The 104,853-nt window shown below is 72.8% G+C and carries 87 protein-coding genes and 5 tRNA genes; 70 read left to right on the top strand and 22 right to left on the bottom strand.

Going from position 1 to position 104,853, the window contains the following annotated elements; all coding sequences use genetic code 11:
* The first annotated feature begins 342 nt into the window (after nt 1-342).
* The 4 genes from ACGF12_RS09520 (at nt 343) to ACGF12_RS09535 (ending at nt 4,995) form a co-directional block, all read left to right on the top strand.
* On the top strand, nt 343-2,934 hold the full coding sequence (locus ACGF12_RS09520) for an ATP-binding protein (protein ID WP_393027618.1): 2,592 nt from the start codon (nt 343-345) through the stop codon (nt 2,932-2,934).
* 111 nt (nt 2,935-3,045) lie between these two features.
* Nucleotides 3,046-3,726 (top strand): response regulator, encoded by a 681-nt coding sequence (locus tag ACGF12_RS09525; protein ID WP_033351413.1) that lies wholly within the window; start codon nt 3,046-3,048, stop codon nt 3,724-3,726.
* 64 nt (nt 3,727-3,790) lie between these two features.
* Nucleotides 3,791-4,201 (top strand): OB-fold nucleic acid binding domain-containing protein, encoded by a 411-nt coding sequence (locus tag ACGF12_RS09530; protein WP_393027621.1) that lies wholly within the window; start codon nt 3,791-3,793, stop codon nt 4,199-4,201.
* The gene (locus ACGF12_RS09535) at nt 4,198-4,995 is read left to right on the top strand and encodes a DUF3159 domain-containing protein (protein WP_393027623.1); all 798 of its coding nucleotides are present in this window, start codon (nt 4,198-4,200) and stop codon (nt 4,993-4,995) included. Before ACGF12_RS09530 ends, ACGF12_RS09535 begins: the two co-directional genes overlap by 4 nt.
* Before the next feature lie 83 nt (nt 4,996-5,078).
* On the opposite strand, the gene ACGF12_RS09540 is transcribed toward ACGF12_RS09535, so the two are convergent.
* Nucleotides 5,079-5,750, bottom strand: coding sequence for a potassium channel family protein (locus ACGF12_RS09540; protein WP_393027625.1), 672 nt, complete (start codon nt 5,748-5,750; stop codon nt 5,079-5,081).
* Nucleotides 5,750-6,418: a potassium channel family protein gene (locus ACGF12_RS09545; protein WP_393027627.1), complete on the bottom strand. Its 669-nt coding sequence runs from the start codon at nt 6,416-6,418 to the stop codon at nt 5,750-5,752. The genes ACGF12_RS09540 and ACGF12_RS09545 overlap by 1 nt, the downstream gene beginning before the upstream one ends.
* A gap of 247 nt (nt 6,419-6,665) precedes the next feature.
* On the opposite strand from ACGF12_RS09545, the gene ACGF12_RS09550 reads away from it, so the two are divergent.
* Both ACGF12_RS09550 and ACGF12_RS09555 read left to right on the top strand, forming a co-directional pair.
* Nucleotides 6,666-8,741, top strand: a complete 2,076-nt coding sequence (locus ACGF12_RS09550; protein WP_393027629.1) for an APC family permease — start codon at nt 6,666-6,668, stop codon at nt 8,739-8,741.
* A 341-nt stretch (nt 8,742-9,082) separates the two neighbouring features.
* A complete protein-coding gene (locus ACGF12_RS09555; protein WP_393027803.1) occupies nt 9,083-10,432 on the top strand; it encodes a class I SAM-dependent RNA methyltransferase in 1,350 nt (449 codons plus the stop codon).
* 66 nt (nt 10,433-10,498) lie between these two features.
* On the opposite strand, the gene ACGF12_RS09560 is transcribed toward ACGF12_RS09555, so the two are convergent.
* A complete protein-coding gene (locus tag ACGF12_RS09560; protein ID WP_387619871.1) occupies nt 10,499-10,693 on the bottom strand; it encodes a hypothetical protein in 195 nt (64 codons plus the stop codon).
* 272 nt (nt 10,694-10,965) lie between these two features.
* Between ACGF12_RS09560 and ACGF12_RS09565 the strand changes: the two genes are divergently transcribed.
* Entirely contained in the window at nt 10,966-11,202 is a 237-nt protein-coding gene (locus ACGF12_RS09565; RefSeq protein WP_380613687.1) for a toxin-antitoxin system HicB family antitoxin, read from the top strand.
* The gene (locus ACGF12_RS09570; RefSeq protein WP_355669577.1) at nt 11,199-11,627 is read left to right on the top strand and encodes a fic family toxin-antitoxin system, toxin component; all 429 of its coding nucleotides are present in this window, start codon (nt 11,199-11,201) and stop codon (nt 11,625-11,627) included. The genes ACGF12_RS09565 and ACGF12_RS09570 overlap by 4 nt, the downstream gene beginning before the upstream one ends.
* Nucleotides 11,628-11,752: 125 nt before the next feature.
* Here ACGF12_RS09570 and ACGF12_RS09575 read toward each other — a convergent pair whose 3' ends face one another.
* A complete protein-coding gene (locus ACGF12_RS09575; RefSeq protein WP_393027632.1) occupies nt 11,753-12,607 on the bottom strand; it encodes a GNAT family N-acetyltransferase in 855 nt (284 codons plus the stop codon).
* A 192-nt stretch (nt 12,608-12,799) separates the two neighbouring features.
* Between ACGF12_RS09575 and ACGF12_RS09580 the strand changes: the two genes are divergently transcribed.
* The 6 genes from ACGF12_RS09580 (at nt 12,800) to ACGF12_RS09605 (ending at nt 18,186) form a co-directional block, all read left to right on the top strand.
* On the top strand, nt 12,800-13,693 hold the full coding sequence (locus tag ACGF12_RS09580; RefSeq protein ID WP_393027634.1) for a RimK family alpha-L-glutamate ligase: 894 nt from the start codon (nt 12,800-12,802) through the stop codon (nt 13,691-13,693).
* A complete protein-coding gene (locus ACGF12_RS09585; RefSeq protein ID WP_393027636.1) occupies nt 13,690-14,607 on the top strand; it encodes a RimK family alpha-L-glutamate ligase in 918 nt (305 codons plus the stop codon). The genes ACGF12_RS09580 and ACGF12_RS09585 overlap by 4 nt, the downstream gene beginning before the upstream one ends.
* Before the next feature lie 52 nt (nt 14,608-14,659).
* Nucleotides 14,660-15,511: a putative RNA methyltransferase gene (locus ACGF12_RS09590; RefSeq protein WP_393027638.1), complete on the top strand. Its 852-nt coding sequence runs from the start codon at nt 14,660-14,662 to the stop codon at nt 15,509-15,511.
* A 175-nt stretch (nt 15,512-15,686) separates the two neighbouring features.
* Nucleotides 15,687-16,994 (top strand): AAA family ATPase, encoded by a 1,308-nt coding sequence (locus ACGF12_RS09595; protein WP_393027640.1) that lies wholly within the window; start codon nt 15,687-15,689, stop codon nt 16,992-16,994.
* On the top strand, nt 16,991-17,386 hold the full coding sequence (locus ACGF12_RS09600; protein ID WP_393027642.1) for a nucleotide pyrophosphohydrolase: 396 nt from the start codon (nt 16,991-16,993) through the stop codon (nt 17,384-17,386). The genes ACGF12_RS09595 and ACGF12_RS09600 overlap by 4 nt, the downstream gene beginning before the upstream one ends.
* A gap of 170 nt (nt 17,387-17,556) precedes the next feature.
* Nucleotides 17,557-18,186: a DUF6099 family protein gene (locus tag ACGF12_RS09605; protein WP_393027644.1), complete on the top strand. Its 630-nt coding sequence runs from the start codon at nt 17,557-17,559 to the stop codon at nt 18,184-18,186.
* On the opposite strand, the gene ACGF12_RS09610 is transcribed toward ACGF12_RS09605, so the two are convergent.
* Nucleotides 18,132-18,368 carry a hypothetical protein gene (locus ACGF12_RS09610; RefSeq protein WP_393027646.1) on the bottom strand — a complete coding sequence of 79 codons (237 nt, stop codon included), beginning with the start codon at nt 18,366-18,368 and terminating at the stop codon, nt 18,132-18,134. The two genes, ACGF12_RS09605 and ACGF12_RS09610, sit on opposite strands and share 55 nt — an antisense overlap.
* A gap of 359 nt (nt 18,369-18,727) precedes the next feature.
* Between ACGF12_RS09610 and helR the strand changes: the two genes are divergently transcribed.
* Together helR and ACGF12_RS09620 are read left to right on the top strand one after the other, a co-directional pair.
* Nucleotides 18,728-20,887 (top strand): RNA polymerase recycling motor ATPase HelR, encoded by a 2,160-nt coding sequence (gene helR / locus ACGF12_RS09615; protein WP_393027648.1) that lies wholly within the window; start codon nt 18,728-18,730, stop codon nt 20,885-20,887.
* Nucleotides 20,888-21,010: 123 nt separating this feature from the next.
* On the top strand, nt 21,011-21,310 hold the full coding sequence (locus ACGF12_RS09620) for a DUF6087 family protein (protein ID WP_393027650.1): 300 nt from the start codon (nt 21,011-21,013) through the stop codon (nt 21,308-21,310).
* A 92-nt stretch (nt 21,311-21,402) separates the two neighbouring features.
* Here ACGF12_RS09620 and dapD read toward each other — a convergent pair whose 3' ends face one another.
* Entirely contained in the window at nt 21,403-22,392 is a 990-nt protein-coding gene (dapD, locus tag ACGF12_RS09625; protein ID WP_380613695.1) for a 2,3,4,5-tetrahydropyridine-2,6-dicarboxylate N-succinyltransferase, read from the bottom strand.
* 141 nt (nt 22,393-22,533) lie between these two features.
* Between dapD and ACGF12_RS09630 the strand changes: the two genes are divergently transcribed.
* The 3 genes from ACGF12_RS09630 to argF all read left to right on the top strand — a co-directional run bounded on the left by ACGF12_RS09630 (nt 22,534) and on the right by argF (nt 28,031).
* Nucleotides 22,534-24,192: a 3' terminal RNA ribose 2'-O-methyltransferase Hen1 gene (locus ACGF12_RS09630; RefSeq protein ID WP_393027653.1), complete on the top strand. Its 1,659-nt coding sequence runs from the start codon at nt 22,534-22,536 to the stop codon at nt 24,190-24,192.
* Nucleotides 24,189-26,870, top strand: coding sequence for a polynucleotide kinase-phosphatase (locus ACGF12_RS09635; RefSeq protein ID WP_393027655.1), 2,682 nt, complete (start codon nt 24,189-24,191; stop codon nt 26,868-26,870). Before ACGF12_RS09630 ends, ACGF12_RS09635 begins: the two co-directional genes overlap by 4 nt.
* Nucleotides 26,871-27,029: 159 nt before the next feature.
* Nucleotides 27,030-28,031: an ornithine carbamoyltransferase gene (gene argF, locus ACGF12_RS09640; RefSeq protein ID WP_393027657.1), complete on the top strand. Its 1,002-nt coding sequence runs from the start codon at nt 27,030-27,032 to the stop codon at nt 28,029-28,031.
* Nucleotides 28,032-28,068: 37 nt separating this feature from the next.
* On the opposite strand, the gene ACGF12_RS09645 is transcribed toward argF, so the two are convergent.
* From ACGF12_RS09645 to ACGF12_RS09665, 5 genes are all read right to left on the bottom strand, one after another.
* A complete protein-coding gene (locus ACGF12_RS09645; protein ID WP_393027659.1) occupies nt 28,069-28,602 on the bottom strand; it encodes a superoxide dismutase family protein in 534 nt (177 codons plus the stop codon).
* Nucleotides 28,603-28,738: 136 nt separating this feature from the next.
* Nucleotides 28,739-29,146, bottom strand: coding sequence for a type II toxin-antitoxin system VapC family toxin (locus ACGF12_RS09650; RefSeq protein ID WP_393027661.1), 408 nt, complete (start codon nt 29,144-29,146; stop codon nt 28,739-28,741).
* A gap of 59 nt (nt 29,147-29,205) precedes the next feature.
* Nucleotides 29,206-30,261 (bottom strand): hypothetical protein, encoded by a 1,056-nt coding sequence (locus ACGF12_RS09655; protein WP_393027663.1) that lies wholly within the window; start codon nt 30,259-30,261, stop codon nt 29,206-29,208.
* 38 nt (nt 30,262-30,299) lie between these two features.
* Nucleotides 30,300-30,824, bottom strand: a complete 525-nt coding sequence (locus tag ACGF12_RS09660; protein WP_393027665.1) for a SigE family RNA polymerase sigma factor — start codon at nt 30,822-30,824, stop codon at nt 30,300-30,302.
* A 114-nt stretch (nt 30,825-30,938) separates the two neighbouring features.
* Entirely contained in the window at nt 30,939-31,286 is a 348-nt protein-coding gene (locus tag ACGF12_RS09665; RefSeq protein ID WP_393027667.1) for a hypothetical protein, read from the bottom strand.
* A 30-nt stretch (nt 31,287-31,316) separates the two neighbouring features.
* On the opposite strand from ACGF12_RS09665, the gene ACGF12_RS09670 reads away from it, so the two are divergent.
* From ACGF12_RS09670 to acnA, 3 genes are all read left to right on the top strand, one after another.
* Nucleotides 31,317-32,336 (top strand): hypothetical protein, encoded by a 1,020-nt coding sequence (locus ACGF12_RS09670; protein ID WP_393027669.1) that lies wholly within the window; start codon nt 31,317-31,319, stop codon nt 32,334-32,336.
* Nucleotides 32,333-32,491, top strand: coding sequence for a hypothetical protein (locus ACGF12_RS09675; RefSeq protein WP_387619816.1), 159 nt, complete (start codon nt 32,333-32,335; stop codon nt 32,489-32,491). Before ACGF12_RS09670 ends, ACGF12_RS09675 begins: the two co-directional genes overlap by 4 nt.
* 224 nt (nt 32,492-32,715) lie before the next feature.
* Nucleotides 32,716-35,361, top strand: coding sequence for an aconitate hydratase AcnA (gene acnA, locus ACGF12_RS09680; RefSeq protein ID WP_393027671.1), 2,646 nt, complete (start codon nt 32,716-32,718; stop codon nt 35,359-35,361).
* 194 nt (nt 35,362-35,555) lie between these two features.
* On the opposite strand, the gene pepN is transcribed toward acnA, so the two are convergent.
* On the bottom strand, nt 35,556-38,120 hold the full coding sequence (gene pepN, locus ACGF12_RS09685) for an aminopeptidase N (protein ID WP_393027673.1): 2,565 nt from the start codon (nt 38,118-38,120) through the stop codon (nt 35,556-35,558).
* 235 nt (nt 38,121-38,355) lie between these two features.
* On the opposite strand from pepN, the gene ACGF12_RS09690 reads away from it, so the two are divergent.
* A complete protein-coding gene (locus ACGF12_RS09690) occupies nt 38,356-38,988 on the top strand; it encodes a DsbA family protein (RefSeq protein ID WP_393027675.1) in 633 nt (210 codons plus the stop codon).
* A 67-nt stretch (nt 38,989-39,055) separates the two neighbouring features.
* On the opposite strand, the gene ACGF12_RS09695 is transcribed toward ACGF12_RS09690, so the two are convergent.
* Nucleotides 39,056-40,477: an amino acid permease gene (locus tag ACGF12_RS09695; protein ID WP_393027677.1), complete on the bottom strand. Its 1,422-nt coding sequence runs from the start codon at nt 40,475-40,477 to the stop codon at nt 39,056-39,058.
* Nucleotides 40,478-40,744: 267 nt separating this feature from the next.
* On the opposite strand from ACGF12_RS09695, the gene ACGF12_RS09700 reads away from it, so the two are divergent.
* The 4 genes from ACGF12_RS09700 to ACGF12_RS09715 all read left to right on the top strand — a co-directional run bounded on the left by ACGF12_RS09700 (nt 40,745) and on the right by ACGF12_RS09715 (nt 44,141).
* Entirely contained in the window at nt 40,745-41,344 is a 600-nt protein-coding gene (locus ACGF12_RS09700) for a biotin transporter BioY (RefSeq protein ID WP_393027679.1), read from the top strand.
* A 47-nt stretch (nt 41,345-41,391) separates the two neighbouring features.
* A complete protein-coding gene (locus ACGF12_RS09705) occupies nt 41,392-41,877 on the top strand; it encodes a ribose-5-phosphate isomerase (RefSeq protein ID WP_393027681.1) in 486 nt (161 codons plus the stop codon).
* A gap of 333 nt (nt 41,878-42,210) precedes the next feature.
* The gene (locus ACGF12_RS09710) at nt 42,211-43,437 is read left to right on the top strand and encodes a PP2C family protein-serine/threonine phosphatase (protein WP_393027683.1); all 1,227 of its coding nucleotides are present in this window, start codon (nt 42,211-42,213) and stop codon (nt 43,435-43,437) included.
* Nucleotides 43,438-43,943: 506 nt separating this feature from the next.
* Nucleotides 43,944-44,141, top strand: coding sequence for a hypothetical protein (locus ACGF12_RS09715; protein WP_380613713.1), 198 nt, complete (start codon nt 43,944-43,946; stop codon nt 44,139-44,141).
* A 72-nt stretch (nt 44,142-44,213) separates the two neighbouring features.
* On the opposite strand, the gene ACGF12_RS09720 is transcribed toward ACGF12_RS09715, so the two are convergent.
* Nucleotides 44,214-45,005: a DUF6348 family protein gene (locus ACGF12_RS09720; protein WP_393027685.1), complete on the bottom strand. Its 792-nt coding sequence runs from the start codon at nt 45,003-45,005 to the stop codon at nt 44,214-44,216.
* Between the two features lie 190 nt (nt 45,006-45,195).
* Between ACGF12_RS09720 and ACGF12_RS09725 the strand changes: the two genes are divergently transcribed.
* Nucleotides 45,196-45,756 carry a hypothetical protein gene (locus tag ACGF12_RS09725; protein WP_393027687.1) on the top strand — a complete coding sequence of 187 codons (561 nt, stop codon included), beginning with the start codon at nt 45,196-45,198 and terminating at the stop codon, nt 45,754-45,756.
* Nucleotides 45,757-45,832: 76 nt separating this feature from the next.
* Here the strand turns inward: ACGF12_RS09725 and ACGF12_RS09730 are convergent.
* Nucleotides 45,833-45,903, bottom strand: a tRNA-Gly gene (locus ACGF12_RS09730).
* Nucleotides 45,904-46,062: 159 nt separating this feature from the next.
* Between ACGF12_RS09730 and ACGF12_RS09735 the strand changes: the two genes are divergently transcribed.
* The 5 genes from ACGF12_RS09735 (at nt 46,063) to clpX (ending at nt 51,084) form a co-directional block, all read left to right on the top strand.
* Nucleotides 46,063-46,136 (top strand) — tRNA-Pro (locus ACGF12_RS09735).
* A 300-nt stretch (nt 46,137-46,436) separates the two neighbouring features.
* Entirely contained in the window at nt 46,437-47,831 is a 1,395-nt protein-coding gene (tig, locus tag ACGF12_RS09740; RefSeq protein ID WP_393027689.1) for a trigger factor, read from the top strand.
* Between the two features lie 266 nt (nt 47,832-48,097).
* On the top strand, nt 48,098-48,715 hold the full coding sequence (locus ACGF12_RS09745) for an ATP-dependent Clp protease proteolytic subunit (RefSeq protein ID WP_380613737.1): 618 nt from the start codon (nt 48,098-48,100) through the stop codon (nt 48,713-48,715).
* 56 nt (nt 48,716-48,771) lie between these two features.
* On the top strand, nt 48,772-49,434 hold the full coding sequence (locus ACGF12_RS09750) for an ATP-dependent Clp protease proteolytic subunit (protein WP_393027691.1): 663 nt from the start codon (nt 48,772-48,774) through the stop codon (nt 49,432-49,434).
* Between the two features lie 360 nt (nt 49,435-49,794).
* Nucleotides 49,795-51,084 (top strand): ATP-dependent Clp protease ATP-binding subunit ClpX, encoded by a 1,290-nt coding sequence (clpX, locus tag ACGF12_RS09755; protein WP_063347569.1) that lies wholly within the window; start codon nt 49,795-49,797, stop codon nt 51,082-51,084.
* Between the two features lie 71 nt (nt 51,085-51,155).
* Here the strand turns inward: clpX and ACGF12_RS09760 are convergent, their stop codons facing one another.
* The gene (locus tag ACGF12_RS09760) at nt 51,156-51,980 is read right to left on the bottom strand and encodes a hypothetical protein (RefSeq protein WP_393027693.1); all 825 of its coding nucleotides are present in this window, start codon (nt 51,978-51,980) and stop codon (nt 51,156-51,158) included.
* Between the two features lie 191 nt (nt 51,981-52,171).
* Here ACGF12_RS09760 and ACGF12_RS09765 point away from each other — a divergent pair, with 191 nt between their 5' ends.
* Nucleotides 52,172-54,808 carry a valine--tRNA ligase gene (locus ACGF12_RS09765; RefSeq protein ID WP_393027695.1) on the top strand — a complete coding sequence of 879 codons (2,637 nt, stop codon included), beginning with the start codon at nt 52,172-52,174 and terminating at the stop codon, nt 54,806-54,808.
* 299 nt (nt 54,809-55,107) lie between these two features.
* The gene (locus ACGF12_RS09770; RefSeq protein ID WP_393027697.1) at nt 55,108-55,632 is read left to right on the top strand and encodes a hypothetical protein; all 525 of its coding nucleotides are present in this window, start codon (nt 55,108-55,110) and stop codon (nt 55,630-55,632) included.
* 168 nt (nt 55,633-55,800) lie between these two features.
* Here the strand turns inward: ACGF12_RS09770 and wecB are convergent, their stop codons facing one another.
* Nucleotides 55,801-56,952, bottom strand: coding sequence for a non-hydrolyzing UDP-N-acetylglucosamine 2-epimerase (gene wecB / locus ACGF12_RS09775; RefSeq protein WP_393027806.1), 1,152 nt, complete (start codon nt 56,950-56,952; stop codon nt 55,801-55,803).
* Nucleotides 56,953-57,023: 71 nt separating this feature from the next.
* Nucleotides 57,024-58,457: a glycosyltransferase gene (locus tag ACGF12_RS09780; protein WP_393027699.1), complete on the bottom strand. Its 1,434-nt coding sequence runs from the start codon at nt 58,455-58,457 to the stop codon at nt 57,024-57,026.
* Between the two features lie 220 nt (nt 58,458-58,677).
* Here ACGF12_RS09780 and ACGF12_RS09785 point away from each other — a divergent pair, with 220 nt between their 5' ends.
* From ACGF12_RS09785 to rodA, 8 genes are all read left to right on the top strand, one after another.
* Nucleotides 58,678-60,069: a bifunctional folylpolyglutamate synthase/dihydrofolate synthase gene (locus ACGF12_RS09785; RefSeq protein ID WP_393027700.1), complete on the top strand. Its 1,392-nt coding sequence runs from the start codon at nt 58,678-58,680 to the stop codon at nt 60,067-60,069.
* Nucleotide 60,070: 1 nt separating this feature from the next.
* Nucleotides 60,071-60,424, top strand: a complete 354-nt coding sequence (locus tag ACGF12_RS09790) for a DUF4233 domain-containing protein (protein ID WP_387630269.1) — start codon at nt 60,071-60,073, stop codon at nt 60,422-60,424.
* Nucleotides 60,425-60,555: 131 nt separating this feature from the next.
* Nucleotides 60,556-60,969 (top strand): nucleoside-diphosphate kinase, encoded by a 414-nt coding sequence (gene ndk, locus ACGF12_RS09795; protein WP_380613723.1) that lies wholly within the window; start codon nt 60,556-60,558, stop codon nt 60,967-60,969.
* 366 nt (nt 60,970-61,335) lie between these two features.
* Nucleotides 61,336-62,361: a rod shape-determining protein gene (locus ACGF12_RS09800; protein WP_355669593.1), complete on the top strand. Its 1,026-nt coding sequence runs from the start codon at nt 61,336-61,338 to the stop codon at nt 62,359-62,361.
* Between the two features lie 97 nt (nt 62,362-62,458).
* The gene (gene mreC / locus ACGF12_RS09805) at nt 62,459-63,412 is read left to right on the top strand and encodes a rod shape-determining protein MreC (RefSeq protein ID WP_393027703.1); all 954 of its coding nucleotides are present in this window, start codon (nt 62,459-62,461) and stop codon (nt 63,410-63,412) included.
* A gap of 3 nt (nt 63,413-63,415) precedes the next feature.
* A complete protein-coding gene (gene mreD / locus ACGF12_RS09810) occupies nt 63,416-64,051 on the top strand; it encodes a rod shape-determining protein MreD (RefSeq protein WP_393027705.1) in 636 nt (211 codons plus the stop codon).
* Nucleotides 64,052-64,108: 57 nt separating this feature from the next.
* Entirely contained in the window at nt 64,109-66,454 is a 2,346-nt protein-coding gene (gene mrdA, locus ACGF12_RS09815) for a penicillin-binding protein 2 (protein WP_393027707.1), read from the top strand.
* The gene (rodA, locus tag ACGF12_RS09820) at nt 66,451-67,650 is read left to right on the top strand and encodes a rod shape-determining protein RodA (protein WP_393027709.1); all 1,200 of its coding nucleotides are present in this window, start codon (nt 66,451-66,453) and stop codon (nt 67,648-67,650) included. The genes mrdA and rodA overlap by 4 nt, the downstream gene beginning before the upstream one ends.
* Before the next feature lie 79 nt (nt 67,651-67,729).
* On the opposite strand, the gene ACGF12_RS09825 is transcribed toward rodA, so the two are convergent.
* The gene (locus ACGF12_RS09825; protein WP_393027711.1) at nt 67,730-69,031 is read right to left on the bottom strand and encodes a M14 family zinc carboxypeptidase; all 1,302 of its coding nucleotides are present in this window, start codon (nt 69,029-69,031) and stop codon (nt 67,730-67,732) included.
* 530 nt (nt 69,032-69,561) lie between these two features.
* Here ACGF12_RS09825 and ACGF12_RS09830 point away from each other — a divergent pair.
* The 6 genes from ACGF12_RS09830 to obgE all read left to right on the top strand — a co-directional run bounded on the left by ACGF12_RS09830 (nt 69,562) and on the right by obgE (nt 78,873).
* Nucleotides 69,562-71,490, top strand: coding sequence for a TIGR03960 family B12-binding radical SAM protein (locus ACGF12_RS09830; RefSeq protein WP_393027713.1), 1,929 nt, complete (start codon nt 69,562-69,564; stop codon nt 71,488-71,490).
* A gap of 221 nt (nt 71,491-71,711) precedes the next feature.
* Nucleotides 71,712-72,473 carry a TIGR03936 family radical SAM-associated protein gene (locus ACGF12_RS09835; protein ID WP_393027715.1) on the top strand — a complete coding sequence of 254 codons (762 nt, stop codon included), beginning with the start codon at nt 71,712-71,714 and terminating at the stop codon, nt 72,471-72,473.
* A gap of 435 nt (nt 72,474-72,908) precedes the next feature.
* On the top strand, nt 72,909-76,457 hold the full coding sequence (locus tag ACGF12_RS09840; protein ID WP_393027717.1) for a ribonuclease E/G: 3,549 nt from the start codon (nt 72,909-72,911) through the stop codon (nt 76,455-76,457).
* 230 nt (nt 76,458-76,687) lie between these two features.
* Nucleotides 76,688-77,005: a 50S ribosomal protein L21 gene (gene rplU / locus ACGF12_RS09845; protein WP_030233759.1), complete on the top strand. Its 318-nt coding sequence runs from the start codon at nt 76,688-76,690 to the stop codon at nt 77,003-77,005.
* A gap of 14 nt (nt 77,006-77,019) precedes the next feature.
* Nucleotides 77,020-77,277, top strand: coding sequence for a 50S ribosomal protein L27 (gene rpmA / locus ACGF12_RS09850; RefSeq protein WP_030058248.1), 258 nt, complete (start codon nt 77,020-77,022; stop codon nt 77,275-77,277).
* 117 nt (nt 77,278-77,394) lie between these two features.
* On the top strand, nt 77,395-78,873 hold the full coding sequence (obgE, locus tag ACGF12_RS09855; RefSeq protein WP_393027719.1) for a GTPase ObgE: 1,479 nt from the start codon (nt 77,395-77,397) through the stop codon (nt 78,871-78,873).
* A gap of 86 nt (nt 78,874-78,959) precedes the next feature.
* Here obgE and ACGF12_RS09860 read toward each other — a convergent pair whose 3' ends face one another.
* Entirely contained in the window at nt 78,960-79,775 is an 816-nt protein-coding gene (locus ACGF12_RS09860; protein WP_393027721.1) for a hypothetical protein, read from the bottom strand.
* A gap of 308 nt (nt 79,776-80,083) precedes the next feature.
* Between ACGF12_RS09860 and proB the strand changes: the two genes are divergently transcribed.
* The 5 genes from proB (at nt 80,084) to ACGF12_RS09885 (ending at nt 85,139) form a co-directional block, all read left to right on the top strand.
* Complete coding sequence (proB, locus tag ACGF12_RS09865; protein ID WP_393027723.1) at nt 80,084-81,220, top strand: glutamate 5-kinase; 1,137 nt, start codon at nt 80,084-80,086, stop codon at nt 81,218-81,220.
* A 164-nt stretch (nt 81,221-81,384) separates the two neighbouring features.
* Nucleotides 81,385-81,909, top strand: coding sequence for a hypothetical protein (locus tag ACGF12_RS09870; protein ID WP_393027725.1), 525 nt, complete (start codon nt 81,385-81,387; stop codon nt 81,907-81,909).
* A gap of 64 nt (nt 81,910-81,973) precedes the next feature.
* On the top strand, nt 81,974-83,296 hold the full coding sequence (locus ACGF12_RS09875) for a glutamate-5-semialdehyde dehydrogenase (RefSeq protein WP_393027727.1): 1,323 nt from the start codon (nt 81,974-81,976) through the stop codon (nt 83,294-83,296).
* Between the two features lie 90 nt (nt 83,297-83,386).
* Nucleotides 83,387-83,974 carry a hypothetical protein gene (locus ACGF12_RS09880; RefSeq protein WP_393027729.1) on the top strand — a complete coding sequence of 196 codons (588 nt, stop codon included), beginning with the start codon at nt 83,387-83,389 and terminating at the stop codon, nt 83,972-83,974.
* Nucleotides 83,975-84,077: 103 nt separating this feature from the next.
* On the top strand, nt 84,078-85,139 hold the full coding sequence (locus ACGF12_RS09885) for a hypothetical protein (protein WP_393027731.1): 1,062 nt from the start codon (nt 84,078-84,080) through the stop codon (nt 85,137-85,139).
* A 123-nt stretch (nt 85,140-85,262) separates the two neighbouring features.
* Here ACGF12_RS09885 and ACGF12_RS09890 read toward each other — a convergent pair whose 3' ends face one another.
* On the bottom strand, nt 85,263-86,315 hold the full coding sequence (locus ACGF12_RS09890) for a M48 family metallopeptidase (RefSeq protein WP_393027733.1): 1,053 nt from the start codon (nt 86,313-86,315) through the stop codon (nt 85,263-85,265).
* Between the two features lie 327 nt (nt 86,316-86,642).
* Between ACGF12_RS09890 and ACGF12_RS09895 the strand changes: the two genes are divergently transcribed.
* From ACGF12_RS09895 to ACGF12_RS09930, 8 genes are all read left to right on the top strand, one after another.
* Nucleotides 86,643-86,789, top strand: coding sequence for a hypothetical protein (locus tag ACGF12_RS09895; RefSeq protein ID WP_380613790.1), 147 nt, complete (start codon nt 86,643-86,645; stop codon nt 86,787-86,789).
* 152 nt (nt 86,790-86,941) lie between these two features.
* Complete coding sequence (locus ACGF12_RS09900) at nt 86,942-87,097, top strand: hypothetical protein (RefSeq protein WP_355669510.1); 156 nt, start codon at nt 86,942-86,944, stop codon at nt 87,095-87,097.
* A 124-nt stretch (nt 87,098-87,221) separates the two neighbouring features.
* Nucleotides 87,222-87,854, top strand: coding sequence for a nicotinate-nucleotide adenylyltransferase (gene nadD / locus ACGF12_RS09905; protein WP_393027736.1), 633 nt, complete (start codon nt 87,222-87,224; stop codon nt 87,852-87,854).
* A gap of 13 nt (nt 87,855-87,867) precedes the next feature.
* Nucleotides 87,868-89,673 carry an LCP family protein gene (locus ACGF12_RS09910; protein WP_393027738.1) on the top strand — a complete coding sequence of 602 codons (1,806 nt, stop codon included), beginning with the start codon at nt 87,868-87,870 and terminating at the stop codon, nt 89,671-89,673.
* A gap of 186 nt (nt 89,674-89,859) precedes the next feature.
* Entirely contained in the window at nt 89,860-90,318 is a 459-nt protein-coding gene (gene rsfS, locus ACGF12_RS09915; protein ID WP_387630898.1) for a ribosome silencing factor, read from the top strand.
* Nucleotides 90,315-90,962: a histidine phosphatase family protein gene (locus tag ACGF12_RS09920; RefSeq protein ID WP_393027808.1), complete on the top strand. Its 648-nt coding sequence runs from the start codon at nt 90,315-90,317 to the stop codon at nt 90,960-90,962. Before rsfS ends, ACGF12_RS09920 begins: the two co-directional genes overlap by 4 nt.
* Before the next feature lie 180 nt (nt 90,963-91,142).
* Nucleotides 91,143-91,215: transfer RNA gene (locus ACGF12_RS09925), tRNA-Ala, on the top strand.
* A 57-nt stretch (nt 91,216-91,272) separates the two neighbouring features.
* Nucleotides 91,273-91,345: transfer RNA gene (locus ACGF12_RS09930), tRNA-Ala, on the top strand.
* A 132-nt stretch (nt 91,346-91,477) separates the two neighbouring features.
* Here the strand turns inward: ACGF12_RS09930 and ACGF12_RS09935 are convergent.
* Nucleotides 91,478-92,377, bottom strand: coding sequence for a helix-turn-helix transcriptional regulator (locus ACGF12_RS09935; protein WP_393027740.1), 900 nt, complete (start codon nt 92,375-92,377; stop codon nt 91,478-91,480).
* Nucleotides 92,378-92,480: 103 nt separating this feature from the next.
* Here ACGF12_RS09935 and ACGF12_RS09940 point away from each other — a divergent pair, with 103 nt between their 5' ends.
* The 8 genes from ACGF12_RS09940 (at nt 92,481) to ACGF12_RS09975 (ending at nt 104,656) form a co-directional block, all read left to right on the top strand.
* Nucleotides 92,481-93,920, top strand: coding sequence for an MFS transporter (locus ACGF12_RS09940; protein ID WP_393027742.1), 1,440 nt, complete (start codon nt 92,481-92,483; stop codon nt 93,918-93,920).
* A 271-nt stretch (nt 93,921-94,191) separates the two neighbouring features.
* Nucleotides 94,192-94,264: transfer RNA gene (locus tag ACGF12_RS09945), tRNA-Ala, on the top strand.
* A 97-nt stretch (nt 94,265-94,361) separates the two neighbouring features.
* Nucleotides 94,362-95,657, top strand: coding sequence for a hypothetical protein (locus tag ACGF12_RS09950; protein ID WP_393027744.1), 1,296 nt, complete (start codon nt 94,362-94,364; stop codon nt 95,655-95,657).
* A 346-nt stretch (nt 95,658-96,003) separates the two neighbouring features.
* Entirely contained in the window at nt 96,004-98,889 is a 2,886-nt protein-coding gene (gene leuS / locus ACGF12_RS09955; RefSeq protein WP_393027746.1) for a leucine--tRNA ligase, read from the top strand.
* Nucleotides 98,890-99,238: 349 nt separating this feature from the next.
* Nucleotides 99,239-100,009, top strand: a complete 771-nt coding sequence (locus tag ACGF12_RS09960) for a hypothetical protein (protein ID WP_393027748.1) — start codon at nt 99,239-99,241, stop codon at nt 100,007-100,009.
* Between the two features lie 71 nt (nt 100,010-100,080).
* Nucleotides 100,081-100,926, top strand: coding sequence for a DegV family protein (locus ACGF12_RS09965; RefSeq protein ID WP_393027750.1), 846 nt, complete (start codon nt 100,081-100,083; stop codon nt 100,924-100,926).
* Between the two features lie 133 nt (nt 100,927-101,059).
* Nucleotides 101,060-101,965: a helix-hairpin-helix domain-containing protein gene (locus ACGF12_RS09970; protein WP_393027752.1), complete on the top strand. Its 906-nt coding sequence runs from the start codon at nt 101,060-101,062 to the stop codon at nt 101,963-101,965.
* Between the two features lie 63 nt (nt 101,966-102,028).
* Complete coding sequence (locus ACGF12_RS09975) at nt 102,029-104,656, top strand: ComEC/Rec2 family competence protein (protein ID WP_393027754.1); 2,628 nt, start codon at nt 102,029-102,031, stop codon at nt 104,654-104,656.
* Nucleotides 104,657-104,853 lie beyond the last annotated feature (197 nt).

Consider the following 104,853-nt stretch of genomic DNA (forward strand, 5'->3'; position numbering starts at 1 on the left):
ATGGTACTGCAGGGGGGACCCTGTGGGAGAGTAGGACGCCGCCGAACAATCATTCAGAAAAGGCCCCACCCGGTTTCCGGGTGGGGCCTTTTCGCGTTTCCCGGAAGCCGGACAAAAGCCGGACGAAAGCTGGACGAAGGCCCGGCGACGGAGACTCGGGCCCGCGGACACCTCCCGAGTGACCCCCGCCGAGTGGCTGGGACTCCGTCAATATGTCGCTAAAACCGCATGATCAGTGCACTGATCAGCGGAATTTCGCCTCTCACGCCGTAGTCTCAAAGGGAGGGGGGAACAGGTGTCCGGGGGTGGCTCCCGGGCCGGGCCGGATCAAGAATGGTGCTCATGGGACGAGGCAGGCTGCGCATCTACCTCGGGGCGGCCCCCGGGGTCGGCAAGACGTACGCCATGCTCGCCGAGGCGCACCGGCGGCAGGAACGTGGCACGGACGTCGTGGTGGCCTTCGTGGAGGACCACGGCCGGCGGCGTACCGCGGACCAGGTCGCCGGGCTTGAGGTCGTGCTGCGGAAGCAGGTGATGCACCGGGGTGCCAGGTTCTCCGAGATGGACCTGGACGCCGTCCTCGCCCGCCACCCGCAGGTGGCGCTGGTGGACGAACTGGCCCACACCAACGTCCCCGGCTGCCGCAACGAGAAGCGGTGGCAGGACGTCGAGGAGTTGCTGGCGGCCGGGATCGACGTGATCTCCACCGTCAACGTCCAGCACCTGGAGTCGCTCGGCGACGCCGTCATGGGCATCACCGGGGTGCGCCAGCGCGAGACCGTGCCGGACGAGGTGGTCCGTCGGGCGGACCAGATCGAGCTGGTGGACATGTCCCCGCAGGCGCTGCGGCGGCGGCTGGCGCACGGCAACGTGTACGCGCCGGAGAAGATAGACGCCGCGCTCGCCAACTACTTCCGTCCGGGCAACCTGACCGCGCTGCGCGAGCTGGCGCTGCTGTGGACCGCCGACCGGGTGGACGAGTACCTGCAGAAGTACCGCGCCGAGCAGGGGATCGAGGGCACCTGGCAGGCCCGGGAGCGGATCGTGGTCGGCCTGACCGGTGGCCCCGAGGGGGCGACGCTGATCCGGCGGGCGGCGCGGATCGCGGCCCGTGTCTCCGGTGGTGAGCTGCTCGCCGTCCACATCTCCCGCTCGGACGGGCTCGCGGGCTCGGGCTCGCCGCAGACGCTGATCGAGCAGCGCGCGCTGGTGGAGAGCCTGGGCGGCTCCTTCCACAACGTCCTGGGCGACGACCCCGCTGCCGGGCTGCTGGACTTCGCCCGCGGCGTGAACGCGACCCAGATCGTGCTGGGCACCAGCCGTCGGCCCGGGTGGCAGTACCTGTACGGGCCGGGCGTCGGCACCACGGTGACGCAGAAGGCCGGGGACATCGACGTCCACATGGTCACCCACGAGCACGCCGGACACGGGCGGCGCAACAAGATACCCGTGCGCCGGATCACCGACCTGGGCCGGACCCGGACGATCGCGGGCTGGCTGATCGGACTGGCCGGCCCACCGGTGCTGGCGCTCGTGCTGACCGCGATCGGCGGGCTGGGCCTGTCCACCGACATGCTGCTGTTCCTGTCGCTGACGGTGTGCGCGGCGCTGGTCGGCGGGCTGCTGCCGTCGATCGGCTCGGCGCTGGTCGGCTCCTCGGTGCTGAACTACTACTTCACCCCGCCGCTGCACACCTTCACCATCAGCGAGCCGCAGAACATCATGGCGGTGGCGATATTCACCATCGTCGGCTGCTCGGTCGCGTCCGTGGTGGACCTGGCGGCCCGGCGCACCCACCAGGCGGCCCGCGCCCAGGCCGAGGCGCAGACCCTCAGCGCGCTTGCCGGCACGGTGCTGCGCGGCGCGCCGAACGGGGACGGGGTGCTGACCGCGCTGATGGAACAGGTCCGGGAGACCTTCGGGCAGGAGAGCGCCGCGCTGCTGGAGCGCCCGGAGCCGATGGGCGGCTGGGTGCCGGTGGCCACCGCCGGGCCGCGCCCGCCGGAGCGGCCCGAGGAGGCCGACGTGGACGTGCCGGTGGGGGAGAGCCTGGCGCTGGTGCTGCGCGGCCGGGTGCTGCCCGGGGCGGACCGGCGGCTGCTCGGGGCCTTCGCCGCGCAGGCGGCCGTGGTGCTGGAGCGCCGCCGACTGGCCCGGGAGGCCGCGGCGGCCCGCCGGGAGGCCGAGGGGAACCGGATCCGCACCGCTCTCCTGGCCGCCGTCTCGCACGACCTGCGCACCCCGCTGGCGGGCATCAAGGCCTCGGTGAGCTCGCTGCGCTCGGCCGACGTGGACTGGGACCCGGAGGACGAGGCCGAGCTGCTGGCCGGGATCGAGGCCGGGGCCGACCGGCTGGACCACCTGATCAACAACCTGCTCGACATGAGCCGGCTGCAGACCGGGACCGTCACCCCGTTGATCCAGGAGACCGACCTGGACGAGGTGGTGCCGTACGCGCTGGGCGGGGTGCCGCCGGAGTCGGTGCGGCTGGAGGTCCCGGAGACGCTGCCGATGATCCGGGCCGACGGCGGGCTGCTGGAGCGCTCGCTGGCCAACCTGGTCGAGAACGCCGTCAAGTACAGCCCGGACGGCGTCAGGGTGCTGGTCAAGGCGGACGCGCTGGAGCAGCCGGGCGGGCCGGGCCGGGTCGAGCTGCGGATAGTGGACCGCGGCCCGGGGGTGCCCGAGGACGCCAAGGAGAAGATCTTCGCGCCGTTCCAGCGCTACGGGGACGCCCCGCGCGGCGCCGGGGTGGGCCTCGGGCTCGCGGTGGCGCGCGGCTTCGTCGAGGCGATGGACGGGACCGTCACCGCCGAGGACACCCCGGGCGGCGGCCTCACCATGGTGGTCAGCCTGCTCGCCGTCGAACGGCCGCCCGAACCGGAGGAGCCGACCGGGGACGGCCACGATCCGCTCTCGCAGCTGATCACGTGAGGCCCGGCGGCGCACCGGCCGCACCCGTGGCTGCCCGGTGGCGCACGTCGTACCGTCATCTGAGTCATACAGTCCGTAAGATCCGACAGCCCTGAAAGGCGGAGCCCGTAAATGACCCGGGTCCTCGTCGTGGACGACGAACCGCAGATCGTCCGCGCGCTGGTGATCAACCTCAAGGCCCGTAAGTACGAGGTCGACGCGGCCCATGACGGCGCGAGCGCGCTGGAGCTGGCCGCCGCCCGCCATCCGGACGTGGTCGTGCTCGACCTGGGCCTGCCCGACATGGACGGCGTCGAGGTGATCCGCGGCCTGCGCGGCTGGACCCGGGTGCCGATCATCGTGCTGTCCGCCCGGCACGCCTCGGACGAGAAGGTCGAGGCCCTGGACGCCGGCGCCGACGACTACGTCACGAAGCCCTTCGGGATGGACGAGCTGCTCGCCCGGATGCGCGCCGCCGTGCGCCGGGCCGAGCCGGTGGCGGGGGAGGACGACTCGCTGGTCGTCACCGAGAGCTTCACCGTCGACCTCGCCGCCAAGAAGGTCAACCGGGACGGCACCGACGTACGCCTCACGCCCACCGAATGGCACCTGCTGGAGGTGCTGGTCCGCAACGCCGGCCGGCTGGTCAGTCAGACCCAGCTGCTCCAGGAGGTGTGGGGCCCGGCCTACCGCACCGAGACCAACTACCTGCGGGTCTACCTCGCTCAGCTGCGTCGCAAGCTGGAGCGCGATCCTTCGCACCCGCGCCACTTCATCACCGAACCGGGCATGGGCTACCGCTTCGAGAGCTGACCGGGGGCCCGCCGGTGGCTGCGCGGCCTGCCGCCGGGGGCCCGGAAACCGGTACCCTGCCGACATGAGTGGTGACAACAGCAGTGGCCAGCCGCCGGGGCGATTCCGCCGCATGCTCAGCCGGCTGACCTCCTCGGCCGAGGAGCTGGCGGCCGAGGACCTGCGCCAGGAGAGCGCCGCCGAGTCCGGCTGCCGGCCGATCGCCGGCTGCGCGGACCGCGAGCTCGTCACGGTCGCGGGCACGCTGCGCACGGTGACGCTCCGCCCCCGGGCCGGGGTGCCGGCCCTGGAGGCCGAACTCTTCGACGGCACCGAGGCACTGGAGGTCGTCTGGCTCGGTCGTCGCTCGATCGCGGGCATAGAGCCGGGCCGCCGGCTCGTCGCCAGCGGCCGGATCAGCCACGCACGCGGGCGCCGCGTGCTGTTCAACCCCCGCTATGAGCTGCGTCCGGTCGGACACGGGAGCGAAGCGTGAGCAACCACCCCGGCGGCGAAGCCGCCGCCCGGCTCGACCTGGACGCCGCCGATGTGGCGGTGGACGGTGTGACGCGGTCGATGGAGGTCACGGCACCGGCCGTCGAGCAGCCGCTCGGCCCGGCGGCCGTCGAGGCCGCCCGCAAGGCCGCCTCCAAGGAGGCCGCCGACACCGTGCTGCAGGCCTTCGGCGGCGTACGCGGCATGATCGACATGACGCTGCCCGGCCTGCTCTTCATCATCACGTACAACATCACCCACCAGGTGAGCGCCGCCGCCTGGGCCGCGCTCGGCCTGAGCGGCCTGTTCGTGGTGGTCCGGCTGGCGAAGCGGGAGACCATCCAGCACGCCTTCAGCGGTGTGTTCGGCGTCGCCCTCGGTGCCTGGATCGCGATGAAGAGCGGCAAGGCTGAGGACTTCTACCTGCCCGGTCTGCTCTGGAGCGTCGGTTACTGCGTCGCCCTGGCGGCCTCCGCGCTGGCGCGCTGGCCGATGATCGGGGTGATGCTCGGCCCGATCACCGGCGAGATGTTCACCTGGCGCAAGGAGAACCCGGGCCGCCTGGCCGCCTACACCAAGGCGACCTGGGCCTGGGTGGTGATCATGGGTCTCAAGCCGGTGATCCTCTTCCCGCTGTACTTCACCCACAACGTCAACCTGCTCGGCTGGCTGAAGGTCGCCCTCGGCATCCCGCCGCTGTTGCTGGCGATGTACGTGACCTGGCAGATCCTGCTGAAGGCGCCGCCGCCGATCAAGGCGCAGCTGGACGACGACGAGGAGGAGCCGGCGAAGTAGCCGCTCCCGCGGGACGAGTACGGCGGAGGGCCCGCACCCGGGTGGGTGCGGGCCCTCCGCCGTGTCCCGTGTTCCCGCTGTTCCTACTGGGCGCCGGTGGTGGCCGAGAGCAGTTGCTCCAGCTCCTCCTCGCGCTCCTGCGCGGCGACGAAGAGCAGCTCGTCGCCGCCCTCCAGGGTGTCGTCCTTGCTCGGCACCAGCACCCGGCCCTCGCGGATGATGCTCACCAGCGCGGTGTCCTGCGGCCAGGTCACGTCGCCGACCCGGGTGCCGACCAGCTCGGCCTCGCCGGCCAGGGTCAGCTCGACCAGGTTGGCGTTGCCCTGGCTGAAGCGCATCAGGCGGACCAGGTCGCCGACGCTGACCGCCTCCTCGACCAGGGCGGACATCAGGCGCGGGGTGGACACGGCCACGTCCACGCCCCAGGACTCGTTGAAGAGCCACTCGTTCTTCGGGTTGTTCACCCGGGCGACCACCCGCGGCACCGCGTACTCGGTCTTGGCGAGCAGCGAGACGACCAGGTTGACCTTGTCGTCACCGGTCGCGGCGATCACCACGTGGCAGCGCTGCAGCGCCGCCTCGTCCAGCGAGGTGATCTCGCAGGCGTCGGCCAGCAGCCACTCCGCCATCGGGACCCGTTCCACCGAGATGGCGTTCGGGTTCTTGTCTATCAGCAGGACCTCGTGGCCGTTCTCCAGCAGCTCGCCCGCGATCGAGCGGCCCACGGCACCGGCCCCGGCAATGGCGACCCGCATCAGTGACCCTCCTCCTTCGGCCCCTGCGCGAACGCGGCCTCGACCGCCGTCAGGTCGGTCCGGCGCACCGTCACGTGAACCAGGTCGCCCTCCTGCACCACCATCTGCGGTGAGGGCAGCACGCCCTCACCGAGCCGGGTGACGAACGCCACCCGGGTGCCGGAGGCCTCCTCCAGCAGGCTGATCCGGTGGCCGACCCAGTTCGGGTGGTAGGCGACCTCGGCCAGCTGCACGCTGCCGCTCGGGTCCTGCCACAGCGGCTCGGCGCCGCTCGGCAGCAGCCGGCGCAGCATCTGGTCGGCGGTCCAGCGGACCGTCGCCACGGTCGGGATGCCCAGGCGCTGGTACACCTCGGCGCGGCGGGGGTCGTAGATCCGGGCCGCGACGTTCTCGACGCCGAAGGTCTCCCGGGCCACGCGCGCGGCGATGATGTTGGAGTTGTCGCCGCTGGAGACGGCGGCGAAGGCGCCGGCCTCCTCGATGCCCGCCTCGCGCAGGGTGTCCTGGTCGAAGCCGACCCCGGTCACCCGGCGCCCGTTGAACCCGGCGCCCAGCCGACGGAACGCGGTCGGGTCCTGGTCGACCACGGCCACCGAGTGGCCCTGTTTCTCGAGTGTTCTGGCGAGGGCGGAGCCCACGCGGCCGCAGCCCATGATGACGATGTGCACCGGCGCTACCTCACCCGTTCCGAAGGGTTCTTGACCTGCGCAAACACCGTTCATCTCCCTTTCCCGCCCGGTGGTTCCGGGGCGAGCGTTCTCGTGGGGCGTCGGCCGGACTCCGCTCGACAACCTGAGTGTTGCCCACCGACTCGTATCCGACACGCTAGCCGGTCCACCGAACGCAGTCGCGACGAAGGGGGGGATAAACGGCGCAAGCCCTGCCGGGAAACCCCTACGATTCCTTAACGTGCCTATGCCGACTGACCTTCCGAAACGCATCCTGATCGGGCGCGCCCTGCGCAGCGACAAGCTCGGGGAAACCCTTCTTCCCAAGCGGATCGCGCTGCCCGTCTTCGCCTCGGACGCGCTCTCCTCGGTCGCGTACGCCCCCGAGGAGATCCTGCTCACCCTCTCCGTCGCGGGCGCCTCGGCGATCCACTTCTCCTGGCAGATCGGCCTCGTCGTGGCGATCGTGATGCTCGCCGTGGTCGCCTCGTACCGGCAGAACGTGCACGCCTACCCGAGCGGGGGCGGCGACTACGAGGTGGCGACCGTCAACCACGGGCCGGCCGCCGGTCTGGTGGTCGCGGCGGCCCTGATGGTCGACTACGTGCTGACCGTGGCCGTGTCCACCACCTCGGGCGTCGCCAATGTGGTCTCCGCCGTTCCGGCGCTGCGCGGGCACGAGATGATCGTGTCGGTGGTCGTGGTCGTACTGCTGATGGGCATGAACCTGCGCGGCGTCCGTGAGTCCGGCTCCGCCTTCGCGGTGCCCACCTACGCCTTCATGGCGGGCGTGATCGGGATGGTCGGCTACGGGGTGTTCCGGCATTTCGTGCTCGGCCAGGACATGCCCGCCGAGAGCTCCGGCTTCCACCTCGCCGCCACCCCGGGCAACGACTCGCTCGCCGGGTTCGCGATGGTGTTCCTGCTGCTGAAGTCCTTCTCCTCCGGCTGCGCCGCGCTCACCGGTGTGGAGGCGATCTCCAACGGCGTGCCGGCCTTCCGCAAGCCGAAGAGCAAGAACGCGGCCACCACGCTGCTGATGATGGCCTCCATCGCCGTGGTGATGTTCATGGGCATCATCTGGCTGGCCCGGCTGACCGGGGTGCAGATGGCCGAGAACCCGGCCGAGCAGCTGGTCGGCTCCGGGCCCGGCTACCACCAGAAGACCGCGCTGGCCCAGATCAGCGAGGCCGTCTTCAACAACTTCACGCCCGGCTTCTACTTCGTCGCCGCCGTCACCGGCCTGATCCTGGTGCTGGCTGCCAACACGGCCTTCAACGGCTTCCCGGTGCTCGGCTCGATCCTGGCCCAGGACCGCTACCTGCCGCGCCAGCTGCACACCCGCGGCGACCGGCTGGCCTTCTCCAACGGCATCATCCTGCTGGCGATCGCCGCGATCCTGCTGATCACCGCCTTCGACGCGGACCCGACCAGGCTGATCCAGCTCTACATCGTCGGCGTCTTCGTCTCCTTCAACATGAGCCAGTCCGGCATGATCCGGCACTGGACCCGGCTGCTGCGCACCGAGACCGACCCGGCCGAGCGCCGGCACATGCAGCGCAGCCGGGCGATCAACGGCTTCGGCCTGGTGATGACCATGGCGGTGCTGATCGTCGTGCTGGTCACCAAGATCGGCCACGCCTGGATCGCGATCGCCGCGATGGCCGTGCTGTTCGTGATGATGAAGGGCATCCGCCGCCACTACGACCGGGTCTCCGAGGAGCTCACCGCCGCCGAGGAGCCGGACGACGTGGTGCCGCCCACCCGGGTGCACGCGATCGTGCTGGTCTCCAAGCTGCACAAGCCGGCGCTGCGCGCCCTCGCGTACGCCAGCCTGGCCCACGCCCACACGCTGGAGGCGCTCACCGTCAACGTCGACCCGGCGGACACCACGGCGCTGCGGCGGGAGTGGGACGAGCGCGGCATCGAGGTGCCGCTCAAGGTGCTGGACTCGCCGTACCGCGAGATCACCGGGCCGGTCCTCGACTACGTGAAGAACCTGCGGCGCAGCAGCCCGCGCGACGTGGTCTCGGTCTACATCCCGGAGTACGTGGTCGGCCACTGGTACGAGCACCTGCTGCACAACCAGAGCGCGCTGCGTCTCAAGGGGCGGCTGCTGTTCAAGCCCGGGGTGATGGTCACCTCGGTGCCCTGGCAGCTGGAGTCCTCGGAGCGGCGCAAGCCGCAGAAGGCCTGGTCGCCGCCGGGTGCCGTCCGCCGTGGCGAGCCTCGGGCGCCGAAGGCCGTAAAGTCGAAGGATTCCGTCTCCGCCGGTGCGACCGCCGGTGACACCTCCGACCGCAGCAAGGACTCCTCCCAGTGACGCGCAACACTCCGCCCCGTTCCTCGGGCTCCTCCGGTGCCTCCGGCAAGGGCAAGGGCGCCCGTCGGGGCGGCTCCCAGCCCGGGCAGGTCGCCCGGCCGCGCTGGGGCAAGCCGAACCGCCCGGAGGCCACCGACCGTGAGGGCCTGACGGCGCGCACGGCGCCGATCGTGCCGGGGGAGGCCCGTTCGGAGGCCCCGGTCGAGAAGCCCGTCAGGGCCGAGAAGTCCGCGCGCGGTGAGAAGGGTGCCCGGGCGGAGAAGGGCGCGGGGGCCGAGAAGGGCGCCGCCGGGGCGGCCCGGAAGGCGCCGCGCAAGCAGGCGGTGCGCCCGCCGAAGGCGCTGCGCACGGCCGCCGCGCGGGCGCCGCGGACGGAGAAGCCGTCCGGCGAGCCGCTGGTCGGGCAGCGCTACGAGGTCGAGGTCGGCCCGGTCGCGCACGGCGGCGGGCACTGCGTGGCCCGGCACGAGGGCCGGGTGCTGTTCGTCCGGCACGCGCTGCCGGGCGAGAAGGTGGTCGCGCTGGTGACCGAGGGCACCAGCACCTCGCGCTTCCTGCGGGCCGACGCGGTGGAGGTGCTGGAGCCGGCCAAGGACCGGATCGAGGCGCCGTGCCCGTTCGCCGGGCCGGGCAAGTGCGGCGGCTGCGACTGGCAGCACGTGACCCCGGGTGGTCAGCGCAAGCTCAAGGCGGCGGTGCTGACCGAGCAGCTGGCGAAGCTGGCCGGGCTCACGCCGGCCGAGGCGGGCTGGGACGGCAGTGTCGAGCCGGTCGGCGGCAAGCTGCCGGCCGGGCAGGTGCCAGCCTGGCGCACCCGGGTGCAGTACGCGGTGGACGCGGAGACCGGCAAGGTCGGCCTGCGCAAGCACCGCTCGCACGACGTGCAGCCGGTGGACCGCTGCCTGATCGCCGCCGAGGGCGTCACCGAGCTGGGCATCGAGTCCCGCGACTGGCCGGGCGTGGCGAGCGTCGAGGCGATCGCCGCGACCGGCTCCTCGGACCGTCAGGTGGTGCTGACCCCGCGCGACGGCGCCCAGCTGCCGCTGGTCGAGCTGGACAAGCCGGTGTCGATCGCCCGGGTGGACGAGCAGGGTGACCTGCACCGGGTGCACGGGCGCAGCTTCGTCCGCGAGCGGGCGGCCGGGCGGACCTGGCGGGTCAGCAACGGCGGCTTCTGGCAGATCCACCCGGAGGCGCCGGACACCCTGGTCGACGCGGTGCTGGACGGGCTGGACCCGCAGTGGGGCGAGAACGCGCTCGACCTGTACTGCGGCGTCGGCCTGTTCGCGGGCGCGCTGGCCGACCGGGTCGGCGAGGACGGCGCGGTGCTCGGCATCGAGTCGGCCAAGCAGGCCGTGGTCGACGCCCGGCACAACCTGGCCGCGCTGGACAACGTGCGGATCGAGTGCGACCGGGTCGAGACGCTGCTGCCGCGCACCGGCATCACCGCCACCGACGTGATCGTCCTGGACCCGCCGCGCTCGGGTGCCGGCCGCGAGACGGTCGCCCACCTGGTGGGCCTGGAGGCGCGCCGGATCGCGTACGTGGCCTGCGACCCGGCGGCGCTCGCCCGGGACCTGAAGTTCTTCCGCGAGGGCGGCTACCGCCCGGTGTCGCTGCGGGCCTTCGACCTGTTCCCGATGACGCACCACTTCGAGTGCGTGGCGATCCTGGAGCCGGCCGGGGAGTGACCCCGTTGTCGAGGAGGCGGCACCCGTCCGGCACGGGTGCCGCCTCCTCGGCGTTTCGGAGCGCGGCTACTCGTTGTGCTCCTCTTCGTCGGCGCTGTGCGGAAGGTCGATGCCGTGCTGGGCGGCGAGCCGGAGGAGCCCGGCGATCCTGCCCTCGTATGCCTGGACGCCGTCGGCGTCCCCTTGGGCCTGGGCCTCCGCGAGGTCCCGGCGGGCCTGGGCGAGCTGCTCGCGCAGCTCCTGGTCGAATATGGCTGTCATTGCCGGCCTCCAGACCGGTCGGTGCCGCTCGGGGGGAACGCTCAGGAGAGTTCAGGGTCCCGGATGGTGAAGGACTCTTCAAGTCTCACTCGTCCCGGTGGGGATGGGGTGGCGGCGGGGCGGGTATGGGAGCTGGGCCGCCCCCGGCGGGTCCGGTGGCGGTTTCGGTGACGGCTTCGGTGACAGAAGGTTGCGCGGGGGCGTGCGGCAGGTGTGCGGGCGGTGTGCGTGCGCCCTTGTTGTGCTAGCACTTCGGCGCTAGCTTGAACGGCATGGGCAAGAAGCAGCTGAACGTCCGAGTGGACGCCACGACCGCGGAGATGGCCCGGGAACGGGCGGAGCAGCAGGGGATCAGCATGAACCAGTACATCGAGCGCCTGGTCCAGCAGGACATGGGTGAGTCAGGGCGGGCCTTCGTCGACGCGGCCGCGCAGTTCATGAAGGAGTACGAGACGGCGTTCCTCGCCGAGTTCGGGGAGCCGGGCGAGATCCAGGACGTGCGCCGTTGAAACTGGAGGTCGACCTCTCGTGGCTGCTCATGACCGCCGAGCAGTACACGCCCGGTGACCCGCAGGTCACCGACTACGGCTCGCTGCTCGCGGCTGTCACCCGGCACCAGGCCGAGATCTTCGACATCGCCGTCTACCCCGAACCGCAGGACCGCGCCGCCGCGCTGATGCACCAGCTGATCCGGGTGCCGGCCCTGGAGAAGACCAACGAGCTCTACGCGACCGCCGTCGCCTACGCCTACCTCGTCGCCAGCGGCTGCACCGTCGCCACCACCGCCCGCGAGGTGCGCAGCCTGTCCCGGGCCATCCGGGAGGGGAGGCTCGGGGTGTCCGGGGTCGCGGAGCGGCTGGCGGCCTGGGTGGTGGACGAGGCCGAGGGGGAGGGTGTCAGCGGGGCGGACGACGAGGACGAGGACGACGACTGATTGCCGGGCCTTGGGCCGTGGGGCTGTTCGGTCGTGGGGCTGCTTGACCGCTTGGCCGCCCGACTGGTCGGCCGCCAGGTCGGTTGACCGGTTGACCGGTTGATCGCCGTCCTCGCCGCTGCGACTCAGGGCTCCGCGATGAGGGCCGTCGCGAACGGGCGGAAGCCGGCCCGGCGGTAGATCCGGGCGACGTCCTCGTCGGAGGCGGACAGGAACACCGTCCGCACGCCGGTGGCGCGCGCGTGCGCCACCAGGGCCGCGGTGACGGCCAGGCCCAGGCCACGCCGACGCGCGGACGGGAGCGTCCCGACCCCGACCACCTCGGTGACCGGGCCCACCGGGTTGTGCTGGCCCGCGCACAGCACCTCGGCGCCGTCCAGGGCGGCGGCCAGCACGGTCACGCCGTCGGCGAGTCGCCGGGCGATCCGCGCCACTCCGCCGTCGGCCGTCAACTTCGCCGCGTTCTCGGACAGTTCGGCCGCTCCCGCGGAGCCGGTGGCGGTGCCCGGGTTGCCGAAGGCCACGTGCGGGACGGCGACCGCGTCGGCCAGCTCGGGGGCGTCCGCACCCACTAGCCGCACCTCCACCCGCCCGGGGAGGCCGGGCGCCGGGGCCGGCTCGTCCTGCGGGCCCAGCACCAGCAGCGGGTGCTCGTGCACCGTCAGCCCGGCCGCCTCCACGGCCGCGCGCAGCTCGGGGTTCTGCTCGGCGACCCACTCGAAGGCCTCCGGCGCGCCCAAATCCCTTTGCCGCTCCAGCACCTTGCGCACGTCCTCGGCGGTGGCGGCCGGGCCGTCGTGGCCGAGGGTCGGGCGGGCGTAGTACGGCCAGCCGGTGTCGCCCCTGCGGACGAACAGGGTCAGCGGGCCGAAGTCCTCGGCGTCGGCGGCACTGCGGGGCGCGGTGTCGTAGTAGCGCTCGATCTCGTCGAGCAGGGCGCGGTCGTCGGGAACATGGTCAACGGAAGTCACGGCGTGCATCCAAGCAGGCGTGTTGACGGTCCGCCAGCGCTTTGTGCGGATGCCCGGGCGGCGGGTCGTGGATTGTTGCCGAACGCTTACCGGCTCGCGGTGATCTTGTGCGTACACGTCGGGCATGCTGAACCCTTCACAGCTCTGCCGAGGGGGACGGCGGACGTCCGCACTCGGCGAGGCAAGGGGGAAGACAGGCCCATGAGGCTCTGCTTTCTGGTGGAGGAGCACTACCGGCGGGACGGGATGCCGCTCGACGTGGCGCGGCAACTCACCGCGTGGGGGCACCGGGTGGACGTGCTGCGCCCCGGGGACTCGCTGATGGTGGTCTCCGAGGCGGTGCGGGCCGGCAGCCACGACGCCTGGGTGCTCAAGACCGTCTCCGGCGGGCCCGGGCTCACCCTGCTGGAGGCGGCCGCCGCCGTGGGCCTGACCACCGTCAACGACGTGCGCTCGATCCGCGGCGTCCGGGACAAGGCGCTCGCCTCGGTCATCGCCCGTACCCGCGGCCTGCCCGTCCCGGTCACCTACGCGGCCGCCCGCTGGGAGCGGCTCACCGAGATCCCGGCCGCCGAGTACCCGCTGGTCGTCAAGCCGGCCGACGGCAGCTCGGGGCGGGGCGTCCGGCTGGTGGCCGGGCCCGACGACCTACCCTGCCTCGGGTCCGAACTCGCGGGCGAGGGGCTGCTGATCGCGCAGCCGTACGTGCCCAACTCCGGGACGGACCTGAAGGTGTACTGCGTCGACGGCGAGTTCTTCGCGACGGAACGTTCCTCCCCGCTGCACCCCGGTCAGGGCGTTCGCGAACGGCAGGTGCCGCTGCCGGCGAGCGTGGCGCGGATCGCGGCACAGGTGGGCGAGGTGTTCGGGCTGGACCTGTACGGGCTCGACGTGCTGCTCGGGCCGGACGGGCCGGTGGTGGTGGACGTCAACGACTTCCCGAGCTTCCGGCAGGTGCCGGACGCGGTGGCCCGGGTCGCCCGAGCGGTGCTGCGGCTCGCGCGCAGCGGGACGGCCGTGTCGGCGCCCGCGCTGGTGCCGGCGGGTGGCGCTCCGTACGGCCGGCTGGGGCTCGTGGACGGTGACTTGCTGTGAGGGTCGGGCTGATCGCGCGAGATCCGGGGCACCCGGTACTCGCGGCCGCCGCCGAGGTGCTGGTGCGGCGCGGGTGCGAGGTGGAGGTCGTTCCGCCCGGCGGCGGGGTGGGGGTCGTTCCGTCCGGCGGTGGGGTGGGGGCGCTTGCCGATGTCTATCTGCTCAAGGCTCGTACGCCACAAGCGCTGTCGCTGGCAGGGGAGTTGGAACGGCGGGGTGCGGTCGTGGTCAACTCGGCGGCGGCGACGGAGCTCTGCCAGGACCGGGTGCGGATGGCGGAACTCGCCCGGGGCGCCGGGCTGCCGTTCGCGGCGACCGTGGCAGCCGGGCGACTGTGCGAACTCGCGCCTCCGGCTTACCCGTTCGTGGTCAAGAGCCGGCACAGCCGACGGCACGACCTGGTCGCGCGGGTCGACGGTGCGGCCCGGCTGCGGGAACTCGTCGAGCGCTGGCCGCAGGAGGAGGTGGTCACCCAGCCGTACCTGCCGGGGAGCGGCTGGGACCAGAAGCTGTGGGTGGTCGACGGGCGGGTGTTCGCGGCTCGGCGACGCTCCGAACTCTCCCCGGACGAGGGCGGGTCCGGGGCGGCGGGGGAGTGGGAGCCGTCCGCCGGGCTGGCCGCGCTGGCGCTGCGGGTGGGGGAGGTGTTCGGGCTCGACGTGTACGGGGTCGACCTGCTGGACGGGGCGGCGGAGCCGGTCATCGTGGACGTCAACGCGTTCCCGGGGGTGCGCGGGCGGCCGGGCGCGCCGGAGGCGCTCGCCGGGCTGGCCTTGCGGCTGGCTGCGGAGCGGGTGGCGTCGGGGCGGGTGGCGTCGGAGCGGCTGGCGTCGGGGCGGGGGGTTGCGGAGCAGGTGGCTGCGGGGCGGGCGGCACCGGAGCGGGGTCGGGTTTCGGCGGGCCGGGGTCGTTAGGCTGGCTGGCGCCCCCGAACAGCCGGGGCGAACGGCGAGAGAAGACGGAACGTTGCTGCAGGACATCGAGCCCTACCTGGCCTGCCCCCATTGCGCGCAGGCCCTCACCCGGCACGAGCGCAGCCTGCGCTGCCCCGCCGGGCACAGCTTCGACCTCGCCAAGCAGGGCTACGTCAGCCTCCTCGCCGGCGACGCCCACACCGGCACCGGCGACACCGCCGAGATGGTCGCCGCCCGCGCCGACTTCCTCGCCGCCGGCCACTACCGGCCGATCGCCGACGCCCTCGCCGAGGCCGCTTCCGCCGCCCCGGCCGCCCCGGCCGTTGCCCCGGGGGGCCTGGTGGCCGACCTCGGCGCCGGCACCGGCCACTACCTGGCCCACGTTCTCGACGCCCTGCCCGGCCGGGTCGGAGCCGCGCTCGACATCTCCAAGTACGCGCTGCGCCGCGCCGCCAAGGCCCACCCCAGGATCGGCGCCGTGGTCTGCGACGCCTGGCGCCCGCTGCCGCTGCGGGACGCCTCCGCCGACCTGATGCTCAACGTGTTCGCCCCGCGCAACGGACCCGAGATCCGCCGGGTGCTGCGCCCCGGCGGCACCCTGCTCCTGGTCTCGCCCACCGCCCGCCACCTGCGCGAACTGGTGGCCGCGCTCGGGCTGCTGTCGGTGGACGAGGACAAGCAGCGCCGGATCGACGAGAAGCTCGGACCCCATCTGACGCCGGTGGAGCAGCGGGAGGTCGAGTTCACCCTGCGCCTCGCCCCGCAGGACGTCCGTACCGTCGTCGGCATGGGCCCGAGCGCCTGGCACACCGACCCGGACCGGCTCGCCGCCGCCCTGGCGGGCCTGCCGGACCCGGTCGAGGTGACCGCCTCGGTGACGGTGGCCGGGTACCGGCGGCCCTGAGCCCTGGCCGGGTCACCGCGTCGGGGCGCGGCCGCACGTTGGGATGAATCTGCTGAGCAGGCACGTTTCTCCCGATCGGGCTGCGGCTAACGTCCGACGGGTGAACCGCGACGCCGCCGCGCCCGCCGGGCCGGCCCATCTGCGACCGGGTGCTCCGGGGCCCGACCGGTCGCCCGTGCCACGTCCCACCCTTGAGGAGCTCCGGCTCACCGCCTTCAAGTCGTACCGGCGCGCCGTCCTGCCGCTCGCGCCGCTCACCGTGCTGCACGGGCCGGCCGGGGTGGGCAAGTCCAACGCCCTCGACGCGCTGGCCGTGCTGTCCCGGCTCGCCCTCGGCGAGGAGATCGCCGACTCCCTGGACGGGCTGCCGGACCGCACCGGCCCGCTCGCCGCACCCGTGCGCGGGGGCCTGGACGGGTGCGTGCCGCACGGGCGGGACGCCGTCATCCTGGGGTGCACCGTCCGCTCGCCGCGCGGCCGGATCCGGCTCGACCTGGTGATCCGCACCGACGGTCCGGTCCGGATCGCCCGGGAGTCGCTCAGCCTCGACGGCCGGACGCTGGTGGACACCGGCGAGCAGGACGTGCGCAGTCGGCGCGTCAACGTCTGCTGGCACAACGACACCCGGCAGGGTGACATCCGGGCGCCGCTCCCCAGCGGCACCATGATCACCGCGCAGCTGCCGCTGAGGGTGGCCGGCTCCTCCGCCGGCGAGCGGCTGGTCCTGGCCGCCGTCGAGGACCTGCTCACCGCGCTGCGCGAGGTCTTCCCGCTGCACCCCGTCCCGGCGCTGATGCGTGGCTGGGCCAAGGCCGATCCGCAGGCCCGGCTGCGCAGCAACGCCGCCAACATCTCGGCCCTGATCAACCGGCTCGGCAACGAGTGCCCGCGCCGGTACGGGCAGCTGCTGCGGGCCGTCCAGGCCGCCGCGCCGCACCCGCTGCTCGGGCTCACCCTCGCGGAGCGCGAGAGCGGGGGCGTGCGGCGGGTGCTCGCCGTCTTCGACGAGGGCGTGCTCGGACGCACCGGGGCCGACCAGGCCTCCGACGGCATGCTGCGCCACCTCGCCTTCGCGGCGGTGCTGCTGACCGGGGCCGGGGTGCTCGACCTCGACGTGGCCGCCGAGGTGCCCTGGGCGCACCGGCAGCTCACCGTGCTCGCCGAGGACCTCGGGGCCGGGCTCGCCACCGAGCAGACCGCCTCGCTGCTGCGGCTGGCGCGGGACATGGCGGGGCGCAACCAGTTGAGGGTGGTGGCCGCGCTGCAGGAGCCGACGGCGGCGCGGGAGGCGTTCGGGGCGGGCGAGGAGCGGCCGGGGGCGGTGGCGCTGGTGGAGTGCCGGCGCGATCCGGGGTCGGGGTTCACGGTGCTGCGGCCGGAGGCGGCCCGGGTGCCGGTGCAGTGGGCGTGGGGGGACGGGGGCCGGGACGGGGGTGCCCCGGACGTGGTGGGGGGCGCGGATGCGGTAGACCTGGGGGCGTGAACGAGCGAGAGACGGGGCCGGGGGAGCGGGGCGTGCCGACGGAGCTGACCTTGGAGGGCCTTCGGCAGCGGCTGGTGGACTTCGCGGCGGCGCGGCGCTGGGAGCCGTACCACACGCCGAAGAACCTGGCGGCGGCGCTGAGCGTGGAGGCGGGGGAGCTGCTGGAGATCTTCCAGTGGCTCACGCCCGAGCAGGCGGCCGCGGTGATGTCCGACCCGGAGCGGGCCCACCGGGTGCGCGACGAGGTCGCGGACGTGCTCGCGTACCTGGTGCAGTTCTGCACCGCGGTCGGGGTGGACCCGCTGGAGGCGCTCGCGGCCAAGATCGAACGCAACGAGCACCGCTTCCCGGTGCCGGGAGGGGCGGCTGACGTCAACCCTGACGCGGGCTGATCACCCTTGTGAGGGACGAAAGTTATCCACAACCCCGAAGTTTTCCACAGCTTCGGAATGGGTGGATGCGGGTCGACCCGCTTCCCCGCACGCTTTCGCCGTGACCACTCGGCCGCCCTGGTGCGGCGGCCGGGGGGCGACGGCGACAGCGAGCGGAAGGAGCGGGGCCCATGGAGGCGCTGCGACTGATCAGAACGGCCCGGCACGCCCTGGCCGAGGCCAGACACGTGCCGGATGTGCTGGCCGAGGCGCGGCAGGCCGCGCTGCTCACCGAGGCGGTGGGTGCCAGGCTGGCGGAGTCGGAGGACGAGGAGCTGGCCGGGCTCGGCCAGCAGCTCTCCGAGGCGGGGGCGCACGCGGCGGTCTGCCTGGACAGGTCCGTCGCCGGCGGCATCCCGGTGAGCGGCGGGCGGGCCGGTCGGCTCACCGAACTCGGCGAACTGGTACCGACGTTGGGAGCGCTGGACGAACTGCTGGGGGAGGTCGGGGAGACGCTCGTGGTGCTGGCCTGCGGAGCCGACACCGAGAGTCTCTACTGGACGTGCATCGACGGTGTCGACGCGATGTCGGAGTGCAAGGACGTGACCGCCCGGTTGCGGGAGGCGGTCGACCGTGGCGGAGGAGTGGAGCATACGGCGCTCGGTGGCGCGGAGCCGGAACGGGCCGGTCGCGGTTCGCCGTTGCTCGTGGTCCGGCTCGGCCCGCCGGGCGAGGGCGGGCCGACGGAGGAGGAGTGGGCGCCGGACTACCGGGTGCCCGGCGCGGCCGGGGCGTCGGAGGTGTCCGTGCCGGCCTGGTAGGCGGCGGCCGGGGCGGTGCCCCGGGTGCCGGACTGCAGTTCGGCGAGGTTCGCGGTCACCGAGGCGAGCAGTTCCTGCATCTGCTCCAGCAGGCTCTTGGGGGCCGCGGGCCCGGCCGAGTCGCCGGCGGCCGAGCCTGTCGGGCTGCTCGGGAACTGCGGCGTGGCAGAGGGTTCGGACATGACGGGGACCTCTTCGGATCGGTGGTGCGGTGTGCCGCAGCGACCAACGAACCGTTCCGGCGGGCGGTCACCGCGTACCACCCGATGCGGTCCAACTCCAGTACGCCGTAAGCCTCTCGGGTGAGCCGGGGTTGCCGCCGCGCCGCAGCCTCGGCTAGGGGCCGGGCCGAGGGGGAGCGCAGGGCGCGACGGGGGGCGACGGCGAAAGGAGCCGAGAGCGACTGCCGAAGGAGCGGGAGGAAGAGGGGAAAGGGGGAGAACCCACCCCTTGCCACTCTCAACATATAGCGCACCGGGGGTCTTGCGGCAAGGCCCCGGTGATGGCGCAGAATCGGCGACCTCAGATCGGAGCTGATGCCATGAATCCCCTGACCACCAGTGCTTTCGACCTTCCCGAGCGCCTTTCCGCCAAGGCCGACCCGGCGCTGATCGGGGGCGACGAGCGGCACTTCGCGGACATCGCGGAGAGCCTGGAGCGGGCGATCGCCGAACTGTCCGACCAGCTCGACGCGGTGCGCCGGGCCCCGGGCGGTGCCGGGCAGGCGGCGATGGACCGGGACATCGAGGTCCACCGGCTGAGCGGCCGACTGCGCGCCCTGCGCCGTTACGGCCTGGACCTGTGCCTCGGGCGCATCGTCGCCGCGGACGACGAGGAGCCGGTGTACATCGGCCGGCTCGGGCTCACCGACAGCGAGGGACGCCGACTGCTGGTCGACTGGCGCTCGCCCGCGGCCGAGCCGTTCTTCGCGGCCACCCACGCCGACCCGATGGGTCTGGCGAGCCGCCGCCGGTACCGCTGGACCCGCGGGCGGATCGCCGACTACTGGGACGAGGTGTTCACCGCCGAGGGACTGGAGGGGCACGCCGCGCTGGACGACCAGTCCGCCTTCATCGCCAGCCTGGGCACCAACCGCTCGGCCCGGATGCGGGACGTGCTCGGCACCATCCAGGCCGACCAGGACGCCATCGTCCGGGCCGGCTCGCGCGGCGCCCTGGTGGTCGACGGTGGCCCCGGTACCGGCAAGACCGTCGTCGCGCTGCACCGCTCCGCCTACCTCCTGTACTCCGACCCCCGCCTCGGCCACCGGCGCGGCGGCGTGCTGTTCGTCGGCCCGCACCAGCCGTACCTGGCCTATGTCGCCGACGTCCTGCCCAGCCTCGGCGAGGAGGGAGTGCGGACCTGTACCGTGCGGGACTTGCTCCCCGAGGGTGCGGGCGCGGCGCCGGAGGCCGACCCGGAGGTGGCCCGGCTGAAGTCCTCCGTCGACATGGTGAAGGCGATCGAGAAGGCCGTCCGGTTCTACGAGGAGCCGCCCACCGAGGGGATGGCGGTCACCACTTACTGGTCCGACCTCTGGCTGAGCGCCGAGGACTGGGTCGAGGCCTTCGGCGCCCCGGACCCGGGCACCCCGCACAACGAGGCGCGCGAGCAGATCTGGGACGAGCTGGCCTCGATCCTGATGGACAAGCTGGAGCAGGACGAGGAGGAGGTCTCGCCCGAGCTGTTCCGGCGCTCGCTGCGGCAGGACCGGGAGCTGGTCGAGACGCTGAACCGTGCCTGGCCGCTGCTCGACGCGACCGACCTGGTCGGCGACCTCTGGTCGGTGCCCGCCTACCTGCGGATGTGCGCCCCCCACCTCGTCCCCGAGGAGGTCCGCACGCTCCAGCGCAAGCACGCCCCGCACGCCTGGACGGTCTCCGACCTGCCGCTCCTGGACGCGGCCCGCCAGCGGCTCGGGGACCGCGAGGCCATCCTGCGCCGGAACCGCCACCAGGCCTCGGTGGCCGCCGAGCGGGCGCGGATGGCCGACGTGATCGGCGACCTCCTCCAGGCCGACGACGACGGCGAGGGCGCGGTGACCATGCTGCGCGGCCGGGACCTCCAGGACACCCTGATCGACGAGGCCGCGCTGCCCGGCGCCGACGCGGAGCCGCTGGCCGGCCCGTACGCGCACATCGTCGTGGACGAGGCCCAGGAACTCACCGACGCGGAGTGGCAGATGCTGCTGCTGCGCTGCCCGTCCCGGAGCTTCACCATCGTCGGGGACCGCGCCCAGGCCAGGCAGGGCTTCACCGAGTCCTGGCAGGAGCGGCTCGGGCGGGTCGGGCTCGACCGCACCACCCTGGCCTCGCTGAGCATCAACTACCGGACGCCGGAGGAGGTCATGGCGGAGGCCGAGCCGGCCATCCGGGCGGCCCTGCCGGACGCCAACGTGCCGACCTCGGTGCGCAGCAGCGGCATCCCGGTCCGGCACGGGGCGGTGGCGGAGCTGGACGAGGTGCTCGACACCTGGCTCGCCGAGCACGCCGAAGGGGTCGCCTGCGTCATCGGCGCCCCGGGCTTCCGGGAGCGGCCGAGGGTCCGTTCGCTCACCCCGCAGCTGGCCAAGGGGCTCGAATTCGACCTGGTCGTCCTGGTCGACCCGGAGGCGTTCAGTGAGGGCGTCGAGGGAGCGGTCGACCGCTACGTCGCGATGACCAGGGCGACCCAGCAGCTCGCCGTGCTGAGGAGCCGTTGATGGTGCGGTAGATCGCGGTGGACACCGGGAGGGAGCGGAGAGCTTCGGGCACCGGGGCCGGTGCGTCCCCCGGTCGAGTGACGAGGGTGCCGATCAACCGGGTGAGGAGGCCAGACTGGGACGATGGACGAGGACGAACCGCTGGCGTCGTGGGCCGCGAGGCGGGAGCAACGGCTGCGGCCGGTCGGGCAGTTGAGGGCCGTACGGCTCGCGGACGAGCAACAGCGGGGCGCCCACGTGGCGCCGGGCGAGCCGCGGCTGATCGTGCGGTGGGACGGCTACCAGTGGCTGGCGGAGACGGTGGCCGAGGACTACGCCGCCGCCCAGCGGATCCTGCACGGGATCGAGGGCGACGGGGTGCGGCGGCCGCCCTACTCGGCGCCGCGGCAGCGGAAGGCGCCGGGGCGCCACCGTCGGCCGTAGGGCGCGGCGGTCCGCACCGGCCGCAACCCCCGTAGAACGCCGAAGGGGCCCGGCGCATCCAGCGCCGGACCCCGAGGGCCACTGCCCGAAGGTCAGTTGTGGGCGTGCAGGTCCGCGTTCAGACCGCCCCAGGAGCCGGAGCGGGCGATGACCTCGACCGCGCCGGTCTGCGAGTTGCGGCGGAACAGCAGGTTGTCCTGGCCGGACAGCTCGACGGCCTTGGCCACCGTGCCGTCCGGGGTGGTGACCCGGGTGCCGGCGGTGACGTACAGGCCGGCCTCGACCACGCAGTCGCTGCCCAGCGAGATGCCGATGCCCGCGTTGGCGCCGAGCAGGCAGCGCTCGCCGACCGAGACGACCTGCTTGCCGCCGCCGGACAGGGTGCCCATGATCGAGGCGCCGCCGCCGATGTCGCTGTGGTCGCCGACCACGACGCCCGCGCTGATCCGGCCCTCGACCATCGAGGTGCCGAGGGTGCCGGCGTTGAAGTTGACGAAGCCCTCGTGCATCACGGTGGTGCCGGACGCCAGGTGCGCGCCGAGCCGGACGCGGTCGGCGTGGGCGATGCGCACACCGGTCGGGGCGACGTAGTCGGTCATCCGCGGGAACTTGTCGATCCCGTAGACGGCGAGCTGGCCGCCCTGGGCGCGGACGGCGAGGCGGGCCTGCTCGACCTTGTCCACCGGGACGGGGCCGATGCTGGTCCACGCGACGTTGGCGAGCAGACCGAAGATGCCGTCCAGGTTCTGGCCGTGCGGCTTGACCAGGCGGTGGCTGAGCAGGTGCAGGCGCAGGTACACGTCGTGGGTGTCCAGCGGCTTCTCGTCCAGCGAGGCGATGGTGGTGCGTACGGCGACCACCTCGACGCCGCGGCGGGCGTCGGCGCGCAGGGCGTCGGCGGCGCCGGCGCCGAGCTCGGCCTCGGCCTGCTCGGCGGTCAGGCGGACGGTGCCGGCCGGGCCGGGCTCGGCGGCCAGGACGGGGGCGGGGAACCAGGTGTCGAGGACGGTGCCGTCGGCGGCGATGGTGGCCAGACCGGTGGCCACGGCGCCGTTCGGGAGGGAGGTGGATTCAGCAGTCACACCGTGCACGTTAACCAATGCGGGGCCGCACTGCCGAACACGCCCACCGTGCGGACGTGCCGGGCGGCGTCGCAGGTCGGCGGGCCGTGCGGAGGGAAAACCCGGTGCTCGGAGGCCGTGTGCTGGGCAATACTTCGGCGGGTGTTCATGTCGATCTCCACCACCGGCAGCGCCGAGAACCCGGCCACGGATCTCGGGTTCCTGCTGCACAAGCATCCCGGCAAGGTCCAGCGGTTCACGACGTCGCACGGCGAGGCCCACGTCTTCTACCCCGAGGCGGGGGACGAGGTCTGCACGGCGGCGCTGCTGCTGGACATCGACCCGATCGCGCTCGTCCGCAAGGGGCGGGGCGACGGCAGGGGCCGCGGCGGCTCGCCCGACTTCGCCCTCGCGCAGTACGTCAACGACCGCCCGTACGCCGCGTCCTCGCTGCTCGCGGTGGCGCTGCGGACGGTGTTCCGGTCCGCGATGAAGGGCGCCTGCCCGGCCCGCCCCGAACTGCCGGGGCAGGCCCGCCCGCTGCGGATCGAGTTGCCCGCCGTGCCCGCGAACGGCGCGGGCGAGGGCGGCGGCCCGGCCATGGTGGCCCGGCTGTTCGAACCGCTGGGCTGGCGGGTCGAGGCGACGGCGATCCCGCTGGACGAGGCCTTCCCGGAGTGGGGTGAGTCCCGCTACGTGCGGATCGCGCTCTCCTCGGAGTCCGTACGGCTCGCCGACGCGCTCCAGCAGCTGTACGTGCTGCTGCCGGTGCTGGACGGTGCCAAGCACTACTGGGTCGCCCCGGACGAGGTGGACAAGCTGCTCGCCGCCGGCGAGGGCTGGCTGGCCGTCCACCCGGAGCGCGGCCTGATCGCCCGCCGCTACCTGTCCCGGCGCTGGTCGCTGACCCGGGCGGCGATGGAGCGCTTGGAGCTGGCCCGGCTGGCCGAGGCGGACGACCGCGAGGTCGAGGAGATCGACAACGCGGTCGACGACCGGCCGGAGGAGGAGCGCGCCGGGACCACCCAGACCACCGAGACTGCTGAGACCACTGAGACCACTGAGACCGCCGAGAACAGCGGGTACGGCGAGCGGCGGGAGCCCCGGCCGCCCTCCCTCGCCGAGCAGCGCCGCGCCGCGATCCTCGCCGCCCTCGGCGAGACCGGCGCGGCCCGGGTCGCCGACCTCGGATGCGGCCAGGGCGAGCTGATCGGCGAGCTGCTGAAGGACGCCCGGTTCACCGACATCCTCGGCGTGGACGTCTCCGCGCGGGCGCTGCAGGCGGCGAGCCGCAAGCTGCGCCTGGAACGCCTGCCCGAGCGGCAGTCAGCCCGGGTGACGCTGGCGCAGGGCGCGCTGACCTACACCGACGCCCGGCTGAAGGGCTACGACGCGGCGGTGCTGTGTGAGGTGATCGAACACCTGGACCTGCCGCGGCTGCCCGCTCTGGAGTACGCGGTGTTCGGCGCCGCCCGCCCGAAGGCCGTCGTGGTCACCACGCCCAATGTGGAGTACAACATCCGCTGGGAGAGCCTCCCGGCGGGCAGCGTCCGGCACGCGGACCACCGCTTCGAGTGGTCCCGCGCCGAGTTCCGCGCCTGGGCCGAGAAGGTCGCGGCCGCGTACGGCTACACGGTCGAGCTGCGCCCGGTCGGTCCCGAGGACGAGGAGGTCGGCGCCCCGACCCAACTCGCCCTGTTCCGCTCCGGCTCCGGCACCGACCGGACCACCACGGCCGCGAACACCACTACGACCACCACCACGCCGACCGTCACCACGACGACCACCACCATGACGCCCGAAGGAGGCGGACTCCGATGACCAACGACGAAACCGGGAGCACCACCACCCCCCGCCGCCTCCCCGTCACCGACGTCTCCCTGGTCGTCCTGATCGGCACCAGCGGCGCGGGCAAGTCCAGCTTCGCCCGCCGCCACTTCCTGCCCACCCAGGTGGTGTCCTCCGACTTCTGCCGTGGCCTGGTCGCCGACGACGAGAACGATCAGTCGGCCTCCGCCGAGGCCTTCGACCTCCTGCACTACATCGTCGGCAAGCGCCTCGCGGCAGGCCGGCTCACCGTCGTGGACGCCACCAACGTCCAGCCGGAGGCCCGTAAGCAGCTGGTCAGGATCGCCCGCGAGCACGACGTGCTGCCGATCGCGATCGTGCTGGACGTCCCGCCCGGCGTGTGCGCCGAGCGCAACCGCTCCCGCCCGGACCGTCAGCTGGCCGCCCACGTCGTCCCGCGGCAGAACCGCGAGCTGCGCCGTTCGCTGCGCGACCTGGAGCGCGAGGGCTTCCGCAAGGTGCACATCCTGCGTGGTGAGGCCGAGGTGGCGGCCGCCGAGATCGAGCTGGAGAAGCGCTACAACGACCTGCGCCACCTCACCGGCCCGTTCGACATCGTCGGCGACATCCACGGCTGCCGCTCCGAGCTGGAGACCCTGCTCACCCGCCTCGGCTACATCCTCACCCGGGACGCCGAGGGCCGCCCGGTGGACGCCGCCCACCCCGCGGGCCGCACCGCCGTCTTCGTCGGCGACCTGGTCGACCGCGGCCCCGACACCCCGGGCGTGCTGCGCCTGGTGATGGGCATGGTGGCGGCCGGTCACGCGATCTGCGTGCCCGGCAACCACGAGAACAAGCTCGGCCGGGCGATGGACGGCAAGAAGGTCACCGTCTCGCACGGCCTCCAGGAGTCGCTGGACCAGCTGGCCGGGGAGAGCGAGGAGTTCCGGGCCGAGGTACGCGCCTTCATGCGTGGCCTGGTCAGCCACTACCTGCTGGACGGTGGCGCCCTGGTGGTCTGCCACGCCGGTCTGCCGGAGAAGTACCACGGCCGCAACTCCGGCCGGGTCCGCTCGCACGCCCTGTACGGGGAGACCACCGGCGAGACCGACGAGTACGGCCTGCCGGTGCGCTACCCCTGGGCCGAGGAGTACCGGGGCCGGGCGCTGGTGGTCTACGGCCACACCCCGGTGCCGAGCGCGAGCTTCGTCAACAACACCATCTGTCTGGACACCGGCTGCGTCTTCGGCGGCAGCCTGACCGCGCTGCGCTACCCCGAGCGCGAGCTGGTGAGCGTCGAGGCCGAGCAGGAGTGGTACACGCCGGTGCGTCCGCTGCTCACCGACGCGCCGGGCGCCCGCGAGGGCCGTCCGCTGGACCTCGCCGACGTGGCCGGGCGCCGGGCCGTGGAGACCGGCCTGCACGGGCGGGTCGCCGTCCGGGAGGAGAACGCGGCGGCCGCGCTGGAGGTGATGAGCCGCTTCGCGCTGGACCCCAGGCTGCTCACCTACCTGCCGCCGACCATGGCGCCGAGCCCGACCTCCCGCCGGGACGGCTACCTGGAGCACCCGGAAGAGGCCTTCCTCGCCTACCGCGCGGACGGCGTCCGGCACCTGGTCTGCGAGGAGAAGCACATGGGCTCGCGCGCGGTGCTGCTGGTCGCCCGGGACGACGCCGCGCTGGAGCGGCGCTTCGGGGTGGCGGGGCCGGGTGCGATCTGGACCCGGACCGGCCGGGCCTTCCTCAACGACGGGGAGCTGACCGGAGCCGTGCTCGGACGGGTCCGCGAGGCCGCCGAACGCGCCGGGCTGTTCGAGGAGCTGGGCACCGACTGGCTGCTGCTGGACGCCGAGCTGATGCCCTGGTCCCTGAAGGCGGTGGAGCTGCTGCGCCGTCAGTACGCGGCGGTCGGCGCGGCGGCCGGAGCCGCCCTGCCCGAGGTGCTGTCCGCGCTGGAGCGGGCCGCCGGGCGCGGGCTGGACCTCGCGGAGCTGACCGATCGCCAGCGTCGGCGCGCCGCCGACGCGACGGCGTTCACCGAGGCCTACCGGCGCTACTGCTGGCCGACCGAGGGGCTGTCGGGTATCCGCCTCGCTCCGTTCCAGCTGCTGGCCGCCGAGGGGGCGAACCTCGCGGTGCGCCCGCACGACGAGCACCTGGCCTGGATCGACCGCCTGGTGGACGCCGACGAGCGGAACGCCGACGAGCGGAACGCCGACGAGCGGAACGCCGGCGCCGGGAACGCCGACGAGCGGAACGCCGGCGTCGGGAACGCGGCCGGGAAGGAGCCGATGCTGCACCGCACCGGCCGAGTCCTGGTGGACACCGAGGACGAGGCCTCGATGGCCGCCGCCACCGCCTGGTGGGAGGAGCTGACCGGCGCGGGCGGTGAGGGCATGGTGGTCAAGCCGCTGGCCTCGGTGGCGCGGACGGTGCGCGGCGAGGGCCGTCCGGGCGGGCTGGTGCAGCCGGGCGTGAAGGTGCGCGGGCGGGAGTACCTGCGGATCATCTACGGCCCGGACTACATCGTGCACCTGGACCGGCTGCGCCGGCGTTCGCTGGGCCACAAGCGTTCGCTGGCGCTGCGCGAGTACGCGCTGGGCCTGGAGGCGCTGGACCGGCTGGCGGCCGGTGAGCCGCTGTGGCGGGTGCACGAGCCGGTGTTCGCGGTGCTGGCGCTGGAGTCCGAGCCGGTCGATCCGCGCCTGTAGCGGGGGTCGGCAGGTCGGCGGCGAGGACCTCCGGCGCGGCCGGTGAAGGGGGAGTCCGACCCGGGCTCCCCCTTCGTTCACCGTCATTCTGTATAGAAATTCCAACTGTCGTATACACTTGCCGCCTTCCCCGTAGTCCCGTCACCCCAGGAGCCCGGTATGGCCTTCAACCTCCGGAACAGGCACTTCCTCAAGGAGCTCGACTTCACGCCCCAGGAGTTCCGCTTCCTGGTGGACCTCGCCGCCGGGCTCAAGGCGGCCAAGTATGCGGGCACCGAGCAGCCCCGGCTGCGCGGCAAGAACATCGCGCTGATCTTCGAGAAGACCTCCACCCGCACCCGCTGCGCCTTCGAGGTCGCCGCCCACGACCAGGGCGCCACCACCACCTACCTGGACCCGGCCGGCTCGCAGATCGGCCACAAGGAGTCGGTGAAGGACACCGCCCGGGTGCTGGGCCGGATGTTCGACGGGATCGAGTACCGCGGCCACGGCCAGGAGGTCGTCGAGGAGCTGGCCGAGTACGCCGGCGTCCCGGTCTGGAACGGCCTGACCGACGAGTGGCACCCCACCCAGATGCTGGCCGACGTGCTCACCGTCACCGAGCACACCGCCAAGCCGCTCACCGAGGTCGTCCTCGCCTACCTGGGCGACGCCCGCTCCAACATGGGCAACTCGCTGTTGGTGACCGGCGCTCTGCTCGGCATGGACATCCGGATCGTCGCCCCGCGCGCCCTCTGGCCGGCCGAGGACGTACGGAAGGCCGCCCAGCAGCTGGCCGAGGAGACCGGCGCGCGGATCACCCTGACCGAGGACGTGGCCGAGGGCGTGGCCGGCGCCGACTTCCTCTACACCGACGTCTGGGTGTCGATGGGCGAGCCCAAGGAGGTCTGGGCGGAGCGGATCGAGCTGCTCAAGCCGTACCAGGTGTCGATGGACACCGTCCGGGCGACCGGCAACCCGGACGTGAAGTTCCTGCACTGCCTGCCCGCGTTCCACGACCTCGGCACCGTGGTCGGACGGCAGATGTACGAGGCGACCGGCATGACCGAGCTGGAGTGCACCGACGAGCTGTTCGAGTCGGCGCACTCCATCGTGTTCGACCAGGCCGAGAACCGCCTGCACACCATCAAGGCGGTCCTGGTCGCCACCCTGGGCTCCTGAACGAACGGACCGGCCGCCCCCCGGGGGGACCGACCGGCTACTTCTCCAGCCGGACGCAGGCCACCCGGTCGCCCGCCGCGTGCGGCCCGGCCGGGGTGCCCGCGTGCAGCACCAGCGAGCGCGCCTCGCCCGGCCGCGGCTGCCAGTCCACCGCGGCCGAGGCGGTGCCCTCGCCCCGCCCGTCGGTGCGCAGCGCCAGCCGCAGCTCGTTGCGGTCGTTGGCGTACGCCGGGTCGGTGGACGGCTGCACCGGGTCGACCGCGTTCTGGTAGTGCGGCCCGGAGGCGGCCGGGTCCGCCTCGCAGCTGCCGGTGTGCAGGTGCACCGGGAACTCGTGGTCGGGGGCGAGTCCGGCCACCGTCAGGGTGACCACCGTCCGCCCGGGCACCGAGCGGTCGGTGACCACCCGGGCGTGCGAGCCGTACGGCACCAGGTCGTCCGCGTAGCTGATCGCGGCCGGCGGGACGAAGGCGGTCGCCGGGTCGAAGTGCGCTTCCAGGACGGAGACCGGCGAGGCGGCGGGGGCGAGCAGGGCCAGCGGCAGCAGGGCGGCGGCGAACGGAGCGGGCATCGGGACGGGCCTTCCACGGGCGGGGCGACGGTCGCCCTGCTAACGCGGCCGGAGCGCCGAGGACACCCTCGGCCCGCCTAGCGCCTCGCCCCGAGGACACCCGGAGCCCGCCTCGCGCCTCGCCCCGAGGACACCCTCAGTCCGCGTCCCGCCGGATCCCCCGGATCTCGCAGCGCGGCCCGCTGGCCCGCATCAGCCGCAGGTCGGCGGTGACCAGCGGCACGCCGTACTGCTCGGCGACCGCGACGTACGCGGCGTCGTCCGGCGTGAGGTTGTCCTTGAGCTCCCAGATCCGGCCGAGCAGCGGCGCCACCTCGACCTTGCGGATCGTCACCGCCGCGAGCTCCCCGGTGAGTTCGGCGACCCGTTCGGCGGTCAGCTCCTTGGCCAGGTAGAGCCCGCGCAGTGACTGCATCACCTCGATGACGATGTGCTCGGGTGCCAACCACTCGCCGTCGGCGGCGAGTTCGGCCCGGGCGCGGTCTCCGCGCGGGCCCTGGTCGGCGAGCGCCAGCACCAGCGCGGATGCGTCCACCACGATCATCAGTCGGCCCCTGCCTGTTCCTGCACGTCAACTCACCGGCCACCGTACCGGGACGGGCCTCAGCCCTGGTCGGCGGGCTTCGTGACGGGCGTCGCGGTGGGGAGGGGGGACGGCATGTTCCGTTCCGGCGTGTCGTCGTGGAACGGCCGGATCGTCTGCTCGGCCTGCTTCGCCTCCTCCGGCGTGATCCATTCCTGGTAGCCGGTGGCCATGACGGCGGCCTTCAACTGGTCGAGGGTGAGCGGCAACCCGTCCCGGAGCACGACGGGCCCGCCCTGGTAGGTGATCAGTCGTGTGTTGGAGGCGGTGACCGTCACCTTGGTGTTGTCCGGCCGCAGCAGGCTGGCGTTGCGGGAGACGGTGGCGCCGACGGCCCGTTCGGTGAGGACTAGGTGACTGCCGTCCGGGAGGACGCTGCCGGAGCAGGAGCGGAGCTGCCCGGTCGCGTTCAGCTTGTCGCAGCTGAAGTAGTCGTCGTAGCCGATGATGTGCGGATCGGAGCCGGGGCCCACGGGGTGGGAGCCCGGCCGGAACTGCGCGCCGATGCCTCCCTCGACGACGATGCCGACCTCGGCCGGTCCGGTGCCGTCGTCGTAGGTCAGACGGGCCCGGACCATTACGTCCTTCCGCTCGGGGCCGGTCCAGCCCACCGTCTGGGAGTGGCCGGCGTAGCCCGACGTCCGACCGTTCGCCGGCAGCGCCCGGGACAGGGTGAGCAGTGTGGCGTGGCCGGTCAGGCCGACCTTGCCCGCGTTGGGGCCGTTGCCCGGAATCGGTTGTTCGGCGCCGTCGTCCGACTCCTGGACCGGCTGGGGGTCCTTCTTGTCGGGAGTCGCCGCGGCCGACGACGGCGATGGCGAAGCCGATGGCGATGCCGAGGCAGCGGCCACGGTGGCAGAAGCGCCTCCGCCCGCCCGCAGGGCGACCGAGCCGCCGACGGCCAGCGCGGCCACCGCCGTCACGGCGGTGGCGACCGTCAGCCGGCGGCGGCGCCGGATCGAGCGGCCCTGTGCGGCCGCGCCGGCGACCAGCGGGCCCAGGTCCAGGCCGACGCCGTCCATCGCCTGTTCGAAGGTGGTGGACAGCTTCCGGCCGTCCGCGTCCGGTTCGTTCATGGTCGGGTTCCTTTCAGACACCTGGTGGGGGAGACGCCTCAGGAGCGGGTGAGCTGCTCGGCCGCGTCCGGGCCGAGGACCGTGCGCAGCCGGCCGAGGGCGCGCAGGGCCTGGCTGCGCACCGCCCCGGGGCTCAGGCCGAGTTCGGTGGCGGTCTCCTCGACGCTGCGGTCCTCCCAGTAGCGCAGGACGAGTACGGCCCGGTCCCGGGGCGGGAGTTCGGCGAGGGCGGTGAGCAGGGTGACGCGCAGCGCCGGGTCGCCCTCGGGACAGACGCCCTCCGGCAGTTCGCCGAGGGCGGGTCGTTCGCCGGTGCGGCGCAGCCGGCGGTGGGAGAGGTAGGAGCGGACGAGTGTGCTGCGGGCGTACGCGTCCTGGTTCTCGGCCCGGCGGACCTTGGACCAGGAGGCGTAGAGCTTGGCCAGGGTGACCTGGGTGAGGTCCTCGGCGAGGTGCCAGTCGCCGCAGAGCAGTACGGCGGTGCGGAAGAGTCGCTGCCCCCGGCTGTGCGCGAAGCTCTCGAACTCCGCGCTCTCCTCGGCCCGTCGCGTCTTCCTGATCACTGCTGTCCCCTCGAACCCCGTGACGTGGTGGGCTCCGCACCATCTGCGCACGGCGCGCCCTCTGCGCACGGTTAGACGCCCGAGCCCGGAGACCGCGTTACGGGCCGTCGGCGGTCAGGTCCCGAGCAGCAGCCCCGCCAGCAGCGAAGCCGCGTTGGCGGTGAGGGAGGCGATCCAGGGCAGCGGGTCGCGCGGGCGCAGTCCGGTGATCGGGCACAGCAGCAGCGCCTCGACCACGACGACCGACGTCTCGCTGAGCGTGAAGCCCGTCCAGTACGCTGCGGCGGGTCCGTCGGTCCAGTGCCGGAGGGTCCACCAGAGCAGCGGATGCGTCACCAGGTTGACCAGCACGCCGGCCGCGGCGGCCCGCGCCGGGCGCACCCGCCCGATCCGGGTGAGGGCAGCGGTGTAGACGGGTGTCTCGGTCAGCAGGGTGAGGGCGAGGGCCACCGGGTAGCGCACGGCGGGGATCGTGCCACGGGGAGGGGGAGCATGGCGACCACGGGGATCCGAGCGGGCGCCGGAGTCGGCGCCTGGCCCGCGCCCGGCCCGACGGCCAGGCTGTCCGCCGCGCCGTTCGCGGGCTTCGCACTGTCGGCCGTCCTGGCGCTGGCGCTGGCCCTGCGCGCGCCGACCGGTCTGGCGGTGCTGGGGCTGGCCGCCTTCGGTCTGCTGCACAACGTGCTGGAGCTGCGCTACGTGGCCGGCCGCTTCGCCGCGGTGCTGGCCGGTCCGCTGCTGAGGCTGCTGCTGGCGCTGGTGACCGGGATCGTGGTGTGCCGTCTGCTGCCGCCCTCCCGGCTGTCCCAGTCGGCGGAGATCCTGCTCGCCTACGGCCTGTTGGCGGCGGCCTGCCGGTACGGGCTGCGCGGCCGGCCGCGGCTGCTGGTGGTGAGCGCCGTCGGCCTGGCGGGTGCGGGCGCCGCCTCGCTGGCCTTCCCGGCGTACCACTTCGTGGTGCTGGCACATCTGCACAACGTGGTGCCGCTGCTGTTCCTGGCCGAGTGGTCGCGCCGGCTGGCGCGGGGGCGCGCGGCGTTCCTGGCGCTGCAGTTCGGTTGGGTGCTGCTGGTTCCGGCGCTGCTGCTGAGCGGGCTGTTGGACGGAGTGCTGTCCCAGCGCCCCGGCGGCTGGACGGACAGGTTGGCCGCCGCCTACACCCCGCCGGCCTGGCTGAGCCCGGAGGGCGGCCTGCGGTTCCTGGCGGTGTTCGCCTTCCTGCAGACGATGCACTACGTGGTCTGGGTGTGGTTCCTGCCGCGGTACGCGCCTGAGGCGGCGGAGCGCTTCGAAGCCCGGGTGCCGTCCTTGCGCGGGGTGCGGGCCTGGGCGCTGGGGGCGGGCGCGGGCGCGCTGCTGGCCCTGTTGTTCGCCGTGGATTACGCCCAGGGTCGCTCGGTGTACGCGGCGCTGGCCAGTTACCACGCCTATCTGGAGTTCCCGGTGCTGCTGATGCTGGTCCTGGGCCTGGGCACGGACCGGGTGGATGAGAAGGAGAAGGAGAAGGAATGAGCACGACGACCCTGCTGGCGGACATCGCCCCCTCGCCGACCGGCGGCTCGGGTGGTGAGCTGGTGGTGGTGCTGTTGGTGGCCGCCGCCGTCGTGGCGGGAGCGGTCTGGCTGATCCGGCTGGAGCGCAAGCGTCGCGGCCCGGACGGCCGCTGACCTGCGCCGTCGCGCCCCGGGGCATGCCTGCGGTGGTGATGGCGGCGGCATGCACTATGGTTTATCTCGACATCGAGATAACTGCCCCTTACGATATATCTCGACATCAAGATACTTGCCGAGAGGCGCTCACCGGCGATGCGGGCAAGGTCAACCTAAGTAAGGCTGACCTTACCACCGCGTGACGGCCGGATTAAGCACGAAGCACCCAGAAGGAGTCAGTCGTGTCCGCGAACAGCTTCGACGCCCGCAGCTCGCTGCAGGTGGGCGACGAGTCGTACGAGATCTTCAAGCTCTCCGCCGTCGAGGGTTCCGAGCGGCTGCCCTACAGCCTCAAGGTGCTGCTGGAGAACCTGCTCCGCACGGAGGACGGCGCGAACATCACCGCCGACCACATCCGCGCCCTCGGCAACTGGGACGCCGACGCCCAGCCGAGCCAGGAGATCCAGTTCACCCCGGCCCGCGTGATCATGCAGGACTTCACCGGTGTGCCGTGCGTGGTCGACCTCGCCACCATGCGTGAGGCCGTCAAGGAGCTGGGCGGCGACCCGGACAAGATCAACCCGCTGGCCCCGGCCGAGCTGGTCATCGACCACTCCGTCATCGCCGACAAGTTCGGCACCAAGGACGCGTTCACCCAGAACGTCGAGATCGAGTACGGCCGCAACAAGGAGCGCTACCAGTTCCTGCGCTGGGGCCAGACCGCCTTCGACGAGTTCAAGGTCGTCCCGCCGGGCACCGGCATCGTCCACCAGGTGAACATCGAGCACCTGGCCCGCACCGTCATGGTCCGCGGCGGCCAGGCCTACCCGGACACCTGCGTCGGCACCGACTCGCACACCACCATGGTCAACGGCCTGGGCGTGCTGGGCTGGGGCGTCGGCGGCATCGAGGCCGAGGCCGCGATGCTGGGCCAGCCGGTCTCCATGCTGATCCCGCGCGTGGTCGGCTTCAAGCTGACCGGCCAGCTGCCGGCCGGCACCACCGCCACCGACCTGGTGCTCACCATCACCGAGATGCTGCGCAAGCACGGTGTGGTCGGCAAGTTCGTCGAGTTCTACGGCGACGGCATCGGCGCCATCCCGCTGGCCAACCGCGCCACCATCGGCAACATGTCGCCGGAGTTCGGCTCGACCTGCGCGATCTTCCCGATCGACACCGAGACCGTCAACTACCTGAAGCTCACCGGCCGCGACGAGCAGCAGCTCGCCCTGGTCGAGGCGTACGCCAAGGAGCAGGGCCTCTGGCACGACCCGTCGGTCGAGCCGGTCTACTCCGAGTACCTGGAGCTGGACGTCTCCACCGTCGTCCCGTCGATCTCCGGCCCGAAGCGCCCGCAGGACCGCGTGATCCTGGCCGAGGCCGCCCAGAAGTTCGCCGAGACGCTGCCGACCTACTCCGCCGAGGCCTCCAAGCCGACCGCCGTCACCGCCCCCGACGGCTCGACCTACGAGATCGACAACGGCGCGGTCGTGATCGCCTCGATCACCTCCTGCACCAACACCTCCAACCCCTCCGTCATGCTGGGCGCCGCCCTGCTGGCGAAGAAGGCCGTGGAGCGGGGCCTGCAGGTCAAGCCCTGGGTCAAGACCACCCTGGCGCCGGGCTCCAAGGTCGTCATGGACTACTACGAGAAGGCCGGCCTGCTCCCGTACATGGAGAAGCTGGGCTTCAACCTGGTCGGCTACGGCTGCGTCACCTGCATCGGCAACTCGGGCCCGCTGCCCGAGGAGGTCTCTGCCGCCGTCAACGAGTCCGACCTCGCGGTCGTCTCGGTGCTCTCCGGCAACCGCAACTTCGAGGGCCGGATCAACCCCGACGTCAAGATGAACTACCTGGCCTCCCCGCCGCTGGTGGTCGCCTACGCCCTCGCCGGCAACATGAACGTCGACATCACCAAGGACGCCCTGGGCAAGGACGCCGACGGCAACGACGTCTTCCTCTCCGACATCTGGCCGTCGGAGCAGGAGGTCGCCGCCGTCGTCGCCGGCTCCATCGACCAGGACATGTTCGACAAGGGCTACCAGGACGTCTTCGCCGGTGACTACCGCTGGCAGTCGCTCCCGGTCCCGACCGGCAACACCTTCGAGTGGGACGCCGAGTCCACCTACGTCCGCAAGCCCCCGTACTTCGAGGGCATGGCCAAGACCCCGAGCCCGGTGACCGACATCGCCGGTGCCCGCGTCCTGGCCAAGCTGGGCGACTCGGTCACCACCGACCACATCTCCCCGGCCGGCAACATCAAGCCGGGCACCCCGGCGGCGCAGTACCTGACCGCCAACGGTGTCGAGAAGCGTGACTTCAACTCCTACGGCTCGCGCCGTGGCAACCACGAGGTCATGATCCGCGGCACCTTCGCCAACATCCGTCTGCGCAACCAGATCGCGCCGGGCACCGAGGGCGGCTACACCCGCGACTTCACCCAGGCCGACGGCCCGGTGTCGTTCATCTACGACGCCTCGCAGAACTACCAGGCCGCCGGCACCCCGCTGGTCGTCCTGGCCGGCAAGGAGTACGGCTCCGGCTCGTCCCGCGACTGGGCCGCCAAGGGCACCGCGCTGCTCGGTGTCAAGGCCGTCATCGCCGAGTCCTACGAGCGCATCCACCGCTCGAACCTGATCGGCATGGGCGTCCTGCCGCTGCAGTTCCCGGAGGGCGAGAACGCCGACTCCCTCGGCCTGACCGGCGAGGAGACCTTCTCCATCACCGGCGTGACCGAGCTCAACGAGGGCCGCACCCCCAAGACCGTCAAGGTCAAGGCCGGTGACAAGGAGTTCGACGCGGTCGTCCGCATCGACACCCCCGGTGAGGCGGACTACTACCGCAACGGCGGCATCCTGCAGTACGTGCTGCGCTCGCTCATCGGCTGATCGGGCACAGCGACTGAGCCCGAGCGCCTCAGGGAGGCCGGACCGCACCCCGCGGTCCGGCCTCTTCGCGCTCTCCCCGCCTGCGAAGAGGCCGGCGACGCGGACCGAGCGGAGCCGACCGAGCGGAGCCGACGCCGCCGTGGTCCACGCCGAAGGGCCCGCCCGAGCACGGCGGGCCCTTCGGCACTCGTGGATCAGGCGCGGTCGCAGGCCTGCGCCCGCAGCGCGCGGGCCAGGTCGTCCCGGCGCTCCAGCACCAGGCGGCGCAGCGCCGGCGCCGCCTTCGGGTGGCCGGACAGCCAGGCGTCGGCCTCGGCCAGGGTCTGCTCGTCGGTCTGGGCGATCGGGAAGAAGCCGCCGACGATCCGCATCGCGATCTCGATGGTCCGCTCGGCCCAGGCCTTCTCCAGCAGCTTGAAGTACGGCGCCGCGTAGAGGACGGTCAGGTCGCGCTGGGCCGGGATCGAGAAGCCCGCCGTGTTGGCCTCGACCAGGGCGCTCGGCAGCTCGTCCGAGTCGAGCACGGCCGACCAGGCGGCGGCCTTGGCCTCCGGGGTGGGCCGGGCGGCCAGGCACTGGGTGTACTGGCGCTTGCCGCCCGCGGTGTTGTCGGCGGCCAGCTCCTCGGCGAGCTCCTCGTCGGCGGCCTGCCCGGCGGCGGCCAGCGCCAGCCACAGCGACCAGCGCAGCTCCTGGTCGACCTCCAGCCCGTCGATCCGGGCGCTGCCGGTCAGCAGGCCGCGGACCAGGCCGAGGTGCTCGGCGCCGCCCGCGGTCTGGGCCAGGAAGCGGGCCCAGGCCAGCTGGTGGTCGCTGCCGGGGACGGCCTCGCGCAGCTCGCGCAGGGCGCCGTCGGCGAGCTGCCGGGCACCCTCGGCGCGCCACTCGGGGGCGGCGTACAGGTCGACGGCGGTCTTGGCCTGGGCGTGCAGCGACTGCAGCACGCCGATGTTGCCCTCCTGGCCGGCGAAGCGCAGCACCAGGGCGACGTAGTCGCGGGCCGGCATCAGGCCGTCGCGGGTGAGGTTCCAGACGGCGGACCAGGCGAGCGCGCGGGCCAGCTCGTCGCGGATGTCGCCGAGGCCGGTGCGCAGGGCCTCCAGCGACTCGGAGTCGAAGCGGATCTTGCAGTAGGTCAGGTCCTCGTCGTTGAGCAGGACCAGGGCCGGGCGCGGGCGGCCGGCCGCCTCGGCGACGACCGTACGGGCGCCGGTGACGTCCAGCTCGATCCGCTCGGTGCGCACCAGGGCGCCGTCGGCGTCCCGGTCGTACAGGCCGACCGCGATCCGGTGCGGGCGCAGCACCTCGCCGTCCTGGAGCACGGCCAGCTCGGTGATCCGGCCCTCGGCGTCGGTGGTGACCTGCGGGGTGAGCGCGTTGACCCCGGCGGTCTGCAGCCAGGCGGCGGCCCAGCTCTTCAGGTCGCGCCCGCTGGTCTCCTCCAGCACGCCCAGCAGGTCGGCCAGTTCGGTGTTGCCGAAGGCGTGCCGCTTGAAGTAGCGGCGGGCGCCCTCGAAGAAGGCCTTCGAACCGACGTACGCGACCAGCTGCTTGAGGACGGAGGCGCCCTTGGCGTAGGTGATGCCGTCGAAGTTGAGCTTGGCGTCCTCCAGATCGCGGATGTCGGCGGTGATCGGGTGGGTGGTGGGGAACTGGTCCTGCCGGTAGGCCCAGGCCTTGCGCTGGTTGGCGAAGGTGACCCAGGCGGAGGAGTACCGGGTGCGGGCGCCGATCAGGCCGTAGGAGCCCATGAAGTCGGCGAAGGACTCCTTCAGCCACAGGTCGTCCCACCAGCGCGGGGTGACCAGGTCGCCGAACCACATGTGCGCCATCTCGTGCAGGACGACGTTGGCGCGGGCCTCGTAGGCGGCGTCGGTGACCTTCGAGCGGAAGACGAACTCCTCCTTGAAGGTCACGCAGCCCGGGTTCTCCATCGCGCCGATGTTGTACTCGGGGACAAAGGCCTGGTCGTACTTGCCGAAGGGGTACGGGAAGTCGAACTCCTCGTGGAAGAAGTCGAGTCCGAGCTTGGTGACGCCGAGGATCTCCTCCGCGTCGAAGTACGGCGCGAGCGACTTGCGGCACATCGCGGAGAGCGGGATCTCCAGGGTGGTGCCGTCGGCGAGTTCGCGGCTGTAGTGGTCGCGGGCGACGTGGTACGGGCCGGCCACCACGGCGGTGAGGTAGGTGGAGATCGGCTTGGTCGGCGCGAACTCCCAGGTGCGGGCGGCGCCTTCCTCGGTCACGCTCTCGTGCACGGCGTTGGACCACACGTCCCAGGCGGCCGGGGCGGTCACCGTGAAGCTGAACGGGGCCTTCAGGTCGGGCTGTTCGAAGTTCGCGAACACCCGGCGGGCGTCGGCCGGCTCGTAGTGGGTGTAGAGGTAGGTCTCGCCGTCCGCCGGGTCGACGAAGCGGTGCAGGCCCTCGCCGGTGCGGCTGTAGGCGCAGTCGGCCTCGACGGTGAGGACGTTCTCCGCGGCCAGGCCGTCGACGTGCACCCGGGCGCCGTCGTAGGCGGTCGCCGGGTCCAGGGCGCGGCCGTTGAGGGTGATCGAGCGGACGGCCGGGGCGAGCAGGTCGAGGAAGGTGGCGGCGCCGGGCTGGGAGCAGCGGAAGGCGACGGTGGTGGTGGAGCGGAAGGTGGCGGCGGCCGGGTCGGGGGCCGAGGTCACGTCCAGCCGGACCCGGTAGCCGTCCACGGCCAGGATGCCGGCTCGCTGCTGTGCTTCGTCGCGGCTCAGGTTCTTGCCCGGCACGGCGGTACTCCTTTGTCCGGCTCGCACGGTGGTGCGTCTGTGGATGTCCCGTGCGCGGTGTGCGCCGCGCGCGCAGGGGCATCCTTTCACGCTCGCACTGGCCGGTACCATTGCACAGGCCGTCGGGTCGGGGCCGGAATCACCGGCGCCGGAGGGGTGTTGGGGCTGGGTGGGGCCCCGTTGTCATGGATGGGGGCCCCGCCGCCTCGGATCACCGCACGAAGGACGAGACCCAGTGACGACTGCCGCTGAGCGCAAGACCGCCGATTTCTGGTTCGACCCGGCCTGCCCGTGGGCGTGGATGACGTCCCGCTGGCTGATCGAGGTCCAGCAGCTGCGCCCGGTCGACGTGAACTGGCACGTGATGAGCCTGTCGGTGCTCAACGAGCACCGCGACCTGCCGCAGGAGTACCGCCAGCTGCTGGACAACGCCTGGGGCGCGGTGCGGGTCTGCATCGCGGCCGCCCAGCAGCACGGCGAGGAGGTACTGGGCCGGCTCTACACCGAGCTGGGCCTGCGCTTCCACAACCAGGGCCTGCCGCAGAACCGGGAGACCGTCCAGGCCGCGCTGGTGGCCGCCGGCCTGCCCGCCGAGCTGGCGGACGCGGCCGACACCGACGCGTACGACGAGGCCCTGCGCGCCTCGCACAAGGAGGGCATCACCCTGGTCGGCGAGGACGTCGGCACCCCGGTGATCGCGGTCGAGGGCGCGGACGGCGAGCGGGTGGCCTTCTTCGGCCCGGTCGTCACCCCGGCCCCGAAGGGCGAGGCCGCGGCCCGGCTCTGGGACGGCACCCTGCTGGTGGCCTCCACCCCGGGCTTCTACGAGATCAAGCGCACCCGTACGGCGGGCCCGTCCTTCGAGTAGGTCCGTCCGGCACGCGGAAGGGCCAGGTACCAAGGCTTGGTACCTGGCCCTTCCGGGTGTCCGGGGATCAGCGCGCGGCCGCGTCCCGGCGCTGCTTGAGCAGGCCGGCTGCGCTCAGCAGTGCGACCAGCACCCCGGCCGCGTACAGCTGCTGGCGGTCGCCCTCGGTGGTGGTCATCAGCGCGAGGATGCCGACCACGGCGGCCATCGCGATCCACGTCAGGTACGGGTAGCCCCACATCTTCACGGTGAGCAGCTCGGGCGCCTCGCGCTCCAGCCGGCGGCGCATCCGCAGCTGGACGATGCAGATGAACAGCCAGACCACCAGGATCGCCACGCCGGTGGTGTTCATCAGCCAGGTGAACACGGTGGCAGGCCAGAACTTGGCGGCCAGCACGGCGCCGAAGCCGAACAGGCAGGAGGCCAGCACAGCCCGGCGGGGCACCCCGCCGCTGACCTTGGCCAGTGCCTTGGGGCCCTGGCCGCGGCCGACCAGCGAGTACGCCATCCGGGAGGCGCCGTAGATGTTGGCGTTCATGGCGGACAGCAGCGCGATCAGCACCACCGCCTCCATGATCGTCCCGGCCGCGGGCACCCCGAGGTGGCGCAGCACCGTGACGTAGGGGCCGTCGGCGACGACCGCCGGGTCCTTCCAGGAGACCAGGGCGACCACCAGGGCCATCGAGCCGATGTAGAAGATCGCGATCCGCCACACCGCCGTGCGCACCGCGTTGGCGACGTTCTTCTTGGGGTCGTCGGACTCGGCCGCGGCGATGGTCACCGTCTCCAGGCCGCCGTAGGCGAACACCGAGGCGAGCAGGCCGACGATCAGCCCGCTGACGCCGTTGGGCAGGAAGCCGCCGTGTCCGGTGAGGTTGCTCGTGCCGGGGGCGCCGGGGCCGATCACCCCGGCGACGCCGAGCGCGCCGAGGACCAGGAAGGCGGCGATCGCGGCGACCTTGATGGTGGCGAACCAGAACTCGAACTCGCCGAAGTTCTTCACCGCGGTCAGGTTGCTGACGCAGAAGAAGACCATGAACAGGCCGACCCAGACCCAGGCGGAGACACCGGGAATCCAGCCGTTGACGATCTTCCCGGCCGCGGTGGCCTCGGCGGCGACGCCGCAGCAGAGCATCACCCAGTACATCCAGCCGGCCGTGATCCCGGCCCAGGAGCCGATCTCCTTCTCGGCGTGCACCGAGAACGAGCCGGAGGCCGGACGGGCGGCGGACATCTCCCCGAGCATCCGCATGATCAGCATGACCAGCAGGCCGGAGAGGGTGAAGGCGAGGATGATCGCCGGACCGGCGGCCGCGATACCGGCGCCCGAGCCGACGAACAGGCCGGCGCCGATGACGCCACCGAGGGCGATCATCGACAGGTGGCGCTGCTTGAGCCCGTGGCTGAGCTGCTGGCCGGACGCCGGGCCGGAGTCCGGCTGGGCGGCGTCGGTGGTCCCGGACGCCGTGGGCGTGGAGGTGGGGGCCATAGGGGTGGATCCAGACTGTGCGGAATGCGGCATGAGCTGTCCAATATCCGGGGACCCCTCCGGTCATGCCAAGAATGTCCGCTTCCGGCCCACCATGCGGACCGGGCCGCACCCCGGCGTGATCAACCGATCACGGACCGTCGTTTCGGGTCGGTTCCGACAACGCCCGAGGGCGGGGCTTTGTCCGAAACCGTGGCGGCGGCGCAGTGGATCACCGCGTAGGTTCACAGGTGTTCACTCACCTGGACCCGTACGGAGGATCCCCCGATGGCCACTGCCACCACCCCGATAGCGCGCCGCGCCGTCCTCGCCGACCTGCTGCCCGCCGCCTCCACCCGCCTCGGCGCGCAGGCCCGTGACCTCGCCCTGGTGGTCGGCGGCGCCGCGCTGACCGGTGTGGCCGCCCAGCTGTCGGTCAACGTCCCCGGCTCGCCGGTGCCGGTCACCGGCCAGACCTTCGCCGCCCTGCTGGTCGGCACCGCGCTCGGCGCCCGCCGCGGCGTCGCCTCGCTCGCCCTCTACCTGCTGGCCGGCATGGCGGGCATGCCCTGGTTCGCCGAGGGCGCCTCCGGCTGGGCCATGCCCTCCTTCGGCTACGTGCTCGGCTTCGTCCTGGCCGCCGCCCTGACCGGCGCGCTGGCCCGCCGCGGCGCCGACCGCACCCCGGTGAACACCGCCGTCACCATGGTTCTCGGCAGCCTCGCCATCTACGCGGTCGGCGTCCCGTACCTGGCCTTCACCCTGCACGTGTCGCTCGCCCGCGCCGCCGAGCTCGGCCTCTACCCGTACCTGGTCGGCGACGCGCTCAAGGCGGCCTTCGCCGCCGGCGCCCTGCCGCTGGCCTGGAAGCTGCTCGGCAAGCGCTGACGCCCCCGTTGTCGGGCCCGGGCGCTCGCGCATGCCACACTCATGGCATGCGCGTGTACCTGGGCTCCGACCATGCCGGATACGAACTGAAGAACCACCTGGTGGAGTGGCTGAAGGAGGCCGGCCACGAGCCGGTCGACTGCGGGCCGCACATCTACGACGCCGAGGACGACTACCCGCCGTTCTGCCTGCGCGCCGCCGAGCGCACCGCCGCCGACGCGGAGGCCCTGGGCATCGTGATCGGCGGCTCGGGCAACGGCGAGGCGATCGCCGCCAACAAGGTCAAGGGCGTCCGTGCGGCGCTGGCCTGGAGCGTGCAGACCGCCGAGCTCGGCCGTCAGCACAACAACGCCAACGTGATCTCCATCGGCGGCCGCATGCACACGCAGGATGAGGCCACCAAGTTCGTCGAGGTCTTCCTCAACACCCCCTACAGCGGCGAGCCGCGGCACACCCGCCGGATCGAGATGCTGAGCGAGTACGAGACCACCGGCGAACTCCCGCCGATCCCGGCCCACCACCCGCAGGGCTGATCCCGCCACCCACCCGCCCACGACGGCCGGCCGCACCCCCGGGTGCGACCGGCCGCCGCCGTTTCCGCCCGGGGGCGCGGCGAAGATCGGCGGGACCCGCCCCGCCCCCCGGACCTGTGGGATCGGCCACAGGCCCCGGCGCACGCACCCCCCCGCACGCGGGGCGCGCACGCCACCCGCAGGCTCCGTACGCCCAATCGGCGCACGCCTCCTGACGGCGCGCCCGGCACCGCTCCGATCGGCCGAAACCCGCTGAGCCCCCCGCGTGTCGACAACGCCGCCCGCCCCCGGGCCGTCGACGCCGGGCCGTACCCGTGGATAGGGTCGGGCCCCATGGCTGGCAGACCGCCGGGCGCACCGCCCCAGACGACTGCGACGAAGCCCGGCGCCGCCCCGGCGTCCGAGCCCGTGACGGCCCGGCTGCGCAAGAGGCTCCGCCGGGTCCGCCGAAGGCTGCGCACGGCCGGTGTCGACTACTTCCGCGGCGGCGCCGCCGACTGGCCGGTGCTCTGCGCGCTGGCCCTGCTCGTCCCGCTGATGATCCTGCTCAACATCTGGATCCCGGACTGGGCCCCGCCCACCGCCCTGGTCCTGCCGATCCTGGCGGGCGCGCTGCTGCTGCGCCCCGGCAGCCTGGTGGTGCTCTACGCGCTGGCGGCCCTCGGGCTGTCCGCCGAGTCCGTGATCCACACCGGCCAGCGGGTCGCCAGCGAGAACCCGGAGGCCTACGTCTACGGAGTGACCCCGGGCGCCGCCCTGGTGGTCGGTGCCGCCGGAGTGGGCGGCCTGCTGCTGGCCCAGTTCCGGGCCCGGGTCGGCGTTCCCTGGTGGGGCGGCTCCACCATGCTGTTCGACCTGCGCGAGCGGCTGCGGGTGCAGAGCCGGGTGCCCCGGCTGCCGGACGGCTGGCACGCCGACATGGCGCTGCGCCCGGCCGGCGGGCAGTCCTTCTCCGGGGACTTCGTGGTGGCCGCCCGCACCGGCCCCGGACAGCGGCTGCTGGAGGTGGTCCTCGCGGACGTCTCCGGCAAGGGCATGGACGCCGGCTCCCGGGCGCTGCTGCTCTCCGGCGCCTTCGGCGGCCTGGTCGGCTCGCTGCCCGCGCACGACTTCCTGCCCGCAGCCAACGGCTACCTGCTGCGCCAGTCCTGGGAGGAGGGCTTCGCCACCGCCGTCCACCTGGTGCTGGACCTGGACACCGGCGAGTACGAACTGCTCTCGGCCGGGCACCTGCCGGGCATGCAGCGACTGGCCGGCGCCGGGCGCTGGGAGGTCAAGCAGGCCGAGGGCCCGCTGCTCGGGATCTACGACGGCGCCAAGTTCGAGGGCGTGCGCGGCCGGCTGAACCGCGGCGACGTGCTGATGCTGTGCACCGACGGCATGGTGGAGGCGCCGGGCCGGGACCTCGCCGAGGGCATGGACCGGCTGATGGGGGAGGCGGACCGGCTGGTCCCCGGCGGCGGCCCGGGCAGCGGCGCGGGGGCCGCGGCCGCGCTGATCGAGACGGTGGCGCGGGACATCAACGACGACCGCGCGGTCCTGCTGCTCTGGCGCGACTGAGCTGTTATTCGCCCGCTCGCCTCCGGGGCGGAGGCCGTGCCCGGTGACACATGCCACCGGCAGCGTCGCTGTCAAGCCTGGCAGCTGATCTTCGGCCATATCGGGCGCCCCGTCGGCTGACCGGATCAGCGGCTTCCGCTCCCCGTCTCCGCGCGTTCCCGGCCGCTCAGCACGCCCCGCCGACGATTCGTCAGGACGGCTCCGATATCGTCCCGGTCGGCGGAAACTCGTCTCGCATCGCAGGATGTCGGCGTTGGGCTGACTGTCAGACCTTTACGCAATCGGCACGGTCGACCACACTGAGTCCGGGCGGGACTGTTCAGGATTCGGGGGATGGGGGGCGACACGTGCGGCACGACAGGCAGCGCTCCAGCGTGGGCTCCCTCACCGGCACTGCGCCGGACGGTCCGCGATTCCGCCTCGGGACCGTCGGACAGGCCGGGGTCCGGCTTCACAGGTGCCGCCGGGCGGCGGCACCACGCTATGAAACGAGGAAGTGAGTCCGGGTGGCACTCTCCGTCTCCGCGCTGGTCCTGTTCGCGATCCTGTGCATCATCTTCATCCGGAACAAGCAGATGAAGATCGCCCATGGCATCGTCGCCGCCCTGTTCGGCTTCATGCTGCACGAGACGACCATGGCGGGCTCGATCAACTCCCTGCTGTCCAACCTGGCGCACAGCATCTCCAGCATCACCGGCGGCTGACCCGGCCCGGGCCGCCGGACCTCTCGCACCGTGCCGGCCCCGAGCCGAAGGGGGCGAGCGGGCGCGTCACGGTCACCGGCCGGCCCGTCGGGCCTCCCGCCAGCGGGCGAACAGACCCCGGGGGCGCATCGCCGCCGGGGCCGGGACGCGTACGGGTACGGGTGCCGCGGCACCCGCCGGCGCGGCCGTGACCGGTGCTGCCCGCTCCGCTGTCAACAGCACGAACAGCCGCGCCCAGCAGAGCCGTTCGCCCCGCGGCCAGTCCAGCGCGCGCAGCGCCGCGGAGGCCGCCTCCGACGCCTCGCCGCCCACCCGGACCTCGGCGACGTCGTCGCCCGCCTTCCCGCCCAGGAAGAGCTTCACCCCCACCGGGCCCGGCCCGGCCAGCTCCGTCCGCAGCGCCGGCGCCAGCGCCGGCAGGACCCGGTGCTCGGCGAGCCACGCCGCCAGGTGCTCGTTGCCGAAGCCGAACACCGCCGCCGGCCCCTGCACCGCGTGCCAGCCCGGGAGTTCGGGCAGATCGGCGTGGTCGGCGTGCACCCCGCGGCCCTCGGCCAGCTCGACCAGTACCGAGGCGGTGGTGGTCGCCCACATCTTCACCGCGTTCGCGAGCTTCTCCTCCTCGGTCTTGCCGAGGCCCGCCGCGCAGTCCCACACCACCGGCGCGTCCGCCCGGCCCAGCTGCAGCACGAAGCCGAGGTCCACGTGCCCGGCGCCGTCGTCCCCGGGGTGCTCGCGCACCGCCACCGCGGTGGTGCCCGGGCCGCGCACCACCTCGCCGTCCGGATGGAACTCCTGACCCAGTCGCGCCATCTCCCGGACCACGCAGCGCTGTATGACGGCCAGTCGCTCCTGCGGACGCACCGGGACTCCTCCACCTAGGGAGCGCGCCGGCTGCGGCCGCGCTCGAACTGAGCTCGAACGCCGCCGAGGCTATCGGCCCGACCGCCAACCGGGAAACCGTTCGCGCAGGCCCGGCCTCCGGTCGCGGAAATGTTCTGAATGCCCCACTTTGGGGAGCGGAACCTGAAGGCCGCCCGCCTGGAGAGCCCGCATGCCCCGCACCGACCTGACGTCCCTTCCGCCGCTCCCGGTGCCCCTGCCGGGGCTGCCGACGGGCCCGGACGGCCCCGGCCTGGTCGCCGAGATCGAGGCCTACCTCGCCTCGCTCCCCGCCCCCGCGCGTACCCCGGCGCCGTACGTCTGCCGGTACGGCAGCACCCTGCGCCCCTGGAGCGCCGGCCACCCGGCGCCCCGGGCCACCCTGCTCGACCGGGCGCTGCGCCGCCCCGCCCGGCCCGTTCCGGTCAGCGCCGCCGACCACCTGCGGCTCGCCTCCCGCTTCATCGGCGCCCACGGTTGGCTGCAGGGCGCGATGTGGGACCACTCCGGCCGGGTCTGCCTGCTCGGCGCCCAGGCCGCCGTCCTGGCTTACGGCTACGGCACCCCGGCGACCGTGCGCACCGCCCGGGCCCAGCTGATGGAGGTGCTGCACACCACCGGGCACCCGGCGCGCTCCCCGGACGAGTACAACGACCGCCCCACCACCCGGGAGGGTGACGTTCACCTGCTGCTCGACCGGGCCGCCGCCCGGGCCGCCCGGCTCGGGCTCTGATCCCGCCGGGAACCCCGGACACGCCGAAAACGTCGACGGCCCCGGTGCGCTGGGCGCACCGGGGCCGGACCGGAAGAGCGGGCGACGAGAATCGAACTCGCGTGACTAGTTTGGAAGACTAGGGCTCTACCATTGAGCTACGCCCGCGCGACCCCCCGAGCCGTCTCCGGTCGGAAGTTCGGGAGACAGCGTACCTGGTCCGGCCGCTCCCGTGCACACCGTATTCGTCACGAACCCGCTTGCGCCCCGCCCCGAAATAGTCGGCGAGCCGTGCAGGCCCGGCGTGTACGCTTCCTCTCGGCACCACGGGGTGTGGCGCAGTTTGGTAGCGCGTCCGCTTTGGGAGCGGAAGGCCGTCGGTTCGAATCCGGTCACCCCGACAGTGAGTGCGGCAGGGTCTCGCCCATCGGGGCGGGGCCCTGTTCTGTCGGGGCGGTACGGTGGCGTCTGGCGTCCGCCTTTGGTGGTACCGGTAGGATGGTGCGCTGGCGGTAGTCCCTGTGGCGTCCACCCAGGTCAACCGCACGAGGGCGAGGAGTCAAGCTCACCGTCCACCCACACGGGAGATGCAGCTCCAACCGCCCATCGCCCGTCTCGTCCGACCCACCCGTACCGGCTCCGGCCGGGCGTGCGGGGGCGGGCGGAGACAACCTGACCGCAAGCCCATAGGAGACCTAACCGTGAAGAGCGCCGTCGAGACTCTGAACCCGACCCGGGTTCGACTCACCGTCGAGGTGCCCTTCGAGGAGCTCAAGCCCAGCCTCGACGCGGCGTACAAGAAGATCAACCAGCAGGTCACGGTTCCGGGCTTCCGTAAGGGCAAGATCCCGGCTCGCGTCATCGACCAGCGTTTCGGCCGTGGCGCCGTGCTGGAGGAGGCCGTCAACGACGCCCTGCCGCGCTTCTACACGCAGGCCGTCGACGAGGGCAAGATCGAGGTCCTCGGCCAGCCCGACATCACCAACATCGAGGGTGTCGAGAAGATCGCCGACGGTGGCGACCTGAAGTTCACCGCCGAGGTGGACATCCGCCCGGAGATCACCCTGCCGGAGTTCTCCTCCATCGAGGTGACCGTCGACCCGATCGCCGTCTCCGACGAGGACATCGAGAAGTCGCTCGAGCAGCTGCGCGAGCGCTTCTCCTCGGTCAAGGACGTCGAGCGCGCCGCCGCTGCCGGCGACATCGTGGTCGTGGACCTGATCGCCAAGGTCGACGGCGAGGTGCCGGAGGACGGCACCGCCACCGGTGTCAGCTACGAGATCGGCTCGGGCCGCCTCATCGACGGCATCGACGAGGCCGTCGTCGGCCTGTCCGCCGGCGAGGAGAAGACCTTCGAGACCGAGCTCAAGGGCGGCACCCAGGCCGGCAAGACCTCCGAGGTCACCGTCACCGTCACGGCCGTCCAGGAGAAGGAGCTGCCGGAGCTGGACGACGAGTTCGCCCAGCTGGCCAGCGAGTTCGACACCCTGGAGGACCTGCGCGCCGACTCCCGCAAGCGCCTGGAGCGCATGAAGGAGTACGACCAGGCCACCCAGGCCCAGGAGAAGGTGCTGGACGCGCTGCTCGCGCTGGTTGAGATCGAGTACCCCGAGAAGCTCCTCAAGGACGAGGTCGAGACCCGCAAGCACAACGTCGAGCACCACCAGCTGGAGCCGATGGGTCTGAACATCGACACCTACCTGGAGACCCAGGGCAAGACCCGCGAGGAGTGGGACGCGGAGATCGAGGAGCAGGCGAAGAAGGGCATCAAGACCCAGTTCGTCCTGGACCAGATCGTCGCCAACGAGGAGCTGGGTGTTAACCAGGAGGAGCTGACCGAGCACCTCATCCGCCGCGCCGCCGGCTCGGGCCTCACCCCGGACCAGTTCGCGCAGCAGGTCGTCCAGGGCGGCCAGGTTCCGCTGCTGGTCGGCGAGGTCGCCCGCGGCAAGGCGCTGGCCACCGTGGTCGAGGCCGCCAAGGTCGTCGACACCGAGGGCAACGAGATCAACTTCGACGACGAGGACGAGACGGGCGAGACCGTCGAGGCCGTCGAGGCCGTCGAGGCCGCCGCCGAGGAGAACACCGAGGCCTGAGCCCCGGTAGCCCCCTGAGGCAGCCCAGCGGGCCCGGACGCCGTACGGTGTCCGGGCCCGCTGTCGTCCCGTCCGCGCCGCCGCGACCCTGCGCTCACAGCGAACAGTTCTGCGTGAGGGATTCTGCGGCCCGGCCTGCGCGTTAGGGTCCTTGGACAGCAACAATCACGACGTGATACCCGGAAGCTGTGCGACATCGTGACGGCCGTCGAGCGACCGTCCAAATCGACTGAGCAGGTGGCTAAGTGACGTTCCCGCAGATGCAGATGCCTGGCCCGATGGCGCCGCACGCCGCCGCTGGTGACGTGCTCGGCGGCCTCGGCGACCAGGTCTACAACCGGCTGCTGGGCGAGCGGATCATCTTCCTCGGCCAGCAGGTCGACGACGACATCGCCAACAAGATCACCGCCCAGCTGCTGCTGCTGGCCGCGGACCCGGACAAGGACATCTTCCTCTACATCAACTCCCCGGGTGGCTCGATCTCGGCCGGCATGGCGATCTACGACACCATGCAGTACATCAAGAACGACGTCGTCACCATCGCGATGGGCATGGCCGCCTCGATGGGCCAGTTCCTGCTGACCGCCGGCGCCAAGGGCAAGCGCTTCTCGCTGCCGAACGCCAACATCCTGATGCACCAGCCCTCCGCGGGCCTCGGCGGCTCCGCCACCGACATCCGCATCCAGGCCGAGCAGCTGCTCCGCACCAAGAAGCGGATGTCCGAGCTGATCGCCTTCCACAGCGGCCAGTCCTTCGAGCAGATCACCAGGGACTCCGACCGCGACCGCTGGTTCACGCCGGAGGAGGCCCTGGAGTACGGCCTGATCGACGCGATCATGCACAGCGCCGCGGACGTCCCCGGCGGCGGCGGCACGGGCGCCTGAGCCTCGGCCCGGCCCACGAGACCACAGCCCCAACGCCTCGGAGGACAAGAACCCCCATGAACATCCCCAGCCTGTCGGCCGCCAAGGCCCGCGTCGAGGACATGCGCGCCGAGGGCCGCTACATCGTCCCGCGCTTCGTCGAGCGGACCACGCAGGGCATCCGCGAGTACGACCCGTACGCCAAGCTGTTCGAGGAGCGCATCATCTTCCTCGGCTCGCAGGTGGACGACGTCTCGGCGAACGACATCATGGCGCAGCTGCTGTGCCTGGAGTCGATGGACCCGGACCGCGAGATCCAGATGTACATCAACTCGCCCGGTGGCTCGTTCACGGCCCTGACGGCCATCTACGACACGATGCAGTACGTGAAGCCGGACATCACCACGGTCTGCATGGGCCAGGCGGCCTCCGCCGCGGCCGTGCTGCTCGCCGCCGGCACCCCCGGCAAGCGGATGGCGCTGCCGAACGCCCGCATCCTGATCCACCAGCCGTACACCGAGACCGGCCGCGGCCAGGTGTCCGACCTGGAGATCCAGGCCAAGGAGATCTTCCGGATGCGCGAGCAGCTGGAGCAGATGCTCTCCAAGCACTCCAACAAGTCGGTCGAGCAGGTGCGCGAGGACATCGAGCGCGACAAGATCCTCACCGCCGAGGAGGCCGCCGAGTACGGCCTGGTGGACCAGATCATCTCCACCCGCAAGACCTCGCTGACCTCCTGAGGCCGGCACCGTCGGGGCGGGACGCGCACCCGGTCGCGCGTCCCGGGCCGCCCCTGTTCGGGGGCGGTCACCCAAACATCCACCACCCCGGGCCCCCCCCCCCCCGCGGGGGGGGGGCCCCGGGGGGGGGGGCCCCCCCCCCCCGGGCCCCCCCCCCCCCCCGACCCGTCGGCGGGCTCTGGCACGGCATCTGTTCGGTATCAATTCGCCCAGGGCGTAGGGCAGACCCGGCGAAGAGGACGGAATCACCGGCCCGGCAGAGTACCGTCGGACAGCGAGACCGAGCGCCGTCGGCGCGGACGGTCCACAGCACCAGGCCCCGGAACCCCTGCGGGGCCCCTGGCGAAGGGGAAGCACCTCGTGGCACGCATCGGAGACGGTGGCGACCTGCTCAAGTGCTCGTTCTGCGGCAAGTCGCAGAAGCAGGTGAAGAAGCTGATCGCCGGCCCAGGCGTGTACATCTGCGACGAGTGCATCGACCTGTGCAACGAGATCATCGAGGAGGAACTCGCCGAGACCTCCGAGGTCCGCTTCGAGGAACTGCCGAAGCCGCGCGAGATCTACGAGTTCCTGGACCAGTACGTGGTCGGGCAGGACCTCGCCAAGAAGGCGCTGTCGGTGGCCGTCTACAACCACTACAAGCGGGTCCAGGCCGGTGAGGCCGGGCGCAGCGGCGGCAACGGCCGCGAGGACGCCATCGAGCTGGCCAAGTCGAACATCCTGCTGCTGGGCCCCACCGGCTCCGGCAAGACCCTGCTGGCGCAGACCCTGGCCCGCATGCTGAACGTGCCCTTCGCGATCGCGGACGCCACCGCGCTGACCGAGGCCGGCTACGTCGGCGAGGACGTCGAGAACATCCTGCTCAAGCTGATCCAGGCGGCCGACTACGACGTCAAGAAGGCCGAGACCGGGATCATCTACATCGACGAGATCGACAAGGTCGCCCGCAAGAGCGAGAACCCGTCGATCACCCGCGACGTCTCCGGCGAGGGCGTGCAGCAGGCGCTGCTGAAGATCCTGGAGGGCACCACCGCCTCGGTGCCGCCGCAGGGCGGGCGCAAGCACCCGCACCAGGAGTTCATCCAGATCGACACCACCAACGTGCTGTTCATCGTCGGCGGCGCGTTCGCCGGCCTGGAGCGGATCATCGAGGGCCGCGCGGGTGCCAAGGGCATCGGCTTCGGTGCCAACATCCGCTCCAAGCGCGAGTCGGACGCCAGCGACCACTTCCGCCAGGTGATGCCCGAGGACCTGGTGAAGTTCGGCATGATCCCCGAGTTCATCGGCCGTCTGCCGGTGATCACCAGCGTGCACAACCTCGACCGCGAGGCGCTGCTGCAGATCCTCACCGAGCCGAAGAACGCGCTGGTCAAGCAGTACCGCAAGCTCTTCGAACTGGACGGCGTGGAGCTGGAGTTCTCCCGGGACGCGCTGGAGGCGATCGCCGACCAGGCGATCCTGCGCGGCACCGGCGCGCGCGGTCTGCGGGCCATCATGGAGGAGGTGCTGATGTCCGTGATGTACGAGGTCCCCTCGCGCCAGGACGTCGCCCGCGTGGTGGTCACCGGGGACGTGGTCTCCAAGCACGCCATCCCCACCCTCGTCCCGCGCGACATGATCAAGCGCGAGCGCCGCGAGAAGAGCGCCTGACCCGACGGCAGTCATGCGAAGGGGCCCCGCACCGGATCCGGTGCGGGGCCCCTTCGCATGACGTGCGCGCGTTACTTGGCGACCTTCATGGCGTCGCGGATCGCCCGGGTCTTCTCCGCGGCCTGGTCCGGGGTGATGCCCTGGTTGGTGTCACCGCCGGTGCTGCCCAGGCTGAGGTGGGTGAAGGTGACCCGGCCGAAGGTGGACTTGTCCGCCCACACGCAGATCGTCGGCCCGGGCTTGCCGGCGATGACGCTGGCCACGCCGCAGCTGAGCTTGCCCGCGGAGGCGTGGCTGTCCTGCGCGGGGTAGTCGGTCATCGGCGTGGTCCAGGTCAGCCCGCCGCTGTCCTTCTTCGAGTCGGCGATGATCTGGTCCGGGTCGTTGAGGTCCCCGTAGATGCCGATGATCGACAGCGAGTCCATGTTCTTGATGTCGGCGCCCTTGCTGTAGCTGGCGCCCAGCTCGTGCAGGTCCTTGCCGACCTTCGCCGCCTGGGGGTTGTTCGTGTCGGCGGGCTGGTCCTTCGCCGCCTTCTGGACGTAGCCGTCCAGCAGCGTCACCGGGGCGGTGAGCTTGTACTGGCCGCCCGCGTCGCTGCCGCCGAGGAACTTCCAGGCCGCGAAACCGCCGCCGCCCAGCACCAGGGCGCCGATCACCAGGCCGATCACCAGACCGCCCCTGCCCTTCTGTGGCTGCGTCGGGTAGCCCGGGTGCCCGTAGGGCGCCTGCGGCGGCACGCCGTACGGCTGCTGCGGGGCGCCGTAGGGCTGCTGCTGCGGCGGGTACCCGTACTGGGGCTGCGGGGCGCCGTAGGGCTGCTGGGGCGGCGGGCCGCCATAAGGCTGACCGCCGTAAGGCTGACCCTGCGGATACTGCTGTCCCTGGCCGTACATCTGTCCTCGTGCTCCCCCGCCGCACCCGCGGCCGATCGTGGTGTTGGGTAGTTCCGTGCACGCCCGGACACCCGGACAAGTGCCCGGGCACGCTACCGCACAGTTCCCGTTACGGGAGTGTTCGGGCGGGGCGAGTCCACGGACCGAAAGCGGTTCGTGACCAGCGCCCGGGGTTACGTAAACTGTGCGTCGTGACCGACACGACGAACCAGCGCCCCGTGAGCACCACCGGGGACGATGCGGCAACCCTCCCGACGACCTACACCCCCGCGGACGTAGAGGGCGAGCTGTACGAGCGCTGGGTAGAGCGTGGTTACTTCACCGCGGACGCGAAGAGCGACAAGCCCGCGTACACGATCGTCATCCCCCCGCCGAACGTCACCGGTGTCCTGCACCTGGGTCACGCCTTCCAGCACACGCTGATGGACGCGCTGACCCGCCGCAAGCGCATGCAGGGCTTCGAGACGCTCTGGCTGCCCGGCATGGACCACGCCGGCATCGCCACCCAGAACAAGGTCGAGCAGCAGCTCGCCGAGTCCGGGCTCTCCCGCCACGACCTGGGCCGTGAGGCCTTCGTCGAGAAGGTCTGGGACTGGAAGAAGAGCTACGGCGGCCGCATCCTCGGCCAGATGCGCCGCCTCGGCGACGGCGTCGACTGGTCGCGCGAGCGCTTCACCATGGACGAGGGCCTGTCCCAGGCCGTCCAGACCATCTTCAAGCGCCTGTTCGACGACGGCCTGATCTACCGTGCCGAGCGCATCATCAACTGGTGCCCGCGCTGCCTCACCGCTCTGTCCGACATCGAGGTGGAGCACGAGGAGGTGCCCGGCGAGCTGGTCTCGATCCGCTACGGCGAGGGCGAGGACTCCATCATCGTCGCCACCACCCGGGCCGAGACGATGCTGGGCGACACGGCGGTGGCCGTCCACCCCGAGGACGAGCGGTACAAGCACCTGGTCGGCCGGACCATCAAGCTGCCGCTGACCGACCGTGAGATCCCGGTCGTCGCGGACGAGCACGTGGACCCGGAGTTCGGCACCGGCGCCGTCAAGGTGACGCCCGCGCACGACCCGAACGACTTCGCCATCGGCCAGCGCCACAACCTGCCGAACCTGACCGTGATGGACGACCACGGTGTGATCACCGTGCACGGCCCCTTCCTCGGCATGGACCGGCTGGAGGCCCGCTCGGCCGTCGTCGGCGCGCTGCGCGAGCAGGGCCGGATCGTCGCCGAGAAGCGCCCCTACATGCACGCCGTCGGCCACTGCTCGCGCTGCCACACCGTGGTCGAGCCGCGGCTGTCGCTGCAGTGGTGGGTCAAGGTCGGGCCGCTGGCCAAGGCCGCCGGCGACGCCGTCCGCGACGGCAAGGTGGAGATCCACCCGAAGGAGCTGGAGCGCCGCTACTTCGACTGGGTCGACAACATGTACGACTGGTGCATCTCGCGCCAGCTCTGGTGGGGCCACCGGATCCCGGTCTGGTACGGCCCCGAGGGCGAGGTCGTCTGCGTCGGACCGGACGAGCAGCCGCCGACCGGCGAGGGCTGGCACCAGGACCCGGACGTCCTGGACACCTGGTTCTCCTCCGGCCTGTGGCCGTTCTCCACGCTCGGCTGGCCGGAGCGCACCCCGGACCTCGAGAAGTTCTACCCGACCGACGTCCTGGTGACCGGCCACGACATCATCTTCTTCTGGGTCGCCCGGATGATGATGTTCGGCCTGTACGCGATGGACGGCGAGGCGCCGTTCAAGACCGTCGCCCTGACCGGTCTGGTGCGCGACGAGTTCGGCAAGAAGATGTCGAAGTCCTCCGGCACCGCGGTGGACCCGCTGGACTGGATGGACGCCTACGGCGCCGACGCCGTCCGCTTCACCTTGGCCCGCGGCGCCAACCCGGGCGCCGACGTGCCGATCGGCGAGGACTGGGTCAAGGGCTCGCGCAACTTCTGCAACAAGATCTGGAACGCGACCCGCTTCGCGCTGATGAACGGCGCCACCGTCGAGGGCCCGCTGCCCGCGCCGGAGGAGCTGACCGCGGTCGACCGCTGGATCCTGTCCCGGCTGAACGCCACCGTCGCCCAGGTGGACGCGCTGTACGACGACTACGAGTTCGCCAAGGTCTCGGACGCGCTGTACCACTTCGCCTGGGACGAGGTCTTCGACTGGTACGTCGAGCTCTCCAAGACCACCCTGGCCAACGGCGGCGCCCAGGCCGACGCCTCGCGCCGGGTCCTGGGCGAGGTCCTGGACGTCACCCTGCGGCTGCTGCACCCGGTCGTCCCGTTCGTCACCGAGACCCTGTGGACCACGCTCACCGGCGCCGAGTCGCTGGTCGTCTCCGAGTGGCCGGCGGACAGCGGCTTCCGCGACACCGCGGCCGAGGCCGAGATCGCCACGCTGCAGCAGGTGGTCACCGAGGTCCGCCGGTTCCGCACGGACCAGGGCCTCCAGGACCGCCAGCGCGTCCCCGCCGCGCTGGAGCTGGCCGGCACCGCGCTGGCCGCCCACGAGGACGCGATCCGCTCGCTGCTGCGGCTGACCGTGCCCGAGGAGGGCTTCGCGGCCACCGCCTCGCTGCCGGTGGCCGGTGCCACCGTCTCGCTGGACCTCTCCGGCACCATCGACGTCGCGGCGGAGCGCAAGCGCCTCGCCAAGGACCTCGCGGCCGCCGAGAAGGAGAAGGCCCAGACCGCCGCCAAGCTCGGCAACGAGGCCTTCCTGGCCAAGGCGCCGGACGAGGTGGTCGCCAAGATCCGGGGCCGCCAGGAGGCCGCCGAGGCCGACATCGCCCGGATCACCGCCCAGCTCGCGGCGCTGCCGCAGGGCTGAGCCTGATCGCCCTTCGAGGGGCCGCACTCCGCGACACGCGGGGTGCGGCCCCTCGGGCGTTTTCCGGGCGCGCTTCTCGGGACACGGTTTTCGCTACGCCTAATAGAGCAGAGACATTGCTCCCTTCCGGCGAATATTCATCCTGGACCGGGTGAGGTCCTATTCCGAGCGAATTGATTCCGGTCTTGCCCGCGCGCGTTCGCGGAAGTTTGCAGGTCGGATGTGTACGGTGTGCACGGAGTTTCCGAAGGGCGTTTCTGCTGAGCGTTCCTGGTGAACGACGGACGGGAGGGCATGGCGTGGTGGTGACCGAGGAGTCGGCCGAGGAGCTGCCTGCCGCGGCGGTCGAGGAGGCCAAGGCCAGGGCGGCGACGCTGCTGCTCGCCTTCCGGCACGGGAACCAGCTCGCGTTCGACCACGAACTGGACCTGCTGTTCGAGGAGAACGTCGAGCGGGAGGTGACCACGCTGCTCACCTGGATCGCCGCCGAGGCCGTCCGCAAGGCGTACGCCCCCGAGGTCGGCGACCGGGTGCTGAGGTCGATGGCCCGGCGGGCCCCCGAGGACACCGCTGCCGTCCAGGTGGACGAGGAGACCGCGACCGCCGCCCAGCTGATCGAGGCGGTCGCGGCCGGCGAGGTGGCCGAGGTCCGCGGACTGGTCGCCGCGACGGCGGACACCACTTTCCTGCTCGGCGGCCTGCTGCAGGGCGTCGCGATGATGCTGCCGCTGCTGCCCGAGGGCGAACTGGCCGAGATCACCGCCGAGTTGCGCCGTCGCCACGGCGGAGCCCCGCACGTCCCGGAGGCTCGGGCCGGGGTCTGATCCCCCGACGGGCCCGGGCCCTGCGCCCCGAGCCGAAGGGCGTGCTGACGGGGCCGGCAGCCGGATTCCCCACCCTGGCGGCCCAGTTGGTCGACCGGCTCAAGTCCGGTACGGCAAAGGCGACTTGACTCGCAGGGTGGAGCAGGCCGGTCCGGTCGCCAAGAGGCCCTACGCGGCCAGTGGCAGTGCCAGGGCCTCGCCGCGCCCGGCCGACCCGGTGGCCAGCTCGGCGGTCAGCGCGGCGATCCGGGCCGAGGCGAGGCCGTCGCCGTACGGGCTCGGGGTGGCGGCCAGCCGGGCCAGCCGCTCGGGCGTGTCGGACAGCCAGGCACGGGCCAGCTCGCCCAGCTCCTTGCCGGGCTGCACCAGCGCGGCGAAGCCGGCCGCCATCGCCTCCGGGCGTTCGGTGGAGCGGCGCACCACCAGCAGCGGACGGCCGAGCACGGTGCACTCCTCCTGCACGCCGCCGGAGTCGGAGACCAGCAGCGCGGCGCGGCTCGCCAGGCCCAGGAAGTCGCCGTAGCCGACCGGTCCGGTGACGGCGAGGTGCTCCAGCAGGCCGTCCAGTTCGAAGCGTTCGACGGCGGCCCGGGTCCGCGGGTGCATCGGGAACAGCACCGGGATGCCGGCCCGGGCGATCCGGTCCAGCTCGGCGAGCACGGCGCCGAGCGCCTCGGCGGTGTCGGTGTTCTCCGGGCGGTGCACGGTGGCCAGCACGTACGCGTCCGGGCGCAGCCCGTGGGCGGCGAGCAGCGCGGCGCGGGCGGCCTCGTCCGGCAGCTGCCGTCGGACCACCTCGACCACGGTGTTGCCGGTGAGCTCGATCCGGTCCCGGTCGAGCGACTCGGCGCGCAGGTTGGCGACGTTGTCCTCGGTGGCGGCGCAGAGCAGGTCGGAGACGTGGTCGACCATCACCCGGTTGTGCTCCTCGGGCATCGCCCGGTCGTAGCTGCGCAGCCCGGCCTCCACGTGCACCAGCGGGATCTCGCGCGCGTTGGCAGCCAGCGCCCCGGCGAGGGTGGCGTTGGTGTCGCCCTGGACGACCACGGCGGCGGGGCGGTCCTCGGCGAAGGCGGCGTCCAGCTGGCCGAGGGACTGGGCGATCTGGCCGGCCCGGGGGCGGCCGCCGACGCCGGTGAGCAGCTCGGGCCGGGGCAGGTCGAGGTCGCGCAGGAAGCGGCCGGACATCGCCTCGTCCCAGTGCTGGCCGGTGTGCACCAGCCGGGTGGCGTCGCCGAGTTCGTGGATCAGCGGGGCGAGCTTGACCAGCTCGGGGCGGGTGCCGAGGACGACGGCGACGCTGGACGGGGGCAGGCACATGCGCATGGGGAGGACTCCGGTGACCGGCGGGGGCGGAAGGCGTGGGGGGAGGAGGCGCGGGGGCGGGGGCGTCAGGATTCGAGCGCCGTGGGGGCGCCGACGGCGACCTTCTCGGCGTTGCGCCGGGTCTTGGCCCAGCCGTTGCGGCCGAGCAGCAGCCGTACGGCGGCACGCAGGGCGACGACGAAGAGGTGGTAGGCGTAGAGCCAGACCAGGACGCCCCAGAGCAGCCCGGTGAGCCGGCTGCGGTCGGTGTGGACGTGCTTGCGGTAGGCGAGGCCCCAGAACACCATCGGCAGGGTGGCGAGCGCGAAGGCGAGCAGCATCCACGGGCCGAACCGGAGCTGGAACTCGGCGGTCTCGGCGGGGAAGAGCACCAGCCCGGCGGCGGTGATCCCGAGCGAGAGCGGGAAGAGCAGCACCAGCAGCACGCAGACCACGGGCTGCAGGAAGGTGTACATCACCTCGGCCTTGCCGTACCGGGTGTAGTGCGGGGAGCGCAGCACCCGGCCGGTGTAGCGCAGGCACTGCATGTTGCCCTGGGCCCAGCGGGTGCGCTGGGTGAGGAAGCGGCGCAGCGAGACCAGGGCCTCCTGGGAGACCTGGGCCTCGGTGACGTGGGTGAGCCGCCAGCCGGCCAGGCGCAGGTCGAGGCCGGACTCGTAGTCCTCCAGCAGGGCGCGCTCGGGCCAGGGGCGGCCGGCCCGGCCCTCCTCGGCGGTGAGCGAGTCGAGGGCGGTCAGCCGGACGAACTGGCCGTTGCCGCCGAGGCCGACGCTGCCGGTGCGGCGGCGCAGCAGCTGCATGCCGGCGTTGTTGGCCTGGAACTCGACGTCCTGCATCCGGACCAGGGCGCGGGCGAAGGCGTTGGCGGTGCGGCCGCGGCCGGGCAGCGGGCGCTCGTCGTCGGCGTTGCGCATCCGCACGCCGATCTGGACGGCGCCGGTGTCGGGGCGGCCGAGCGCCTTGGGGTTGCAGACCTGGCCGAGGGTGCCCGGGTCGAGCCGGCCGTCGGCGTCGACCACGCCGATCACCACCCGGGAGCGGTCGGTGGACTCGGGCAGCCAGGCGGAGATCTCGCGGTAGGCGGCGTTGAGGGCGGCGCCCTTGCCGATCCGGGCGTGCGGGCGGCGGCGCTGGACGAGGTGGATGCGCGGGTCGCGGGCCGCGGAGGCGAGCACGAGCTCGCGGGTGGCGTCCTCGCTGTCGTCGTCGATCACCCACAGGTGGGCGTCGGGCGCGCCGGCCCGCAGGCCCTCCAGGGTCTGGGTGACCACGGCCTCCTCGTCGCGGCACGGGATGACCAGGTGCCACTGGAAGGCGGACGGGTCGCCGGGCTCGGCGGGCTTGTTGTGCTTGAAGGCGTGGCGGGAGCCGGCCCAGTACACGAGGAAGCGTCCGAAGACGAAGGCCATGTAGCAGACGAGTGCCAGGGAGATCAGTCCGGCGACCCGGACGATCTCCTCCTGACGGAGCACGATCCAGTCGTGCAGGGCGTCGGGCATGGCGCGGTACTCCTCATGATTAAAGGCTGTCAGCTCCTGTGAGTTGCGAATCGATGCTTCATTGCCGTTCAAACTCGCTAAAGCAATAGTAAAGGGGGTGAACTGGGGGCGCAGGGCAAAGCCGGGCAAAGTGGCCGTTCTCACCCTGGCCGCCGCCCCCGCCGCCTCCCCCGCTCTCACCCTGTGGGGATGGAGCGCCGCCGCTCCGTAGACTGTGGTCGTGAGCGACAAGGCCGACCCGAACCCGTACACCCTCCGCCCCGCCGACGGCGGCACCGGCGACGCCCTGCGCGACGTCGAGCTGGAGCTGTCCAAGCGCTGGCCGGAGAACAAGCTGGAGCCCTCGCTCGACCGGATCGAGGCGCTGATGGACATCCTGGGCCAGCCCCAGCAGTCCTTCCCCTCCATCCACATCACCGGGACCAACGGCAAGACCTCCACTGCCCGGATGATCGAGCAGCTGCTCAACACCTTCGAGCTGCGCACCGGCCGCTACACCAGCCCGCACGTGGAGACCGTCACCGAGCGGATCAGCCTGGACGGCGCCCCGATCAGCCCCGAGCGGTTCGTCGAGGTCTACCGCGACATCGAGCCCTACGTGCAGATGGTCGACGCGGCGCAGCCGGTGCCGATGTCCTTCTTCGAGGTGCTGACCGGCATGGCCTACGCCGCCTTCGCCGACGCCCCGGTGGACGTCGCGGTGGTCGAGGTCGGCATGGGCGGCTCCTGGGACGCCACCAACGTCATCGACGCCGCCGTCGCCGTGATCACCCCGATCGGGCTGGACCACACCGACAAGCTCGGCGAGACCACCGGTGAGATCGCGGTCGAGAAGTCCGGGATCATCAAGTCCGGCGCCGTCGCGGTGGTCGCCCAGCAGCAGCTGGACGCCGCCCAGATCATCCTGCGCCGGGCCGTCGAGGTGGACGCCACGGTCGCCCGCGAGGGCATGGAGTTCGGTGTGATCCGCCGTGAACTCGCCGTCGGCGGCCAGCTGGTGACGCTGCGCGGGCTCGGCGGCGAGGAGTACGAGGACGTCTTCATCCCGCTGCACGGCGAGTACCAGGCGCACAACGCGGCGCTGGCGCTGGCCGCGGTCGAGGCCTTCTTCGGCGTCGGCGGCGCCCGCGGCGGGCAGCTGGACGTGGACAAGATCCGCCAGGCCTTCTCCGGCGTCTCCTCGCCGGGCCGCCTGGAGATCGTCCGCCGCAGCCCCACGATCATCCTCGACGCCGCGCACAACCCGCACGGCGCCCAGGCCACCGTCGCCGCGATCTCCGAGTCCTTCGGCTTCACCCGCCTGGTCGGCGTGATCGGCACCTCCGGGGACAAGGACGTGGCCGGCGTGCTGGAGGCCTTCGAGCCGATCCTGGCCGAGGTCGTCATCACCCAGAACTCCACCCACCGCGCGATGGACGTGGACGCGCTCGCGGCCCTGGCCGTCGAGGTCTTCGGCGAGGACCGCGTCCAGGTCGAGCCCCGGCTCGACGACGCCATCGCCGCCGCCGTCACCCTGGCCGAGGAGGAGGGCGACCTCGGCGGCGCCGGGGTGCTGGTCACCGGTTCGGTCATCACGGTGGGCGAGGCCCGCCTGCTGCTCGGGAGGAAGTGACATGAGGACGCTCTGCTCCTCGACCCTGATCGGCGAGGCGCTGCTGATCATGTTCGCGGCGCTGGTCGCGATGCAGCTCTCCAGCGTCTCGACGGCCACGGTGTGGATCGTCAGCGGGATCGCGATGGCGCTGTGCGTCGCGCTCTGCGGCATGATCAACCGCCCCGGCGCGGTGCAGATCGGCTGGGTGCTGCAGGCCGGCCTGATCGCCAGCGGCTTCGTCCTGCCGACCATGTTCGGCCTCGGCGTGGTCTTCGCCGGCCTGTGGTGGTGCTCGGTGCACTACGGCCGCAAGGTGGACGAGTTCAAGGCCGCCCGCGCGGCCGCCGAGGCCGGGGCGGCCGTACAGGCCTGAGCCGGCGGCCGTACAGGGCCGGGGCCGGGACCGGCGAACCGACACGCCGTGTACGCAAGGTAACCTCTGCCCTGTCGGCTCCCGCCTCGCGACCCGACTGTCTGCCGAACCGAATCCCCAGGAGACGCACCGTGTCCCAGCGCACTCTCGTCCTGCTCAAGCCCGACGCCGTCCGCCGCGGCCTGGCCGGCGAGATCATCAGCCGCATCGAGCGCAAGGCCGGCTGGCAGCTCGCTGCCATGGAGCTGCGCACCTTCGACCGGGCGACGCTGGAGCAGCACTACGAGGAGCACGTCGGCCGCCCGTTCTACGAGCCGCTGCTGGAGTTCATGACCTCCGGCCCGTCGATCGCGATGATCGTCGAGGGCGAGGAGGTCGTGAAGGGCATCCGCATGCTGGCCGGCGCCACCAACCCGCTGGAGGCCGGGGCCGGCACCATCCGCGGCGACTACGCGACCATCACCCGCGAGAACCTGATCCACGCCTCCGACTCCCCGGAGTCCGCCGAGCGCGAGATCAAGATCTTCTTCCCGGCGCACGCCTGATCCGAGCCGGGCGAAACGCCCGGGAAGGCCGGACGATCCGCCCCGGCGGGCACCGTGTCGGGGCCCGCAGGACCTTGGGACTGCCCCGGTCGGGACCATTGGCCCGGCCGGGGCATTCTTATCGTGAAATAGGGAACTGGGGACGCCGACACGGCGTCCCAATGCTCGGAGAAGCGATCACGCTCCGGACAATGGACGGTGTGCCCCCACGTCGATGTCCGTTCCGCGCGGCGTGACTACGATGGACGCGACTCAAGGGCCCGGTAAGGCAGCTCAGCTGGTCTCCGCCCAAGCGTGGGCGCTGCATCCGTCCACACCCCATGAACTCCGAGCCCGGGAAGGCACCCACACCCCATGGCGAGCAACCTGTCGTTCATCGGCCGCGACTTGGCGATCGACCTCGGAACTGCCAACACGCTGGTGTACGTCAGGGGCAAGGGGATCGTCCTCAACGAGCCGTCCGTCGTCGCGGTCAACACCAACACCGGCGGCATCCTCGCGGTCGGCGTCGAGGCCAAGAAGATGATCGGCCGCACGCCCGGCAACATCGTCGCCATCCGCCCGCTCAAGGACGGCGTGATCGCCGACTTCGAGATCACCGAGCGGATGCTGCGCTACTTCATCCTCAAGATCCACCGCCGTCGCTACCTCGCCCGCCCGCGCGTCGTGGTCTGCGTGCCCTCCGGCATCACCGGCGTCGAGCGCCGCGCCGTCATCGAGGCCTCCTCGCAGGCCGGCGCGCGCCAGGTGCACATCATCGAGGAGCCGATGGCCGCCGCGATCGGTGCCGGCCTGCCCGTCCACGAGGCCACCGGCAACATGGTCGTCGACATCGGCGGCGGCACCACCGAGGTCGCCGTGATCTCCCTCGGCGGCATCGTGACCGCCCAGTCCATCCGGGTGGCCGGTGACGAGCTGGACAACGCGATCGTCCAGCACATCAAGAAGGAGTACTCGCTCCTCCTCGGCGAGCGCAGCGCCGAGCAGATCAAGATGAGCATCGGCAGTGCCTTCGGCCTGGAGGGCGAGAAGGACGAGCACGCCGAGATCCGCGGCCGCGACCTGGTCAGCGGCCTGCCCAAGACCGTGGTCATCTCCGCCGCCGAGGTCCGCGAGGCCATCGACGAGCCGGTCAACTCGATCATCGACGCGGTCAAGACCACCCTCGACCAGTGCCCGCCCGAGCTGGCCGGCGACGTCATGGACCGCGGCATCGTGCTCACCGGCGGCGGCGCCCTGCTGCGCGGCCTGGACGAGCGGCTGCGCCGCGAGACCGGCATGCCGATCCACATCGCCGAGAACCCGCTCGACTCCGTCGCGCTCGGCTCCGGCAAGTGCGTCGAGGAGTTCGAGGCGCTCCAGCAGGTACTGGACGCCCAGCCGCGCCGTTAGCACCACGACGAGACATCCGACACTCAACTGAACGGGCCGCCGCCCGGGCCCCACAGCCCCGGGCGGCCGCCAGGTACGAAGGGGCAGTACCAGCACCGTGAGGGACACACGAGAGAGCCGGCTGCTGCTCATCCTGCTGGTGGCCGTCGCCTTCGCGCTCATCACCGTGGACATCAAGGGCGGTGCGGACTCCCCGCTCAGCCCGGCCCGGCACGCGGCCGCCAGCGTCCTCGGCCCGGTCGAGCGCGGCGCCGCCACCGTCGTCGACCCGGTGGCCAACACCGTCAGCGCCTTCCGCGACGCCGCCACCCACAACGGCCGCACCGACCAGCTCGCCCGCGAGAACACCGAACTGCGGCAGAAGCTCGCCTCCTCCGACATGGCGAGCGGTCGCACCAAGCAGCTGGACGACCTGCTGCGCACCGCCGGCGCCGGCGGATACACCGTCAAGGCCGCCCAGGTCATCGCGATCGGCCCGGCCCAGGGCTTCTCCTGGACCATCACCATCGACGCCGGCAGCGACGACGGCCTCACCCGTGACATGACGGTGATCAACGGTCAGGGCCTGGTCGGCCGGATCACCACCGTCGCCCGGACCACCGCCACCGTGCTGCTCGCCTCCGACCCCGGCTTCTCGGCCGGCACCCGGCTGGAGGGCAGCGGCGAGATCGGCTTCGCCTCCGGCGGCGGCGACAGCCCGATGAAGGTCTCCCTGCTCAACGGCAAGGCGCAGGTCAAGGCCGGCGACCGGCTGGTCACCTTCGGCTCGCAGAGCGGCCGTCCGTTCGTGCCCGGCGTCCCGGTCGGCAAGGTCACCGAGGTCCAGGCCAACGCCGGCCAGCTGACCAAGACCATCCTGGTCGAGCCCTTCGTCCAGTTCACCCGGCTGGACCTGGTCGGCGTGGTGGTCGTGCCGCCGCGCACCGACCCGCGCGACGCCGTCCTGCCGCCGGCCCCCACCCCCGGGCAGAGCCAGGCCCCGGCCGCGCCCGCCCAGCCGCAGCCCACCGCGCCCGCCACCCCGCCGGCCAAGCCCAATGGGGGGAACTGAGCCATGCGCCTCGCCCGCATCCCCGTCTCCGCCGTACTGATCCTCCTCGGCCTGATCCTCCAGGTCAGCGTGTTCGGCCGGCTCCAGCTCCCGGGTGCCACCCCGGACATACTGCTGCTCGTCGTGGTCGGCCTGGCCATGGTCTACGGGCCGAGGGGCGGCTGCCTGGTCGGCTTCGCGGCCGGCCTGCTCGCCGACCTCGCGCCGCCCTCCGACCACGCCGTCGGCCGCTACGCCCTGGTGCTCTGTCTGATGGGCTACGCCGCCGGGCTGCTGCGTCCCGACCACGGCCGCCAGCGTTCGGTCTCCAGCGCGCTGCTGGTGGTCGGCGCCGCCTCGATCACCTCCACCTTGCTGTACGCGACCGTCGGCGCCCTGGTCGGCGACACCGCGGCCCGGCACGTCGGCCTCGGCAACCTGGTGATCAGCGCCCTGCTGTACGACCTGCTGCTGGCCCCGTTCGTGGTGCCGCTGGTGATGCTGATCGGCCGCCGCTTCGGCCGCGACCCGGTGGCCGCCGCCAGCGACGACGACGGCCCGGGCCTCGGCGCGCTGGCCCGCTACCGCACCACCCGTGCGGTCTCGACCGGCCCGAAGTACAAGAAGCGGCGCGGGCCCGGCTTCGCCCGGCGCCCGTAACCGGCCCGCCCAGGCCCCCGAACTCCCGACTTTCCCGCATCCTGGAGCGCACGAGACGTGAGCAACATCCCCGAGACCGGCCGAACCCGGCGGGTGACGATCCGTCTGGTGGTGCTGCAGATCCTGGTGCTGTCGCTGCTCGCCACCCTCGGCGGGCGGCTGTGGTACCTGCAGATCCGCAACGCCAAGGAGTACACCGCCAAGGCGACCGGCAACCACATCCGCGAGGTGGTCGAGCCGGCCGTCCGCGGCGAGATCCTGGACGCCTCCGGGCGGATCCTGGCCGGCAACGAGGCCCGGCTGGTGGTGTCCGTCAGCCGTACTTCGCTGCTGCAGCAGAAGGACGGCGGCAAGGCGGTGCTGGGCCGCCTCGCCGAGGTGCTCGGCATGCCGGCCAAGGACGTGCAGGAGAAGGTCCGGCTCTGCGACGCCAAGACCCCGCAGCCCTGCTGGAACGGATCGCCGTACCAGCCGATCCCGGTCACCAAGGAGGCGACCACCCAGCAGGCGATGCAGATAATGGAGCGCCGCGAGGACTTCCCCGGGATCACCGCGCAGCCCACCTCCGTGCGCCGCTACACCGGCGCCGAGGGCGCCAACCTGGCCCAGGTGCTCGGCTACCTCTCGCCGGTCACCGACGACGAGGTCAGCAAGACCGCCGACAAGAGCGGCCTGGACCGTTACCTGCCGGCCGACCAGATCGGCCGGGCCGGCCTGGAGTCGGTGTACGACCGCGACCTGCGCGGCACCGCCGGCATCACCAAGCTGGCGGTGGACAACCTCGGCCGGGTGATCGGCACCGCCGGCACCGTCGCCCCGCAGACCGGCAACAACCTGGTCACCAGCATCGACGCCCGGGTGCAGAAGGTGGTCGAGGACAACCTGGCGCAGGCCATGGCCGACGCCCGGAACACCTTCGACAAGGTCACCAACCGCAACTACGAGGCCGACTCCGGCGCCGCCGTCGTGATGGACGTGCACACCGGGCGGATCATCGCGATGGCGAGCGCCCCGACCTACGACCCGAACCTCTGGGTGGGCGGCATCAGCGGCAAGGACTACCAGTCGCTGACCAGCAAGGACTCCAACTTCCCGCTGCTGAACCGGGCCATACAGGGTCAGTCCGCCCCCGGCTCGACCTTCAAGGTCATCTCCACCACCGCCGCCGTGGAGGCCGGCTACTCGCTGGACGGGACCTACTCGTGCCCGAAGGCCATGACCATCGGCGGCCGCGAGTTCAAGAACTTCGAGAGCGAGAACTTCGGCTCCATCTCCCTGGAGAAGGCGCTGGAGGTCTCCTGCGACACCGTCTTCTACGGCCTGGCGTACGACCAGTGGATGAAGGACGGCGGCATCAAGCCGAAGAAGGACCCGGGCGACTGGTTCTTCAAGGCCGCCCACCAGTTCGGCCTCGGCGCCAAGACCGGCGTCGACCTGCCGGCCGAGGTCCCCGGCCGGGTGCCGGACCGGCAGTGGAAGCAGTCCTTCTACGACAACAACAAGGACGCCTGGTGCGCGCAGGCGCAGAAGGGCGGCAACAGCTTCTCCGACCAGATCGCCCGGGAGAACTGCGTCGACGGCTACCAGATGCGCGCCGGTGACGCCGTCAACTACGCGATCGGCCAGGGCGACACGCTCGTCACCCCGGTTCAGATGGCCCGTATCTACTCGGCGCTGGCCAACGGCGGGACCTTCTACCGGCCGACCATCGCCAAGGCGGTGATAAGCCCGAGCGGGGACCTCGTCCGCGAGATCGCCCCGCACGAGGACGCCAAGTTCCCCGGCGACCAGAAGCTGCTCAGCTACATCGACCAGGCCACCGCGGGCGTCATCACCAGCGGTACCGCCGCCTGGAAGTTCAACGGCTGGCCGCAGGACAAGATCGCGCTGCACGCCAAGACCGGCACCGCCGAGGTCGAGGGCAAGCAGACCACGTCGTGGCTGGACACGTACAGCAAGGACTACGCGATCGTCATGACGATCAGCCAGGGCGGCACCGGCTCCGGCGGTTCCGGTGACGCCATCCGCCGGATCTACCAGGCGCTGTACGGCGTGGACGACAAGGGCAACATCGACAACAGCAAGGCGCTGCTGCCGACGCCGCAGAGCGAGCTGCCGAAGTTCAACCCGGACGGCACCGCGATCATCAAGCCGGCCTCGTACACGGTCGACCCGGCGCCGGGCGCGGTCGCCCCGGCCCCGGTGCTGCCGGCCGCCGGCCCGGCGCAGGCCGTGCAGCCCGTCCAGGCCGCGCAGCCCGTTCAGTTCACCCGGTTCGCCCTGGCGGACGCGGCTCCCGCGACGGCCTGGCTCGATCCGGCGCCGCCGTCCGACAGCCCCGCGTCGTACACCGTGGCCGATGCCGCGCTCGAACCGAACCGCGCGGGAAGGGGACGGGCATGAACTCCTACGGCTCGTACCGGCAGCTGCGGTTGAGCCCGCAGCGCACCGGGGTCTCCAAGGCCCTGGCCAAGGACTCGCCGCTGTGGCGGCTGGACTGGATACTGCTGCTGGCCGCGCTGGCCCTCTCGCTCGGCAGCTCGTTGCTGGTCTGGTCGGCCACCCGTGGGCGCGACAACCTCACCCACGGGGACCCGCAGTACTTCCTCTACCGGCACCTGACCAACTTCGTGATCGGCCTGGTGCTGTGCGCCGTGGTGATAGCGATAGGAGCCCGGCGCGTCCGCACCCTGGTGCCGTTCGTCTACGTCGCCGTGATCCTGCTGCTGATGGCGACGCTCAGCCCGATCGGCTCGACCGTCAACGGCGCGCACTCGTGGATCCAGCTCGGCGGCGGCTTCTCGATCCAGCCCGCCGAGTTCGCGAAACTCGGGATCGTGCTGTCGATGGCGGTCGTGCTGTCGGACCAGGTGGACGCGGGGGAGCGGGAGTTCCCCTCGCACCGCTCGGTGTTCCGCGGCCTGATCTGGGCCGGCCTGCCGATGGGCCTGGTGCTGCTGATGCCGGACGCCGGGTCGACCATGGTGATGTCCGCGATCGTGCTCGGCATCCTGCTCGGCTCCGGCGCGGCCAACCGCTGGGTGCTCGGCATCCTCGCGGTCGGCGTCGGCGGCAGCATCGCGATCTGGAAGCTCGGGCTGCTGAGCCAGTACCAGATCGACCGCTTCGCCGCCTTCGCCAACCCGCAGCTCGACCCGAACGGCGTCGGCTACAACACCGCGCAGGCCCGGATCGCGATCGGCTCGGGCGGACTGACCGGCAAGGGGCTGTTCCACGGGACGCAGACCGTCGGGCAGTTCGTGCCGGAGCAGCAGACCGACTTCGTGTTCACCGTCGCCGGTGAGGAGCTGGGCTTCGTCGGCGCGCTCGCGATAATCGGACTGGTCGGCGTGATCCTGTGGCGCGCCTGCCGGATCGCCCGCCAGGCGACCGACCTGTACGGGACGATCGTGGCGGCCGGGGTCATCGCCTGGTTCTCCTTCCAGGCCTTCGAGAACATCGGGATGTGCCTGGGCATCATGCCGGTCGCGGGCATCCCGCTGCCCTTCGTCTCCTACGGCGGCTCCTCGATGTTCGCGGTCTGGATCGGGGTCGGGCTGCTCCAGGCGGTGCGCAGCCAGCGGCCGATAGCGGCCTGAGCCCGCTTGCTGTCGGGGCCGGTCCGGGTTCGTCCCGGACCGGCCCTTTTCCTTGCCGTTGAAGCGAGTTGACGATCCGTCAGGCCGTGTGGAGCAGGCAGTCGGCGGCGGTGAGCACCGCCCGGGTCTGGTGGGCCAGCTGCTCCTGCACCGGGACCCAGCGGGCGCCGAAGCGGTGGCGCAGCCGGTCCAGGCTGTCGGCGACCACGGCGCGGGCGCGCTCCCGGGCGGCATCGGCGTCCGGGCCGCGGGCGTCCGCGAGCAGGCGCAGCAGGATCGAGGCGACCCGCAGTGGCAGCCGGGCGGCGACCAGCCCGGCGGTGGTCGCCCGGGAGGCGCTGAGCGGGCGCGGGCACCACAGCTCCAGCCACTCGTCGGCGACCCGCGGGGCGACCGCCAGGTTGAACTCGGCGGTGCGCACCAGCGCGCCGTGCGCCTCCCGGGCCTGCGCCGGGACCCGGGCGAGCAGCGTGCTGAGCTCCGCGGTGCGCGCGGTCAGCTCGCGGGCGGCCTCGCCGACGGCCTGCGGCCCGGCCGGGTGCGGGCGGGCGTCGCCGACCGCGTCCACCGCCCACATCGGGACCTCCAGGACGGCGGTGACCGCGCCGTACCGGGCCGCGTAGGACCAGGTGGACAGCTCGGGCTCGTCCGGCAGCGCCCGCGAGGTGCCCTCGCTGCCGCGCCTCGGCATCAGGTAGGTGCCGGGGGCGGGGCTGGCCCAGCCGATGGCGTCGTAGGAGTCCACGTCGAGCGGGAGGCCGGCCCGCTCGGCGGAGCGGGCGAAGCGTTCGGACAGGCCCGGCACCGGGCTGGTCAGCTGGACGAACGCGCCGCCGAAGTCCACCCCGTGCAGCGAGCACTGCAGGAACGGGCGCAGCTCGTCGATCAGCCCGGTCAGCGCCAGGCTCTCCGGCATCGGCGGGCGGCCCGAGCCGGGCGCGGGCAGCAGTTCGGGCTGTTCCTCGAAGGCGGGCCGGAAGAAGTGCTCGTAGTGGCGGGCCATGGTCAGCGGGCCGTCCAGCCAGCCGGCGTTCAGCGCGGCACCGTCCGGGTCCAGGCAGAGCAGCAGGTGCCAGGACAGGCCGGGCCGGGCGGGGCGCTCCAGCAGGACCTCGGCGAGACGGACCGCGGCGGCGGTGCCGACCGGCTCGTTGGGGTGCGGCCCGCCCACCGCCAGGACGGCGCGCGGGCCGCGGTCGACCGAGAGCAGCAGCAGCGGACGCCCGGCCCGGGAGCGGCCGACCTCGCGCAGCCGGCAGCGGTCCGGGCGGCGCAGGGCGAGCCGTCGGGCCGCGGATTCGGCCTGGGCCTGCGTGGGGTAGCGGGCCGGCCCGGTGTCGAGGATCCGCAGGGGCCGGACCCGCCGACCGGTGTCGGTCATGGTTCTCCTTGCGACCGGTCGTACGGCCGCCGGGACGCGGGCGTGCCGCACCACCGGACGCGGCCTGCGGGCCGGGGACGGGCTCTGCGGGGCCGGGGGAGGGGGCCTCGCGGGGGACGGGGGAGGTCGTGCTGGGCGAGACGGGCCGCCGGGGGAGTCGGCGTTGGCCGAGCGTACGACCCAACTCCCGTCTCCGGAAGGGGTGCAGGGCCTTGGGCAGGACCCTGTCAGTACCGCACGGGCGGTCCGGGCGTGTCAACGGCGGACGGCGCCGGGCGGCGGGCGCGCACCGTGCGTGCCGGGGCGGGTACGGGCGGCTGTGGACGGGGCTGATCGCGCCGGAGCGCACCGCGGGGCGGCCGGGTCCGGTTCGGGACGGGGCGGCCGGGTCCGGTTCGGGACGGGGCGGCCGGGTCCGGTTCCGGCGGGGCCCGGGCAGACGGGCCGTTCCCCGGATTGGGCTACCCTTGAGGGTCACCCCTCCCGTGCCGGCTCGCGGCATCGAATCACGTCGTAAGGGTTCCTAGTACATGACTGTCGAATCGGTCTTCCCACGCCTGGAGGCCCTCCTCCCGCACGTCCAGAAGCCGATCCAGTACGTCGGCGGCGAGCTCAACTCGACCGTCAAGGACTGGGACGCCTGCGACGTCCGCTGGGCGCTGATGTACCCCGACGCCTACGAGGTCGGGCTGCCCAACCAGGGCGTCATGATCCTCTACGAGGTGCTCAACGAGCGCGAGGGCGTGCTCGCCGAGCGCACCTACAGCGTCTGGCCGGACCTCGAGGCGCTGATGCGTGAGCACGGCGTCCCGCAGTTCACCGTGGACGCCCACCGCCCGGTGAAGGCCTTCGACGTCTTCGGGCTGTCGTTCTCCACCGAGCTCGGCTACACCAACATGCTGACCGCGCTCGACCTGGCCGGCATCCCGCTGGAGGCCAAGGACCGCACCGACGAGGACCCGATCGTCCTGGCCGGCGGCCACGCGGCCTTCAACCCGGAGCCGATCGCGGACTTCCTGGACTGCGCGGTGGTCGGCGACGGCGAGCAGGCCGTGCTCGACATCACCGAGATCATCCGTGCCTGGAAGGCCGAGGGCCGCCCCGGCGGGCGCGACGAGCTGCTGCTGCGCCTGGCCCGTACCGGCGGGGTGTACGTCCCGAAGTTCTACGACGTGGAGTACCTGGCCGACGGCCGGATCGGCCGCGTCGTGCCGAACGCCCCGGGCGTGCCGTGGCGGGTGTCCAAGCACACCGTGATGGACCTGGACGAGTGGCCGTACCCGAAGCAGCCGCTGGTCCCGCTCGCGGAGACGGTGCACGAGCGGATGTCCGTGGAGATCTTCCGCGGCTGCACCCGTGGCTGCCGCTTCTGCCAGGCCGGCATGATCACGCGCCCCGTGCGGGAGCGAAGCATCACCGGCATCGGCGAGATGGTCGAGCGCGGGCTGAAGGCGACCGGCTTCGAGGAGGTCGGCCTGCTGTCGCTGTCCAGCGCCGACCACACCGAGATCGGCGACATCGCCAAGGGCCTGGCCGACCGCTACACCGAGGACAAGATCGGTCTGTCGCTGCCGTCCACCCGCGTCGACGCCTTCAACATCGACCTCGCCAACGAGCTGTCCCGCAACGGGCGCCGCTCGGGCCTCACCTTCGCCCCCGAGGGCGGCAGTGAGCGCATGCGCAAGGTGATCAACAAGATGGTGTCGGAGGAGGACCTGATCCGCACCGTCGCCACCGCCTACGGCAACGGCTGGCGCCAGGTGAAGCTGTACTTCATGTGCGGCCTGCCCACCGAGACCGACGAGGACGTGCTCCAGATCGGCGAGATGGCGAAGAACGTCATCCAGAAGGGCCGCGAGGTCACCGGCCAGAACGACATCCGCTGCACCGTCTCCATCGGCGGGTTCGTGCCCAAGCCGCACACCCCGTTCCAGTGGGCCCCGCAGCTCTCCGCCGAGGCCACCGACGCCCGCCTGGCCAAGCTGCGCGACTCGATCCGCGGCGACCGCAAGTACGGCAAGAACATCGGCTACCGCTACCACGACGGCAAGCCGGGCATCGTCGAGGGCCTGCTGTCCCGCGGCGACCGCCGGGTCGGCGCCGTCATCCGCGCCGTCTACGAGGACGGCGGCCGCTTCGACGGCTGGCGCGAGTACTTCTCGTACGACCGCTGGATGGCCTGCGCCGACAAGGGCCTGGCCGGCACCGGCGTCGACGTCGACTGGTACACCACGCGTGAGCGCTCCTACGAGGAGGTGCTGCCCTGGGACCACCTGGACAGCGGCCTCGACAAGGACTGGCTGTGGGAGGACTGGCAGGACGCCCTGGAGGAGGTCGAGGTCGACGACTGCCGCTGGACCCCGTGCTTCGACTGCGGCGTGTGCCCGCAGATGGACACCCACATCCAGATCGGCCCCACCGGCAAGAAGATGCTGCCGCTGACGGTCGTCAACAAGTAGGCGTCGTACACCCCTCGGCCCCCGTCCGGTGCGTTCCGGGCGGGGGCCGAGGGCTGTGGCTGACCTGGGGCGGAGCGAGGGGTGCGGCGGGGCGCGTACCCTTTGAGGTGACAGAGTCCGGGCAGTGGCGGGAATGAGCCGCGCCGGACGGGGACAATTGACTAAAGGACTGAGCGACCCTGGCACGCCGTACGCCCGACGGTCCGCCGCCCGCGCCGACGGTGCAGCGGATTCGTCTCCGCTACACCAAGCGCGGCCGGCTCCGCTTCACCAGCCACCGCGATTTCCAGCGCGCCTTCGAGCGCGCCCTGCGTCGGTCCGCCGTTCCGATGGCCTACTCGGCCGGCTTCACCCCGCACCCGAAGGTCTCCTACGCCAACGCGGCCCCGACCGGGGTGGCGAGCGAGGCGGAGTACCTGGAGATCGGTCTGGCCGCCGCGCGCGACCCCGAGCAGCTGCGGGCGCAGTTGGACGGCTCGCTGCCGACGGGCCTGGACGTGATCGACGCGGTCGAGGTCCGCACGCCGAACTTCGTGGAGCGCCTGGAGGCCTCGGAGTGGCTGCTCCGGCTGGACGGCGTCGAGCCGGCCGAGGCGGCCCAGGCGGTGGAGAAGTTCCTCGCCGAGGAGATGGTCGAGGTCGAGCGCCGGACCAAGAACGGCGTGCGGGTCTTCGACGCGCGGGGTGCGGTGGCCGCACTCGCGGTCGTCGAGCCGCAGGTCGACGGCGGTGCGGACACAGGCTCCGGAACCGACCGCGATGTTCGGACCGGCCGTCCCTGTGCGATACTGCGCCTGGTAGTACGACACGCCACACCCGCCGTACGACCCGACGACGTATTGTCCGGTCTCCGTGCGACGGCCGACCTGGCGCCGCCGGTCCCCGCAGAGGTGACCAGGCTGGCGCAGGGGCCGCTCGACGAGGAGTCCGGCACGGTGACCGACCCGCTGGCGCTCGACCGCGCCGCGGCCCCGGCCGGCTGAGAAACGGCCGCCGGGCCGCGCGCTACCGCGTCCGCCTAGTGGGCGGAGGCCGGGTCCAGTGCCTCACTGGGCCCGACGGTCCTCCAGGGTTCCCGCGGCTCCCCAGGGGAGCGAGCGTCGTCGCAGCACAGGCAGGCCACTCGGGGCCCGCCGACCAGGACGGTCGGTGGGCCCGGGGCCCCGTCCGGGAGCCACCCGGGGTTGGGGGATGGCGCAGCTTGGGAAAACCTCAGAAGACTGGTCAGACCAGAAGACTTTCGACACCCCGCCGAGCGTGGGGCGCCGAGCGAGACTACGAGCCCCTGTGCGGCCTCGCGTCCGCGCGGCGGCACCGTCAAAGGGTCCGGCCCGAGCATCGTCGCGATGCCGGCCGCCCACTGGTGCCGTGCCGTGCCCGGATGTGGAGCCCGGGGGCCTGACGGGAGATCCACCCGCATGCTCGAGAACACCGATCCGCAGCAGGCTGCGGCCACGGAACAGAACGAAACCGCCGCGACCGGCGGCGAGGGCGCGTCCGCCGCGCCGCCGCGCCGTCGTCGCCGGGCGGTGTCCCGCCCGGCGGGCACCCCGCAGGGTGCGGCCGCCGAGACGGCCGAGACGGTCCTGCCGGCCGAGACGCACGAGGCGCCCGCCGCGGCGGCTCCGGCGGCCGAGCCGGCCCCGGTGGCCGAGAAGCCGGTCCGGGCCCGCCGGACCCGCAAGCGCGCCGAGGCCCCGGCCGGTGCGCCGGAGGCGACCGCGATCATGGTCACCGCGCCAACGGCCGACGAGGCCCCGGTGACGGAGAAGGACCAGTCGGCCGGGAAGGCCGCGAAGAAGGACGAGAAGGCGGAGAAGGCGGAGAAGCCCGTCCGGGCCCGCCGCACCCGCAAGCGCGCCGAGGCCCCGGCCGGTGCCCCCGCCGCCGAGGCGCCCGTCGTCGAGGCCCCCGCCGAGGAGCCCGCCGCCGCCGAGCCGGTGGCCGAGGAGGCCCCCGCCGCTCCGGCCCGCCGCGCCCGCCGCCGTCGCGTGGTCGAGGCCGCGCCGGTGGTCGAGGCCCCGGTCGAGGAGCCCGCCGCCGAGGAGGAGCCCGCCGAGGAGGAGGCCGTCCAGGCCCCCGCCGCCGAGGCGCCCGCTGCCGCCGAGCCGGCCCCCGCCCCCGCTCCGGCCGCCGAGGCCGAGCCGCCCCACCGGGTGCGCCGCCGCGCGGTCCGCCCGGCCACCGCGATCTTCCAGGCCCCGGTCTTCCAGGAGCCCGCTCCCTACGTCGCGCCGCCCGCGCCGCAGCAGCCCGCCGCCGCCCCGGCGCCGGTCGAGGCCCCGGCCGCCGCCGAGCGCGGCGAAGAGGACGAGTACGAGTACAGCGGTGTCGGCCGCCGTCGCCGGGTCCGTACCCGGGTCGAGCCGTCCCGCCGCAAGCCGGTCGCCGCGGCGCCGGTCGCCGAGGCGCCGGTCAAGGCCCCCGTCGAGGCCCCGGCCGTCGAGGAGCCCGCCGTGGAGGCCCCCGCCGCCGCTCCCGAGACCGAGGGCGAGTGGGAGGAGGACGGTCGTCCGTCCCGCCGTCGCCGTCGCGGCGGCCGCCGCCGTCGCCGTGGCGAGGCCGAGGAGTTCGAGGCCGCCGAGACCGTGCAGCCCGCCGCCGAGGAGTCGGCCGAGGCCGTCGCCGAGGAGGAGGACGAGGAGGAGGAGGAGGACGACCTGGCCGCCGGCCTGTCCTCGTCGCGTCGCCGTCGCCGCCGTCGCCGCCGCAGCGGTGAGGCCGGTGCCGTCGAGACCGCCGAGACCACCGAGGACGGCGTCCGCACGGTGGTGAAGGTGCGCGAGCCGCGCCGCCGCTCCACCGAGCCGTCCTTCGACCCGGACGAGGTGCAGTCCATCAAGGGCTCGACCCGTCTGGAGGCGAAGAAGCAGCGCCGCCGCGAGGGTCGTGAGCTGGGCCGCCGCCGGGTGCCGATCATCACCGAGGCCGAGTTCCTGGCCCGCCGCGAGTCGGTCGAGCGCGTCATGGTGGTGCGCCAGAACGGCCAGCGGACCCAGATCGGCGTGCTCGAGGACGGCGTGCTGGTCGAGCACTACGTCAACAAGGAGCAGGCCACCTCGTACGTCGGCAACGTCTACCTGGGCAAGGTCCAGAACGTGCTGCCGTCGATGGAGGCCGCGTTCGTCGACATCGGCAAGGGCCGCAACGCGGTGCTGTACGCCGGTGAGGTCAACTTCGGCGCACTGGGCCACGGCGGCCCGCGCCGGATCGAGTCGGTGCTGAAGTCCGGCCAGTCCGTGCTGGTGCAGGTCTCCAAGGATCCGATCGGCCACAAGGGCGCCCGCCTGACCAGCCAGATCTCGCTGCCCGGCCGCTACCTGGTGTACGTGCCCGAGGGCTCGATGACCGGCATCTCGCGCAAGCTCCCCGAGAACGAGCGCGCGCGCCTGAAGCAGATCCTCAAGAAGATCGTCCCGGACGACGCAGGCGTGATCGTGCGCACCGCCGCCGAGGGCGCCTCCGAGGAGGAGCTGACCCGCGACGTCCAGCGCCTCCAGCAGCAGTGGGAGGACATCCAGAAGAAGGCCGCGACCGGCAACGCCCCGGCGCTGCTGTACGGCGAGCCGGACATGACCGTCCGGGTCGTCCGCGACATCTTCAACGAGGACTTCACCAAGGTCATCGTCTCCGGCGACGAGGCGTGGACGACCATCCACGAGTACGTCTCCAACGTGGCCCCGGACCTCGCCGAGCGGCTCCAGCGGTGGACCTCCGAGGTGGACGTGTTCGCCACCTACCGGATCGACGAGCAGCTGATGAAGGCGCTGGACCGCAAGGTCTGGCTGCCCAGCGGCGGCTCGCTGGTGATCGACCGCACCGAGGCGATGGTCGTCATCGACGTCAACACCGGGAAGTTCGTCGGCCAGGGCGGCAACCTGGAGGAGACGGTCACCCGGAACAACATCGAGGCGGCCGAGGAGATCGTGCGCCAGCTGCGGCTGCGCGACCTCGGCGGCATCATCGTGATCGACTTCATCGACATGGTCCTGGAGTCCAACCGCGACCTGGTGCTGCGCCGCCTGCTGGAGTGCCTGGGCCGGGACCGGACCAAGCACCAGGTGGCCGAGGTCACCTCGCTGGGCCTGGTCCAGATGACCCGCAAGCGGGTCGGCCAGGGCCTGCTGGAGTCCTTCTCCGAGTCCTGCGTGCACTGCAACGGCCGCGGTGTGATCGTGCACATGGAGCAGCCGAGCACCCACGTCCACGCCCCGGCCGCGGTCGCGGGCGAGGTCTCGGGCGGCGGCAAGCGCCGTCGCCGGGGCAAGGGCGGGGCCGGTCACGAGGAGCCGCAGGCCATTGAGGCCGCGGTGGCCGAGGCGGTCGTGGAGGCCGCTGAGGCCGTGCTGGAGGCCGCCGAGCCGGTGCGCGAGGAGATCGAGGGCCAGCTGGCCCTGGAGGTCCCGGGCGTCGAGGCCCCGGCAGCCGAGATCGCGCCGGTGGAGGCCGCCCCGGTGGCCGAGGCCCCGGCCGCCGCTCCGGCGGGCCGTCCCCGCCGCCGCGCGGTGCGCAAGGCGACGGCTCCGGCCGGCGCCCCTCAGGCCGCCGAGATCGTGGTGCTGCAGGCGAAGGCGGACGCGGCGCTGGAGGCGGCCCTGGCCGCCGCCGCCCCGGCCGTCGAGGCCGCCGCGGAGACCGCCGCCGAGGCGGTCGTGGAGGCCGTCGCGCAGGCGCAGCCCGAGGCCGCCGAGGAAGCCGTCGTCGCGGAGGCCGTGGTGACGGAGGCTGTGGTCGTCGAGACCCCGGCCGCCGAGCCCGCCGAGGCCCCGGCCGCGGAGGAGGCGCCTGCCGAGGAGGCCCCGGCGCCGAAGAAGCGGGCCGCCCGCAAGACCGCCGCGAAGAAGACCGCCGCCAAGAAGACGACCACGGCGGCCAAGAAGACCACCGCCCGCAAGACCGCGACCAAGCGGACGAGCGCGGCGGCCAAGAAGGCCGCGGCCGCCGAGGGTGATACGGCGGCCGAGTAGTGCCCGTGCCCGGGGGCGGGAGCCATCCCGCCCCCGGGCCGTACGGGCCGGTTTGCCCCTTGGGCGGCTGGTCCGTATTCTTGACCATCGGCGTGTCTACGCCACGCTCCCGAGCACATCACCTTCCCGAAGCCCCGCGTCCGCGCGGAGCGAACGGGAGGAGGCCCCTGTGTCCGTACCCAGGTGGCTGGCGTCGGGAGTTCCGACCGAGTTGGGAAAGTAGGTACCGCATGTACGCGATCGTTCGCGCAGGCGGCCGCCAGCACAAGGTCGCCGTCGGCGACGTGCTGGAGATCGACCGTATCGAGGCCAAGCCGGGTGACTCGGTGGAGCTCTCGACCATTCTGGTCGTCGACGGTGACGCCGTCACCTCCGACCCGTGGGTCCTGGCCGGCGTGAAGGCTCACGCCGAGGTGGTCGACCAGACCAAGGGCGACAAGATCGTCATCCTGCGCTACAAGAACAAGACCGGCTACCGCCGTCGTCAGGGTCACCGTCAGAAGCACACCGCGGTGCGCATCACCAGCATCGACTCGGTCAGCAAGTAAGGGGATAGCGAGATATGGCACACAAGAAGGGCGCAAGCTCTACCCGCAACGGCCGTGACTCGAACGCCCAGCGCCTTGGCGTGAAGCGCTTCGGCGGCCAGGTCGTCTCCGCCGGCGAGATCCTCGTCCGCCAGCGTGGCACCCACTTCCACCCGGGTGCCGGTGTCGGCCGTGGTGGCGACGACACCCTGTTCGCGCTGACCGCCGGTGCGGTGCAGTTCGGTAACCGTCGCGGCCGCAAGGTCGTCAACATCGTGGCCGTCGAGGCCTGAGTCCGAGCGGACTCACGAGTCGCGTCAGACTCACACTGAAGGGTGGGCCGGAATGTTCCGGTCCACCCTTCGGCTTTAAGCAACAAGCAGGACTCATCCGCACTGGAGGCACATCCTATGACCACCTTCGTGGACCGCGTCGAACTCCACGTCGCCGCGGGTAACGGAGGCCACGGCTGCGCCTCCGTGCACCGCGAGAAGTTCAAGCCGCTCGGCGGACCGGACGGCGGCAACGGCGGCGAGGGCGGCAGCGTCATCCTCACCGTGGACTCGCAGGTCACCACGCTGCTCGAGTACCACCACTCGCCCAAGCGCAAGGCCACCAACGGCAAGCCCGGAGCGGGCGGCAACCGCACCGGTGCCGAGGGCGGGGACCTCGTCCTGCTGGTGCCGGACGGCACCGTGGTGCTGGACCGCAAGGGCAACGTGCTGGCCGACCTGGTCGGGCACGGCACCAGCTTCGTCGCCGCCCAGGGCGGCCGCGGCGGCCTCGGCAACGCCGCGCTGGCCTCGGCCCGCCGCAAGGCCCCCGGCTTCGCGCTGCTCGGCGAGCCCGGCGAGGCCCGCGACATCGTGATGGAGCTCAAGTCCGTCGCCGACGTGGCCCTGGTCGGCTACCCGAGCGCCGGCAAGTCCTCGCTGATCTCGGTGCTCTCCGCCGCCAAGCCGAAGATCGCGGACTACCCGTTCACCACCCTGATCCCCAACCTCGGCGTGGTCACCGCGGGTGACACCGTCTACACCATCGCGGACGTGCCCGGCCTGATCCCGGGCGCCAGCCAGGGCCGCGGCCTGGGCCTGGAGTTCCTGCGGCACGTCGAGCGCTGCTCGGTGCTGGTGCACGTGCTGGACTGCGCCACCCTGGAGCCCGGCCGCGACCCGCTGACCGACCTGGAGACCATCGAGGCCGAGCTCGCCGAGTACGGCGGCCTGGACGACCGCCCGCGCCTGGTCGCGCTCAACAAGGTGGACGTGCCGGACGGCCAGGACATCGCCGACCTCACCCGGGCCTCGCTGGAGGAGCGCGGCTACCAGGTGTTCGAGGTCTCCGCCGCCTCCCGCAAGGGCCTGCGCGAGCTGAGCTTCGCGGTGGCGAAGATCGTCGCCGAGGCGCGCGCCGCCAAGCCGGCCGAGGAGTCCACCCGGATCGTGCTGCGGCCCAAGGCCGTGGACGACGCGGGCTTCACCATCACCGAGGAGGACGGCGCCTACCGCATCCGCGGCGTCAAGCCGGAGCGCTGGGTCCGCCAGACCGACTTCTCCAACGACGAGGCCGTCGGCTACCTCGCCGACCGGCTGGCCCGCCTCGGTGTCGAGGAGCAGCTGTGGAAGGTCGGGGCGCAGGAGGGCGACACCGTCATCATCGGCCCCGAGGAGAACGCCGTCGTCTTCGACTGGGAGCCGACCATGGCCGCCGGCGCCGAGATGCTCGGCCGCCGTGGTGAGGACCACCGCATGGAGACCCAGCGCCCGGCGGTCGACCGCCGCCGCGAGAAGCAGAAGGGCCGGGACGCGGCCGAGGCAGAGTTCTTCGCCTTCGAGGCGCTCTCCAGCGGCCGCCAGGCCGCCATCGAGGACGACGACGAGGACTACTGAGTCGACCCGCTCGAAGCGGACGGCCCCGCCACCTGTCGAGGTGGCGGGGCCGTCCGCTTGTTCAGGCGTTCGTTTCTGACGGAACGTCACTTCGTCCAGGCGGCCTGGACTTTGGTGATGTCGGTCGAGTCGCCGTAGCCGATCATGACCGGGGTGGTGCCGGCCGGGAAGCTGACGATGTCGCAGCCCTTGAAGGCGACGCCCTTGGTGGCGCCGGACCAGCTCGGGGTGTTGCACTTGGCGATCGGGGTCGACCCGACCGGGTTGGCGAACATGGCCGTGTTGCCCGCGGCGTCGTAGACCTTGAGCTTGGAACTGGGGTCGCTGAAGGTCAGCTTGGTGTCGCCGAGGTTCGTCATGGTCCAGCTGACGTAGAACAGCGCGCGGCCGTCCAGGCCGGCGGTGTTGGCCTTGGCGTCCTGGAAGTCCTTGAGCGAGCCCGGCTCGATCCCGGTGACGGTCCACTGCAGCTTGGCGGCGGTGTTCGACGTCTTGTCGTTGAAGTCGATGCTGGCCGGCTGGCCGAACTTCACCGAGGTGCCGGCCTGCGGGAGCTTCCCGCCGCCGGCGCCGCCGCCCGACGCGCCGGCCGTACCGGCGCCGCCCGTGGCCGCGCCGCCGTTGGCGGCACCACCGGCCGCGGCACCACCGGCCGCGGCACCGCCCGAGGCGGCACCGCCCGAGGCGGCACCGCCGGTGGCAGCGCCCGACGGGGCGGCGGTCGAGCCGCCGGCCGCACCGCCCGAGGCGGCACCCGTGGCCGCGCCGGTCTGGGCCGGGGCCGCACCGGTGGCGCCGCCGGTGGCGGCCGGGTCCGAGTTGTCCGGGCCGCAGGCCGCGAGCGAGAGTGCGGTGGCCGCCGCCAGGGCGGCGACGGTGAGCTTCGTGGTGTACGAACGCATGGTGCGCTTTTCTCCTGGGCATGCGGCCGCGAACCGTTGCCGGCCTGCCCAGTGCGGCGCCGCCCGATGACAGGAAGGTCGAAGACGAGTGGGTACAGCGGGCAAGAAGCCGTCCCCCGATCTGGCTTTCGGTCAGGGACCATACCAGCCATCCGGATTGACGGCCGGGCTGTGGCGAGGCCGTGACCAGGCCGGGTCCAGCCGGTGAAACACCCTGCGGGAGGCCTGCGCGGATCGCGTAGATTTCGGGGTTGACGGCCGGGCGGCGCCCGCCGTACCCGCACCACACCGGAAGGGCGTACAGCGAGATGAGCGAGGACTCACTGCGGGAGGAGGTGCTGACCGCACGGCGGATCGTGGTCAAGGTCGGCTCCTCCTCACTCACCACGGCGGCCGGCGGCCTGGACGCCGACCGGGTCGACGCCCTGGTGGACGCGCTCGCCAAGGTGCGCGCCCGCCCGGACGCCCCCGAGGTCGTCCTCGTCTCCTCCGGGGCCATCGCCGCCGGGCTCGCCCCGCTCGGCCTGGACAAGCGCCCCAAGGACCTGGCCCGCCAGCAGGCCGCCGCCAGCGTCGGCCAGGGTCTGCTGGTCGCGCGCTACACCGCCTCCTTCGCCCGGTACGGCATCCGGGTCGGCCAGGTGCTGCTCACCGCCGAGGACGCCAGCCGGCGCGCCCACTACCGCAACGCCTACCGGACGTTGGACCAGCTGCTGGCGATGGGCGCGATGCCGATCGTCAACGAGAACGACACCGTCGCCACCGCCGAAATCAAGTTCGGGGACAACGACCGGCTGGCCGCCCTGGTCGCCCACCTGGTCCGGGCCGACCTGCTGGTCCTGCTCTCCGACGTGGACGGCCTCTACGACGGCGACCCGGCCAAGCCCGGCACCAGTCGGATCGGCGAGGTGCGTGGCCCGCACGACCTGGACGGCATCGAGATCGGCAGCGCGGGCAAGGCGGGCGTCGGCACCGGCGGCATGGTCACCAAGGTCGAGGCGGCCCGGATCGCCACCGGCGCGGGCATCCCCGTGGTGCTCACCGCGGCCAGCCACGCCGCCGACGCGCTGGCCGGACGGCCCACCGGAACGCTCTTCCTGCGCACCGGCAGCCGCACCTCCGACCGGATGCTCTGGCTGGCCCACGCCAGCAGCCCGCGCGGCGCCCTGCACCTGGACGCGGGCGCGGTGGAGGCGGTCGTCTCCGGCGGCGCCTCGCTGCTGCCGGCCGGGGTCACCAAGGTCGACGGGGAGTTCACCGCGGGTGATCCGGTGGACCTTCTTGCCGAAAACGGCCACATCGTGGCGCGCGGACTGGTCAACTTTGATGCAAGGGAGTTGCCCCGCCTGCTCGGCCGGTCCACCCGCGACCTGGCCCAGGAGTTCGGCGCCGCGTACGAGCGCGAGGTCGTCCACCGCGACGACCTGGTCGTTCTGCGCGGCTGACCGGCCGATCAGCCGGCGCCGGCCGATCGGCGGAGCGCGGCCGGCGGGCCGCTCCGTACAGGAGCGGCCCGGCCGCGGGCGAGGAGGGGCGCAGCCGTACCGGTCGGCCGAAGGCCGACGGGGCCGGTGGGGACGACACGACATCGCCGAACAGGAGGCCGCCGGTGGAACGCAGGCGCGAGGCAGCGCTGACCGGAGGGACGGCGGGCCGGCGGCTGACCAGTATCGACGGCGGCCGCGGGGACGGCCCCGCCGAGCCGGCCGGTCCGCCACCGCAGAGGCCCGGCGGAGTGCGCAGGCTGCGGCCGCAGCGTGCGGAGGCGGCGGACCCGCCCAGCGTGCCCGAGCAGGCGCGGCTGTGGCACGTGGTGCTGAGCGTGGCCGGGCAGGTCACCCCGCTGTCCGCCCTGCGTGCCTCGCTGGAGCGGCTGGCGCACGACCACTCGTTCTTCCTGACCGCGCGCTACGCGGCCGACCACGCCGAGATCCGGTACTGGGAGCAGGCCCGGGACCTGCACGACGCGGCGGCGATAGCGCTGCGGCTGTGGGGCGAGCACAAGGTCACCGCGAACCTGCCCCCGTGGGAGATTGTCGGGCTGGAGGTGGTCGACCGGGCGACGTACCGCAAGCGGGTGGCGGAGGGCTTCGGCGATCCGCCACCGCACCTGGGCGGCGTGCACCCCTACTGACCGGCCCTGTTCGGATGCCGAAACGGCGACGGGCGGGGCGGGCGCAGTCGCTACCCTTGGCGGCATGACCAGCGACCTCGCCACCGCCGACAGCCCCGTCCTCGCCGTAGCGCGCCGTGCCCGGGAGGCCGCCGCCGCGCTCGCCCCGCTGCCGCGCAGCGCCAAGGACGCCGCGCTGCTGTCGATCGCGGACGCGCTGGTCGCCCGCGCCGCCGAGATCGTCGCGGCCAACGCCGAGGACGTGGCCCGGGCCCGCGAGGCGGGCACGGCGGAGTCGGTGATCGACCGGCTGACGCTGACCGGGGAGCGGATCGCCGCGATCGCCTCGGACGTGCGCGACGTGGCCGGCCTGCCCGACCCGGTCGGCGAGGTGGTGCGCGGCTACACCCTGCCGAACGGTCTGGACGTGCGCCAGGTGCGGGTGCCGCTGGGCGTGGTCGGCATCATCTACGAGGCCCGGCCGAACGTCACGGCGGACGCCGCCGCGCTCTGCCTGAAGTCCGGCAACGCGGTGCTGCTGCGCGGCTCCGCCTCGGCCTACCGTTCCAACACCGCGCTGGTCGCGGTGCTGCGGGACGCCGTCGCCGCGGCCGGGCTGCCCGCCGACGTGATCCAGTTGGTGCCGGGGGAGAGCCGGGACTCCGTACAGGAGTTGATGCGTGCCCGCGGCCTCGTCGACGTGCTGATCCCGCGCGGTGGCGCCTCGCTGATCCGCACCGTGGTCGAGGGCTCGACCGTCCCGGTGATCGAGACCGGCACCGGCAACTGCCATGTGTACGTGGACGCGCGGACCGACCTGGCGATGGCGGTCGGCATCCTGCTGAACTCCAAGGCGCAGCGGGTCAGCGTCTGCAACGCGGCCGAGACCCTGCTGGTGCACCAGGACGTCGCGGACGACTTCCTGCCGCTGGCGCTGGCGGCCCTGGCCGAGGCCGGGGTGACCGTGCACGGCGACGAGGCGGTGCTCAAGGCCGCCGAGGGCAGCGCCGCCACCGTGGTGCCGGCCACCGACGAGGACTGGGGCGCCGAGTACCTCTCGTACGACCTGGCGGCGGCCGTGGTGCCCTCGCTGGACGCCGCCGTCGAGCACATCCGCCGCTGGTCCTCCGGCCACACCGAGGCGATCGTCACCACCTCGCAGGCCGCCGCCCGCCGCTTCACCCAGCTGGTCGACTCGACCACGGTGGCCGTCAACGCCTCCACCCGGTTCACCGACGGCGGTGAGTTCGGCTTCGGCGCGGAGATCGGCATCTCCACCCAGAAGCTGCACGCCCGCGGTCCGATGGGCCTGCCCGAGCTGACCAGCACCAAGTACATCGTCACTGGTGACGGGCATGTCCGCGGCGAGGCGACGCAGACCGTGGGCGGGGACGCGGACGCCCGCTGAACGAGGCGTGCGGGGGCGTCCGGCACGCGTGTGACGGACCAACTGCCGGGACCCACAGACAAATCGCCCGGCCGGTAATACGCTGAATCCGTGGCTGAGGATGTGGGGGGCTTGCCGTACCCCGACGGCGCCGACCACGGTGGTGCGGACGACGAGTTCGCCACCGTGGTCTTCGATGAGGCCTTCGTCCGGTCCGCCGCCGTGCACGAGCCGACGGCCAAGGAGCGGCAGCTCGCCGCGGCCGAGACGCGGTTCGAGCCGGACTCCGCGGGACCGGGTCGGGGCTATGACGTCCCGGCCGGTGACGGGTTGCCGCTGGAGCTGCGCCCGTACCCGAGCGGACTCGACGAGGACCACCTGTACCCCGACCCGTGGTCGGGCCCGGGCCGGGCGACCGGCCGCCGGACCCGACGGCGGTGGCGCCGCTACGATCCGGTGCGCGCCCGCGGCCGGTACGTGGCCCAGCAGCGCTGGCACCGGCCGGTGGCCTGGGTGCTCGCGGTGATCATGGGCGTGAGCCTGGTGGCGGTGGCGGTGGCGGTCGCGGCGATCTACCAGGGCGCGGGCGGTACCTCCGGCGCGCCCCGGCGCCCGGAGTCCGGCAGCAGCAGCACGGGGGTGGACCCGCGGCCCGCGCCGGCCGAACCGGCGCCGGTGGTCACGGCGCCGGCGGGCTAGTCGGAGCCGGGGGCGCACGCCCCGGGCGGGTGGCCTCGGAGCGTTCCCGGCAATCTGCGCAGGGGCTCTCGTAGCGGGCCGGGTGTACGCCTACCCTGGTGTCATGGGTGACCCGCGAGAGCCTCCTGAGGGTACGCCCGAGGGCGGTTCCGGAAACGAGGACGAATTCCGGTCCGTCGTGTTCGACGAATCGTTCGTGCGGGCTGCCCGGATCCAGGAGCTGTCCGCCCGGGAGCGGCTCGCGGGCTCCTTCGGCAAGGCCACCCGGGCCCGGGTGCGGCTCGGGCCGCTGGGTACCGTCCCGCGCCAGGCGCTGGCCCTGCTGCTGCTCATCCTGCTGGCCTTCGGGGCGGCGGTGTACTTCGGGGTGAACTCGCCGAAGGGCGTCCCGGCACGGCCCGAGGGCAGTCAAGTGACCGTCAGCCTGGTCGCGTTGAGCCCGGCCTCGGCCGTCCACCCGGTGACCGACCCGGCGAATCCGTTCGCCGCGCTGCCGCCCGGGTACGGCGAGGGGGCGACCGGGCTGAACACCCCGACCGGGGCCGCCACCGAGCACTTCAGTCGGGTCGAGGTGACCAAGGCGCTGGACACCGTGCAGCGCTACCTGGTCGCCTCCTCGCTGGCACCGGCCGCGCTGGTGCAGGGCGCCACCGCGGACATACGGGCCTTCGTCACGCCCGGTGAGCAGGCCGGATTCGACGAGAGCGTCGCACAGCCGGTGGACGACCGGCACCACGCGCTGACCGGCTGGGTGGTCCGCTTCGACCCGGCGCAGGTCGCGCTGGCCTCCGACACCGTGAAGGTGGTCGGCGCGATGCGGATCGACGAGGCGGACAGCGGCACGCTGCAGATCACCACCGACCACACCTTCGTCTACGCGCTGAAGCCGGCCGGGGCCCCGGCCGGGGCGCCGGTCACCCTGGAGACCGTGCGGCGCGAGCTGACCTTCCAGTTCGACCGGGTGGACCTGGCCTCGGCGCAGCTGCGGCTGGTGGACTCGGTGGTGCAGGCCGGGCCGGCGCCGTGCACCGCCTCGATGGCGGGCTTCCTGCGGCCGGTGCTGGCCACCGTGCAGGGCGCCGCGGTGGCGCCGCCCACCCCGGTCGACCCGGGCAACCACTCGCGGCCGGCCTGGCAGGTGTGCGGGGTGCTGGCGGGCGGCTGAGGGCCCCGGAAGGGACCGAGAGCGCCGGGGGCCGGGTTACGGGCCCCCGGATCGTGCACCCGGAACGGCACGGCGGCCGGTGACCCGGACGGGGCCACCGGCCGCCGTGGTCCGTGCGCCGGGTCAGCTGTCGTCGCGGTCCGTGGCGGAGCCGCGGTTGCCGCCGGTGAAGGTGTCGCGCAGCTTGCCGCCGACCGTGGCGGCGCCGCCGGCCACGTCCCGCAGCAGGCCCATCAGCGGGTCCTTGCTCTCCTTCACCGAGGTCGTGTAGTGGTCGGCGGCGGCCTTCCACTGCTCGCCGACCGAGGTGTCCCGGTCGTCCGAGCGGCGCGGGTAGGCGCCGGCCAGGATCGAGCGGTACTCGTCGCTCTCCGCCCACTTCTTCAGCTGGGCGACCCGGACCACCGCGAACGGGTGGGTCTGCGGCAGCAGCTGGAGCAGCTTGAGCACGCCGTCGCGCAGGTCGCCGGCCCGCTCGTACTCCTCCGCCTGCTCCAGGAACGCGTCGACGTTCATCTCGGCCAGGTTGTGCCCGCCGGCCAGCTTCATCAGGGCCCGCATGGACGCCTGGAGGTCCTGCCCGGCCAGCAGGCCGGCCCGGTCGCTGGACAGCTCGGCCTTGCGGAACCACTCCTTGAGGGCGGTGACGAGGGCCATGATCGCCAGATTGCCGAGCGGCACCCAGGCGATCCGGGTGGCGATGTTGGTGAGGATCATCAGCATCGTCCGGTAGACGGCGTGGCCGGACATCGCGTGGCCGACCTCGTGGCCGATGACGGAGCGCAGCTCCTCCTCGTCCAGCAGCTCGACCAGGCCGCTGGTGATCACGATGATCGGGGTGTCGATGCCGATGGTGTACGCGTTGACCGTCGGGTCCTGGGTGACGTACAGGTCCGGCACCTGCTCCAGGTCGAGCACGTAGGCGGCGTCGCGCACCATGTCGTACAGCTCGGGGAACTGACGCTCGGACGTCTTCACGGCGGTGGCCAGGAACATCAGCCGGATCGCGCGCTCGGACACCAGCCCGGCGAGCTTCTTCAGGACGTCGTCGAAGCCCGACAGCTTGCGCAGGGCGACCAGGGCCGAGCGGTCGGCGGGGTGTTCCCAGGCCCGGGTGGAGATCTCGGGGAAGCGCTGGCGGCGCCGGCTCGGGCTCTTCTCGAACGTGTCGGTCATGGTCTGAGTACCTCCTGGTCGACGGCGGCCCCGGCGCGGTGCCGGCCCCCCGCTGCTCTTCGCCTGCAACGACTGTCTGTGCAACGTCCGTGGTTGCGTACTCGTCCCCGCGGCCAGCCTACGCGCGGGGCGGGCCGCGCGATCCCCGCCCCGAACCGAAGGGGCGCGCCGGGATTCCCGCCCCGAGCTGGAGGTGAGCGGGCGAGTATCAGCGCGAGTCACAGGGGCCGGTGGGCGGCGCCGGTGTGAGGCGGGTTTACCCTGAATGCCCTGGAGAACCGAGACCGGATCCGGCCGCGGTACCGAGCAGTTCGAGGAGCCCCTCAGATGTCCACCGACACGCTGGTCAGCCTGGCCGCCCCCATCTCCGACGAGGCCGGCCCCGGCCTGTTCCTGCGGATCATCGTGATCGCCTCCTTCGTGGGGATCGGTCTGCTGGTCTGGATCATGGCCCGCGCCTTCCGCGGCCAGTAGGCGCCGCCTTCCCCGTGCCCGCTCACGCCCGGTCAGTGGCGGTGGGCCGCCGAGCGGTTGCCGCGTAACCCCCCGTACGATGACGGGTGGGCCCTCATCGGCCCGGAACAACCCCCAGGTCCGTTCACCGAGCCGAGAAGGTCCCGCCGACCATGAGCACTGCTGCCGCACTCCCCGTTCTGAACCTGCTCGCCGAGGGCGAGGGGGGCAACCACGACAGCCTGAACCCGGCCCTGACGGGTGGCGCCGCGCTGTTCATCCTGCTGCTCCTGCTCTTCATCACCACCCGCTTCAACCGGGACCGCTGAGCCCGGTCCACGGACCGCCAGGGGAGCGTCCGGCCATCGGGCCGGCCGCTCCCTCACGCATCTGCGGGCAACCCCCACACGGGCGTTCCCGCACCGTAACGGGCGTCGCGTAAGGTGTGGCGGCATGGGAGAGCAGGCCGGGATTCCCGGCGGACCGGAACCGGTGAAGAAGCGCCTCGGCGTGATGGGCGGCACCTTCGACCCGATCCACCACGGCCACCTGGTCGCCGCCAGTGAGGTGGCGAGCGCGTTCCACCTGGACGAGGTGGTCTTCGTCCCGACCGGGCAGCCCTGGCAGAAGTGCGACCGGCAGGTCACCTCGGCCGAGGACCGCTACCTGATGACGGTCATCGCCACCGCCGAGAACCCGCAGTTCTCGGTCAGCCGGATCGACATCGACCGCGAGGGCCCGACGTACACCGTCGACACCCTGCGCGACCTGCACGCCCTGCACCCGGACGCCGACCTCTTCTTCATCACCGGAGCCGACGCGCTCGCCCAGATCCTGACCTGGCACGACTCCGACGAACTCTTCTCGCTGGCCCACTTCGTCGGATGCACCCGCCCGGGGCACACTCTGTCGGACGCCGGACTTCCGGTGGGCGGGGTCTCCCTGGTGGAGGTCCCGGCGCTGGCCATCTCCTCCACGGACTGCCGCAACCGGGTCGCCAAGGGCGAGCCGGTCTGGTACCTCGTCCCGGACGGCGTGGTCCGCTACATCGACAAGCGGGCGCTGTACGCGCCGCACGGGACCTGAGCCAGGAGCCGGCGTGACGGAACGCAACGGGCAGCAGCCGGAGGAGTGGTCCACCGGGCAGTACGAGCAGCCGTACCAGGGGTACCAGCAGCAGCCGTACGAGCAGCAGGCGCAGTACGACCAGTACGGGCAGCCGGTGTACGGGCAGGGTACCTACGGCGGCCACCAGCAGCAGGGGTACCAGCAGGGCTACCAGGGGTACCCGCAGCAGGGGCAGGGGTACGAGCAGCAGGGGTACGAGCAGTCGGCGCAGTACGACCAGTACGGGCAGCCGGTGTACACCCAGGACCCGTACGGCGGTTACCAGCAGCAGGCGTACCACCAGGGGTACCAGCAGCCGTACCAGGCCGCGCCGGTGGTCGCCGAGCCGCAGCAGCCGCCGCAGCCCGAGGCCGGCGGCCCGGCCGCCGCAGCCGCGCCCGCTCCCGTCGAGCCCGCGGCTCCCGCCGCCGTGCCGCCGCCGCGCCCGCGCACGCCCCGGCCGGCCGCCGAGGCGACCCCGGACAAGCCCGAGGCGCCCTCCGAGCAGGTCGCCGGGGCCCGCTCCGGCAAGGCCGGCTCCCGGGCGCCCAAGGACAGCTACACCACGGGCGAGTTCACCTTCGTCGACGAGGAGGCGGAGGAGACCGAGGACGTCATCGACTGGCTGAAGTTCGCCGAGTCGCGCAGCGAGGTGCGCGCCGAGCGCCGCCGCAAGCTGCGCAACCGGCTGGTCGGCCTCGGTGTGGTGCTGGCGCTCGCGGCGGGCGGCGTCGGCGGCTACCTGTGGTTCACCGGCGACAAGCCGACCGCGGCCGCCGCGGCCGGCGGGCGCCAGGTCAACGTCGTCCACCTGCGCGACCTGCAGGGCAAGACGTCCAGCGCGCTGCTGGTCAACGACGCCTCCGGGCACAAGGGCACGGTGCTGCTGCTGCCCGACAACCTGCGGCTGCCCGGCCCGGGCGATCCGCCGGTGACCACCGTCGGCCAGGCCATGGACGCGATCGGCGCCTCGGCGACCCGTGACGGCCTGGCCACCGTGCTCGGCGCCCCGGTGGCGGGCACCTGGCGGCTGGACACCCCGTACCTGGAGATGCTGGTCTCCCAGCTCGGCGGTGTCCGGGTGGACACCAACGCCGAAACCCACGAGGGCGGCAAGCCGGACGGCAAGCTGCTGTCCGCGGCGGGCAAGAACACCCTGCTCAGCGGCAAGGCCGCGGTCGCGTACGCCACCCTGCAGGGGCCGGGCGAGAACCGGGACGCCCAGCTGGCCCGGTTCGGGCAGGTGATGGACGCGGTGGTGCGCACCATGCCGACCGAGTTCAAGGACGCCAAGGACGACGTGCACCGGATGAACGCGGTGCTCGACCCCTCGCTGCCCGAGGACGCCCTTGCCGGGGTGCTCGCCCAGCTCGCCCAGCAGGCGAAGGACGGCCACTTCGGCACCGCCGCGCTGACCGTCAAGCCGGACGGCGGGCTGGACGAGGCGACGGCGGGCAAGCAGGTCAAGGACGTGCTCGGCGGCACCGTGAAGTCCACGGCGGCCGGTGACACCTCGGCCCGGGTCTCGCTGCAGGATGCCAGCGGCAACGACGCGGCCGCGGCCGCCGCGCAGGTCCAGATCGTCAACTCGGGCCTGACCTTCATCCCGGGTGGCGCCAAGACCGCCGCGCAGGCCACCAGTGAGATCCGCTACACCGACGACGCCCGGCAGGCCGCGGCGAAGTCGCTGGCGACCAGCCTGGGGCTGCCGGACTCGGCGGTGAAGAAGGTGGGCGACGCGCAGAACGCGGACCTGGTGGTCGTGCTCGGCAAGGACTACCAGCCGCCGAAGCAGTAGGTCGGCGGTCGGGTCCGGCCCCTCCGGCCGGCGCCCGGCGCCGACGGCCGGGCCCGGTTCGGCCGCGCCCGGCCGTCGGCGGCCCCGGAAAACGGTTCCGGGGCCGCCGGGGCGGCGTGAGATCCTGGAAGGCGACCCCCGGCTGAGCGCCGGGGTCCCCCCAAGCCGCCGAGCCGGAAGAACACCGTGACCGTCACCGACCACAGCCAGCAGCTCATCACCGTCGCCGCGCAGGCGGCGGCCGACAAGCTGGCGCACAACATCATCGCCTTCGACGTCAGCGAGGTGCTGTCGATCACCGACGCCTTCCTGATCGCCTCCGCGAACAACGACCGCCAGGTCCGCTCGATCGCCGAGGAGATCGAGGACCAGCTGCGCGAGCAGCTGGACATCAAGCCGGTGCGCCGCGAGGGCGAGCGCGAGGGCCGCTGGATCCTGCTCGACTACCTCGACATCGTCGTGCACGTCCAGCACTCCGAGGAGCGCTCCTTCTACTCGCTGGACCGGCTCTGGAAGGACTGCCCCGAGCTGCCGCTGCCCGAGGACGCCATGGCCTCGCGCAACCGCCCCGACGCCATCACCGACCAGGCCGGCAACGCCGTCGCCCCGGCCGACGACTTCGGCAAGCCCGAGGACCTGCACTGAGCCGGGACGCGCGCGGCCCGCGCGTCGTCTTCTGGCGGCACGGTCAGACCTCCTGGAACCTCGAGTCGCGCTTCCAGGGCAGCACGGACATCGAGCTGACCGGTCAGGGCGTCCTGCAGGCCCAGCGGGCGGCCCGGCTGCTCTCGGGCCTGCGCCCGGACCTGCTGATCTCCTCGGACCTCAAGCGCGCCCGGCGCACCGCCGAGGAGCTGGCGGCGGTCACCGGGCTCGACGTGCAGCACCACGAGGGCCTGCGGGAGACCTACGCGGGCTCCTGGCAGGGCCTGACCAACGCCGAGATCCGTGAGCGCTACCCGGAGGAGTACGCGGCCTGGGCGGCCGGGGAACCGGTGCGGCGCGGCGGCGGGGAGCTATCCACCGAGGTCGCCGACCGCTCGGTGCCGGTGGTGCTGGAGGCCGTCGCCAAGCTGCCGGAGAGCGGCACGCTGGTCGTGGTCAGCCACGGCGGCACCATCCGCACCATGCTCGGGCGCCTGCTGGGCCTGGAGCCGGCGCTGTGGGAGTGCTTCGGCGGGCTGTCCAACTGCTGCTGGTCGGTGCTCGGCAAGGGGGCGCGCGGCTGGCGGCTGCTGGAGCACAACGCGGGCACGCTCCCGCAGCCGGTCATCGGCGACGACACCTGAGGGCTCGGTCCCGACGGTTCGTCCCCGGCGGCCGGGGCGCGCCGGCACTCGGGCGACGGGGGGCTTCGCTGGGGCCCGGAGGGGGCGGATTTCGCAGTTCCGGGCCTGACCAGCTAGAGTCTTCCTCGTTCGCAGGGAAGGAACGCGGCCCGGAAGGGAAGCGGGAGATCCGGTGAGTGCGGGGCTATAGCTCAGTTGGTAGAGCGCTTGCATGGCATGCAAGAGGTCTGGGGTTCAATTCCCCATAGCTCCACTCCGCATCGGCGGTCGTGGTCAGTTGGAGTTCCGGGGCCAGGGTCGTCCGTGTCGCGGGGCTATAGCTCAGTTGGTAGAGCGCTTGCATGGCATGCAAGAGGTCTGGGGTTCAATTCCCCATAGCTCCACAGCAGTTCGAGAGGCCGTCACCCACCGGGTGGCGGCCTCTCGGGTTTTGTCGGCTTCCTCCCCGGCTTCCCCCAGGCTTTCCCCGGCTTTCCCCGGCTTTCCCCGGCTTCCCTCGGCTTTCGCTCGGCCCCTTACGGCTCGCAGGTGTGCCTCCAGCCGCCCGGCGGCAGGGAGTTCAGCCGCTCGACCAGCTCCCGGTCGTCCGGGCTCTCCGGGACGTACACCACGATGTAGCACTCCGGCACGCCCGGCATCGTCAGGTAGGTGGCGTTCAGCCGTACCACGCCGAGCACCGGGTGGCGGAAGATCCGCAGCAGGTTCTTCGGCGGGGCCACCTCCTGGCGGGCCCACAGCTCCCGGAACAGCTCGCTGCGCGCCGACAGTCGCTGCACGTGGGCCTCCCAGGCCGGCTCACCGACGTGCTTGCCGTACGCCGAGCGCAGCACCGCCACCATCCGCGGCAGGGCCTCGTTCGGGTTCTCGCACGGGTTGCAGCACGACGGCGTGGTCAGCATGCACCAGAGGCTGTTGAAGAAGACCCCGTGGGACGGGCGCATCAGCTCGGTGCCGAACAGCGAGCCGTACGGCTGGTTGAAGCTCAGCACGTCGAACCGGGTGTTGGAGACCGCCGCCGGCAGTGGGGCGAGCGAGTCCAGGATCACCTGGATCGACGGGCTCAGCTCCGGCGGCGCGGGCTGCGCGAGCGGGGAGGGGGCCAGACCGGCCAGCCGGAACAGGTGCTGGCGCTCGGTGCCGTCCAGCCGCAGCGCCCGGGCCACCGCCAGCAGCACCTGCTCGCTCGCGTTGATCGGACGGCCCTGCTCCAGCCACGTGTACCAGGTGACCCCGACCCCGGCGAGCTGTGCGACCTCCTCGCGCCGCAGGCCCGGCGTGCGGCGGCGCAGCCCCGGCGGCAGTCCGACGTCCTCGGGGGTGACCCGCGCCCGGCAGGCCTTCAGGAAGCGGGCCAGCTCGGTCCGACGGCGGTCGCGGCCGCCCGTCGCGGTGGGCAGGTCCTGAAGCACGGTCATGCCGTCCATCGTGCCGCAGCGCGCGCCGGCGATACAGGTGCTGCCAGTACCAGGATCAGCAGGCTCTAACCACCAGTACAGGGACGGCCCCAGGCTGGTCGTCATGACGGACCTACAGATCCGGCCCGGCGTGGCCGGAGGCACCACCGGAGCCCCGGCCGTACGGCCGGGGCTCCTCCTCGCGCTCGTCCTGTGCGGGCAGTTCATGGCCGTGCTCGACGTCTCCATCGTCAACGTCGCGGTGCCCACCATCCGCACCGACCTGGGCGCCTCCGGCGCCGCCCTGCAACTGGTGATCGCCGGCTACACCATCAGCTACGCGGTCCTGCTGATCACCGGCGCCCGGCTCGGTGCCCGCTACGGCTACAGCCGACTGTTCCAGCTCGGCCTGGCCGCCTTCACCGCCACCTCGCTGGCCTGCGGCCTCGCCCCGGCCACCGGCTGGCTGATCGCCTTCCGGCTGCTGCAGGGCGCGGGCTCGGCGCTGATGGTGCCGCAGGTGATGAGCCTGCTGCAGCGCACCTTCACCGGCGCCGCCCGCACCCGGGCACTCGGCCTCTACTCGGCGGTGCTGGCCGTCGGGATGGCGCTCGGGCAGGTGCTCGGCGGGGTGCTGGTCAGCGCCGATCTGTTCGGCGCCGGGTGGCGGCCGGTGTTCCTGGTCAACGTGCCGCTCGGGGTGGTGCTGCTGGCGGCCGGCGCCCGGCTGCTGCCGCGGCTGCCCGGCGACGCCTCGCGCGGCTTCGACGTCCCCGGCCTGGTGGTGCTGGGCGCCGCGCTCGGCCTGCTGGTGGTGCCGCTGGTGCTCGGCCACGAACTCGGCTGGCCGGCCTGGGGCTGGGTGATGATCGCGGGCAGCGTGCTGCTGTTCGGCGCGTTCACGGTGGTCGAGCGGGGCGTCGCCCGGCGCGGCGGGCAGCCGCTGATCTCCGGACGGGTGCTGCGCGCCCCCGGGCTGCGCCCGGCGGCGGCCGGACTGTTCTCGATCATGGCGGCCTTCTCGGGCTTCATGTTCTCCTTCGCCCTGCACCAGCAGGCCGCGCTCGGCCACAGCGCGCTGCGCGCCGGGCTCTGCTCGGCGCCTGTCGCGGTCGGCTTCGGGCTGTCCAGCCTGCACTGGCACCGGCTGCCGGGCCGGTTGCACGGGCTGCTGCCGGTGCTCGCCGCCGTGCTGCTCGGGGGCGGCTACCTGCTGCTGGGGGTACTGCTCGGCGGCGGCGCCGAGATCGGGGCGGTACCGCTGGCGGAGATGGCCGCGCTCGGTCTGGTCGCCGGCTGCGCGTACGCGCCGCTGTTCGCCCGGGCGCTCGCAGGGGTGGCGCCCGGGGACGCGGCCGATGCCAGCGGGGTGATGGTGACCGTCATCCAGCTCGGGCAGGTGATCGGGGTCGCGGTGCTCGGCTCGGTGTTCCTCGGGCAGGTGGCCCTGCCGGCGCCGGCCGCCGAGTCCGGGCACGCGTTGGAGGTGACCCTCGTGGTCAACGCCGTCGGGGTGCTCGCCGGAGCGGGCTTCGCCGCGCGCAGCGGGCGGGCGGCACGGTAGGCGCGTTCGCGGCAAGGCGTGGCAAGGCGCGTTCGCGGCAAGGCGTGGCAAGGCGCGTTCGCGGCAAGGCGCGGCGGGACGCGGCGGAGACGGGACGCGTCGGTGGCAGGACGTGCTGGTGGCAGGACGGGTTTTCGAGGTGCGGCCGCGGGCGTCGGCCGCACCTCGGGAAACGGATTTTCGGAGCACCCCCCGGACCGTGTAAAGTGGTCGATGTCGCCGAGGGAAACGGACGGAAACGGCCGAGAAACCCGGTGACATCGCAGGTCAAGGGGCTATAGCTCAGTTGGTAGAGCGCTTGCATGGCATGCAAGAGGTCTGGGGTTCAATTCCCCATAGCTCCACAGTGATCAAGAGCCGCCTCCCGTCACGGGGGGCGGCTCTTCGCCGTTGTGTCCATGCCACCGACGGGCGGGCGGGAAAGACCGCTACCGTCGTGCCATGGCCGATCTGCAGCGAAGGCGGAACGAGGAGCTGGCCCGGATACTGCACCAGCTCGGCTGGAGTCCGGAACGGCTGGCCCGCGAGGTGAGCCTCGCCCTGCCGCCGGGCCTGGCCATCAGCTCCACCGCCCCGTACAAGTGGCGCGACCGCGGCATGGTGCCGCGCAGCCCGCACGACCAGACGGTCTGCGAGGTGCTCAGCCGCACCCTGGGCATAGCTGTCACCTACGAGCAGCTCTGGGGCAGGATGGGCGGCCACCGCGGCGCCAAGATCCTCTCGCCCCGGCTGCTCACCGACCCGTGGACCGCCGACACCGCCCAGACCGCGCTGCGCGAGGCGGCCACCGACGCCGGGCCCGTCCGCCTCACCGACCTGTTCCGCAGCGCCGACCTCGACCACGCCGCCGAACGGCTCGCCTCCCCGCCGCCGCCGGTCGGGGGCGGCGAGGGCGCGCTGCGCGTCGACCCCGGGCTGGTCGGCGAGCTCGGCCTGTCCTGCCGGAGCAAGCAGCGGCTCGAACGCTCCTGCGGCGGCGGCCTCGTCCTCGGCCCCGCCAGGGCCGAACTCGCCATGCTGGCCAAGCTGTTGGAGCTCGGCGCGTACGACGAACGACTGGGTCGCGAGCTGTACGGGACGGCCAGCAGGCTCGCCCGGTTGGCCGGCTGGGCCGCCTACGACCTCGGCCACGACGCCGCCGCCCAGCGGGCCTTCGTCGCCGCGCTGCGCGCCGCCCACGTCAGCGGCGACCCCAGGCTCGGCGTCGCCGGGCTCGGCGCGCTGGTGGTGCTCGCCACCCAGGGCGGCGGCGGGCGCGGCCTGGACGCCGTCACCGCGCTGCGCACCGCCCTGGACACCCACGGCCCCGCGCTCAGCCCCACCTCCCGGGCCCGCCAGCTCGGCCGGATCTCGCGTGCCCACGGCCGCCGCGGCGAGGCCGAGCAGGCCGAAGCCTTCGCCGCTCGGGCCTTCGCCGAACTGGACGGCCTGCCCGGCGCCGAGGAGGCCCGGGCCGACCTCGCCGGGATGGTGGGGGAGGGGCGGCTGGCGCTCGGCCGGTGCCGGATGGCCAAGCCGCTGCTCGCCGAGGCCGTCGCCGGGCTCGGGCCGGGGCGAGCCCGCTCCAAGGCGCTGCTGATGGTCCGGCTCGCCGATACCCACCGGCGGCTCGGCGACCAGCGCGAGGCGGCCCGCACGGTGGCGCAGGCGCGCTCACTGGCGGCGGGGATGCAGTCGGAGCGGCTGGCGAAGGCGCTGCGGGACTTCGACGCGGCGGGGCGGGCGGCGGCGCGGTGATCCGGGCCCGCTGCGTGCCGTCCGCGGTGTGGCGATCCGGGCCCCGCTGCGTGCCGTCCGCGGCGCGGTGATCCGGGCCCCGCTGCGTGCCGTCCGCCGTGCGGTATCCCCGGAAGCGCCCTGACCTGCTTGCGGTACCCTGAGCCCATGCGAACCGTGCGCCTGCTCCTTAGCCGGCCGCGCTGACCAGGACCGGCTGCGCCCTCGGGCGGTGCCGGAGTCGGCGTGGCGTCCCCTCCTGCGAGGGGATTTTTTGTTTTCCGCCCCCGCCCGCGTCATGGGCCGGGTCCACGGGCCGGCCGCGTCGCGCGGTTCGCCAACTGACACCGATGGAGCTTGAAGGACCATGAGCGAGACGACCCCTGCGTCCGGCGCGGCCGAGACCGCGACCGAGCCGTTCCGGTACAGCGCCGCGCTGGCGGCGGACATCGAGTCCCGCTGGCAGGACCTCTGGGAGAAGGAGGGCACCTTCCACGCCCCCAACCCCACCGGTGCGCTGGCCGACCCGTCCGCGGGTGACGTCGCCGCGAAGCCGCACAGCTTCATCATGGACATGTTCCCGTACCCCTCGGGCGCGGGCCTGCACGTCGGCCACCCGCTGGGCTACATCGCGACCGACGTCTTCGCCCGCTACCAGCGGATGACCGGTCACAACGTGCTGCACACGCTGGGCTACGACGCCTTCGGCCTGCCCGCCGAGCAGTACGCGGTGCAGACCGGCACCCACCCGCGGGTCTCCACCGAGGCCAACATCGCCAACATGCGCCAGCAGCTGCGCCGGCTGGGCCTGGGCCACGACCCGCGCCGCTCGATCTCCACGATCGACCCGGACTACTACCGCTGGACCCAGTGGATCTTCCTGCAGATCTTCAACTCCTGGTACGACGAGGACGCCCGAAAAGCCCGTCCGATCGCCGAGCTGGTCGGCCAGTTCGAGTCCGGCTCGCGTGAGGTGCCGGGCGGGCGCGCCTGGGCCGAGCTGTCGGCCGCCGAGCGCGACGAGGTGCTGGGCGAGTACCGCCTGGCCTACGCCAAGGAGGTGCCGGTCAACTGGTGCCCGGGCCTGGGCACCGTGCTGGCGAACGAGGAGGTCACCGCGGACGGCCGCTCCGAGCGCGGCAACTTCCCGGTGTTCAAGTCCAACCTGCGCCAGTGGATGATGCGCATCACCGCGTACTCCGACCGTCTGATCGCCGACCTGGACCTGCTGGACTGGCCCGAGGCCATCAAGCTGCAGCAGCGCAACTGGATCGGCCGCTCGGAGGGCGCCCGGGTCGACTTCGCCGTCGACTCCGGCAGGATCACCGTCTTCACCACCCGGCCCGACACCCTGTTCGGCGCCACCTACATGGTGCTGGCGCCCGAACACGGCCTGGTCGACTCCATCGTCCCCGCCGCCTGGCCGCAGGACGTGCCCGCGGAGTGGACCGGCGGCGCCGCCACCCCCGCCGAGGCCGTCGCCGCCTACCGCGCCGCGGCCGCCGCCAAGTCGGACGTCGAGCGGCAGGTCGAGGCCAAGGTCAAGACCGGTGTCTTCACCGGCGCCTACGCCGTCAACCCGGTCAGCGGCGAGTCCGTCCCGGTGTTCATCGCCGACTACGTGCTGATGGGCTACGGCACCGGCGCCATCATGGCCGTCCCCGCCCACGACCACCGCGACTTCGCCTTCGCCCGCGCCTTCGGCCTGCCGATGCGCTGCGTCGTCGAGCCGACCGACGGACGCGGCGAGGACCCGGCGGCCTGGGACGACGCCTTCGACACCTACGACTCGGTCATCGTCAACTCCGCGCACTCCGAAGGCGACCTGTCGCTGAACGGGCTGAGCGTCGTCGACGCCAAGGCCGCCGTCACCGCGTGGCTGGCCGAGCGCGGCATCGGCGAGGGCACCGTCAACTACCGTCTGCGTGACTGGCTGTTCAGCCGCCAGCGGTACTGGGGCGAGCCCTTCCCGATCGTCTACGACGAGGACGGCGTGATGCACGCGCTGCCCGAGTCGATGCTGCCGGTCGAGGTCCCCGAGGTCGACGACTACTCGCCGCGCACCTACGACCCGTTCGACTCGGACTCCTCGCCGGAGACCCCGCTGTCGCGCAACGCGGGCTGGGTCAACGTCGAGCTGGACCTGGGCGACGGCGTCAGGAAGTACCGCCGCGAGACCAACACCATGCCCAACTGGGCGGGTTCGTGCTGGTACGACCTGCGCTACGTCGACCCGACCAACACCGAGGCCGTCGCCGACCCGGCCAACGAGCGCTACTGGCTGGGCCCCACCGCGGCCAAGCCGGCCGGCGGCGCCGACCTGTACGTCGGCGGCGCCGAGCACGCCGTGCTGCACCTGCTGTACGCGCGCTTCTGGCACAAGGTGCTGCACGACCTGGGCCACGTCTCCTCCGTCGAGCCGTTCCACAAGCTGTTCAACCAGGGCATGATCACCGCGGACGTCTACCGCGACGAGCGCGGCTTCCCGGTGCCCGCCGCCGAGATCGAGGAGCGCGACGGCACGTACTTCTGGCAGGGCGAGCCGGTCAAGCGCGAGGCCGGCAAGATGGGCAAGTCCCTGAAGAACGCCGTCGCCCCCGACGACATCGCCGACGAGTACGGCGCGGACACCCTGCGCCTGTACGAGATGTCCATGGGCCCGCTGGACGTCTCCCGCCCCTGGGACACCCGTGCCGTCGTCGGCTCGTACCGCTTCCTGCAGCGGCTGTGGCGCAACGTCGTCTCGGAGAGCACCGGCGAGCTGGTCGTCACCGAGGAGCAGCCGGACGAGGCGACCCTGCGCGCCCTGCACAAGGCGATCGACGGCATCCGCGGCGACATGGCCGGGCTGCGCTTCAACACGGCCGTCGCCAAGGCGATCGAGCTGAACAACTTCCTGGTCAAGCGCGGCTCCACGCCGCGGTCGGTCGCCGAGCAGCTGGTGCTGATGGTCGCGCCGCTGGCCCCGCACATCGCCGAGGAGCTGTGGCGCCGCCTGGGCCACGGCGAGTCGCTGGCGCACGCCGACTACCCGGTCGCCGACCCGGCGTACGTGGTCGACGAGGCGGTGACCTGCGTGGTGCAGATCAAGGGCAAGGTGAAGGCCCGGCTGGAGGTCGCGCCGACCATCACCGACGCCGAGCTGGAGGCGCTGGCGCTGGCGGACCCGGCGGTGGTCGCGGCGATCGGTGACGCGACGGTGCGCAAGGTGATCGCGCGGGCGCCGAAGCTGGTGAACATCGTGACGGGCTGAGGGGTCGACTGAGTTCTCGGCCGAGTTGTCGGCCGGGCCTGCGGCCGGGACCGGCTTGACCGGGCGGGTGTCCTTCGGGGCGCCCGCCCGGTGCGTTTGCGCGGTGGTGCGCGGCGGTGTCCTGTGGTGCGGTGGTGGTGCGCGGTGGTGCGCGGCGGTGCTGCGGTGCGGTGGTGCCACCGGTGCGTACCGGGCCCTCGGGGAGATCCCGGATCTGTCCCTGATCTCCGCCCGTCGGGCCCGTTCGGACCGTTTCCGGGCCGGGTGCGGCGGCTACGGTGGAACCCTCGGCAGTTCGGCCCGCGTTGGGCCCGGTGGGGGCCGACCCGGTAGCGGAAGGTGACGCGCGATGGACGTGTTCGGCGTGATGATCGGCTTGGTCCTGCTCTTCGGGATCGCGGTGCTCGTCCTGGCCGTGCGAGGCACGGTCAAGGCGGCCAAGGCCGTCGCCGCGAAGGTCGAGAAGCACGAGGCCAATGCCCGGCGCGCCGTCGAGACCGCCACCCTCAAGGCGAAGACGTACACCAAGGTCGGCCCGCCCGCGCAGATCGCCACCGTCCGGCTCACGCTGCGGACCTCCCTGGACGGCACCCGGCAGGTGCTGGAGAGCGGGCTGCCGCAGGACGGCCAGCTCGGCGAGGCCCTCGCGCTGCTGACCCGGCTCGACGCCCACGCGGCGGAGCTGGACGGCGAGCTGCGGATGCTGGAGCGCGAGCCGGACACCGCGCGGATCGCGGCCAAGCTGCCGGAGCTGCGGGAGCGGGCGGAGCGGATCGTCCATTCGGCGGAGACCATGCGGTGGGCGGCGCAGGACCGGATGCACCGGTTCGCGGACGACGAGCTGAGCCGGCTGAGCCAGGAGTGCGAGAGCGAGGCGGGGGCGCTGCGGCATTGGGACACCGCGGGGGGCGGCTCCGCTGGTGCTGCGCCCGGGGCTTCGTCCGGTGCCGGCGCCGGTGCCGGTGCTGGTGGTGCCGGTGCGGCCCGGGCCGGGTTGACGGACGGGAAGGGGCGGCCGAGCGCGGAGGAGCTGCTCGGGCTGGCCGATCCGCTGGTGAAGCTGGCGCAGCGGCTGCGGAAGCCGTCGGCGGGGACCTCGGCAGGCCCCTCGGCTGGCTGATTTCCCGGCTCCTTCCGGTGCGTCCCGGAGTGCGCTGTCCTCCCGGACGAACGGGGAGTAACCTCCGGCTCATGGCCTCCGACCTCGCTCTTGTCACCGATTCCACGGCCTATCTGCCGCAGGAGAGCCTCGACCGGCACGGGATCACGGTGGTCCCGCTGAGCGTCGCGGTCGGTGACTCGGTCCTCAGCGAGGGTGTGGAGATCTCCCCGAAGGACGTCGCCGAGGCGCTGCGCGCCAAACAGCGGGTGACCACCTCCCGGCCCAACCCGGAGGCCTTCGCCGCCACCTACCGGGCGGCCGCCGAGGCCGGGGCGAAGGGGATCGTCTCGGTGCACATCTCCGGCGAGCTCTCCGGCACGGTCGAGGCCGCCCGGCTGGCGGCCGCCGAGGCGCCCGTACCCGTGCGGGTGGTGGACAGCCGGCTGGTCGGCATGGCCCTCGGGTACGGGGTGCTGGCGGCCGCCGAGGCGATCGCGGCCGGGCAGGGCCTGGCGGAGGCGGCCGGGGCGGCGGAGCGGCGGGCGGCCGGGACCAGCGGGTTCTTCTACGTGGACACCTTGGAGCACCTGCGCAGGGGCGGGCGGATCGGGGCGGCGCGGGCGCTGCTCGGGTCGGCGCTGGCGGTCAAGCCGCTGCTGCACCTGGACGGGGGGCGGATCGAACCGCTGGAGAAGGTGCGGACGGCCTCGCGGGCGATCGCCCGGCTGGAGGAGATCGCGGTCGAGCGGTCGGGGGAGGGCGCGGTGGACATCGCCGTGCACCACCTGGCGGCCGAGGACCGGGCCGAGCCGCTCGCTGAGCGGCTGCGGGCGCGGGTGCCGGGGCTCCGGGAGCTGTACGTGGGCGAGGTGGGGGCGGTGATCGGCGCGCACGTCGGGCCGGGTCTGCTCGCGGTGGTGGTCGCGCCGCGCTGAGGCGGCGGTTCGGTCAACTTTCGCAGGTTCCCCTCACTCGTGTGAGTGACGTTTTTTATCCACAACCCCCGGGTTATCCACAGGGTTTCGGTAGTTTCCGCGGGCCGGCCGTCGGCCTCCTAGCGTCCTCGCCATGACGACCCTGGGCCTGGGCGCGGCTAAGCGCCAAGCGATCAACGAGACGGTACGGCTGCGGATGGCGGCGCTGCTGCCGACGGGCGAGGAACCGACGGGCGAGGAACCGGCGGGCGGCCCCTGCGCGGGTGTTCCCCCGTCCCCGGGGGCCGCTCCACCGTTGCCTGCCGAGGCGTCGCCGCCGGGAGCGGTCGACCCCGTCGGCCCTTCACCGGGTGACGGGGCGCGGCTGCGGTTCGCCACGGCGCTGGCGCTCGACCGGCGGGCGGTGGCCGGGCTGGTGATCCTGCTGCTGTTCGCGGTGGGTTACGCCGTGCAGCACTTCTGGCTGGCCAGACCGGAGGCGGTGGCCGTCCCGGCGCTCGCGGGCGCCTCGGCGCCGTCGGAGCCGGGCACGCCCTCCGCCCTCGCCCCGGCCGCCTCCGGGGCCGGGCCGCCCGAGGCCCCTGCGGGCCCGGGCACGGAGGCCGCCGTCGTGATCGACGTCGGCGGACGGGTCCACCTGCCCGGCCTGCACACCCTGCCCGGCGGCTCGCGGGTGGCCGACGCCCTGCGGGCGGCGGGCGGTCCGCTGCCGGGGACGGACACCAGGGGCCTCAACCTGGCCCGCGTGCTGACGGACGGTGAGCAGATCCTGGTCGGCGAGCAGGCACCGGCCCCCGTCCCGCTCTCCGGAGGCGCCAACGGGCCTCCCGGGGCCGGCACGCCCCGGCCACCCGTCAGCCTCAACCGCGCCACCCTCGAACAGCTCGACGCCCTCCCGGGTGTCGGCCCGACCCTCGCCCAGCGCATCCTCGCCTACCGCACCTCGCACGGCTCGTTCCGCACGGTCGACCAGCTCCGGCAGGTCAGCGGGATCGGCGCCCGTACGTTCGCGGAGCTCCGCCCGTTGCTGACGCTCTGACGCCCTGACGACCATTCCGTTCCCGATGCACGAACTCGCCGACCGCCGAAGGGAGGCACCGCCATGTCCGCCGTCACCGCAGCGCTCCCGCGCCCCCGCTCCTCGGCCGCCGACTTCCGGCTGCTGCTTCCCGCCGTCTCGGCCTGGGTGGTCACGGCGGCGCTGCTGACCCTGGAGCCCGGGTCCGAGATCCTGCTCCGCTCGCTCGCGGGCGTCGCCGTGCTCGCGGCCGTCCCGCTGCTCGTGCGACCGGGCCTCCTGCGCCGGCGCGGGGCCGCGGTGACCCTCGCCGCCGTCCTGCTCACCGGAGCGGCGGCCGCGATCGCGACCCCGCTGCACACCGCCGACCTGCACCGGGGGCCGCTGCCGGAGCTCGCCCGTGCGGCCGAGCACGCCCCGCCGCGATCCGCGGGCACGCCCGCCCCGGCGGTGGAGGTGGAGCTGACCGTCGAGGGGGACCCGAAGGTCCACACCTCCCGCGGCGGCACCACCGGCGGGCAGTCCCTCCTCACCGTGGAGGCCGTGGCCGACCGCGTCACCGTCCTCCCGGACGGGCGGGCCACCCGCACCCACACCCCGGTGACCGTCATGGTCCGAGGGCCGGAGAGCGGGCCCTGGCTGCGGCTGCTCCCGTCCGAGCGGCTGGCCGCGGAGGCCGAGGTCCGACCGGCGGGGGAGGGCTACGACACCGAGTCCGCGGCGCTGCTGGCCGTCCACGGCCCGCCCCGGCAGCTCGCGCCGCCGAGCCTGCCGCAGCGGATCGCCGGGCGGCTGCGCGAGGGCCTGCGCACGGCGTCCGACGGGCTCCCCTCGGACGCGCGCGGGCTGCTCCCGGGGCTCGTGGTCGGCGACACCTCCCGACTGCCCGACGATCTGGTGGACGACTTCCGGGCCACCGACCTGGTGCACCTGGTGGCCGTCAGCGGGGCCAACCTCGCCATCGTCCTCGGCGTGCTGCTCGGCGCACCCGGCCAGGCCGGCACCGCGGAACGGCGCGGGCTGGCCGCGGTGCTGGGACTGTCGCTGCGCACCAGCGCCCTGCTGGGCACGGCGCTGACGCTGGCCTTCGTCACCGTCTGCCGACCCGAGCCCAGCGTGTTGCGGGCGGCGGGAACGGGACTGATCGGCATGCTGGCCCTGGCCACCGGCCGCCCTCGCCAGGCCGTACCCGCGCTCGCCGGAGCCGTGCTGGTCCTCGTCCTGCTGGACCCGTTCCTGGCCCGCTCCTACGGCTTCCTGCTCTCGGTGCTCGCCACCGCGGGGCTGCTCGTCCTCGGGCCGCACTGGGCCGAAGCCCTGCGGGCCCGACGCTGGCCGCACCACCTGGCGGGCGCACTGGCGGCGACGGCGGCCGCGCAGGCGCTGTGCGCGCCGGTGACGGTGGTGCTGTCCGGACACATCAGCCTGGTGGCGATCCCGTGCAACCTGCTGGCCGAACTGGCGGTGGCCCCGGCGACGTTGCTCGGCTTCGGGGTGCTCGTCCTGCAGCCGTTCCTTCCCGCCCTGGCCCGCCTGCTCGCCGAACCGGCCGGAGTGCCGGCCAGCTGGCTCGCCCTGGTGGCGCGCCGCGGAGCCGAGCTGCCGGGCGGCCAACTCTCCTGGCCGGGCGGCTGGTTCGGGACGGTGACGGTCGCCCTCGCCACCCTGGCCGTCTGCTGGGCGGCGCCCTCCCTGCTGCCCCGGCGGACGGAGCCCGGCCGGCGGGCCCGTACCCGGCGCCGCTGGGCCCGGGCGCTGGTGACGGGTGCCCTGCTGGTGGTGCTGCTGGCCGTGTTGCTGCGCCCGCCGCAGCTCGCCCGGATCGCCACCGGCTGGCCGCCGCCGGGGTGGCGGCTGGCGATGTGCGATGTCGGGCAGGGAGACATGTTGGCCCTTCGGACCGATGCGTCGGACAGCGCGGTGGTGATCGACACGGGGCCGGACCCGAACGCCGCCGATCGGTGCCTGCGCGACCTCGGCATCACGACGGTGCCGCTTCTGCTGCTGACGCATTTCCATGCCGACCATGTCGAGGGCGTGCCGGGGGTGTTGCGGGGTCGTGCGGTCGGTGCGGTCGAGGGCACGGTACTGGACGATCCGCCGGGAGAGGTGGCCCGGGTGGCCGACTGGGTGGCCGGGGCCGGGGTGCCGTTGCTGCGGGCGGGTCGTGGTGAACGGCGGTCGGCGGGTGCGGGGTTGGCCTGGGACGTGGTGTGGCCCGATCCCGTGGCGGCCGTGGAGGCGCCCGGCGCGAACAACGCGAGTGTGGCGCTGTTGGTGTCGTTGGCCGGTGGTCTGCGGATGGCGCTGCTCGGTGACCTCGAACCACCTGCCCAGTCCGCCCTGTTGGGCCGCTTGGGCCGGGTCGACGTCCTGAAGGTGGCGCACCACGGATCGGCGCACCAGGACTGGGACTTGACCGCGGCGCTGCGGCCGCGGCTGGCCCTGATCTCCTGCGGTGAGGGCAACGCGTACGGTCACCCGTCCCCGCGCACGGTCGAGCGGCTGCGCGCGCTGGGCGCCACCGTCCTGCGTACCGACCGCGCGGGGGACATCGCCGTGACCGGTGACTCCCCGTCCACCCTCGCTGTCGCCGTCCACCCCCAGCCCTCCCACGGCGCCCACAAGGTGCGCCCCCAGCGAGCGAACCAGTCGGCGGCCCACACCGACCCCGGCCGGACCCCGCACACCCCGCACGCCCCGCCCGAATGACCCCGCTCTCCCCCTCCCTCCACGAAGTGGGGCAGGGAAAAGGGGTAGGGGTGTGGGGGAGGTGGAGGGAGGGGCGGGGCGGGGCCAGCAGAAACGTTGCGGGGGGGGGGGGGGGGGGCGCGGGGGGCGCCGGGGGCCAAGTTGTTTTTTTCCCAACCCCGCGCGGGGAGCCAGCCGCTGAAACAGAGTGCCGGCGC

The organism is Kitasatospora sp. NPDC048296 (assembly GCF_043201815.1).
Lineage (GTDB): Bacteria > Actinomycetota > Actinomycetes > Streptomycetales > Streptomycetaceae > Kitasatospora.

Excerpts from the sequence above, each read along its gene's own strand:
- ACGF12_RS09705 (WP_393027681.1), top strand. The coding sequence starts at position 41,392 with ATGCGCGTGTACCTGGGCTCCGACCATGCCGGATACGAACTGAAGAAC.
- ACGF12_RS09750 (WP_393027691.1), top strand. The coding sequence starts at position 48,772 with ATGAACATCCCCAGCCTGTCGGCCGCCAAGGCCCGCGTCGAGGACATG.
- ACGF12_RS09610 (WP_393027646.1), bottom strand. The coding sequence starts at position 18,368 with ATGTCCGAACCCTCTGCCACGCCGCAGTTCCCGAGCAGCCCGACAGGC.
- ACGF12_RS09605 (WP_393027644.1), top strand. The coding sequence starts at position 17,557 with ATGGAGGCGCTGCGACTGATCAGAACGGCCCGGCACGCCCTGGCCGAG.
- ACGF12_RS09525 (WP_033351413.1), top strand. The coding sequence starts at position 3,046 with ATGACCCGGGTCCTCGTCGTGGACGACGAACCGCAGATCGTCCGCGCG.
- ACGF12_RS09975 (WP_393027754.1), top strand. The coding sequence starts at position 102,029 with ATGTCCGCCGTCACCGCAGCGCTCCCGCGCCCCCGCTCCTCGGCCGCC.
- rpmA (WP_030058248.1), top strand. The coding sequence starts at position 77,020 with ATGGCACACAAGAAGGGCGCAAGCTCTACCCGCAACGGCCGTGACTCG.
- ACGF12_RS09900 (WP_355669510.1), top strand. The coding sequence starts at position 86,942 with ATGAGCACTGCTGCCGCACTCCCCGTTCTGAACCTGCTCGCCGAGGGC.
- ACGF12_RS09645 (WP_393027659.1), bottom strand. The coding sequence starts at position 28,602 with ATGCCCGCTCCGTTCGCCGCCGCCCTGCTGCCGCTGGCCCTGCTCGCC.
- ACGF12_RS09655 (WP_393027663.1), bottom strand. The coding sequence starts at position 30,261 with ATGAACGAACCGGACGCGGACGGCCGGAAGCTGTCCACCACCTTCGAA.
- ACGF12_RS09840 (WP_393027717.1), top strand. The coding sequence starts at position 72,909 with ATGCTCGAGAACACCGATCCGCAGCAGGCTGCGGCCACGGAACAGAAC.
- ACGF12_RS09965 (WP_393027750.1), top strand. The coding sequence starts at position 100,081 with ATGGCCTCCGACCTCGCTCTTGTCACCGATTCCACGGCCTATCTGCCG.
- leuS (WP_393027746.1), top strand. The coding sequence starts at position 96,004 with ATGAGCGAGACGACCCCTGCGTCCGGCGCGGCCGAGACCGCGACCGAG.
- ACGF12_RS09825 (WP_393027711.1), bottom strand. The coding sequence starts at position 69,031 with ATGACCGACACCGGTCGGCGGGTCCGGCCCCTGCGGATCCTCGACACC.
- ACGF12_RS09935 (WP_393027740.1), bottom strand. The coding sequence starts at position 92,377 with ATGACCGTGCTTCAGGACCTGCCCACCGCGACGGGCGGCCGCGACCGC.
- ACGF12_RS09895 (WP_380613790.1), top strand. The coding sequence starts at position 86,643 with ATGTCCACCGACACGCTGGTCAGCCTGGCCGCCCCCATCTCCGACGAG.
- ACGF12_RS09650 (WP_393027661.1), bottom strand. The coding sequence starts at position 29,146 with ATGATCGTGGTGGACGCATCCGCGCTGGTGCTGGCGCTCGCCGACCAG.
- ACGF12_RS09560 (WP_387619871.1), bottom strand. The coding sequence starts at position 10,693 with ATGACAGCCATATTCGACCAGGAGCTGCGCGAGCAGCTCGCCCAGGCC.
- ACGF12_RS09940 (WP_393027742.1), top strand. The coding sequence starts at position 92,481 with ATGACGGACCTACAGATCCGGCCCGGCGTGGCCGGAGGCACCACCGGA.
- ACGF12_RS09575 (WP_393027632.1), bottom strand. The coding sequence starts at position 12,607 with ATGCACGCCGTGACTTCCGTTGACCATGTTCCCGACGACCGCGCCCTG.
- ACGF12_RS09970 (WP_393027752.1), top strand. The coding sequence starts at position 101,060 with ATGACGACCCTGGGCCTGGGCGCGGCTAAGCGCCAAGCGATCAACGAG.
- ACGF12_RS09530 (WP_393027621.1), top strand. The coding sequence starts at position 3,791 with ATGAGTGGTGACAACAGCAGTGGCCAGCCGCCGGGGCGATTCCGCCGC.
- obgE (WP_393027719.1), top strand. The coding sequence starts at position 77,395 with ATGACCACCTTCGTGGACCGCGTCGAACTCCACGTCGCCGCGGGTAAC.
- ACGF12_RS09635 (WP_393027655.1), top strand. The coding sequence starts at position 24,189 with ATGACCAACGACGAAACCGGGAGCACCACCACCCCCCGCCGCCTCCCC.
- ACGF12_RS09950 (WP_393027744.1), top strand. The coding sequence starts at position 94,362 with ATGGCCGATCTGCAGCGAAGGCGGAACGAGGAGCTGGCCCGGATACTG.
- ACGF12_RS09700 (WP_393027679.1), top strand. The coding sequence starts at position 40,745 with ATGGCCACTGCCACCACCCCGATAGCGCGCCGCGCCGTCCTCGCCGAC.
- nadD (WP_393027736.1), top strand. The coding sequence starts at position 87,222 with ATGGGAGAGCAGGCCGGGATTCCCGGCGGACCGGAACCGGTGAAGAAG.
- ACGF12_RS09520 (WP_393027618.1), top strand. The coding sequence starts at position 343 with ATGGGACGAGGCAGGCTGCGCATCTACCTCGGGGCGGCCCCCGGGGTC.
- ACGF12_RS09565 (WP_380613687.1), top strand. The coding sequence starts at position 10,966 with ATGGGCAAGAAGCAGCTGAACGTCCGAGTGGACGCCACGACCGCGGAG.
- ACGF12_RS09885 (WP_393027731.1), top strand. The coding sequence starts at position 84,078 with ATGGGTGACCCGCGAGAGCCTCCTGAGGGTACGCCCGAGGGCGGTTCC.
- ACGF12_RS09875 (WP_393027727.1), top strand. The coding sequence starts at position 81,974 with ATGACCAGCGACCTCGCCACCGCCGACAGCCCCGTCCTCGCCGTAGCG.
- ACGF12_RS09830 (WP_393027713.1), top strand. The coding sequence starts at position 69,562 with ATGACTGTCGAATCGGTCTTCCCACGCCTGGAGGCCCTCCTCCCGCAC.
- ACGF12_RS09760 (WP_393027693.1), bottom strand. The coding sequence starts at position 51,980 with ATGTACGGCCAGGGACAGCAGTATCCGCAGGGTCAGCCTTACGGCGGT.
- ACGF12_RS09580 (WP_393027634.1), top strand. The coding sequence starts at position 12,800 with ATGAGGCTCTGCTTTCTGGTGGAGGAGCACTACCGGCGGGACGGGATG.
- mreD (WP_393027705.1), top strand. The coding sequence starts at position 63,416 with ATGCGCCTCGCCCGCATCCCCGTCTCCGCCGTACTGATCCTCCTCGGC.
- ACGF12_RS09780 (WP_393027699.1), bottom strand. The coding sequence starts at position 58,457 with ATGCCCGACGCCCTGCACGACTGGATCGTGCTCCGTCAGGAGGAGATC.
- helR (WP_393027648.1), top strand. The coding sequence starts at position 18,728 with ATGAATCCCCTGACCACCAGTGCTTTCGACCTTCCCGAGCGCCTTTCC.
- argF (WP_393027657.1), top strand. The coding sequence starts at position 27,030 with ATGGCCTTCAACCTCCGGAACAGGCACTTCCTCAAGGAGCTCGACTTC.
- ACGF12_RS09860 (WP_393027721.1), bottom strand. The coding sequence starts at position 79,775 with ATGCGTTCGTACACCACGAAGCTCACCGTCGCCGCCCTGGCGGCGGCC.
- ACGF12_RS09890 (WP_393027733.1), bottom strand. The coding sequence starts at position 86,315 with ATGACCGACACGTTCGAGAAGAGCCCGAGCCGGCGCCGCCAGCGCTTC.
- ACGF12_RS09725 (WP_393027687.1), top strand. The coding sequence starts at position 45,196 with ATGCCCCGCACCGACCTGACGTCCCTTCCGCCGCTCCCGGTGCCCCTG.
- ACGF12_RS09540 (WP_393027625.1), bottom strand. The coding sequence starts at position 5,750 with ATGCGGGTCGCCATTGCCGGGGCCGGTGCCGTGGGCCGCTCGATCGCG.
- ACGF12_RS09670 (WP_393027669.1), top strand. The coding sequence starts at position 31,317 with ATGGCGACCACGGGGATCCGAGCGGGCGCCGGAGTCGGCGCCTGGCCC.
- ACGF12_RS09675 (WP_387619816.1), top strand. The coding sequence starts at position 32,333 with ATGAGCACGACGACCCTGCTGGCGGACATCGCCCCCTCGCCGACCGGC.
- rplU (WP_030233759.1), top strand. The coding sequence starts at position 76,688 with ATGTACGCGATCGTTCGCGCAGGCGGCCGCCAGCACAAGGTCGCCGTC.
- ACGF12_RS09745 (WP_380613737.1), top strand. The coding sequence starts at position 48,098 with ATGCCTGGCCCGATGGCGCCGCACGCCGCCGCTGGTGACGTGCTCGGC.
- ACGF12_RS09620 (WP_393027650.1), top strand. The coding sequence starts at position 21,011 with ATGGACGAGGACGAACCGCTGGCGTCGTGGGCCGCGAGGCGGGAGCAA.
- rodA (WP_393027709.1), top strand. The coding sequence starts at position 66,451 with ATGAACTCCTACGGCTCGTACCGGCAGCTGCGGTTGAGCCCGCAGCGC.
- ACGF12_RS09710 (WP_393027683.1), top strand. The coding sequence starts at position 42,211 with ATGGCTGGCAGACCGCCGGGCGCACCGCCCCAGACGACTGCGACGAAG.
- wecB (WP_393027806.1), bottom strand. The coding sequence starts at position 56,952 with ATGTGCCTGCCCCCGTCCAGCGTCGCCGTCGTCCTCGGCACCCGCCCC.
- ACGF12_RS09790 (WP_387630269.1), top strand. The coding sequence starts at position 60,071 with ATGAGGACGCTCTGCTCCTCGACCCTGATCGGCGAGGCGCTGCTGATC.
- proB (WP_393027723.1), top strand. The coding sequence starts at position 80,084 with ATGAGCGAGGACTCACTGCGGGAGGAGGTGCTGACCGCACGGCGGATC.
- ACGF12_RS09550 (WP_393027629.1), top strand. The coding sequence starts at position 6,666 with ATGCCGACTGACCTTCCGAAACGCATCCTGATCGGGCGCGCCCTGCGC.
- ACGF12_RS09695 (WP_393027677.1), bottom strand. The coding sequence starts at position 40,477 with ATGGCCCCCACCTCCACGCCCACGGCGTCCGGGACCACCGACGCCGCC.
- ACGF12_RS09960 (WP_393027748.1), top strand. The coding sequence starts at position 99,239 with ATGGACGTGTTCGGCGTGATGATCGGCTTGGTCCTGCTCTTCGGGATC.